A 109,354-nucleotide genomic window follows, 5' to 3' on the forward strand; every position below is an offset into this window, starting at 1 on the left:
TTGAAAAGCAGTTCCAGCACTCCGTGGCCTCTCTTTTTGACCACCCTCCGCTTGCGGATGCAGACCAGCAGGCCCAGGAAAAGCCGACACCACAGGATTCAGCCTCTGCCGATAGCCTCTCGCTGATCCATGACGACGATCTCGAAGAGCAGGTCGCCCTTAACGCAATGATCTCCAAGTCCCGGACCTACTTCCAGGGACCCCTTCTGCAGCTGCAGACCCGCTTCACGGTCATCTACCCGAAGGCGTCAGAGGAGCGTCCGGTCAACCCCATGTTGCCGGACTACATCTGCCGGGCGTTTGCCAATGCCGCCGACGCCTTCGAAATCCAGATCCGTGAACGGCTTATCGTCCTCAAGCAGTTTGACCGCTACGTCATTGCCAACCTGGGTATGCTCATGGACGAGGCCAACCGCATCCTCGTCCAGGCCGGGGTGGTGCCCAACTTCCGTTATCAGGGCAAGACCCGGCAGGACCAGCAAACCGCAAGCAGCGCCAGCCAGCCGACCGGGCACCGTGAAGAGGCAGCCGACTCCGCCGGCAATTACCAGGCGCCGGAAGATGATGCCCTGTTCCAGCAGATTCGCCAGCTTCTGGCAGAACAGCGGGGCCACCGCAGTTACAGTGCCAGCCACTATGGCAGCGGCCATGGACATACAGAAATCCATATCGTTGGCGGTGCCGAACTGCTGCAGATGCTTTCGCAGGCCTCCACCAGCGCCCCCATCCAGGGTGAAGCCCCGAACAACCTGAGCGCCGGTGAACCGGTCACCGTGGACCTGAGGGACCTGATCGAACATATCCTCCAGGGCCGAGAGACAGATGATGGCAAGCAGCCCGCCCTGCAGGAGATGGACGAGGACCTGATCAACCTCGTGTCCATGCTTTTCGACTTCATCCTGGATGACTACAACCTGTCAGCGCCGATCCAGGTGCTGATCAGCCGGTTACAGATCCCGATCCTGAAAGTCGTCATCAAGGACAAGTCCTTCTTCAGCCGGGCCAACCACCCCGCTCGCAAGCTACTCAATTCCCTGGCCCGGGCCGGTATCGGCTGGAGCAACGCCGACGAAAAGTCCCGGGACAAACTGTACGACCGGATTCATGACATCGTGGCGCGAATCCTGGACGAGTTTGACGGTGACATCTCCCTGTTCGAAGTGCTGGGAGAGGAGTTCGACCAGTTCCTGACCCGGGAAAACCGCAAGGCTTCTCTGGTTGAACAGCGCACCCGGGAATCCGAGCGGGGGCGCATCAAGTCCCAGAAAGCCCAGGAGACGGTGGACCAGGTTCTCCGCGAGAAACTCGCCAGGCGCCCGGTCCCGCCGGCCATTCACGATATCCTGATGAATGGCTGGAGCCGCGTTATGTTCCTGGCGTATCTTCGGGATGACGTGGAGCACCGCTGGGATCAGTCGGTACGGGTAGTAGATGACCTGGTGTGGTGCCTGCACCCTCACCTGGATGACGACGAGCGGGACCAGTGGGTCCGGGTGGTGCCACGACTGCTGAAAGCGCTGCGCGCCGGGCTGGAGGAGGTATCCTATAACTCCTCACGCCTTGACGACATGATGGCGAAACTCAAACACGAGCTCACCGAGGCGTTCCGTAACCTCGCCCTGGCCGAAGCCCGCGAAACAGATGATCCGGCCCCCGTCGAACAGCCCGTTCCCGAGGACCCCGAAGAACCGCTGGACGCGGGCATTGCCGAGTACCTGCCGACGATCGATACCATTAACATCGGGCAGTGGGTGGAGTTCCGCCTTGTGAATGGCTCCAGCTTCCGCTGCAAGCTCTCCGCCATTATTGATGAGGCGGACTGCTTCGTATTCGTCAATCGCATGGGCCTGAAGGTCATCGAAAAGACCCGTATCGACCTGGCCCAGGAGATGCACCGCGGTCGCCTCACCATTCTCGAACAGGGTGCCCTCATTGACCGCGCACTCGACGCCGTCGTGGGCAGTTTGCGAAACCAGGCCTGACCTCCCTTTACAGAATCCAAAAAAAAGCGCCCCTCGAGGCGCTTTTTTTGTTCCGGATCCTGCCCGCCGGTCAGGCTTCCTGCTGCTTGGCAGCGGACTTGATCATATCCGTCAGCTCGCCGCTCTCGGAGAGTTCAAGAACGATGTCACATCCACCAACGAGCTCGCCGTTGATGTAGAGTTGGGGATAGGTTGGCCAGCTGGAGTAAGCCTTGAGGCCTTCACGCAGTTCCTGGTTGTCCAGGATATTTACGAACGCGAACCGTTCGCCGCATGCCATGACGGCCTGAACAGTGCGGGCTGAAAAGCCGCACTGAGGAGCCTGTGGCGTGCCTTTCATGTACAGGATGACCGGGTTCTCGTCCAACTGGCTCTTGATCTGCTCATTGATATCCACAATATCACCTCACGCATGGGATTGATCTGGGGTTTATTGTACACGCCATCCCCAATTCCGACCAACATACTCAGGTATCCATGACTTGCTTCACCAATGGTCCTCCGTCAATTGTCATCCCTCCGGGAACCCTATAGACTTGCTTTTTTCGTCCCCCGGGGATTATTTTTCCCGCAGGGAACAAGGGGAGCCCCTCGGAAAGCCCTGACACCTGTTGCCAGGTCTTTCCCGGGGGTTCCTTGATTATGGCCATGCAGCCGGTGCGGGAACCGCATTCTGGCAGGTTTTCTATTTGCTGCGGGCCGGAAAACGACAACGGGCATCGCCATGGCTGTAAGACACTTTCTCACTCTCAATGACCTCAACATCGATGAGCTGAACCAACTGCTGGACCATGCCAGCTTCCTGCGCCGGGATTGGCAGGCCGGCAAGGTTCGCAGCACCCTGGCAAACCGGGTACTCGCGATGATCTTCGAGAAGTCATCTACCCGCACCCGGGTGTCCTTCGAGGCGGGCATGGCCCAGCTCGGCGGCAGCGCCATGTTCCTTTCTCCGCGGGACACCCAACTGGGTCGCGGCGAACCGATCGAGGACTCCGCGAAGGTGATCTCCAGCATGGTGGATGCGGTGATGATCCGCACCTTTGCCCATGAAACCGTGGATCGCTTCGCCAACGTCTCCCGGGTGCCGGTCATCAACGCCCTGACCGATGACTTTCACCCCTGCCAGCTGCTGGCTGACATGCAGACCTACCGGGAACACCGGGGTGACATCACCGGAGCGACGGTGACCTGGGTCGGCGATGGCAACAACATGTGCAACTCCTACATCAACGCTGCCCGGATGTTCGGATTCCAGCTCAACGTTGCCTGCCCGGAAGGTTATGCGCCGGACGCCGGACTGCTCAGTGACAATGCCGACTGCGTCAGCGTGTTCGAAGACCCCCGCGAGGCGGCCCGGGGCAGCAACCTGATCGTTACCGATGTCTGGGCCTCCATGGGCCAGGAAGAAGAGGCCGACGCTCGCAGCAAGGTCTTCGCCCCCTACCAGGTCAATGCCGAGCTGATGGAGCTGGCAACCCCCGATGCGCTGTTCATGCATTGCCTGCCCGCTCACCGGGGTGAGGAAATTTCCGACGACATGATGGACCACCCCGGTTCCGTCGTATGGGATGAGGCCGAGAACCGGCTCCATGCCCAGAAGGCCTTGCTGGAGTTCCTCATCCTTGGCCGGTTGGAGCAGTAATCCGGGCAAGCCACTTACTACCACAGTCCACCGGAGCATTGTCCATGCCACCACACAACCTCACCTCAGACACCTGGCTCCTGGACGTCAAGGCGCTTGGTTGCGGATACGGTGTGGGGAATGTGGTATCAGGCGTGAACTTTGCCCTCGGCCATGGTGACATCGGCTGCCTCCTTGGCCCCAGTGGCTGTGGAAAAAGTACCATCCTGCGCGCCCTCGCCGGCTTCCTTCCCGTCAGTGAGGGCGAAATCCGCCTCAACGGCCAGGCCATCAGCCTGCCAGGGCGGACCACGCCGCCGGAAAAGCGCCGTATTGGCATGGTTTTCCAGGACTACGCGCTGTTCCCTCACCTGACCATCAGTGAGAATGTCGGCTTCGGCCTCAAGGGAATGAAGCGGGATGAAAAACATGCCAAGGTCATGGAGCTGCTGCAGCTGGTACACCTGCAGGACCTGGCGGACCAGTATCCCCACCAGCTTTCTGGCGGCCAGCAACAGCGGGTTGCACTGGCCAGGGCACTGGCACCCGAGCCTACCCTGATCCTGCTGGACGAACCTTTCTCCAACCTGGATGCGGACTTGCGCCGGCGTCTGAGCCTGGATGTGCGGGACATCCTAAAAGACCTGGGCATCAGCGCCCTCCTGGTCACCCACGACCAGCAGGAAGCCTTCGCCATGTGTGACCAGGTGGCCGTACTCAAGGACGGGCAGGTGCAGCAATGGGATGTGCCCTACAACCTGTACCACGAACCAGCCAACCGTTTTGTCGCCGGCTTTATCGGCCAGGGGGCGTTTATTCCCGGACGCGCGACTGGCCCGGATACCATTGATTCAGAGCTGGGGCACCTGGTGGGCAACCGGGCTTATCGCTGGCAACCGGGCACCCTGCTGGAAGTCCTGATTCGCCCGGACGATATCGTCTATGACGAAACCTCTGACCTGCAGCCCCGTGTCATAGAGAAAACCTTTGCTGGCACCTCCACCCTGTACCGGTTCCATATGTCCGAGGATACCGAGTTCGAGGCGCTGTTTCGCAGCCACCTGGATTTCCGCCTCGGCGAGCATGTGCCAGTGCGGGTCGAAGCTGACCACCTGATCGCCTTTGAGCGCACCTGACACTCCCCGGGCGCCTGCACTGAGCGCCCTGGCCGTCATTACTGACGACGGGGCCAGACCAGGCTGAAACGGGCACCCCCGAGTTCGTCACTCCGGCCCACAAAGGACTGGCCGCCGTGCCAGAACAGGATCCTCCGGACTATGGACAGCCCCAGACCATACCCCCCGGAATTGCGGGTACGACTGTCGTCCAGGCGTGCAAAGGCACTGAAAACCTTTTCCCATTCCTGCTCGGGTATGCCGGGACCGTCGTCCTCTACGTCCACCCGGCAGTTTTCATCATCGAGGGAACAGCTCACCCGCACCCGTCCGGCAGCATAGCGGCAGGCGTTGCCCACCAGGTTCTGAATGGCCCGGTGAAGATATCGCGGCTCGACATCGCTTTCGGCAAACAGCTCAGACTGCTCCGTGATGACGGCATCAATGGTCACCGCCGGATGCAGCACCTGCTGCTCTTCGATCACCTGGCGGACAAGGTCTGTGACACTGGCCGGCCGCAGGCTGAACACCGGCCCGCCCTGTTCCAGGCGGGCATAGGTGAGGATTTCGTCGATCAGCTCGTCCAGTTCCTGGATGTCATTGTCAATTCCGTCCAGCTGTCGCTGCAGGGCCTGCTCGTCCCGGGCGCTTTCAATCATCTGCACACCGAACCGGATACGAGCCACGGGGGTACGCAGCTCATGGGACACCGCGTGGATCATCTCCCGCTGGACCTCTACCAGTCGCTGGATTTGCTCGGCCATGCCATTGAAGGAGCGTGCCAGGCGGGACACCAGATTGCCCTGTCCCGGCTCCACCCGTGCTTCCAGGTCCCCCCGGGCAATACGCACCGCGACAGACTCCACAGAGCGAAGGTTGCGCTCAAGGTCACGCATCAGCAGTCGCACAGCAATAAGCAACACCAAGGCCGCCAACCCGACCAGCAACAACAGCACTGGCCAGGACAGGGTGCGAAATCCGGGCGGCATATCCATGCGCACCAGGGCGCCGTCAGCAAGGCGCATCAGTACCCGGCCCTGCCCCTGGTCGCCGTACCAGGCGATATTGCGCTCCCAGGCGCGGTCCAGCACCTCAGGTGCCGGCAACTGGTCAACATGTGACAGTGATGTCAGCCGTACCCCCAGCGCCTCTGCCAGCGAGCCTGAAAGGGAGTCCCGGCCTTTCCCCGGGGGCACCTCGTTCATATGCCACAGGAGGACCAGTGCCGTCGCCTCAGCCAGATCCTGGTAAAGGTTGCGGAACCTCAGGGACAGTACGCCCCCCGCCGGCCGGGCCACCAGTAACCGGGCCCCCACCTGATCCGACACCACCAGGGTCTGGCCATAGCCCAGCCGCTCCTGTGCGACAGCATCCAGGTCGAGCTCGCCTACCCGGCGGATATTGAAATCATAAAGCCCGGGAAGCCAGTGGTACTGTTGCCGGGGGGTTGGGGTTGTGGCCAGCCAGTCCATCAGGGGTGCAGCGAGCTGTTCCTGCCACGCCTGGTGGCGTACGGAGGATAGTCCCCAGGCAACAACGGAACAGCTCAGCGCAATCAGCACCGCCAGCCCGGCGAGGCGTGTGAACAATTTGAGGGAAAAGGTCACGGGCATGGGTCAGCCTGGCTTGGGCAGCGCCGAACACCACGGCGCCGCCCGGTACTGGGTCAGGCTTCCCTTACGAACAGGTAGCCTTTACTGCGTACAGTCTTGATACGACGAGGGTGCACCGGATCATCGCCAATCTTGGGGCGGATACGTGACACCCGAACGTCAATGGACCGATCTTGCCCATCGTACTCGATACCCCGCAAAGCGGTGAAGATCTCCTCCCGGCTGAGTACCCGACCCGCGCTGCGCGCCAGCAACCAGAGCAGGTCAAATTCGGCGCTGGTGAGGTCAATACTTTCGTTATTGAGCCAGGCCTCGCGCATGGAGCGATCGACCACCAGGTCACTGAACTGAAGCCGCACCGGCTCGTCCTCTGACCCGGTTGCCGGCACTTCCCCTTCCGCCGGCCCCGTCGGGCTGGCAGCCCGGCGTAGCAAGGCGCGGATGCGAGCCAGCAACACCCGTGGCTTGACGGGCTTGGCAACATAGTCATCCGCACCCATCTCCAGGCCAACTACCTGGTCGAGGTCGTCACTACGGGCAGTCAGCATGATGATAGGTCCATCATAGAACGGACGCACCCGGCGGCAGATGGATAAGCCGTCCTCCCCCGGCAGCATCAGGTCGAGAACCACCAGGTCCGGACGCTCATTGCGGATACGATCAACTGCATTGCCGCCATGATTCTCGTGGCTGACCAAAAGCCCATTACTTTCAAGGTATTCGCGGGTAAGGTCTGCCAGACGTTCGTCGTCCTCGACTATCAGGATTCGCCAGCCTTCGTTTGTCTGTTCCACGCCATCCATCTCTGCTTTGTGTTGTTATCCGTCAGAGAGCGCCCCGACTGCGGGTGCACCCTTGCTTTGTTCTCTGACCAGCATTCCGGACACAGATCACCGTTATGAGCAATCTCAGCCGCCTGGCCGGTTCATGTAACAATGATTATACATACTGATGCGAAGAATACATGATGCCACGCGATGTAACCTTCCGTCACAAAAGATAGCACCGCTGCAGCCTTCTGCCACAACCTCCCGCACTTCAGGGACCAACATCGTCACAAACTCGTCACTGACAGGTCACTGACCTGTCATAGCGCCTCCATAGCCTGTCCATGAACGGACAACCAGAGAGCGCCCGATGACCGCATTAACCGCCCGTGCTGATTTGCCCCGACGACTTCACACCTGCGTCACCCGTGACCCGGCCCAGGTCACCCTGGCCCAGCGCCTACGTTACGAGGTTTTCTCTGCCGAATATGGCTCAGACCTCGGCGCGGAGACACCAGGCCTCGACGCCGACGAGTTTGACCACTGGTGTGACCATCTCATGGTCACTGATGGGACCACCGGAGAGCTGGTCGCTACCACCCGTATCCTGAGGCAGGACCACTGCCCCGAAACCGGTGGCTTCTACTCAGAGAATGAATTTGACCTGGGCCGCCTCCTGTCCCGGCCGGGACGGGTGGCCGAACTCGGACGAACCTGTGTACACCCGGCCTACCGTAACGGCGCTACCATCGGAGTGCTCTGGTCCGCACTTGCCGTGTGGCTGATGGAACATCACATTGACCGGGTGATAGGTTGTGCAAGCATCAGCATGTCTGACGGCGGACTCAAGGCCTGGCGTATTGCCCGCCACCTCCAGGACCGGTATCTTTCTGCGGAAGGCGACCGGGTATGGCCTCGGCGAGCGCTGCCCCACCTGACCCGGTCAAACCCGGAGCGACCGGTGGAAATACCCGCGCTGATACGCACCTACATGCGCCTGGGCGCCCGGGTCTGCGGGGAACCCTGCTGGGACCCTGAATTCCGCTGCGCGGATATGCTGGTATTGCTGGAAGTAAGAGACCTCTCCGCACGCTACAGCCGCCATTTCATGCGGCAGGCACCGGGAGGGGCCTGAGCGGGGAATCGACGGAGACAATAATGGCGGTAGTTCGCCTGCTGGTCAGACTGGCCTTTCTGCTTGCGGTGCTGGGAGTCACCACCACCATTGCCTTGCTGCTCCTGCTGGTGGACCGGGTGACCGGCCGTCCCCACAGCCGTTCACCCGTGGCCAGGGTATGCTTCCTGGCCTGCTGCCGCTGCCTGGGTATTCGTATCAGTGAAGCAGGCTCACCACCCCCGGGCCCGGCGCTGCTCCTGAGCAATCACATTTCCTGGACCGATATCCCGGTTCTGGGCGGGCTGATGGAAATACGCTTTCTGTCAAAGGCAGAAGTGGCAAAGTGGCCACTGGTAGGCTGGCTGGCAAGGCAGGCGGGCACGCTGTTTATCCGCCGCGGCAGCGGAGAGGCCGCCCAGCGACGTGAGGACATCACCCGCACGCTGCAGGCAGGACAATCCGTACTGGTCTTTCCGGAAGGCACCACCTCGGCCGGCCTGACGGTGCTTCCCTTCTTTCCTCGCCTGATTGGCGCGGCGGCGGCCGCCGAGGTGCCGGTGGTGCCGGTGTCCATCGCCTACCTGCGAGAGGGTGAGCCCTGCCATATCGCGCCCTTTATCGGTGACGACGAGTTCCACCATCACCTGCTGCGGCTGCTGTCAGCCCCGGCCCCGGAAGTGCGGGTAACCTGGCACCCTGCCCTGACGCCAGCAGCCAGCGTCAGCGCAAGGGAGCTGAGCGACCAGGTACGCGCGGTGATCCTCGACGGCCTGCGGCGGAGCCATCAGGTACCGGGAATCAGCGGTTGCCCGGCGGCCACCTCGTCGTCCGTCGCTTCCCGGACGGAAATGATCTCCAGGTCAAAATAGAGCGTGAAGCCCGCCAGCGGGTGGTTGGCGTCAACGTGGATCAGGTTGCCGTCGATAACGACCACCTGTACCACCTGGGCATCTTCACCGGTGTTGGTCTGGAACTTCATGCCCACCTGGAGGTTTTCCACCCCCTCGAACGCCGACCGAGGCACCTTGCGCACTAGATCCGGGTTATGCTCTCCATAGGCCAGCTCAGGGGGAACGGTGACCTCCAGGCAATCGCCGGGGCCCCTGCCCCGAACGGCCTTCTGGATTCCTTCGATAACGTGGCTGGCGCCATCAAGGAAAGTCAGGGGCTCACCACCTTCGGAGGTGTCCACTACTTCACCAGCGCGATTCTTGAGACGGTAATGGACCGTGTAGATCAATGGACGTTGCATCAGTTGACGGCTTCTCCGGATGAATTAAGGGCGCCGGCCTGCTCCAGGGCAACGGCCAGCAGGCGACGGTTGAGTTGCACCTTCGGACCCCGGCCCGCAGCCAGGCCCATGCGTTCGAACCAGGGTTTCAGCTCGGCCCGCCGGGTATCCACGCTGGCAGCCCGCGCGAAGGTGCGCAGCTTACCACGGGTATCCGCCGTTGCCGACTTGAGCGACTGCAGCGCCTTCGCCAGCACCAGCTCTTCTTCGGTGAAGTCACAGCCAAACGGGAAGGCCGGGAAAGCGTCGCCATCACCAACGGATGACAGGGCTTCGCGGACATGGTCCGGTGTGTTGTCACGCCAGGAAGCCGGCAACTCGAAATCCCTGCGCACCTTACCCGCTGCCTTGGCCTGCCGGAGCAGGTCCGGCTGAAACCGGGCGTCGGCAATGCGTATCAGGCCCAGGTAAACTTCCTCATCCGGCTTGCCCCTCAGGTCTGCCAGGCCGTACTCGGTTATCACCAGGTCACGCAGGTGGCGGGGAATCGTGCAGTGGCCATAGCCGAACACGATATTGGACAGCGTCTGGCCACCACTGGAGCGGGTACTGCGCAAAGTGATGACTGAACGGGCGCCAGGAAGTTCGTGGGCCATGGCAACGAAGTTGTATTGACCACCCACCCCGCTGACGACCCGGCCATCGCCAAGCCCATCGGAAACCGCAGCGCCGGACAGGGTGTGCATCATTGCCGAGTTGATAAAGCGGGCGTGGCGCCGCTGGGCGGCCTTCAACTGCTGACTGCCGAACCGGTGATCATAGAGATCGTTGATGAAATTCACACTGGTCATGGAGATCCTGGCCCGGTGTTGCTGGTCCAGCTCACGCAGTTGCTGATAGAAATCCTCCGGGCCAAGGTAGAAACCGCCGTGCATGACCACCCCGGCGTCCGACACGGGCTCACCACGATTGGCCCGCTCCTGGGTCTCCAGGTCTTCGTAGACCTGGCGTTTGAGGACACCCGCCTTCATCAGGTGGAGAAACCCGTCCACCATCATTTCACTGCAGCCATACAGGCCGTCGCGAAACGGCCCCGTGTCCCCCTCACTGGTAACAAACGGAAAGCGGGAAGCTATCCGTAGCCGGTCATAAAATGCCATCCACTGCTCGTTATGGCGGTGACGGAGAATGGCACTGTACACCACCGCCGCACCCAGTGAGCCTATGCCCACCTGCAGGGTACCGCCATCCTTCAGCAGGGTACTGGCGTAGAAGCCGATAAGGTGGTCAGCGGGACTGATGGATTGCTGGGGCACCGGGAACAGGGGGTGATCTGTGTCCGGCTGGTCCAGCAGCAGGTCAAAATCGGTTACGGGAACGGCTGCATGGTGCCCCAGCCAGGGAAGGTTGCGATTGACCTCACCCACTACGGCTACCTTCTGGCCGGCGGCCTGCTGTTGTCGCAACCGGGGCAACAGGTCCAGGGTCAGGTCGGGGTTACAGCTCAGGCTCACCGGACCTCCGGTTTCTCCGGGCGGCGCTACCATCTGGAACACGACGTTTATGCCCTGGGCCAGGAGGTCCCGGACCGCATGGGTGTAGTTGGTGCAGACGTAGTTTCGCTGCTGGTCGGTATTGTCGAGGAAGCTGCCGGCCTTGAAGAAAAACTCCGACACTTTCACGTTTGCCGGCAACTTCTGGTCCATCACGTCCCTGGCATAGTGCAGCTCCGGCACTTCACCATAGAGGCGTTTTACAAACGGGTCGAGAAAGCCCCGCTCAAGTGCGGAACTGCCCTTCGGGGCCAGCAGCGAAATGGCGGTCACAATGTGAAGATCGATGGACGGGTCCTGCCTGGCCCGGTCATAGAGGGTATTGACCAGCCTGACCGCCTTACCGAGCCCCAGGGGGAGGCCCAGCACTATGCGCTTGCCAACACGTTCGATTACCGCGTCTACGCAGGCCTCAGCCGTGGTTGCCCTGATGCCTTCCGGTATTTCCGACATGGATCGACGACGCCTCCCTGAGCTGTGAACAATGGGAGAATCATCCCACGTCGCCCGGGGGCTGACAATTCAGTAAATGGACTGGGAGAAAAGGTGCGCTCAGAAGGTCCAGCGAAGGTTGAGTGCTGCACCTTCGTTTATCAGCGCCACCGAATGGTCCGGCTTCGCAGAAGCCGAGGCATAGCGACGTCCCTGGACGCTTTCAGCTGCAGAAATACGCCAGCTGAGCAGTCGTGAGCCCAGGTCAAGCAACGCATCTTCGTCGTCGTAGATAAAGTCTCCGGACATGCGATCCTGGATTTCCGACGGATTACCGGTATAAATCTCGGTAGGCAAGGCCTCTCGTTCACCCGCTTCTGCACGCACGACAAATGCCACCGTGTTCAGAATCAAAAGGGCTACGAATAGGCGAAGAATCATGGAGCGTCTGCCTGCAATATCGGGTGTGAAATGGATTTAACAATTATGACGAAAGTCTAAACGTTTGAACAGCAAACTCTGTGACCGGAAGCACAGCTACCGAGGCATTTCTGAAACGGTTTGTGGTCCCGCGTAACAAAATGTAACCACGCCGGAACCAGGTCCTGGAGGACCTGGTTCCGGCGGCACAGTCCGACCGACGGAGGTCGATCTACGGACAGGGGTAGGTGAACGCCTTGTGGAGTTCTTCCAGTGACTTCAGTACTTCATCACTGAGGGTAACATTGACCGAGTCGATGTTCTCCCGTAACTGCTCCATGGTCGTGGCGCCGATAATATTGCTGGTTACGAACCGGCGACTATTGACCCAGGCCAGGGCCAGGTGGGCGGGTGTCAGGCCATGGGCCTTCGCCAGCTCGCAATAGGCACGGATGGCCTCTTCGGCATGCTCACCCTGATAGCGAACGAAGCGTTCGAACAGGGTTATGCGGCTGTTCTCTGGCCGTTGGCCGTCCAGGTACTTTCCGGTCAGCATGCCGAACGCCAGCGGCGAATAGGCCAGCAGGCCCACGTCTTCGCGGTGAGCCACTTCCGCCAGCCCCAGCTCGAAGGTCCGGTTCAGCAGGTTGTAGGGATTCTGGACAGACACTGGGCGGGGCCAGCCGTGCTGCTCCGCCAGCTGCAGGTACTTCATGGTGCCCCAGGGCGTTTCGTTGGACAGGCCGATATGGCGAATCTTGCCTTCCTGGACCAGCTCATGCAGTGCACCCAGGGTTTCCTCGATGGGCGTAAACTCCTCATTCTCACGGTGGCGATAACCCAGCTTGCCAAAAAAGTTGGTGTTCCGGTCCGGCCAGTGCACCTGGTACAGATCGATATAGTCGGTCTGCAGCCGTTCGAGGCTTGCCTCGCAGGCCTGCCGGATATGGTCCCGGGTCAGGCGCGGGCCGTTACGAAGGTAGGTAAGGCCGTTGCCGGGGCCAGCCACCTTGGACGCGATCACCAGGTCATCCCGGCGCCCCCGCCGGGCCAGCCAGTTACCCAGGTACTGCTCGGTCAGGCCCTGGGTTTCTGCCCGCGGAGGCACCGGATACATCTCCGCTGCATCGATGAAGTTGATGCCCTCACCGGTGGCGTAATCCAGTTGTTCGAAGGCTTCCTGCTCGGTGTTCTGCTGCCCCCAGGTCATGGTGCCCAGGCAGATCAGGCTTACATCCAGGTCGGTACGGCCCAGTCTTCGCTTTTCCATCCTTCCTCCTACGGCTTGCTTGTTGGCATTGTGCACGCCCGGGTCAGCCCTGGCGCGGGTTTCAAGGGAATGTCACAACACTGAAGTATGACTGTCATATTTCATTTCCATAGTGGGTACATGGAAAACCAGTCAGTTGTCTCGTTAATGGACCAAGAGGTTAACCGCAACCACCCGAATCATCCAGCAAGGCCTCCTAATGAACACAGCCAGTAGTCAGCCCTCCCCTCGCCGGATCACCATCGTCTCGGAGACCTTTACCCCGGAGATCAATGGCGTGGCCAATACCCTGAAACACCTTTGTCGGGGGCTGTATGCACGGGGCCATGAGGTACAGGTGGTGCGACCGGCCCAGGCCGGGGACACGGGCAAGGATGACGGACCTTCGGATCATGGTATCCCACTGCACCATGACCTGGTGCGGGTGACCGGGATACCACTGCCCGGCTATGCGAACCTGCAGTTCGGGCTTACACGCCGGCGGCACCTGCTTACGCTCTGGCAGAAGCGGCGCCCTGACCTGGTCTATGTGGCAACCCAGGGGCCCCTTGGCGTGATGGCGGTTTCAGCCGCACGGGCCCTGGGCATTTCAGTCTGTTCCGGCTTCCACACCAACTTTCACAGCTACAGCCGCCATTACCATGCAGGCTTTCTGTCACGCCTGCTGGAACGCTATGGGCGCTGGTTTCACAACCGCACCGCCCTGACCCTGGTGCCAACCCGGGCCATGGCCACGCGGGTGCAGGCCATGGGCATCCACCCTGTGGGCCTGTGGAGCCGCGGTGTTGACTGCCAGCTGTTCGCCCCCAGCAAAAGGGACCCGGCGTTGCGTGCAGAGTGGGGCCTGCAACCCCAGGACCGGGCGATTCTCTATGTGGGCCGGCTGGCTTCCGAGAAGAACCTTCAGTTAGCCGTATCCTGTTTCGAGCGCATTCGCGTTCTGCATCCGAAGGCCAGGTTCATCCTGGTGGGCGACGGCCCCCAGCGTAGACGGTTGCAGGAAAAGCACCCGGACTATCTGTTCAGCGGTATCCGCGAGGGAGAAGACCTGGCCCGGCACTATGCCTCCGGCGACCTGTTCCTGTTCCCCAGCAAAACGGATACTTTCGGCAATGTGGTTACCGAGGCCATGGCCAGCGGGCTCGCGGTAGTAGCCTTCGACGATGCAGCGGCCAGCGAACATATTCGCCACGAGGAAAACGGCATGGTCGCCCCACTGGATGACGACGAAGCCTTCGTGGAGCACGCCCTGACCCTCGCGCAGCAAAACACCTTGCTGGGCAGCATTCGCCAGCAGGCCCGCCTGGATGCGCTGGACCTGGACTGGGGCAGCCAGGTGGAACAGTTCGAACAACTCACACTTACCCTGAACAGGAGGGACCGGTGCCATGCCGTCACCCCGGGTATCCCGATTCTTTGACCAGGTAGACCAGGCAGAGTTTGCCTTCTGCCGGATGATCAACCGCAGCCTGCGCTTCCGGCCGGTCACCATGCTGTTCAAGGTAGTCAGCCGGCTGGGCGACGGCTGGCTGTGGTACGCGCTGATCCTCGCCCTGCCGCTGATCTACCCTGAAGACGGACTGGCCATTGCCTTGCTGATGACCGGCGCCGGGCTTGCCTGCACCCTGACCTACAAGTACCTGAAACGAACCCTGGTGCGAGAGCGTCCGTTTATTTCCTTCCCGGTGATCCACTGTGGCACACCGCCCCTGGATCGTTACAGCTTTCCCTCCGGCCACACCCTGCATGCGGTCTGCTTCACCAGTGTGCTCGCGCTGACGCTGCCCGTACTGGCGCTCGCAGTCTTGCCCTTTACCCTGGCAGTGGCGGCATCCCGGGTTGTGCTCGGGCTGCACTATCCCAGTGACGTGCTCGCCGGGACCATGATCGGAGGCGTTATGGGTATTCTCTGGGTGTCATTCGGCGCAGAACCGCTGCTGGCATTGTTCGCCACGACCGCGAATCCCTGAGGTTGTGTTTACAGGTGCTATTCAAACAGACGTAACTGGGTGACTGGCGCGCTGTCTTCCCGGAACCTCACCCCCACGCCCAACAGGCGAACGGGCCTTTGTTCGTCGGTAACCAGCTCATCCAGCAGGGGCAGGAATTCCCCGGCCACCGGCATGGCGCCTGGCCCCGGTTCCCGCACCCGCTCCAGGGTATGGGTTGAAAAATCACTGTAGCGGATCTTGATGAACAGCTTGTGCAACGGCTTGTGGCTACCCTTGCGCTCCAGGCGGCGGTGCAGGTCGTCCACCAGGGCGGTCATCACCTGCTGGCAGGCCTCCTTGCCGGGCAGGTCCCGGGAAAAGGTGCGCTCGACACTGACCGACTTGGCCACCCGAGTCACCACCACCGGGCGGTCGTCACGGCCATGGGCCATGTGCCACAGGCGAAGGCCCTGCTTGCCGAACAGGCGCACCAGTTCCGCCTCGCCGGCTTCGCGAAGGTCACCGCAGGTCTGGAGGCCCCTGTCATTCAGCTTGCTGGCGGTGACTGGCCCGACGCCTGACAGTTTTTCCACCGGCAGGGCCTTTACAAAGTCATCCACCTGTTCCGGTGTGATCACGAACAGGCCGTCGGGCTTGTTCCAGTCACTGGCAATCTTGGCCAGGAACTTGTTCGGTGCCACGCCGGCCGACACGGTAATACCGACACGTGCCTTCACCTGCTCGCGAATATGACGGGCCATCAGGGTGGCACTGCCCTGGAAGGCTTCCACCTCGCTGACATCCAGGAAAGCTTCATCCAGTGACAGCGGTTCCACCAGATCGGTCAGCTCCCGGAAAACGGCCATGACCTGGCGGGAAACCTCCCGGTAGCGCGGCATATCCAGGGGCACCATGACCAGGTCCGGGCACAATCGGCGGGCCTCGCCCCCGGGCATGGCCGAGCGCACTCCAAAAGCCCGGGCGCGGTAATTACAGGTGGTCACCACCCCACGGCCGCTCTGACCACCCACGGCAATGGGAACATCCCGCAACGAGGGATCGTCCCGCATTTCCACGGCGGCGTAGAAACAGTCGCAGTCGATGTGGATGATCTTGCGCACCAGGTTACGGCAGCCTCTGTATAAACGTACAGCCTTGTATCTTACGCGCTGTTGCCGAGAATGTCAGACATTTACCGGCCAATCGCGGCACAGGAACCTGAAACCATGAACGATGAATTCTCCGGCCAGACCCGCACCGAAATCGAAGCGGCGGCCTTCCGCCGGCTGGTCAGCCATCTGCAGAGCCATACCGGGGTCCAGAACATCGACCTGATGAACCTTGCCGGCTTTTGCCGCAACTGCCTGTCAAAGTGGATGCGGGCCGAGGCCGAGCAACGCGGCGTCACCCTGACCGATGCCGAGGCGCGGGAGCATATCTATGGTATGCCCTACGATACCTGGAAAGCCAAGTACCAGCAGGGCCCCAAACAGTCCCACAGCGGAGACCACGGGGAATGAACATTAACGAGGCCGTCCGCATACACCTCGCCTCCCTGGACGCCGGCCACTCGGATTTCGAAGACACCCTGGCCCTGGTTGCACGGCATTTCGACTACTCCCCCACTGGCTTCCGCAACGGTCCGCTGTACAATGCCGCCGGAGAGAACGAGGGTTCCTGCAAGGTCTTCGCCCTGGCCCAGTTCAGCAACCTGAACGAGGCGCAGGCCCTGGCCTTGTTCGGCCGCCACTACCGCGATGTTCTCGCCGATCCCGCAGGGAGCAGCCATGGCAATATTCGCCAGTTCATGACCACCGGTTGGTCCGGTATCGTTTTCGATGGCCCGGCCCTGAGGCCCACGACCACTTCTACAATCCAGGACACGCAAGCATGACCGACGCGCTGCAGGCCAATGACCGGCCCGCCTTCCAGCTCAAGGGCACCACGGTTTCCCTCACCGCCCTCGAACTGGCGTACTTCGATGAGGACTCCTTCGAAGCCGCCCTGCGGGAGAAGATCCGCCAGGCACCTGGCTTCTTCCGGGACATTCCCATCATTATCAGCCTAGACCACTACGAAGGCCCCACCGCCGAGCTGGACTTCTTCAAGCTGCTGGGCATTTGCCGTCGTCACAGCATCCACGTAGTGGGCGTACGGGGTGGTGATGACGACCAGCGCCGACTGGCCCGACATGCCGCCATAGCGATACTGCCCAGTGGAGGGCGCCAGGACAGACCGACTTCTCCGGAAGCAGCCCCGGAGGCCGGGGCGCCCGCTGAAACCACACCGGAACATGCCACCGAAAGCGCCCCAGCCACCCCGGCAGCGGCCCGAATCGTTTCCCAGCCGGTGCGTTCCGGCCAGCAGGTCTATGCGCCTGAAGGGGATTTAATTATCCTCGCACCAGTTCAGGCTGGCGCCGAAGTACTGGCGGCAGGTAACATTCATGTATATGGCCCGTTGCGCGGCAGAGCGCTCGCGGGCGTCCATGGCCAGGAAAGCGCACGGGTGTTCTGCCAGTCGCTGGAGGCAGAGCTTGTGTCCATTGCCGGCCACTATAAAATCTCGGAAGATCTGCAGGAACGCGGCTGGAAAGCCCCGGTGCAGATCCAGCTCAGGGATGACCTCCTGGTGGTCACACCACTTGACCGGTCCCCGGGCTGACACTCCCAACGCAACACTAACCAGAAGACAGGACCGCAACCTTGGCTAGAATCATCGTTGTCACATCAGGAAAAGGCGGGGTCGGCAAGACCACCACCAGTGCTTCCATCAGTACCGGCCTGGCCAAGCGAGGCCACAAGACCGTGGTGATTGATTTTGACGTGGGCCTGCGCAACCTGGACCTGATCATGAACTGTGAGCGCCGGGTGGTGTATGACTTCGTCAACGTCATCCAGGGCGACGCCAGCCTCAACCAGGCCCTCATCCGGGACAAGCGGGTCGATACGCTCTATATCCTGCCCGCCTCCCAGACCCGGGAGAAGGAAGCCCTGACCAAGGAAGGCGTGGAGAAGGTCATCAACGAGTTGTCAGAAACCTTCGACTACATCGTCTGTGACTCCCCCGCCGGTATCGAGCATGGCGCGCTGATGGCGCTGTACTATGCCGATGAGGCCGTCGTGGTCACCAATCCCGAGGTATCCTCGGTACGGGACTCTGACCGCATCCTCGGCATACTGCAAAGCAAGTCCCGCCGGGCTGAAATGGGCCAGGACCCGGTGAAGGAACACCTGCTGCTGACCCGATACAACCCCGATCGCGTCGAGAAGGGTGAAATGCTCTCGGTGGCAGATGTGGAGGAAATCCTCGCCATCCCGCTGCTGGGGGTTATCCCCGAGTCCCAGGTGGTGCTCAATGCCTCTAACCAGGGCACACCGGTCATCCTGGAAGATCAAAGTGACGCTGGCCAGGCTTACGACGACGCCGTCGCACGACTTCTGGGCGAGGAGCGGGAACACCGCTTTATGAGCTCCCAGAAGAAAGGCTTTTTCGCACGGATGTTCAAGGGGTAAACAGGATGAGCTTCCTCGATTATTTCCGGTCTCGCAAGAACACGGGATCGGCCAATGTTGCCAAAGAACGACTACAGATTATCGTGGCCCACGAGCGGGGCAAGCGGGAACAACCCGATTACCTGCCAGAATTGCAGCGGGAGCTGGTTGCCGTTATTCGCAAGTACGTCCAGATTGAAGACGATCAGGTTCAGGTCGAACTGGACCGCAACGAAGACTGCTCGGTACTGGAGCTTAACGTTACGTTGCCTGAACGCCGATAGGCCTGGTGGCCCGGGTTAACCGGGCCACCACCCACAAGGAAGGGACATCCATGACTGTTCTCGCCCGCGACATCATGACGCCAAGCGTCAAGGCGGTGCCCGCCTCCTGGACCATGGATCGCCTCGCTCGCTTTCTCACCGAAAACGAAATTGCCGGCAGCCCGGTGGTGGACGACCATGGTGACATTGTCGGCATCGCCACCCTCAAGGACATTGCCGAGTTCCGCTGGTCCTCCGACCGCAAACCCAGGGCCTGGGCGAGGCTGACGCCGGAAGAACAAAAAGAGGTCCGCCGTTTGCGCATGGTCTTCCTGGAAGAAATGACCCGTTTGCCGGTAGAAGTTCGCGATATCATGACCCCGCAAGTGTTTTCGGTTGACGAGTCGACGCCGGTGCGAGACATTGCGGATATCATGATGGGAGAACACCTGCACCGCATCTTCGTGACACGGGACAAGAAGATCACCGGCATCATCACGACCTATGACATGCTGAAACTGATATCCGACCAATCCCTGACTCGGCGCTGCGCCGACAGCGAGTGAACTGCGCATTCACTCCCGGGGACCTGGAGACCGCAAGACGCCTGCCAGAGAGGTATCGCGCCCTATGCCCAGAGCACCGCAAGCTCGCCGAAAAATGTACGTTCTCGACACCAATGTCCTGATCCACGACCCCAACGCCCTCCTCAATTTCGAAGAACACGATGTCATCCTGCCGATGACCGTCCTGGAAGAGCTCGACAGCCTCAAGTCCGGCAAACAGGCGGTTGCGGCTGACTGCCGCCAGGCCATCCGCAATATCGACAAACTGCTGGGCGATGCCAGTCCCAAGGACATCGAAAAGGGCGTTCCCATCGTCAGGGCCAAGAAGGCGAAGCCCCTGGGCACCCTTTCCATACTGATGAGCACAGGCAACGCGGGCAGCCACTCCCTGCCCGAGCACCTGAACGACAACAAGATCATCAACACCCTGGCGGAGCTCCAGGCCCGCTACAAGGCCCGTGACATCATCCTGGTGAGCAAGGACATCAACATGCGACTGAAGGCTCGCGGGTTTGGTGTGGAGGCCCAGGACTATCACAACGACCAGTTGCTGGATGACATTGACCTGCTGCCCAAGGGCTACCACGAGTTTCCCAACTCCTTCTGGGACAAGATCGAGAAGGTGGAAACCGTGCAGCGGGAAGCAGTGACCGAGCACATCCTGCGCCGGGAGGGCGAGCTTGCAAAACTCAACATCAACGAGTTTGTGATTGACCAGCTGGGCTTTATCGGCAAGGTGGTGGATATTGACGAAGACACCCTCGTGCTCCAGGACCTGCACCGGCAGGACCTGCTGGACGAGGAAGTCTGGGGCTTGGTGCCCCGTGATATCTACCAGGCCATGGCGCTGAACCTGCTGCTGGATCCGGAGGTGCACCTGGTCAACCTGACCGGCTCCGCCGGCTCGGGCAAGACCATCCTGGCGCTGGCGGCCTGTATCGAAATGACCGTGGCCAGCAAGATGTACAAGCGCATCATTGCCACCCGGTCCACCCAGGGGCTGGACGAGGATATCGGCTTTCTGCCAGGTACCGAAGCTGAGAAGATGGAACCCTGGCTGGGCGCCATCGTGGATAACCTGGAGGCACTCCACGAGGATGACGAGAACATGACCGCCAGCGTGGACTACATCCTCAGCAAGGTGCCCCTGCACTTCAAGTCGATGAACTATATCCGGGGTCGCAGCTTCCAGCACTCGCTGATCATCATCGACGAGTCCCAGAACCTGACGCCGCACCAGATCAAGACCATCATCACCCGGGCCGGTAACGGCTCCAAGGTGATCTGCCTGGGCAACCTGGCCCAGATCGACACACCCTACCTGAGCGCCCTGAGTTCAGGCCTGACCTACATGACCGAGCGCTTCAAGGGTTTCCGACATGGTGGCCATATCCATCTACAGGGTGTGCCCCGGTCAGTACTGGCGGAATACGCCGAAGCCAATTTGTAGCGGGCGTCAAAACCCGTTTGCAGCCGCAGGCTTCAGCGGATCACGAATCCGCTGAAGCCACCGCTCGCCGGGCGGGTTTCTGTTCGTACAGCGCTGACTTTTGCCGCAGGCGGCCCTTGCCAGCACCACTCTTCCAGCTCATCCAGTGCCTTCGCGGGGCCTTCCGCAACGACCTCCACCCGGCCATCGGGCAGGTTGCGCACATAGCCTTGCAGCCCCAGCTCGCTCGCCTGGCGCTCGGTGTACGCCCGATAGGACACGCCCTGAACATGGCCCTCGACCATCAGGTGACGCTGTTGGGTATCCATCAGTCGACCTCCTGTGATTGCAGTAATTCCACCCGTCCCCTGGCCAGCCGCACACGGCCATGGCGTTCGAAGTCCTTCAGCAGGCGGCTGACCACTTCCCGTGCTGTCCCCAACTCCACCGCCAGCTCCTGGTGGGTAATCAGCGCTGGCTGCCCTGAGGCGTGGGCTTTCAGCCATTCCAGCAGGCGCTGGTCGAGCCGGCCAAACGCAACTTCCTCCACCAGCAACATCAGGTCATCCAGGCGCCGCCCATAGGAAGCCATCACCTGCTGCCGGAACTCAGCCGACGCTGCCATCAGCCGGTCAAAGGCCTGGCGGGGCATCAGCAGGGCTTCTGTGGGTTCTTCCACATGGGCCTCGGCACGGTAGCCCCTGCCTGCCATAAGGCAACCAATGGAAAGGGTGCACACATCATCGGGCCCCATGCGATAAAGCACGATCCCGTGACCTGAAGCACCCAGCATCTGCACCCGGACAGAGCCGCTGATCACCATTGGCAGCCCCCGGCAGCCGTCACCTGCACGGAAAACCACATCCCCGGCAGACAGGTGAACCTGTTGCGCGTGTTGTTCTGCCTCCGCCCTCAAGCCAGAAGGCAGGCACTCAAGTAAGGCGTGCTGAGCAGCCACGGGCTCTCCCTGTTCGATAAGTGAATCGAATGTGACTTTATCACTGAGCACGGTACGCCGTCAGCGTACATTGGGAATCACATAAACCACACAAGGAGTGGCAAGATGACCAAGAACATGGGCAGTGCGGATCGGGTGATCCGCGTCATTATCGGGCTGGTTCTGCTGAGCCTGGTCTTTGTCGGGCCCCAGACCCCCTGGGGCTGGATCGGTATTATCCCTCTGGTAACCGCCGCCATCGGCGTATGCCCGCTGTATTCGATCATCGGCATCAAGACCTGCCCCACGAAGCGCTAACAGGCTCGAACAACATCCTGCCCGGCTGGCGCTGCCAGCCGGGTATTCATCATGGTTGCCCTTCGCACTCAGCTGCTGCGAGCAGATCGGTAATGTCGCAGGCAGCATTCCCGTCATCGTTCCTGTCTGTGGTGCCGGAGGCCCGGAAACGCTCGTCCTCCGGTGCCAGGGTGGCGGCACAGGAAAACGCACGGCGTGCAGCAACCGGACACTGGTTACTGTCCAGAGCGACACCAAAATTGTGCCAGCCCGGTGCAGAATCCGGGTGGAAGGTCAGTACCCGCCGAAACGCCTCGCTGGCCTGCCCCCACTGTTCCTTCGACAGCAAATGGTTGGCCAGGGCGAAGCCTGCTGCCAGGCTGTCAGGCCAGGCCTCCACCGCTGTGCGATAGCTGGCCTCCGCACTCTCCGCCTGACCCACCTCTTCCAGGTCGTGGGCCGCACGAACGTAGGTTACGGGCTCCGCCGTGGCGGGCAACTCGCCAGCAGGCAGGAAGACCCGCGCCCATCGATCCGCCCGGGCCCAGGTGTTGTCGAAGGAGCGGAATGGCTCGCGAACCTCCTCACGGGTGCCTGAATGCAGGATAAACTCCTGTTCCGGCAGGTCGTAACCAATCACCACCGCGAAGTGCCACTGGGGCCACCAGTCGAGCCGAAGGTTCTGGAAAACCAGCACGGGGTTGCCGGCATCGACCTCCCGGATGATGGCGTCGAGCTCCTTTTCCAGGGGATACACCAGCAGGCCCTCCGCCCGCGCCGTCGCCACCATTTCCACCTGCAGGCTGCCCTGACGCCCCGGCAGGTACACCCGGTCGACCATGTCCGCCAGGGAAACTCCCGCTCCCCGGTGATTGAGGCCCATGGCGAGCGCGGCCGGTCCGCATTGGTAATCTTCCTGGGGATAGAACGGCACGGAGTCGATCAGGGCGTGCTCGGCTACACCGGTCTGGTCTGCTGTTTGCGGACCCGGGTAGTTTCCCGGCCCGGCACAACCGGCGATCAAAACGAGGAGCAGCGAAAGGATGCCGGCCCTTGCAGGGCCGGCTTTCAATACCGCCATGGCGTCAGTTGACGCAGTTGACGAAGCTGTAAATATTGGTGGCGCAGAGCATATCGGTAATAATGAACACGAGCAGGAACAGCACGATAATGCCAACCACACCGCCTACACCAGCGCCTGCCGGGGATTCATCCAGCGCCTGGTTGAATTCGGACAATTCCTCTGCGGTCAGGTTATCAATCCGTTGCTCGACCTGGTCCGGGTCGACGCCCAGGGAGGCCAGCTTCTCCTGTACCTCGCCAGTGGCCAGCATCGCCTTGAGCTCGGCCCGGTCCACCCGGACCTGCTCCGATTGCAGGACTTCCGCTGTGGATACCGGTTCTGTGGGGGAGGCTGTGCCTTTGGCGAAAGCCATGCCGGTGGTGGTCAGACTCATCAGTACGATCATGATCAGCGCGACGGGACGTCGGAGGGTTTTCCTGAAATCCATAGCAGAATCCTCATGGTGAACTTGATGATTTAACGGCAGATTTGTCCAACCGGACAAGCGCCACACACTTTTTTATCATGGACCAGCCTCCACAAAATGTATAGCAAGGTGACACAATCGCAATCTTCGGCGAGGTTTTGACCAGGCCCTGAAAGACCTTTGATATCAGCCGTTAGCCAACGCCGCCATAACAGCTGTTGACGTCCAGATGCCATTCGCCTACTTTCGAATAGCCTACTAACAACAACACCGGTACCGATAATGAACACCCCTGCCCGTCCCCCGATGCCCCTGATGATCGTCACTGGCATGATGTGCACGATCACCCTCGTCGTCTTTGCCCGCCTGGCCTATGGCCTGGTGGTTCCAGGCATGCGCGACGGCATGGGCATCAGCTACGCCCAGGCTGCCAACCTGGGAACAGTCACCGCACTGGGGTACCTGGCATTATTGATGGTGGCGGGCGTGTTTGCGGCACGCTATGGAGGCAAGCAGGCGATCCTCATTGGTCTGGGCTTCGCCGCGACAGGTTTCACCGGTATGGCCCTGTCCGAAAGCTACTGGTTCAGTATGGCCATGATGGCGTTTCTTGGTTTCGGTACCGCCTTCGGTTATACCCCGCTGATTTCCCTCCTGGGCAGCTGGTACCCGGAAAAGCGGGGCTCGGTAATTGGCTTTGCCAACGGCGGCGTGGGGCTGGGACTGTTCATTGCCGGGGTGCTGGTGCCCTGGCTGACCACCACCTGGCCGGAAAGCGGCTGGCGCCTGGTATGGGCCGTGTTCGGGACGGCAGCGGTAGTGGTCTCGGTTGTGGTTGCCCTGTTCCTGAAAAACCCGCCTGGCGCAGGTGGCAGCGGCGGCCCGCAGGATCCGGTACCGGCAGCAAGGTCCGGCGTCTACCGGAATCCCCACGTCATTAACGTCGGCCTGATCTACGGTATTGTCGGCCTGACCTACATCGTGCAGACCATTTTCATGTTCAGCTTCGCCATCGAATCCGGTGTGCCCACGCTCACCGCCGGGCGGCTGGCGTCGGTCATGGGGCTTCTGGGCCTGGTGGCGGGTCCCTTCTGGGGCTGGATCTCCGACCGGATCGGACGTTCCAACTCGCTGGTGCTGTGCATGGCCTTCAGTGCGAGCGCCATGGCCTTGCCAGTCCTGTCACCCACCTTGCCAGCCTTTGCGGCTCACTTCTTGATCCTGGGACTGTGCGTGTCCGGGCTGTTCACCTCGGTACTGGCCGCTTCCACAGAAACGGTGCACCCCCGGCTTGCGCCAGTGGCCGTCAGCTTCGTCACTCTGTTTTTCGCAGTTGGCCAGTTAATCGGCCCGGCAGCGGCTGGCGTAATTATCGAGTCTGCCGGCTTTGCCCGGGTATTTACCATCACTTCATCCCTGATGGCATTCGGCATCCTGCTTTGCTGGTACAGCCGGTACAGTCAGCAGCGTATGACGGCGACGGCACAACAGGTCTGATGGCATAAGCGGTTTGGCGGCGGCCTCCCCTGGAACTGCCCGGGCCTGTCAGACAGTGGCCAAACCTTCCCGTCAGGCCGTCAGTGGCGCAACAGGCCAGCCAGGTAACCGGTTGAGGCACTAACATGCCCTTTCCGGGAGCAGGCGTTTACCAGCGCCCTTGCAGTGTTGCCACGATACGTCGCCCACCACCCCGGTTACGGTGTTCGCACAGGTAGATGCCCTGCCAGGTGCCCAGGGCGAGGTGGCCGTCGCTTACGGGGATGGTCAGACTCGGGCCGATAAGGATGCTCTTGATGTGTGCCGGCATGTCGTCCGGGCCTTCCAGCGTGTGCTCATAGTGGGGCGCATTCTCGGGCACCATGACATTGAGGTGGCGCTCTATATCACCCCTTACGTCCGGATCGGCGTTTTCGTTGATGGCCAGCGAGGCGGAGGTGTGCTGGATAAACAGGTGCAGCAGGCCTACCTGGCAGTTGACCAGATCGGGGCCGTTGGCGAGCACGTCGTTGGTGATGAGGTGGACACCTCTCGGGTACTCCTGGAGCTGGATGGTTGCCTGGTCCCAGATCATGTTGGCTCCTCTTTCTTGGTCCGCTCTGTTCCAGTTTGGGTTCGGGGTCAGGGTTTGGGGGCTGGCCGCTGCGGCGGGACAGGTTTTCTCCGCCGCAATTCAGGGGCCGTCCTGGCGCCCGCCTTGCTCCGGGCCATCCATGGCCCTGCTGCGAAAACCTGTCCCGCCACACCGTCCGAGCTAACCTGTCAGTTACCGCTGACGTCTACTACCCTGGATAAGCTCGGGTAATCCGTTTACTTGGGGTCATTATCCCAGGGATGTACAGGCAAAACCGCTTCTGTCACTTCCGGGTCGAGGGACGAGCGGAAGTAGTCCATGGCCTTTTCTGCCTCCCCCAGTTCATCGAACCGCGCGACGTGGTAGATGGCTTCGCCTTCATTCACCAGCGGGAGGTTGTTGACGCAGATAACGATGCCGGAGATGGGCGAAACCACGCTTTCTTCAGTCTCACCGAACGGGTCTGCAACCATGGCCAGGCGCTGGCCCTTGCGCACCTTCTGACCGAGCTTGGCTACGGGCCGCATGATACCGTCGATATCCGCCCGCACCCAGGTGGACATGGCCGCGGTTTCGGACCGTTTGCGGGGCGCTTTCGGCCCCTTCTTGCTGGGGATCATTTCCAGTGCGCGCATAACCCGGATTACGCCTTTTACGCCGCTGGTGATGACCACGTCGTCAAACCGCAGCGCTTCACCACCTTCGAAGGTGATTACCGGGATGTCCTGGGAGTCGGCGTATTCCCGCAGGCTGCCTTCCCGCAGGCTGGCATTGAGGATGATCGGCGCGCCGAAGGCCTCGGCCATGCGCACGGTTTCCGGGTTTTTCAGCTCGGCCCGGATCTGCGGCAGGTTGAAGCGGTGAATGGCGCCAGTGTGCAGGTCGATGATGTGGGTGACCTTCTCCATGATCTGGGTGCGCAACAGATAGGCAATGCGCCCACCCAGGGAGCCGCTCTCGCTGCCGGGAAAACAACGGTTAAGATCCCGCCGGTCCGGCAGGTAGCGGGTACGTTGCACGAATCCGAAGATATTGACGATGGGCACCGCCACCAGGGTGCCCCGAAGGTGACGCAGGGCGGAGTTCTTGAGCACCCGGCGGACGATTTCCACGCCGTTGATTTCGTCACCGTGAATGGCACCGCACACCATCAATACCGGGCCGTCGCGACGGCCATGGACCACCTCCACCGGAATGTGCAGGGGCGTGTGGGTATACAGCTTGGCAACAGGCACCTCGACGGTCTGTCGGGTGCCGGCCTTGATTTCAGTGTCCGCTATAACAAAGGGTGCTCGGGCCACAGGTTAACCTCTGCCTTTGGTTCTTGTTTTCCAGGGTTTATGGTTCTTTTCAGTCCAGTTGATGATCATACCTGCTACGTTCTTGCCGGTGGCATTTTCGATGCCTTCCAGGCCAGGTGAAGAGTTCACCTCCATCACCAGTGGACCACGGCTGGAGCGCAACAAGTCGACACCGGCCACGTTCAGGCCCATGGCCTTGGCGGCAGTGATGGCGGTACGCCGCTCTTCCGGCGTTATACGCACCAGCGATGCAGTGCCACCCCTGTGCAGGTTGGAACGGAATTCCCCTTCTGCGCCCTGGCGCTTCATGGCAGCGATCACCTTGTCACCGATCACAAAGCAGCGAATGTCCGCCCCGCCGGCTTCCTTGATGAACTCCTGCACGAGGATGTCCGCCTTCAGGCCCATAAAGGCCTCGATGACACTCTCCGCCGCCTTGCGGGTCTCCGCCAGTACCACGCCGATGCCCTGGGTTCCCTGCAGCAGCTTGATGACCACCGGGGCACCACCCACCATTTGGAGCAGCTCCGGGACGTTATCGGGCTTGTTGGCGAACCCGGTGACCGGCATGCCAACGCCCTTTCGGGCGAGCAGCTGCAACGACCGCAGCTTGTCCCGGGACCGGGTAATGGCCACGGATTCGTTGACCGGGAACACGCCCATCATCTCGAACTGGCGCAGCACCGCCGTACCGTAGAAGGTCACCGAGGCGCCGATACGGGGAATCGCCACATCGAAGTCCTCCAGCACTTCCTCGTGATAATGGATCCGGGGATCGGCGGATGTGATATTCATGGAGCAGTGCAGCGCATCAATCACCCGCACCTCGTGCCCCCGGTTAATACCCTCTTCCACCAGGCGACGCGTGGAATACAGGTGCCTGTTACGGGAGAGAATTGCTATTTTCATTCGTCAGTCCTCAGTACCGGTTCTCCGGCGAGATAGGAGGCTTCCGGCATGACCGTACAGCGGCCAGCCATGGCAGTTCGGCCCAACAGCATACGGAATCGCATGGAATCCCGATTGGTCAGGGTCATTTCGATGGGCCAGCTCTGATCACCCACTACCACACGGGTTTCAATGACCAGTCGCATTTCCTGGTGGCCACCGGAATCGGTGACGGTGCGCTCATCAATTACCACCGCATCACACTCCACCACGTTATGCAGGTTGTGTTGCTCCGGGTGTACCCAGAACTTCACTCGGCGCTGGCCATTTTCCGTGTAGGGTTCGGTTCGGAAGGTGTGCAGGCAAGACGTGCGGGCACCGGTGTCCACCTTTGCCTTCAGGCGCGGGATGTCCAGCTCCGGCAAGGCCAGCCACTCCCTCCAGCCGAGGGCAACACGCTCACTGACACCCTCACCGGGCGCCTGCTTGGGCGGTGAATTTCCAGGCATGGTCTGGTTCCTTGTGTTGTTATAGGGGCCATGAAACTGAGCGCATTAGAAGGGGCAATGCCCCTCCACTCAATACGCATAATTGCCAACGGGGAACTTTTAAAGAATCAATAAGCTACACTCACTATAATCCAGCCGGGGACTTCCGGCGAATAATCCCCTGCCGTTCATTCATCCCCATAGCTTCAGGATTGTCGCCATGCCCCACCTGGTCTGGTTCCGTAACGACCTTCGCACCGCCGATAACCCCGCCCTCGCCGCGGCTTGCGGCAAGCAGCAAAATGTCCAGGCGCTGTTTATACTCACCCCCGGTCAATGGCAGCAGCATGACTGGTCCCCTGCACGGGTCGGTCAGTTACTGGGCCACCTGGACGACCTGGGACAGCAACTGGCGAAGCTGGGCATAGCGCTTGATATTCTCGAAGGTGACGACTTCGCCGGAAGCCTTCAGCAACTGGCAGATTACTGCCACCAGCATGGTATCCGTGCGCTGCACTTCAACGAAGAATACGGAATCAACGAGCGTCGGCGGGACAAACAGGTCCATGACCGGCTGACGAAAGACGACATCACGGTCAAAAAATACCGGGACCAGACCGTGGCACCGGTCGGTACCATACGCACGGGCAAGGATGAACCCTATTCGGTATTTACCCCCTTCTCCCGGCGCTGGCGCCAATGGATAGAAGACACCTCTCCCACGGTTTTCCCGGTACCTGACCCAGCGGGTGAACCGCTACCCTGGAGTCCCCACGGCCATACCCCGGAAAACCTGGGCTTCCCCTCTCCGCCACCCACGCTGGTCGCTCCCTCAGAGAGCAGCGCCCACGACCAGCTTGAGTCGTTCCTTGATGAGCGATGCGGCAACTACAAGTCCAGGCGAGACTTCCCTGCCCTGGATGGCACCAGCCAGCTCTCACCTTACCTGGCCATTGGAGCCCTGTCCGGGCGGCAGTGCCTGATAGCAGCCCGGGAGGCACAGGGGCGTGGTGGTAACCAGGAGGGATTCAGCACATGGGTCAACGAGATTGCCTGGCGGGATTTCTACATCCACATCCTTTATCACTACCCCCGGGTCAGCATGCACCGGGCCTTCAAACCGGACACGGAAGCCCTGCGCTGGAACGATCCCGGCGAGCACTTCGAGGCCTGGAAGGCGGGGCGCACGGGCATCCCGATTGTGGACGCTGGTATGCGTCAGCTTCGGGAAACCGGCTGGATGCACAATCGCCTGCGGATGATCACCGCCATGTTCCTGAGCAAGAACCTGTTTATCGACTGGCGCCTTGGGGAGGCGTGGTTCATGCAGAACCTGGTGGACGGTTTCCTGGCTTCCAACAATGGCGGCTGGCAATGGAGCGCCTCCACCGGCACGGATGCGGCGCCCTACTTCCGGGTGTTTAACCCGGTGACCCAGAGTGAGCGGTTTGATCCGAAGGGGGAGTTTATCCGTCGCTGGGTGCCCGAGCTGGCCAAACTGGATAACAAGCGGATTCACAACCCAGGTGCCGGGGGTGTGATACCCGGGGGGTATCCTCGCCCTATAGTGGACCTCAAAGAGAGCCGGAAAGAAGCTATTGCGCGGTTTGAGGCGTTAAAAAGGTAGCTCGCTGAACCTGGAGGCTGGCACCTTGGTATGAAGCGTGTGGTGGGAGACCTTTTTCCGGGACCGTCGAGCGCCAGGGAAGGCGCTCGTCGAGCCCTACATGGACGTACTCGCGGGCGTGTCCCGTAAAAAGGTATCGCTCCACGCGCCACCCCCGCGTTGGCAGGCCAGCCGGGCTGAGATTCACTCCAGTATGTTTATTGCTGTTCCGATGCCTGAAGCCATACAAGACTGCGACCAGCTGCGGGGCGCGAACGGCGATGACCTTTTCCGGGACACGCCGTGAATCCATCCATGGAGGCTCTTCAAAAACGTCCCTGTTTTTGAAGGTCCCGGAAAAGGTCCTCACCTTACGCGCTGGAACCTTGGTGCCATTCTCGCCGCCAGCCTTGGATAATGTCCTGGCGCTGCGAGGCTGAAGATAACTGTCAACTACAAACCGGACAATCCGGATCCCGGGCCAGCTTCATCTCCCGCCATTCCATCTGCCAGGCATCCAGGATCAGCAGACGGCCAATCAATGGTCGCCCCTTGCCGGAAATCACCTTGATGGCCTCCATGGCCTGGGTGGCACCGATCATACCCACCAGCGGACCGATCACCCCGGCCTCGGAACAGGTCAGGTCCTCATTGCCCTGCTCCGGATACAGGCAGTGATAACAGGGGCTGCTTTCGTCCCGGGAATCGAATACCGACACCTGGCCCTCTCCGCGAATAGCCGCACCGGAGACCAGCGGAACCCGGGCCGCAACGCAGGCCCGGTTCAGGGCGAACCGCGTATTGAAATTGTCGGTGCAGTCCAGCACCAGGTCCACGCCGGCAACCACTTCCGCCAGGAGCTCCCCTTCCAGCCGCTCCACGCGCGCCGTTACCGAAATCTCCGGGTTGATCGCCCTGACCCGCTCGGCCAGTACCTCGGCCTTGGGACGGCCAACCGCGGCCTGGCCGAAGGCAATCTGCCGCTGGAGATTGGCCAATTCAACTGCGTCGTCATCCGCCAGCACCAGCTGTCCCACCCCGGCTGCGCCAAGGTACAGGGCAACCGGACAGCCCAGGCCTCCGCTGCCGACCACCAGTACCCGGGCCTGCTTCAGGGCCAGCTGGCCTTCTACATCGAATCTGGGGAGGAGCAACTGGCGGCTGTATCGGAGGAGTTCATTGTCGTTGAGCATTATGAAACCCTTGATTGGCTAGCGAATCTGCGGCCCTTCGACAGGCTCAGGGCAAGCGGAACGCACTGAGGGTGCTGTTTTGGCCACGAAATCCACGAAAGAACACGAAAGTTAAAAAAACAAAGGCTGCTTTTCCATTGTCATTTTTTAGTGTTCTTTCGTGGATTTCGTGGCTGAGAATTCTTTTCATTTGTCCGTACCCCGTTCGCCCTGAGCTTGTCGAAGGGCTGTGGATTCCGTGGCAAAAAAATTAGTGCCAGCGCCCCAGAGTCAGCCGGTCATTGTCACCATAGTCCCTGCGGGTCTCGATACCCGAATAGCCGGCGGTCCGGAACAGTGACCTTACCGCCTCCCCCTGATTGTAGCCATGCTCCAGCACCAACCAGCCCCCGGGGGTAAGCCAGTGCTGACTCTCGGTTACCAGGTGTCGTATCGCGTCCAGCCCGTCGGAGCCGGATACCAGGGCCGAATCGGGCTCGTGGCGAACATCGCCCCGGGACAGGTGGCGATCACCTTCCTCTATATAAGGCGGGTTGGAAATGACCAGGTCAAACTGCTGTGGCTCCACCTCATCGAACCAGTGACTGCGGATCACTGTGAGCGGCAGGCCGCATCGCTCGGCATTGCGGCGAGCCAGGGCGACCGCTGCAGGCACCAGGTCCGCGGCCAGCACCTGCCAGCCCGTCCGCTCCCTGAGCAGGGCCAGGGCGATAGCGCCGGTGCCTGTCCCCAGGTCGATGACCCGTGCCCTTTCAGGCAGTTCCAGTTCCAGGGCGGCTTCCACCAGGCACTCGGTGTCCGGGCGGGGGATCAGGGTATCGGAGGTGACTTCCAGGGTCAGCGACCAGAAGTCCTGGTGGCCCAGGATGTGAGCGATGGGCTCACCCATTGAACGTCGTGCAACCAGATGGCGGAAATGCTCTAGCTGTTTATCCGTCAGTTCCGTCTCGGGAAAGGCCCGGAAGCGGGTCCGGGACCAGCCGGTGACCTCCGCCAGCAGTAACTCCGCATCCAGTCGCGGAGACTCGCTCCCGATCCGTCCGCAAGCCTCTGCCAGGGCCTGTTCGCAGGTCAGCAACGGTTCACTCATCCGACAGGCTGGCGAGCAGGTCTGCCTGGTGCTCCTGCTGCAAAGGCATGATCACCGGGCCCAGGTCGCCTGCGATCACCTCATCCAGTTTATAGAGGGTAAGGTTGATGCGGTGGTCAGTCACACGCCCCTGGGGGAAGTTGTAAGTGCGGATACGCTCAGAGCGATCGCCACTGCCCACCAGGCTCTTGCGGGCAGCAGCCTGGCTCTGGGCCTGCTTTTCCGCCTCCATGTTCTTGAGCCGGGACTGCAGGAAGCTCATGGCCTTGGCCCGGTTCTTGTGCTGGGAACGCTCTTCCTGGCACTCCACTACGATACCGGTGGGAATATGGGTGATACGGATGGCCGAATCCGTCTTGTTGACGTGCTGACCACCAGCACCGGACGCACGGAAGGTATCTACCCTCAGATCGGCCTTGTTGATCTCGATAGCCTCGGCCTCGTCCGCTTCCGACATAACGGCCACGGTGCAGGCGGAAGTATGGATACGCCCCTGGGACTCCGTCTCCGGCACCCGTTGCACACGGTGCGCGCCGGATTCGAACTTGAGGGCACCATAGACGCCATCACCACTGACGCGGCTGATGATTTCCTTGTAACCGCCGTGCTCTCCCTCGCTGGCGCTGATCACCTCTACCTGCCAGCGCCGGGTTTCCGCATAGCGGCTGTACATACGGAAAAGATCACCGGCAAACAGGGCAGCCTCGTCGCCGCCGGTGCCGGCGCGGATTTCCAGGAATACGTTCTTGCTGTCATCCGGGTCCTTGGGCAGCATCAACCGTTGCAGTTCTTCATCCAGTTCATCGCGTTTCTGGCGGGCGGACGTTATTTCCTCCTCCGCCATCTCACGCATGTCGGCATCCCCTTCCCGGGCCAGCTCCTCGGCGGTAGCCAGGTCGTCCAGGGTGCGACGCCAGGCCTGGAAGCACTGGACGATGGGCTCGATCTCGGCAAATTCCTTCGATAGTTCACGGAACTGCTTCTGGTCAGCAATCACGCCCGGGTCACCCAGCAACGCGCTGACTTCCTCGAAGCGGTCAACCAGTTGCTCGAGGCGGGCCTGAATGGATGCTTTCATGTTTTTTCCAGTGTGATGGGACTGTCCTGCGGGTCCAGGGCTTCGAGCTGGTGCAACTCGCGCAGCCACCCGGCCACTTCCGGACGACCTTCAGCAGACGCCTTGCGTACCTGCACTGAAGGTTCATGCAACAGCTTGTTGGTCAGCCCGCGGGCCAGGCTGCGCAACACGGTCTCGGGATCATTGCCATTGCTCAGCGCCTTGAGCGCCTTGGCCACTTCCAGGTCCCTCAAAGCCTCCGCACGCTCGCGATATTGTTTGAGGGTAGACACTGCATCCAGGGCTCGAATCTGACTGAGGAAGTCCTGGGTACCAGCAACGATCAGGTTCTCCGCTTCCCGCGCAGCCCCTTCCCGGGAGCGCAGGTTTTCTTCGATCACCTGGCGCAGGTCGTCAACGGTATACAGGTAGACATCATCAAGGCGGGCCACTTCCGGCTCGATATCCCGGGGCACCGCGATATCGACCATGAAATAAGGACGATGTTTACGCTTTTTCAGCGCCCGCTCGACAGCACCCTTGCCCAGGATAGGCAGCGGGCTGGCCGTGGAGGAGATAATAATGTCAACATCCTTCAGGTGCTCCGGTATATCGGACAGCACAATGCCCCGCCCGCCGTGGGCCTCAGCCAGGGCCTGGGCCCGCTCCACGGTCCGGTTGGCAACAATGAAGTCTTTGACACCCGCCTCTGACAAATGCCGGGCCACCAGTTCGATGGTCTTGCCGGCACCGATTAACAACGCCCGGTTACGGGACAGGTCGGAGAAGATATGGTGCGCCATGCTGACCGCTGCATAGGCAACAGACACCGGGTTCTCACCGATGGCCGTTTCGGTCCGCACCCGCTTGGCCACGGAGAAGGTATGCTCGAACAGGCGCGACAGGAAGGAACCACTGGCACCATGCTCCCGGGCCAGGGCGTAGGCGTCCTTCAGCTGCCCCAGTATCTGCGGCTCACCCAACACCATGGAATCCAGGCCAGCAGCCACACGCATCACATGCCGCACCGCTTCACTGTCCCGATGGATATACACGGAATTTTCCAGGTCAGCCGGCGCCAGCTCATGGAAGCCAGCCAGCCACCGCAGCAGGACCGGGGCACAGTCGTCGTCACCGGCAAGGTACAATTCCGTGCGGTTGCAGGTGGACAGAATAGCCGCCTCGCTGGCGCCGGTAGCCACCTGCAGCTCACGGAATGCGTCCGGTATACGCTCCGGCGTAAAAGCTACCCGCTCACGGATCTCCAGTGGCGCCGTGCGATGGTTAATACCCAGTGTGATTAGTGCCATAGTGAACGAGCAGACTCCGAAGCCGGTCCCGAAAAGGGCGGACTTGACGTTTATAAAGGGCATTTTACCGGCGCAACCGCCGGTCTGCCACCCGCCAATGGAGGTATACCGCTGATAACACCACTCTGTACGGACAATCCGAAGCCATAATAGCCGGGTGTTAACGGGCGACTTGGGCCCGTCCCGGCCTTGTGCCATCATAGCCTGTCGACGGCCTTGCCCTTTACCCCAGGAAGCCCAATGCCAAGAAAAGCCCTGTATCTCGCTATCAGTCTTCTCGCCTTCACCGGCTGCGCCAGCATGGACGCCCGCGACCCTGAACCAGGCCCGGCAGAACATCAGGAGCCAGCATCAGCCACAGAGCCGCCGGGTGCAGAGGCACCCTTAACCGAACGGGAATTCCGTCCGGAAGAACTCTACCTTCTCCTGACGGGGGAGATAGCGGCGCAACGGGGCCGTTACGATGTCACCCTGGCCAATTACGTCGAGGCGGCAGTACAGTCCGGTGATACCGGCGTGATCAGACGGGCACTGCTGATTGCCGAATCCCTTAACAGCCAGAGCGCCGTACGCACCCTCACTGAAACCTGGATCGACGTAGCCCCCAAGAACGAGGAAGCGCGCCGGGCAGCAGCCATCCAGGCCCTGCGGGATGGCGACCTTGGAGCTACCCTAAACCACCTGGAGCAGATTCTTCAGATGGGGGGTGATGCTGACTTTGACGGCCTGGCGGCCATGACACCAAGATTGCCCCAGGATCAGCAGCGTGAACTGGGGCGACTGTTCGGCGAACTACAGGACCGGCACCCGGACAATGCGGAAATCCGTTACAGCACCGCCCTGCTGCAGAACCTGACCGGTTCCCCGGAAACCGCGCTGGAAACATTACGCCCCCTGATGGAGCAAAAGCAAAGCGAGTTCCAGCCTGCGCTCGTGCTCCAGGGAGAGCTGCTTTATGAACTCGGACGCACGCGCGAGGCCCTGCAGCACCTGCAGACCAACTCCCGTCGTTACCCGGAAAGCCGGCAGCTGGGTACACTCTATGCCCGTATCCTGGTCAGCGAGGAAGAAATGCGCGCCGCCCAGGACGAGTTCAGCCGCCTGGTGGAACAGTTCCCCGGTGAGCACGGCCTGCGCCTGTCCCGGGCGCTGGTGGCTATCGAGAACGATGAGCTGGCGCTGGCACGCCAGGACCTCCGCCATCTGATCGCCATTGGCCAGCAAACCAGCCAGGCCCACTATTACATGGGGCAGATTGCCGAGAAACAGGGCCACCCGGACCAGGCCATTACCTGGTACGACCAGGTTAGCGAAGGCAGCCACTACCACCCTGCCCTGAGCCGGGCTGCAGAATTAAGGGCAAGGGCGGGTGACCTGGACTCGGCCCTCGAGCAGTTGCGTGGAGTACGCGAAGCCAACCCTGACGACGCAGCAACCCTGTGGCTGCTCGAGGTAAACCTGCTGCAGGGCCATAACCTGCACGACCAGGCCCTGGCCACGGCTACCGAGGCCCTGGAAGCACACCCGGAAGATCAGAGCCTGCTCTACGCACGGTCAATGATCCATGAACACCTGGACCAGATCGACCAGGCCCTGGCCGACCTGCGCACAATGATAGAACTGAAACCGGATAACCCTACAGCCCTCAACGCCCTCGGCTACGTGATGACGATCCACTCCGAGCAACTGGAAGAGGCGCAGGGTTATATAGAACAAGCCCTGGCCCTGGACCCCGGCAACCCTGCTGTACTGGATAGCATGGGCTGGGTCCTGTATCGCCAGGGGGACAAGGAGGGCGCGCTGGACTACCTTCACCAGGCTTACGAAATCTATCCGGACCCGGAAATCGCGGCCCACTACGGTGAAGTACTCTGGTCTCTCGGCCAGCGGGCCCAGGCCCGGGTAGTCTGGGAACGGGCCGCGGACGACGACCCGGAACACGAACTTTTGCAGGAGACCCTGCAACGACTGGGTGTAGATGACCTGTGAGCATCCTGGATCGCGTACTCATCAAACCACTTGCCATACTGACACTGGCCCTCACCCTGGGCGCCTGCGCAACCCTTGAGCAGGAACCCCTGCCTGCGGGATTCAGTGAGCAACCACCTGCCGACTGGGCCGAGCGGCAGCGCACGCTGCAGAACTTCAGTCACTGGGTATTGACCGGCAAGCTCGCCGTTCGCCAGCCTGGCGAGAGCGGCTCTGCAGTCATCAATCGCTGGACCCAGGACAACGAGCACTATGAGCTTGCCCTGTCCTCCAGCTTCCTGGGCATGGGCAGCACCCGCCTCGAAGGCTCCCCGGGGTTTATCGAGCTGGAACTGCCTGATGGCGAAACCTACGCCTCATCGGATCCCCAGGGGTTGATCTATGCCGCCACCGGCTGGGAGTTGCCCATTGAAGCGCTGGTGTGGTGGGTCCGGGGGCTGCCCGCGCCGGAAGGTGAATTCCGCCTGGCCTTTAACCAGGACGGTCAACTCGCCCAGTTACAACAGAAAGGCTGGACCATCCGCTATGAGCGTTGGCGTGCATTCATGGATGACCGGCCGGACCTGCCGGCTCGCCTGACAGCACGCAAGGACCAGAAGCTGGTGCGACTGGTGGTGTCCTCCTGGCAGCCTGACGGGGCCGACTGACATGACAGCGGGCACCCCCAGGGCAATCACACTGCCTTCTCCTGCCAAGCTTAACCTGTTCCTGCATATCACCGGGCGCCGCGCTGATGGCTACCACGAACTGCAGACCCTGTTTCAGTTCCTGGACTATGGTGACAGTCTCACCTTTAAGCTTAGAGAAGATGGCATGATTACCCTGACGCCTGGGCTGGAGGGCGTACCGCCAGAGCAGAACCTGGTTGTCCGGGCCGCCCGGAGCCTCCAGCAAGCATCCGGGACTACCCTGGGGGCTGACATCCTCCTGGACAAAAAACTCCCCATGGGGGGCGGTCTCGGCGGCGGCAGCTCCAATGCCGCCACCACACTGGCAGGCCTCAACTACCTTTGGCAGACCGGGCTGTCAGAAGACGAACTGGCGGAGCTGGGCCTCGCCCTTGGCGCCGATGTGCCGGTATTTGTGCGCGGCCGGGCCGCCCTGGGGGAAGGCGTGGGCGAAAAACTGACCCCCGCGAGCCCGCCTGAAGACTGGTTTATTGTTGTTAAACCACCGGTTGAAATCAGCACCGCTGAAATTTTTTCAGATCGAGGGTTGACAAGAAACACCCCCCGAATCACAATAGCGCCCGCTTTTGAGGGAGACGCCTCAGGGTACCGAAACGATTGCGAGGATGTAGTCAAGCGACTGTATCCAGAGGTAAGAAACAGCCTGGACTGGCTGAGCAAATTCGGACCCGCAAGGTTAACCGGAACAGGGGCTTGCATCTTTGGACGCTTCCCCACAGAAGCAGAAGCCCTGAAAGTCTGGGCAAAAAGACCCACCGGCATCAAGGGGTTCGTAGCTAGAGGGGTGAACTATTCACCACTTCACACAAAGCTGACAGAGCTTAAATGATGCCGAGAAAGCAGCACGATACTGGGGTGTCGCCAAGTGGTAAGGCAACGGGTTTTGATCCCGTCATGCGCAGGTTCGAGTCCTGCCACCCCAGCCACCTTTCTTCCTCTTCCTCTGAATCCAAAGCTGAATCACAGAAGGATACCGTCGTGTCCAAGTTGATGATTTTCGCCGGCAATGCCAACCCGGAACTGGCCAAGGCTATTGCCCAGAAACTTCATATCCCCATGGGACAGGCGACCGTAGGCCGCTTCAGTGACGGTGAGACCACCGTTGAGATCAACGAGAACGTCCGCGGTCACGACGTCTTTATTATCCAGCCCACCTGCTACCCCACCAACGACAACCTGATGGAACTGATCGTGATGGCCGACGCCCTGCGCCGCGCTTCCGCCACGCGTATCACCGCCGTTATTCCCTACTACGGGTACGCGCGCCAGGATCGTCGGGTACGCTCTACACGGGTAGCCATCAGTGCCAAGGTAGTGGCGGACATGATCTCCTCCATCGGGGTAGACCGGGTTCTGACTGTAGACCTGCACGCGGACCAGATTCAGGGGTTCTTCGACATTCCGGTGGACAACATCTACGCCACACCGGTGATGCTCGAGGACATCGAGAAGCAGCGCTTCGAGAACTTTATCGTGGTATCCCCCGACGTGGGTGGCGTGGTTCGCGCCCGCGCCGTGGCCAAGCGCCTGGACGATGCCGACCTGGCCATTATCGACAAGCGCCGGCCCAAGGCCAATGTTTCCCAGGTCATGCACATTATCGGCGACGTAAAAGACAAGACCTGTATCCTGGTGGACGACATCGTCGATACCGCCGGTACCCTTTGCAAGGCGGCCAACGCCCTTAAAGAGCATGGCGCCTCAAAGGTTATCGCCTATATCACCCACCCGGTGCTCTCCGGACCCGCCATTGATAACATCAATGCGTCGCAACTGGACGAACTGGTGGTATGTGACACCATTCCACTGGGTGACAAGGCGAAGAATTGTGATAGAATCCGCCCCCTCGGAATGGCCGGGCTGCTCGCGGAGTCCATTCGCCGCGTAAGCAACGAAGAGTCCATCAGCGCCATGTTCGAGAACGCCTGAACCGAAGTCCCCCTCAGGCACGCAGAGAACAGACTCTGAAGCATCCGGAACTGGAGCCCCGTCACCACGGTGCTCCAGTTCTGTTTTAAGCGCCGGCACAAAAACCGGCATTCACTGACATCACCATCGCAAGCCTGGTCGCGGGCCCGGTGGATGATCGAACGAGGTAATGACCATGTCCAAGAAGGATTTCGTGATTGAAGCATTTCCTCGCGATGACCAGGGGAAAGGTGCGAGCCGCCGCCTGCGTCGCGAGGAGCGTAAGATTCCTGCCATCATCTATGGTGGCAACAAGGAAGCTACGCCTGTCTCTATCTGGCACAACGAACTGAAGAAAGACCTGGAAAACGAGGCCTTCTTCTCCCACATCCTGACCATCGACATTCAGGGCAAGAAAGAAAGCGTTATCCTGAAGGATCTGCAGCGTCACCCGTACAAGCCGATCCTGACCCACGCTGACTTCCAGCGCGTCGACAAGGACCACGAGATCCACGTCAACGTACCGCTGCACTTCCTGAACGAAGACCAGGCTCCGGTCGTCAAGCTGCAGGGTGGCGTTATTACCCACCAGCTGAACGAAGTGGAAGTCATCTGTCTGCCCCAGGACCTGCCCGAGTTCATCGAAATTGACGTGATGGACCTGGAAATGGATCAGACCCTGCACCTGAGCGACCTGAAGATGCCGAAAGGCGTTCGCTCCGCTGCCCTGCAGCATGGCGAAGACTACGACCAGGCGGTGGTTTCTGTTCACCTGCCTCGTGGCGCCAAGGTGGATGACAACGCCGAAGAAGGCGGAGAGGAAGAAGGCGAAGACAAGGAGTAATCCCTGTCCGCAGTCCCGCCTGGTTGATGCGTTAACCAGCTGCGAGACGCCAGGGAGCAGACGTATATGGCACAGGATATCGTCATGGTGGTGGGCCTTGGTAACCCCGGGGCCGACTACGAGCATACCCGCCATAACGCCGGCGCCCTGTTCGTCGAAGCGCTGGCCCGTGAAGCGGGCCAGACGCTCCGCCCCGAAAAGAAATACCACGGCCTTTACAGCCGGATTCAGTGGCAGGGCCTGGACCTGCACCTGTTAAACCCCACCACCTTCATGAACCGCAGCGGCCTGTCCATCAAGGCACTGGCGGACTTCTTCAAGATCGCCCCGGAACAGATCCTCGTCGCCCACGACGAACTCGACCTACCCCCCGGCACCGCCAAGCTGAAGAAAGGCGGAGGTCATGGCGGCCACAACGGTCTGCGTGACACCATCGCCCACCTGGGCACCAGGGACTTCCAGCGACTACGCATCGGCATCGGTCACCCCGGCGACAGCCGCAAGGTCACAGGATATGTGCTGGGCCGGCTGGGCAAGCAGGAAACCGAACAGCTCAACGCGGTCATTGACGAGATACTCCGTGTACTGCCGGATGCAGCCAGCGGCAAACTGCCAGCGGCCATGAACCGGCTGCACAGTTTCAAGCCGGCTCCCTGAATCACTACCCGGCCGAAATAACCCCTTACTCGCACCTGTACCTGTACACCGGTATAATTCGCGCAAATTTCCGGGTGCCCGTCCCTGCCTGCCATGGCAAATCATCAGACGGCCCCTTTACGATCAGCAGAGGCACACATGGGATTCAATTGCGGCATTGTCGGCCTGCCCAACGTCGGCAAATCCACCCTGTTCAACGCACTCACCAAGGCGGAAATCGGCGCCGAGAACTTCCCCTTCTGCACCATCGAGCCCAATGCCGGCGTGGTACCGATGCCGGACCCGCGCCTGAACAAGCTGGCCGAGATTGTAAACCCCCAGAAAACAATCCCCACGACCATGGAGTTCGTGGACATTGCAGGCCTGGTGGAAGGTGCGTCGAAGGGTGAAGGCCTGGGCAACCAGTTCCTTGCCAACATCCGCCAGACCGATGCCATTGCGCACGTGGTGCGCTGTTTCGAGGATGAGAACGTCATCCACGTAGCCAACAAGATTGATCCGGCGGCCGACATCGAGATCATCAATACCGAATTGGCCCTGGCTGACCTGGATACGGTGGAGAAGGCCATCAAGCGCGTGCAGCGGGTTGCCAAGAGCGGCGACAAGACTGCCAAGGCGCAACTGGATATGTTCGAGCAGCTGCTGCCGGTGCTGAACGAAGGCAAGCCGGTTCGCAGCATGAACCTGGACAGCGACCAGATGGCCCTGGTTCGCGAGCTTTGCCTGCTGACGGTCAAGCCCACCATGTACATCGCCAACGTCAGCGAAGACGGCTTCGAGAACAACCCGCACCTGGACAAGGTCATGGCCATCGCCGCTGAGGAGAACGCCGTGGTGGTGCCCATATGCAACAAGATCGAAGCCGAGATCGCCGAGCTGGAAGACGACGAGAAGTCCATGTTCCTGGACGAGATGGGCATGGAAGAACCCGGCCTGGACCGTGTCATCCGCGCCGGCTACAAGCTGCTGGGGCTGCAAACCTACTTTACCGCTGGCGTGAAGGAAGTACGCGCCTGGACCGTTCGCATCGGCGCCACTGCACCCCAGGCGGCTGCTGTAATCCACACGGACTTCGAGCGAGGCTTTATCCGGGCCGAAGTTGTGGCCTATGACGACTTCGTGCAGTACAACGGCGAACAGGGCGCCAAGGACGCTGGCAAGTGGCGCCTGGAAGGCAAGGAGTACATCGTCCAGGACGGCGACGTTATCCATTTCCGCTTCAATGTGTAACCGCTGAAAAAAATCCGGGGGTAAGCCTTGACAGATACCCCCCGAATACTGAAAATACGCGCCTCGTTTGGGACGTAAATCCCGACGAAATGGCAAGGTAGCTCAGTTGGTTAGAGCACAGCACTCATAATGCTGGGGTCGGCGGTTCGACTCCGCCCCTTGCTACCAGTATTCTCAAAGGGTTGCGGCTTACGTCGTGACCCTTTTTTTTGCCTCTGTGGGCATTTTGCGGACAGGGCGCAATTTCACCACCGCTACACCATCCGAATCTGCACCACGTTTTTCAGCGATCTTCTCCACCGCGTTCACCAGCTCGGCAACCTCCGCCGTCGAGTAGTGAGTGGTGACCGATCCCCGTTTGTGACCGAGTAACTCCGCCCGGGCTTCTTCCGTGATCCCCGCGGCTCGAAGCCGGCGGCCAAACGTGTGCCTGAGATCATGACCCCGGACGTGTGACAATCCCGCTTTCTTCCGGGCCTTCCGCCACCCGTTGTTGAAGATGGAGGCCACCGGCCGGCCATGGAAGGTGAAGACCCGGTCCTCGTGCTTCCCCCGCTGGCGGTTCACCACAGCTCTCGCCGTTGTGTTCAGCACTACCAGCCGGTCGGTTCCGTTCTTCGTCACGCTGGCGGGCAGAATGAAGCCGAAGCCGTTGTCCGGCAGGACCACTTCCCACTCCCATTGCAGGGCGCAGATCTCGCTTTCCCGGCACCCGGTATGCACGGCGAATTCTGCCATGTCCCGCAAGTGTTCGGGCAGCTCCTGAAATAGCCTGCCCTGCTCTGCCCAGGTAATGGGCGACGGGGCACGGCTGTCTCGCCAGTCCACGTCCGGGACCATGGGCGCGGTTTCCAGCCAGGTCATGCCGTGCTCGTCCCGCCACAGTTCAGCGCACAATCTCAGTATCCGCCGGGCCACGGCCAGTGACCGGTTCACGGTCCCCGACTTCACGCCTTCTTTCCTTCTGGCATCGATGAAGCCCTGCAGGGTTCCGGCGTGCACCTGGTTGATCGGTAGTTTCCCGATGTATGGATCCAGTGCCTTTAGATCCTGGACGTCACGCTTTATACTGCGCTTGTGCGCGTACTCCCGGGCATACCGGAGAGCAGCCTCCCGCCAGATTCGGCTTGGCCTGACACCATAAACCGAAGCCTGGCGGATCTCTTCCAACCTCCTGACCAGATATTGCTCGGCCTCTACCCGGTCAGTCGATCCAGTGCTTTCTCGAATCCTCCGTCCGTTAAGTCTCTTTTCGATGTGCCAGACGCCACCCCGAAGGATGAGTCCGTTGCCTTTCTTTGCCATGTTGAATCACTCCATTTTTGGGCCGGAGCCTGCCCTCGCCGGGCAATATACTCATCCAGTGCGGCGTCCAGTTCAAGCCGGTCAAAGCCGATGCCCTGCTGGCCAATCGGTATCTCCCTGACATACGGGCGTATTTGCTCGTTAAAAGTTTCGCGCCCCATTCCGCAATACCGATACGCTGAACCGGCCCGGATGATTCGTGGCTGAAAATCCAGTGGTTTCACGCTACACCTCCACCAACTCAACAACTGCCGGATCACTGCGCCCGGCGTCTCTCGGCTCATTAAACCGGTAATCTATCCGCACCAGGCCAAGGTCAATGGCCAGCCCCATGTGCCTGGCGAGGGTAGATGCGTTTGGCGCATTTGGAACCAGGCCCATCATATGCCTGGCCAGCACGGGCCCATCGGCCAGGGCTTCAACGATGGCGTCAACCAGCCACACCAGAACCGGCTTCCTGACGATCCGCATCCCCTCCTGCTCCAGATAATGCGTCGGAACCTGAGCTATCAAGGATTCCTTGACCGATGGCGGGAATAGCTCTGCCTGGTTCATCGGATTGCCTCCAGCGTCGGCGCCTTGCTCTTAAGGTCTTCGATACACGCAATACACCGGTCAAGACACTGCTGGATTGCAGCTTCGATGGTCCGGTGCCTGTGGTCTGACTTGATTTCCACCTTCACCCCTTCGCCAGTGACAAACGTCTCGCACTTGCAGACCCATCCGTTCCCGTGGTTGAAGATGGCCACCTCGCCAAAGCGGGTTAGCTGTTCTGCCTGGGTCATGACCTCAGCTCCTTCAGCAGCTTGTGGTTTTTCTCTACCTGCGCGATGTCCGCCCGGTAGCTGCGCTGCATGGACGGGTATTTCAGGTCATCCTCGGAATACTTGACGCGGATCTCGTCCAGCAGCTCGCTGGTGGTTTGTTCCAGGGCTGCAATCAGCCGCTCACGATCCCGCTGCAGCCCCTCAATCAAATTCAGCGCCCACCAATCAAGCGGATTCGTCACCAGTGGCGGCGCATCCACCACATAGCTTCCAGTCATCTGGTGGTGAAGGGCTACCAGGTTGTCAAGTTTTGGCATTACGGCCTCCCATCATCGCTATCAGTCGCTGACTCAGTAGGTTCAACTGGCTCCGGCTGGCATTCTTTACGCAGTGGCATCCGCCGTTCGTGCCCATGCCTGACCTGGGTCCGGTAACAATGCAGGCGCGGTCAGTGCAGCCAGCCCAGCCTTGAAACAGGCGCTCCCGGATATGGTCAGCCCTGATGTACTTCACCGCCTCAGCAGGATCACAGGCATAGGATGGCGCTGGATCGTCGCACCAGACCATGCAGGGCGCACCGTCCACGTCCTCGCCCTTGATTAGATAGATGGTTTCGGGTGTGTCAGGCATCATCGCCTCCGGAGTCTGTGGGGTGGGTGGCGATAGCCACTGTGCTGACGCCGCTGTATTCAGTGATTATCTTGCCGTGCTTCTTCAGCATGTCCCGGATGAACCCAAGCTGCCGTTTAGGGCCTTCGTGGGGGATATCCCACTTCTCAATCGCTTCATCAAACTTCGGGATATCGCCACTATCGAAGGCTGACTTGTCATTGATGAATAGCAGTAACTGGATATCTTCATAATCCTGGCACTGCTCAGATGCGCGGTTGAGTGCCGCGTTCATGTCCCCAAACACAGGGAGTGGTTCGCCCGTATATTTTTCGACAATCTTATTTGCAGCTGCAAAACAGACGAGCGAGTTATTCATTTCACCGATAACATTGCGGTCACCATCCATGACTATTACGTGATTTCCCATCACTCCCCTCCCTCAGATTGGCGCTCAAGTTCGGCGCCTTGGGTGCGTAGGTGTTTTAGCTGCTTAACGCCATTCGTCATACGAGGGGCAACGATTTGCTCCAGTCCCGCGTTGTCGTCCAACTGGCCAAGGCTGAATCCCTGCTTTGCGCCATTGGCATAGCTCAGATCACACATGGCATCCTCACGCGCTTGCAACTCCGCCACCCTGGCCCGCAGCGCCTCGTTCTCGGCCTGGAGTCGGGTGATTTCAGCGTCAGCATCCTTGGCTATCTGCGCTGCCTCTATCTGCGCGTAGGCAAAACCGTTTTGACTCTCCGGGAGCACGTTAGAATCCTCTGGGTCCATAGCCATAACCCGATCATAGTAATCATGCATGGCCGCGATCCTCCTGAATGAACCAGATGGTGTCACCCACCATATTGATCTCCCAGTCAGCCAGCTCGTCCATGTTGGAAAGCTGGCGCTCCTTCTCCCAATCCTTGCTGATAACGGCAGCACCGAACTCGGCCTCAAGCATCTTCTTGATGCGGTCGATGACGATGGATTTACCGCACTGAGTAGGTCCGGTGACGGTTATACAGGCGACTTCTGGAACTTTGATGGCTACCTTTCGGGATTTCACGATTCACCCTCCTTCGACTTGGGCGGCTGGGGGCGGGTTAGGTCATGAATGCAGCGCTTCACCATATCCCCGACCTCAAAGGCGCGGGGGTCTTCACCTCGATCCAAGGCGGCGCAACATTCAGCGTGCATCCAGCCAAGCCCTTCGTAAAATTTATCAGGCATGGCCGGCCACTCCCCGCCCTGTTCGCCGTTGCGGGGGTGGGTGACGGTGAGCAATGATTGAAGGCGCTTCAGGTCGCTCATGCAGTCCAGAGTTGCAGTGTCCTCCTGGTCACCGCACCGCTCACAGCGAACGAATCCGTTTTCAAGCTCTTCGACCACTCGGTCGATGATCTCTTTTGCCTCTGGCACCACCGCGGCGCTGGGCTGTTCGGGCTGGACACTGCTTGCCTGCCCCTCAAACCCATCCAGCCACATAACACGCCCGCCCTCAGATACAGCCACCCAGGCCCCGGCCTCATTGCGCACCAGCACCCCGCAAACATCGCCGCCCAGCTGGCGGATTTTGGATTCTGCGATTGGTTTTAGTTCGATGTTCACTGTTTTTTCTCCTGATCAATGATCTTCCCGCCGGGTCCTGCAAAGTCGATGATGCCTTGCGCCTGCATTGCTTCTACCATCCGCCACGCACGGTTGTAGCCTACTTTGAGCTTTCGCTGGACGTGGGAAACTGACGGTTTCCCCCTTTTAACTACCAAGCTGACAGCCTGTTCGTAGAGGGGGTCTTTGGATCCATCCTCAAACGACATATTCGAATTCACGCCTCACCCCCAAACACCGTAAACCGGCACTGGCAGGACTGGATGGCCGCCTGCACATCGTCGGCAGTTGAAAACTGGATCAGTAGCGCCTTGTGGAAAGTGGTGCCGTCCTCGTCAGTGATATCGCCAGCGAGGGCAACATTACCCCGAACCATTTTGTTGGCGTCAGCAATATGGTCACCGCCTTCCCATCCAATCGGCGCCTGGAAGCCTGCCGCCCGGGCATGACCACCGCCGCCAAACCGCTTGGCGATCTCGCTGACATCGATGCCGTCCTCTTTCGAGCGCAGGCTGAACTTCCGCCCTGATTCGGTATCGACGTAGGTAGCCGCGAAGGGCTGGCCTTTTGCCATGAGGTTGCCGGCGTCGGACGCGAAAATGTACGGCACGTTGGCCACCGGTACCGTGTAGCCACAGATATTCATCAGCCGACCCGTCAGGCGCACCGCTTCCCGGACGTCCTTCATGTGTTTGCGCTGCAGTGCTTCGCCCTGCTGGATAACCTGCTGGCGGGCTTCATCGTCCTCGAGGTCGTTCATGATTCGCAGCCAGATATCGAACTGCTGCTCATAGGAGAAAAGAACCGATCCGATCTCCCGGGTGCCCTCCAGGTGAAAGTGCCACAGGTCCCGGTCCTGGATGTACTCGATCAGCCGTGCGCGATCCTCGCCCGGATAGCACCAGTCCCACGCCAGGGCGGCACCGGACCGGTTCATGTCGAACTCGCCATGGATTCGCCCAGAATCCAGCAGGGGCTGAATGTCGGCCTCGGCGGTCTTGTGGTGGTCCAGGATGGTCACGGACTTCGCCTGTTCCAGGATCAGCTCCAGTTCCGGCGGCTTGTAGGAAAAGTCCACCAGGAGAACGTCATGGCCGGCGCAGTCGGGCGGGGCTTCGCCATAGTTCGCCGCCACGTACTTCACGTAGTAGCCATACCGGAGCCAAACCACGAAGGCCGCCCCGAACCCATCGGCACAGTTGCCGTGGTAAATGCACAGTGTTGGCGTTATCAGATTGCTCATTGTGTCGCTTCCTCTTCGTATCCCCTGTAGCAGGTCCCGCCTGCCGGCTTATCGAACGGGCAGTTACAGCCCGGATAGGTGCAGGCCACGTCTGCAGGCTTTTCCAGATCCGCATAGACCAGGGAAAGCAGGTATTCGGTCTGGTCCTGGTAGCCCCGCCGTGACGCCCCTCTGGCCACCTTGTGCCGCTCAACTTCGGTGAGCTCCATCTGGTACACCTGGATACCGAGGGCCCTTTGCTGCTCTCGCTGGCGGCGCTTTCGTTCGGTTGCTGTCAGGGCCATGGTCATGCACCTATCGCGTCGTGTCGGTCCAGCGGACGGCTGCTGACGATCCGGGAACAGACCAGCTTCTGCCCATTTCTCACCAGTGGCGGCATGCGCCTGGCTTCCCGGATTGCAGCTGCTTCGGCCTGCAGGTGCCCGGCAGCCCGAACGTGGATGCTTCGGGTGGCCAGCAGCTTTCGATTGCCCAGGGCCCGATACCCGATCACCACCTTCCACGGCCAGGGCTTCATCGGGTCCGCGTTCAGCGGGTGGCCCTGGGACAGGCAGTACATGCTTTGCTGGTGCATCACACCTCCCCCAGCTTTTTCAGCGCTGCCCTACCGGCCTTCATCAGGGCCTGCCGGTGGGCCTTCTTCTCCAGCCCCTGGGCATTGAGGTGGTATAGGGCGTTCGCCACTTCGGCCAGCGCCTCCAGCGGCGAGTGGTCCACCTTGCGCATCATGGTGATGTCACAATCGCTGGCGGATGTTCCGGTGAGCCGTGTGGCTCTGTCCGCGTCGTAAGTCAGCATGGCTTGACCTCCCTCTGGTTCGTGTTCCGGAGTATCCGGGCCACTCTGGCAACGGTGTGCCTGGCGCCCTGCTCTGTTTTCCGGTTCTTCCTGGGCTCCAACAAACAATAAAGAATCTCTTGCCGCATGTGCCGGAGCATCCGTAGTTCGTGCTCCATTTCAGCCTGGGCCAGCAGCGCCTGGCGTTTCTCATCCTCCAGGCGATTGCGCTGGGCGTTCAGGGTGAGGATGGTTCTGGCGGCTGATTGGTCCATCAGGCCGTCTCCTTCTCTCGCTTACTCATGGCCAGCTTGATCCTGGCCAGGTTAAGCAGCACATCGAAGCCGCCCTCTGGCGGGTTTTGCATGGCGAAGAATCGATTCATGATCGCGTTCTCCGCCCTGCTGACCAGGGCAAGGTTCTCCCGGGAGAAATTGCGCTTTCCGCCGTCCTTCATCCTGACCAGGTGGCCCTCTGGTACCGGGCGCCCGTGGTACTCCTCCCATTTCAGGGCATGAACGAACTTCCAGTTTTTACGGCTCGGAAGCATCGGATCGGCGCTGACCTTTCGCTTCAGGTATCCGTCTTTGTCCACTGACTCGGTACCCACAGGCACCCAGGTGTGCGGCTTGTGGCCAGGCCCGAATCGGAACTCAGCACCACGACCACCGGGCATGTAGCTTTTCCCCTTGTTCCAGGCCTTCTGCCCTTTCCGGAAGCATCCAGGCTTCTCTCGCTCCAGGTACTCCGGTGACTTCTTGAGCCCCAGGATGACGCTCCGGTTTTTGATGGCCGAATAGGTCCGGCCCATCAGGTGAGCGATGTCCCGGTTGTTATGGTCCGGGTAGAGCTCACGCAGCCACTGGTCCGCTGCTGGCGTCCAGGGTTTAGGCGCGGTCATCGCCAAGCTCCAGCATCGCCGGGCCTTTCGCCAGGCCCTGCTCCCGCTTCCACTGTTCGGCATCAAAGGCCAGCCTGGCGTTAGAGACGATCTCCTTGCTCACACCGGTAACGGCCTTGCTGCGCTCGATCTCTTCCTTCAGCTCGTCGCCCGTCAGGTCCTCGTCGTTCAGCCGCTCCAGTTGGGCGAACAGGTGGTTGTTCAGGTCAGTGAGTTTGTTTTTCATGGCGCTCTTCCTTCTGGTCCGCGTACACCGCCAACCCGTGATAGCCGGCGATGGTTTTGACGTGCCCATGGGCGGATTCCACCACCCGGGTGAAGCTCTGCCTGTAGGGCTCCGGCAATCTGTTCTTCTGGTGATCGATCTCGCAGCTCAATTCTGCAATCTCGCAGAGCGCCTGGTGCAGCTCGGCGATCTCGCCGCGCTTACTGTCCGCCATGCTGTCGCTCCACGTCTTTGATCAGTTGGTCCCCGCCTTGTACGGCGGCTTTGTAGGTGCTCAGCGGTGCCGCTCCCATCTTGGCCAGCCCGACCAGCTCCCTGAGTGCCTGGAACAGGTCCCCGGCGTGACTTGTCACGGGTGTGTACTGGCACAGCGGCACGGGTCTGGCCTTGTCGAGGTGCTTGCACATCAGCCGCGCCTCGGTCTGTGTCGGGTAGGCGTCCACCACCATGCCGTTGTGCTCTACGCCCCAGGCCACTATGTTCATGCCGCCCCCGGAGGTGTCGGCTGGCGGACCGGCAGGCGGACGACTCTGGCTGCGCTCTCTGTCGGGTCCCATCGCTCGGCGCCGTCATAGGCATTGCCGCCGGCGGCGATCCAGATCCGCCCTGCCTCGTCGATGGCAACCGTTCCGGGCTCCCACCCCTCCGGAAAGTCCAGTGCCTGCTTCCAGCCGCATACCTCGCCCTTGAACAGCAGCACGTAGCCGCCCTGGTAACCCCACGCCTCCCGGTGGGCCTGCGCAATGCGCTTCAGGTGCCGGTCTTTGCCGCTAAACCCGCCCTCTTTGGGGATCGCCTTGTAGTTGCGGCCGTCGCTGGCCAGCCGAAGCTCGCAGCCCAGTGCGTCCAGCGCCTGCATCATCTGCGCTTGTGTGACATTGGCAGGCATTTCGATGGTCATTGTTGCCATGGTGTGGTTCTCCTCTGTCAGGCGTACACGCCGCTGATTTCGTAACGACCCAGACGCATAACGCTGGCGACCGGGCGGGTGGTGTTCACTTGGTTGACCCGGGTGCGGGTCATGGGAAGGCTGGCGAACATGGCCAGCACGAAGGCAGTGGCTACGGTGGCCTTCCGGGCCTTCAGGATGCCGTGCATCCACCCCTGGGAAACCAGGTCCAACCGGCTGGCGGCGTGGAACTGGTCCATCAGCTCGCCCAGGTGCCAGTTGACCGTGTCCACTGAGATACCCAGGGCCCGGGCAATCTCCTTGCTCTGCATGCCGGCCGCCGCACACTCCATGACCTGGCCGCGCCGCTTGGGCAGCAGGTTCGGGTCCGCCAGCTCGGCTTCCATCCGCTCGAAGTAAAGTTTTGTGCGTGCCATGCCGTTGCCTCTTGATCTGTAACCTTGAAACCAAGAGTAAACGCTACGTTTAGTTAAGTCAACACATTCTGTTTAGTACGTTTAGATTGAGGTTCAGGCAGGCAAAAAAAGACCCGCTCGGTGGCGGGCCTGGGGAGGGTTTCTTCGCGGTTTACCGGCAGATATTCTGTACGTGCCGCTTCTGATCTTTGATGCGTTGCTCGTAATAGTTCTGCTCGCTCACTGAGTAACCCTGACGTTTCTTGTACTCCCACCGCTCCTCTGTCGATTTGAGGCGATTTTTTGCCCCCTGGCATATGTAGTCGGGGCGTTTCTGTTCTATCTCCTTGATGGCTCTGTCGTACCGCTGGCGGACCCTTTTCATTCTTTGCTGGTCACGCTCATGCTGCGCTTCGTTCAGGCGCTGCTGCATTTCGTACACGCTGGGGCTGGTTTGTATCGGGCTGCCAGGGCTGCTTTCCCGAATCTCGACCTCTTCTGCCTCGGTGGCGGGTGGCGGCTGGCTGCCGAAGTGGGTCACGCCGTTTTCGTCCGTCCAGGTATAAACGCCAGCCCACGCCGGGAAGGCAAACATCACCAACAGCACTGCAAGGTTTTTCATGGAACTCTCCGTCAATAGTCCGTTATCGGCCGGGCCATGACGCCGGCCACATCACTATGTCCGTAGATTTCTCACAAAGCTGGCGGAGATTGAAGGCGAGAATTGTGAACTTGAGTAAATTTCTTGGGCAGAACACAGCAAAAAGCCCGCACATGGCGGGCCTTGGTGAGTGGTTACTGAATGGTGACGCTCGTCAGGTGGACGTACCCGGTGAGGATTCCGTCAGTGAAGCGATCGATTTTCCCTTCGAAGCGAACCTGATCACCGTGCGACAGGGATACTGCCTGGGCTTTATCCACGCCCTCAAGGAAGATGTCTGTCATCGCTGCGTGATCTCCTTCGCTTAACTGGACGGTGTAGCTCCAGCCCTGTTTCTTGGCGTCCACTACGTATCCAGACCATGCCACACGCTTGCCCACGAAATCGCCCTTTCTGGCGTCCTCCTGCGCAGTGGTAAGCCCGGACAGATAGATCTCGTCCATCATCTCATCATAGGTTATCGATATCGGCTTACTGGTCGGCAGGCTTGGCAGCCCATCGGTGGCAAGCGCGAAAACAATGCCCACTGCCATGAGCACCATGAACGCCATCTTTGGTTTGCTGGACTTCATCTCAGCCCACATATCCGCGAACGAGTCGTTCCGGATGCCCTTTCTTCTTCTTGGTCTACGCCGCATCACTGCCTCCTGCTGCCAGGCTGGGCATGCCTCCAGCCCCTTTAACCGTAGGTATCTCACAATGCTGGCACAGTTTGAGCGAGGAGACTGTGAACTTGAGTAAATTCCGTAGGGCCAGACAGTAAAAAGCCCGCTCAGTGGCGGGCTGTGAGTTTGAAGTGCTTCACTTATAGCGCATCGTTCCCAACGAAACCTCCGTCCTTGAACCTGGCGACGAAATTCTCTTTATCGCATCCAGTCATCTGCCCACAAACAGTGCACTGAACGACGTTATTCTCCAAAACAGAAGAATCGAATGTGCTTTTGGGGCTCATAAAGATCGGAGAAGGAAATTTTCCACCACACTTCAGGCATTTCACAGTGATGCTGAGAGTTTCCGGGTCGAGATTGCTCATCTTGGTCTCCCGCTAATTAACAATTTTCGAGCACACTGAGTGTAGCTCATGCGGACAGGGGCGCTGCATCGAGAAAACAATAAAAAGCCCGCTCAGTGGCGGGCTTGATCAGCTAGCTTCGTTCCGGTTCGCGCTCTCAACTTCCTTTTCTGCTTTCTACGATCTTTCCGATCTTTAAGGTGGCCCACGAACTTCGATACCTCTGCAATCTGTGCCAGCAGGAAGCCGATACTCACAATGCAGATGAACAAAAAACCACCGATAACCGGAACGCCCCAGGCTAGCGCGCCGGGTACTTCTTTACCTATAAGAACCACACCAAGCGAAACTATGGCTGCCAAGACATAAAATGATATTGCCAAGTAAATCTGCCGGAGCTTTTCGTCGACAATCCCTTCCAGCCTACGTTTCTCATCCCGAGTCATCCCTTCTCGGTCTGCGTGGAGCTCATTCAGTTTATTGATCGCAGTTAGACCGAATCCGACGGGTATGAGCATCAAGGTACATACATACCAAGGAATCGCCTGGCGCGCCTCGATGCTTTGGAACACATAGGCAAATAGCAGAGCGCCAGCCGCAGCTGCACCCATGACAACAAGCATGCCCATCACGGTCCAGCCGTGTTGTTTGGTCGCACTAATCGTCACCATCTGGGTCAACGTATTCGATCTCGTCGTCGTCAATTTTAGAAAGCAGCCACGTATGCATCTGATGGTATAGGTCAGTCTCATCAACAATTCCATTCGTCGTCTGGACATTTAGTTGACCGTTTAATCGGACCTCTCCGCCCAGTAGCTTACCTCCCCCCTTCAGCTCTACAACCACGTCATCATCATGGGAGTGTCTCATCGAGGAAGCGATATTATCTAACATCTGCTGCCCCGTTTTCGAGGTCTTCCTCAAATACGTAACCTTTAGCTGTACCTGCAAGTTGGCCTCATCGAGTGAATCCTGCAATTTCAGCTTATTAACCCAATCGGATCCCAGTGCGGCGCTGAGGATGTCAGCTCCCTTGCCTGCTGGCACCCACTTGACCCCTTTCGAAGCCTGGTCTTTATTTTCTTCGGTACCCTCGGATTGCTGCTCTAGCGTTTCGACCGGTGTTCCTATACTGACCGTTTTGACAGGCGACCGTTCCACTTTCTTCCGGACTTCTTCGGTGATTTTATCCTGGAGGATCAGTGCAGAGTTACGGGCCATAATCTGCAATCGAGTTCCGAGCAACCAACTCAAGTGTGCTTCGAGCTCCCGGCTCGTAAGCGCCTGAGATTGCATGATCACCAAGTGATTGTCTAGGCAGCCAAAATAAAGAATCGAATCAATGAATTCCTTTTTTCGGCGAACCTTCTCTTCGTCGGATTCCCCATCCTCTCCAGCCACGGCATCGCTGGTTATCGTATCAATTGAATACTCGGAAGCTTGCTCATCTAGAGTCATGAGAACCTGGCTACGACCGGACTCGAATCGCACCAATTGCCCAAAAAACATCCCCTGATGAATGGTGTGGTGATTTACTAACCTGCAGATTGAATCATTGTCCGGATTGATCTTCTCCATCCGGTTGGCCGCAAAATGAGCATCGCTCTGATCAGAAAGAGCCTGCGCCAGCATCTCCTGGAGCGTCTGGGTTTGGTTGGTAATAGTTGCAACTTTGTAATGAACAGACTTGCGCTTCTTCTCCCGCGCCACAGCACTTCTCCTATTGTTGCTTTTATCGTAGTACGGACCACCAGAAAACCCGCCCGATCACCCGCACGCTGGCGGCCATTTCGTCGGCGGTGAGCTCTTCCACCGGGTGCTCGTTGCTGTTCTGGCTGACAATCTTGATGCCGCCACCAGGCCGGCGGTGCAGGTACTTCACTCGCAGCATGCCGTCGTGGTCCAGGGCGTAGATCTCGCCGTCGCGGATGGTTTTGTCAGCGGTATTCACGCCCACACAGGTACCGTCCGGCATGACGGGTTCCATGCTGTTTCCCCGCACAAAGGCGCAGGCAGCGTTCTCGGGCAGGACACTGGCCCTGGACAGGGTGGACTTGGCAAAGCGGAGTTTGGCGCCGTGGTTCTCTACTACCTGAGTCTGGCCCGCGCCTGCAGCCAACTCGACTTCTCTGAAGAGGGGCAATTCAACTTCATCCTCGTCCAGTGGGGTGTTGCTGTCCCAGGCGTCCATGCGCCCGAAGAATTCCAGTTCGTCGGACAAAGGGTTGCTTTTGTGTACGCGTGCAGCCGCTCTTGTGGGGGGCTTGATGCGGAGTCTCGAATAGACGCTGTCAGGTAGGCTTTCGTGGCCCCTAAGCATCGCCTGAGCAACCTCCTCCGGAACCCCAATTAACTTGGCTATGTCCTCTCCATCTCTTTGGAGTTCCTCCAAGATTAAAAGGGCATGATTCTCTCTAGACCAGTTCTGCTCCCCTAGCTCGAGCTCTGCTTTTTGCCTCCGATAATCCTCAATATCAACGGGGCCTGACCCCGTAAACAGCCAGTCGGTAGAGCAGCCCAAGGCGTCAGCAATCTTTACCACTTCACTCTTAGGGATTCCGCGCTTACGCCAGTTGTACACCCGTTGATCTGTGGTATCGAGTTTTCTAGCAAACTCGGCCCACGACCAACCTAGGCGTCGAAGTTTTTCTTCTACTCGCTCAAGAATCGTATCCATACACAGATTGTTTACATCTTTTCGAACATTAGCAATGCACGCCATGTTGACTTGACTACACGTCGAGTTTAGTCTTCTAAGCATGGACACTCTCAGTAAGCAGATCGAACAAGCTGGCGGACCTCAGGCCCTATCCAGGGAGCTGAACATTACGATCCAGCGACTTATTAACTGGCGCAACCGTGGTCGGGTTCCTGCTGACATGGTCTTGCCTTTCTGTCGTGCTCGCGGATGGGCGGTAACCCCTCACGAACTGCGCCCCGACATCTACCCGAACTCATCCGACGGCCTGCCCGGTAACAAACGCTCTGGTGAGGCCGCGTGATGGTGTCCATTAAAACGGATATGCCGCCGTCAGATACCCACTTTTCTGGTAGTGGACGTTTATACAGCAGTGGGAGCGCGTAGCTGCAGCGCTGAGTGCAGCCGGTAGAGCTGGCCAGGCCCCGCGGGGCTCAAGTGCCGATCATGCAGCCGGGGACAGGGTCCCGGCGATAGAACGCCAGCAGCGCGAGCCGAAGGTAACCTCCGCCGCCCCAGGTGATCGTGCCGACTGACTGCCGCAAGCAGTCCGTATTCGGGAGGGCTCTGCTCCCTCGCCAAGGACTGTCCTGGCCGCCGCGCCAGCGTCAGGCAGAGCCCTCCACGAATGCGTTTTTGCAGGGTGGAGCAGTGGTAGCTCGCCAGGCTCATAACCGCCGGTTCGAGTCCGGCCCCTGCTTCCACTCCATCCCCGAGGGCACTGGGGAGACTGGCCATCGATGATCCAGTGTCTTCGGGGATGCGGTGAAGCTCAACGGCAGAGCGGCGGGCTGACCGCCCGGGACACACGCCCACCTGGTGTAGCCCAACCCAGGCGGAAAAAGGTGTAGGCCTGTGAGGCGCAGGTCGGAGCCGGTTCGATTCCGGCGACCGCATCCCATTCAGACAACGGAGGATCCATGGAAAAGCCGAGCAGCAACAGCTTGGGAGAGTGGACTGAATACGTTCACTCCGGCGCGACCTACGAAACCAGGGTGGCCCGGCTGGCGGAATCTCCGGCCGGTATTCGGCTCCTGCTCGGTCCCGGTAACGATGAACGTGACATGTCACGAAAGGAGGAAGCGGGACAGTCCGACAAGCTGCGGGTTGTTCTGCCCTGGCCTCCCCGGGTTCTGAGCCCGAACAGCCGGACCCATTGGGCGCAACGCTCCCGTCAGGCGAAGGCCTACCGGTGGGCTTGCATGGTCCAGGGGAAGAAGGTCGTCAATCAGGAAGGGCCAACCCTGAAGGCCCTGCGCGAACACGTAGCCGCTGGCGGGCATCTGCACCTGTTTCTCGACTTCCACCCGCCCAACCGAGCCAGGCGGGACGATGACAACGTGATTGCGGCGTTCAAGGCTGGCCGTGACGGGCTGGCGGATGCCCTGGGGATCGATGACGAGCATTTTCGCATTCACCCGGTGCTGCGCCGGGAGCACCCGGTAAAGCGGGGTGGCGTGAATGTGGTGATTACGACGAGTGGGCCAGAGGCCTGAAAAAAGACAACCCCCGGTCAGAGGCTGGCGGGCCTGCGGGGGCTGAGAAGGCGGAGAAATTATGACTCAACTGATAACGAACATCAATTCTGAGCAGCTCACCATGAGCAGCCGGGAGATTGCCCAGCTGACTGGTAAGCAGCACAAACATGTCCTCCGGGATATCCGGGCAATGCTTGATGCGCTGGGTGATGGTCCAGATTTGGGCCATGTCCGGGAGGACCGGGACGGTCGCGGTTACACGGTGTGCTTCCACCTGGATAAGGAGCTGACCGAGACCCTGGTGACAGGCTACAGCATTCCGCTGAGGCACAAGGTCATCAAGCGACTGCACGAACTGGAGCAGCAGCAGAGCACCCCGGGTTGGCTGGAAAACCTGAGCCCCCATGCCCGGGTGGTCATTGAGGACCTGAACTCCCAGGTGAACCACTACCGGCAAGAAACCGACCGCCTGAATGCGGTGTGCAACGACCTGGCTGACAACCTGAAAGCGGGCCTGACCCCTGTCGAGTTCTGCCGGATGCTGAACGGCGTAAACCTGAACCGCGTCCAGCCCCTGCTGGTTGAGCGTAAGCGCCTCCTGAAGACGGCGCATGGGTACCGCAGCGCTGCAGCCTACCGTGACAAGCTGTTCACCGAGCGCCGCTACCTGAACAAGGATAAGCGCCCCTGCGAGAAGGTGATTCTCACCCAGAAGGGCGCCAAGTGGCTCTATGCCCAGTACGAACAAGGGAAATTGGTTATGCGCAAGGACTGGGATGGCCGCTTCACTCACCTGCTATTCGATAACGAGGAGAAGGCGGCATGAGCATCATCGAAATAATGGCTCGCCCCATCGCGTTCAACCGCGCCTTTGTAGACCTGGGGCTTGGCATGTGTGGTGCCATGATGTTGTCCCAGGCGCTCTACTGGCGCACCAGAACCCGGGCGGCTGACGGCTGGTTCTACAAGTCCCAGAAGGAGTGGCAAGACGAGACCGGCATGACCAGGCGCGAGCAGGAGACCGCCCGCCGGCGGCTAACCGAGGCCGGGTTCCTGGAAGAACACCGCAAAGGGGTTCCGGCCCGGCTCCACTTCCGTGTGAACGTTGAAGCGCTTGAATCCGCTCTGGAAGCGCTGTCGTCCAGAATGGCGGAAAACGCCAATCAAGAATGTACAGACAATGAAAACAACAGTTTGTCGGAAAGCGCCAATCAAGTTTGTACAGATGGTGCAACCAGTATGGCGGAAAGCGCCAATCAAGATTGCACGAAAGCGCCAGACAGTGATGGCGGAAAGCGCCAATCTATTACAGAGATTACTACAGAGACTACCTCAGAGATTACGGCAAAAAGATCGTCCGGGCCTGATCGGCCGGACACACCTCCCCCCGCTGTCGCTTCAGAGCAACCCAGTGAATCGACCGAGCCCTCAAGGCCAGATGCCGCCATCGAGAATGGCCGGTACTGGGGCACCCAGGAAGACCTCGACCTTGCGACGTGGATGTGGGACCAGCTGGCGGAACAACTCGGGCCGGACAAACCACGGGCGCCGAACTTCTCCCGGTGGGCGAACACCGTTCGGCTGATGCGCGAACAGGACGGCCGCGAGCATCGTCACATCCGGATGCTGTACGAGTGGTGCCGCCAGCATGAGTTCTGGTCGGCCAACATCCAGAGCCCGGACAAGCTCCGCGACAAGTGGCCCCAGCTGGTCCTGCAGCGCAAGACCGAGATACGCAAGTCAGCAGGTTCGCAGGGCGTCGACCGTGCCGCTGAGCTCCGCAAAATCCACGAACAACGCATGGCCAGCCAGCAGGGGGTGACCTATGAACACCAATGACCTCGAAGCGTTTGACGCGCTCTGGACCCAAGCCTACGAGATCTATGGCAAACGCATGGAGCCCCGTGTGGTCTACATGGTCTTTCAGTCGCTGATTGCCTTCTCGCTGGCGGACATCGAACGGGCCATCTCACGACACATTACGAATCCTGACCACGGCCAATTTCCGCCAAAGCCGGCAGACATCGTTCGCCTGCTTCAGGGCAGCAGCCAGTCCGCCAGCGGTGAGGCCTGGGCAAAAGTCGACTATGCGATCCGTTGCGTGGGCAACTACCGCTCGGTCGTATTCGATGATCCGAAAATTCACGCGGCCATTGAACGCCTTGGTGGCTGGCAGAAGATCGCCCTCACGGACGAGAAGGAATACCCGTTCCTCCGGAACAACTTCATGAAGCTTTACCAGGGCTTCACCGTGAACCCTCCGGACAGCTTTCCCCGCAAGCTCATCGGTACCAGCGAGCACGAGAACAGTCAGCATTCAGAGTTCCTGCGTGGTCGTGCGAAAGAGCAGCCTGCACTCGTCGGCGATAAAGAACGAGCCCGGTTGGTGTACCAGGGCGGAGGGGATCAGGGTGTGGTCCAGATCCATCACGACAAGACCGACCAGTTCCTCGAGCTGGCGGTGGAGAGTCAAACGAAGCGATTGGGGAGCGGTGCAGCATGACCATCAGACCATCTCAGGCACTCAAGGCTCTTGAGGCCATGTTCGAGGAAGCCGATCGCGAGCCGGTGCCGGACGACATGTGCCGTCTTCGGGTTCGCAAGGCTGCCGAGGACGTCCGATCCGGCGACAGGCTGAGGCAGGAGATCGACCAGCTCTCTGATAAGAGCCTGGCCGGCAAGCTAGAGTGCAGCACGATGGCTATCCGCAGGCTGGTTGCTGGCGGACACGTTGAGGGGATGGCCGAGGATGACCGCGCCCTGGTGATCGCCTGCCGGAAGGAGCGGGCCTCGCTGGAGCGTCGTGCTGCTGACCTGTCCCTGCCATTCCTGACCCGGCACTACCGGGTAGCCATGGACGACGTGCGGGAAGAGGTAGCCCGCCAGCGGAGCGGTGTATGAACAAGCGGTTGGGGCCGGCCCTGAGTCGGGACAAGATCCCGCTGAAGCGCTGCAAGCAGTGTCATGGCCGAGGGCTGGTGAAGCCTATGTTCTACGAAATGACGTGCAATGCCTGCGCAGGGCTTGGCGCCCTCCGAGTGGATACAGGGGATGCGCTGGATCCGGAGGATGCCGTGGTCCAGTTGCGCATCCGGCTGGAGGAGAAGGAGCGGGAGCTGGCGAGCCTTCGCCGTAAATTGGCGGCCGACCAAAGCGACGACAGCGCCGGCCGTGGGTATGGCGAAACACGGGGCCACGGCCCCATGGGCATGAAGTATCACGGGGACTGAACATGCTGCAGAAAACCACACCCATCCGTTCAAAGAAGATCCGTGAGGCAGCCCGTGGCCAGGCCTGCACCCTGCAGATTGTTGGCGCCTGCTGCGGTGACTGGTCGACCACGGTACTGGCTCACCTGCCGGACGAGAGCCATGGCATTGCCAGGAAGAGCGACGACCTGAGCGCATGCTTTGCCTGTGACGCCTGCCATGCGGTGATCGACGGCCGGGCCAGGTGGCCAGCCATGGAGGCAGAACATAAGGACTGGTATCTGCGCCGGGCCCAGATGCGGACCTGGCGCGTTCTGGTGGATCTGGAAGTGGTGACGATCAAGGGGGCTGCGTGATGCTGGATGACCTGGAAGCGGAAGTGCTCGAGTACCTGCATGGCATGGATGCACAGATGGTGAGCGAGGTCAGTCGTGCGCTGAAGGCCAAGCCGGCGAATGTCAGGCAGGCGCTGCACAACCTCGCTGCTACCGGTGACGTGGCCATGACCAAGACATCGGACGGGCTGGAGCTGTTCGAAGCGGCCCATGGGGGCTATTTGCCGAAAGGGTGGACGGCTTGAGGCAGCGAGGGCCCGCGGGTGAGGCGTGAACACATCGAGGCAAACAAGCTGCTGGATATTGCGGAAACCGGCAACCGGGGCGCCTACAGGGATGCGCTGAAGGAAATGGAGGGGAGGCTAAGGCCGGAGGTATCCCGGCAGGCCGCCCACCTGGCGAAGTGGCAACATCAAATGTATCAGCGGTACCACAGGCTGTTCGCTTGGCGAGCGGAGTGGAAAGCAGGCAGGAGGGTGCAGCAGTGACAGACCCACACCCGGATCCGGAGCGCTACTGGAAGCACCGCCGGCGTCTGGCTTACACGGCCATGGCTGCCCTGCTGGTCACCCTGGCAGCCGCCCTATTCGCTCCCATCCGCGAGGCGGTTATCCCCCTGATCGAGGGGCTGGCCTGGGGCTTTGTCGTCATCGTCATCGGTTACTACGGCAACAATGCCATCGAGTCATTCACCAGGAGAAAGCCATGATCGCCAAGCTGCTCACATCGAAAGCCTTACCCTGGGTGGCCGGCGCCGTCCTTGCCCTGGTTCTGGCCATGGCTGCCGCCCTGCTCTACCTGAACAGCCAGAACGACCGCCTGAGCGAGAAGGTGGGCAACCTCCAGCAACAGAACGAACAGCTGACCGAGACGGCCCGCCGACTATCCGAGGACTACCAGGCCCTCCAGCTGGAAGTCGAGCGCCGGGACGAGCTGGTCACCCGCACCCTGCAAGAGAAACAGGCGATAGAGGGGAATGCCCGTGAAACCATCAATGAATTGCGCAGGGCGCTGGAAGGCGATACGTGTGCTATCCGCCCTCATCCTGGCGCCGTGGCTGACAGCCTGCGGCACAACGCCGGTGATCGAGTACAGGACTGAATATGTCTACCCTCCCTCCCCCCTGCTCCAGCCCAGCCCGGTACCCGAGTACACAGGCCGAACCTGGGGCGACCTACCAGAGTACTGCGCCGTGCTTCAAAGCGAGCTGCGCCAGTGCGACGCCGACAAGCAGGCAGTCAGGGAGTGGGTCGACGGACATAGAACAAACAGCAACAAGCAGTAACGGAGGCAGGTCGTGACGCTGGTAGAAGAGATCGCGCAAGAGGCAGGACTCGAGGTGATGATGCTGGTATGCCAGATCTGGGGCGGCCAGACACTCTACATTCCCGACAACCCGAAACCCGATCACCCGATAGCCCAGGACATCGGTTATGAAAACCTGCTCCACCTGGTTGCACTCTACGGCGGTCAGACAATCCACCCCCCCTCCCTTGAGCGACCCCACCTGGCTCAGAGAGCCAAGGCCCGGTTCCTCAAGCAGACAGGATTGTCTGAGCGGCGCATCGCCTGGGTGCTTGGCGTCAGCGTGAATCGAATCAAGTACATGCTCAACGGGAACAAAGCCAACGCCCAGTGGCATGAGCGTCAGGAGATGGAGCGGGAACTGAGTAATGGGTAGGCCGGAAACAAAAAGTCCTTTCCATTCAGAGGCCTGGGGTCCCTGCGCGGCCGGGCGCCACACGGGGACGCGGAACCGCGCTTTTCGGCAAATTTTCGGCTTCCCATGGCTCCACCACCGCGAGCCCTTGGGGCACATGGGCTGCGGCTTAGTGGGTGGTGAAGGTGGCGGCTGAAATCAACAAGTTGGCGGATGCCTACAACTGGAACATCACCCGGATTGCGGATGCGTTCGGCATGGACCGGGGTACGGTTCGGGGGCGTCTGCGTGCTGCCGGTGTTGTGCCTGCGGGCCAGAAGAACGGCGTCAGCGTTTACGCCCTGAAGGATGTTGGCCCGGCCCTGTTTGGTGATGTTGTCACTGGCACCGGGACTGACCCTGACGAGATGATGCCCAAGGATCGTAAGGACTGGTACCAGTCAGAGAACGAGCGAATCAAGCTGGAGAAAGAAATGCGGGCGCTTATCCCGATTGAGGAGGTACACCGAGAAATGAGCCAGCTTGCCAAGAGCATCGCCAGCTCACTGGACAGCCTGCCCGACTTGCTGGAACGGGATGCCGGCCTGCCGGGTGAGGCCATCGACCTGGTAGAGGGTGTGACCGACAACCTGCGTGAGCAGATGTACCGCGCCATTGTGGACGACGAAGAGGAGCTGGCGGTCAATGAGTAGCTACGGCAGTGCCCGCATGATTCGCATGGACGTGGCAGAGCTGATACGCCCGCCGCGCCGCATCAAGCCCAGTCAGGCGGCCGCCGAATTCATGAAAGTGGTTGGCGGTGACGGCACGGTCCGGGATTGGAGCCCGGACGCCACCCCTTATATGGTCGAGCCCCTTGATTGCATGGGTGGCCGAAAGTACGACGCCGTGATATTCGTCGCTCCAGCTCGCACGGGGAAGACTCAAGCGCTTGTCGACGGCTATATCGCCTACGAGGTCGAGTGCGACCCATCCGACGGACTCGTCATCCAGATCAGCGAGGACAAAGCCCGGGAGTTCAGCAAGAAGCGGGTTGACCGGATGCTAACGCACTCCCCGGCCCTGGCAAAGCGACTCAGCCCAAGAGGTCACGACAACAACGTTCACGACAAGATTTTCCGTGCCGGCAATTACCTGGGCATCAAGTGGCCATCGAAGAACGTCATGGCCAGTTCCGACTTCAAGTTTGTGCTGATCACCGACTTTGACCGGCTGGCGGAGGATGTCGGTGGCGAGGGTGACCCGTTCACACTGGCCTCAAAGCGGACCCAGACGTTCGGATCAACTGGCATGACGCTGGCGGAGAGCTCACCCGGGCGGGAGATCACCGACCCCAACTGGCGCCAGCCGACAGACTGCCCACACATGGCCCCGCCCACCACCGGCATCCTCGATCTGTATAACCGTGGCGACCGCCGCCGGTGGTACTGGCAGTGCCCGCAGGGCCAGTGCCGGGAGTGGTTCCAGCCGATCCAGCAGAACTTCAACGTTGCCTCCCGGGCCGTGTTCTGCCCTCATTGCGGCTGCGAGGTCTCCCAGGCCGAAAAGAAGCGCCTGAACATGAACGGCCGCTGGGTGCCGGAGGGCTGCTCCCTCACGCCGGACGGCGAAATGCTTGGCACGCCGAAAGGCGGACGGATTGCCTCGTTCTGGATGGAGGGCCCCGCCGCCGGCTTTCAGACCTGGGCCAGCCTGGCCGAAAAGCTGGAAACCGCCACCGAAACCTACGAGGTCACCCGCAGCGAGAAGGCGCTGAAGACGGTCACCAATGTGGACTGGGGCTTGCCATACCTGCCCCGGGCCATGCTGGAGGACGCGGCGCGTACCAACCCTGCCGACAATGCCGAGGACTTCGAGCGCTACATCGTCCCCGAGCAGGCCCGGTTCCTCACGGCCGCGGTGGACGTACAGGGCGGCCAGAATGCCCGGTTCGTTGTCCAGGTGCACGCCCATGGACCGGACCGCGAGGAGTGGTTGATTGACCGATACGAGATCAAGGAAAGCCCCCGCGAGGGCCTCGACGGTGAGCCGGCCCCGCTTGATCCGGCCAGCTACCCGGAGGACTGGGACACCATCACGGATAAGGTTGTTAGCGCCACCTACCGCACCCACGAGGACGGCCAGGAATTGCGGGTGCGCATGACCATCGTGGATTCCGGCGGCGAAGATGGCGTCAGCGAAAACGCTTACCGCTGGTATCTGAAATGCGCCCGCAACCGATTGGCGCACCGGGTCTGTCTGTACAAAGGCGCGTCCGCCCGGAATGCGCCGCAGATCAAGGAAAGCAAGGTGCCGTCTGCCGCCAAGGCCGAAGTTCCCCTGCTGATTTGTAATCCCAACCTGCTGAAGGACGCCGTTACCAACGCGGCCCGCCGTTCCGATGCCGGAACGTCCCGCCTTCACTTCCCCCGATGGCTGGGTGCCTGGTTTTGGGATGAGTGGCAGGCAGAGATCCGGCAGACCGATGGCCGCTGGAAGAAAGTCCGCAAGCGCAACGAGGCCCTTGACCTGGCCTGCATGAACCGCGCTGCCTCCCTGAAGCTGGGCACAGCAAAAATCCGCTGGGACAAGCCGCCGGCCTGGGCCCGTCCAGTGCTGGAGAACAGCGAGCGCATCAGCCGCGAAGAGCGCCGGGAAATGCAATCCGAACAGAAACCCCGCAAGCGCGAGAAGTCCGGCTTCAAGAAGTCCGGCGGTTTCAAGAAAGCGGAGTTCGTGTAGCCACCCACCCCAAGACAGGCGCGACCAAAACCGTTTTGCAACCATGTAACCATCGACCCGATCAATGCGACAGCGAGATCCAAGATGGCGAAAAAATGGTTTGATGTCCGCGCCCAGGCGGACCGGAAGGAGGTCAGCGTCAGCATTCGCGGCTTTATCGGCGAATGGGGCGTCTCTGATAGCGAGCTGATCCGGGAAGTGGAGGCCGCCGGCGATGTTGAGATGATCAACGTCAACATCAACAGCCGGGGCGGCGAAGTGGATCACGGCTTGTCCATTTACAACTTCCTGCGCACCCACCCTGCCCTGGTCAGCGTCCGCATTGACGGCATCGCGGCCAGCGCCGCGTCCGTGATTGCCATGGCCGGTGACGAGATCACCATGCCGGCAAACGCCCTGATGATGGTGCACAACCCGTGGACGTTTGCGATGGGTAATGCGGCGGAGCTGCGCAAGACCGCAGATGACCTTGAGCAATTCGAAAAGACCCTGCTGGCCACCTACACGGCACGGACCGGCAAGGACGAAGAAGCCATCAAGGATCTGCTGGATGACGAGACCTGGCTGACTGCCGCTGAAGCGGTAGAGCTTGGCTTTGCCGACACCGTCGAATCCCTGGCTCAACCGGCAGCGGTGGCCATGGCCAAGGCGATGGATATTCCTGCCGAGATCCTGGCCAAAGTTGCCGAGATCGAGAAGCCAGCAGCCCCGACCGAGCCTGCTGAACCGCAGCAGCCGGAATCGAACGCTGAGGCCTCGGAGGAAAACCCCGAAGCCAAGACCGCTGAAATTGTCGCCCTTTGTGTTGAGCGAGGCTTTGCCGCCAAGGCGGCAGACTGGTTGCGCGAGGGCATCACGCTGGACGACGCGAAGCAGCGCATCCTCGACGCCCAGGCGGCGGACGACGAAGCCCGCAACGCCGACCCGGTCATTCTGCCCGGCCAGGAAGACGGTCAGGCAGAGAAAGAAGCCCGCTCAAGCTGGGCAAAAGCCTTCAAGAAAACCCAACCGAGAGGTAAATGGTAATGGCTACTTTTACTGAATCCCGGCATGCCGGCGAGTTCATCATCTCCGAAGCGAACGGCCACCGCAGCCGCGATACCGTAACCGTGGCCGCTGGCAACAATCTGCAGGCAGGTCATGTGGTCGGTGCGCTGACTGCTGGCGGTTATGCCGAGTACAACCCGGGCAACGCCGACGGCTCTGAAACCCCGGCAGGCGTCCTGTTCGACGCGGTGGATGCGACCGACGCAGCCCAGACCGGCGTCATTCTGGCCCGAGACTGCGAGGTAACCGGTGCAGACCTGGCCTTCTTCGCTGGCGCGACCGAAGGCGAGATCGAGACCGCCGCCGCGGCCCTGGCCGAGCTTGGCATCATCGTCCGATAAATCCGAAACCGGCTGGCACTGCTTGTTGGCCACAACGATCTGAACTGGAGATTACAAATGGCTACTATGGACATCTTCAACAGCGACGCCTTCAGCATGGTTTCGCTGACCGAAGCCCTGAACGAGCAGGAGTTCCAGCCGAGCTTCCTGCGAAACCGGGGCATCTTCACCCCAAAGCGGGTCCGCACTGAAACCGTGGCAATCGAGAGCAAGGCCGGCGTACTGAGCCTGATCCCGACCAGCCCCCGCGGCGCAGCCCCCGAGGCGAGCTCTGCCGGTAAGCGCACCCTGCGCGACTTCCGCACCGTGCGTATCGCCAAGAGCGACCGGATCACTGCCAGTGAGCTGGCCAACATCCGCGCCTTTGGCTCCGAGACCGAGCTGATGCAGGTTCAGTCTGAGGTGGCTGATCGCCTTAACGGCCCCGCCGGCCTGATGCGTGATATCGAGCTGACCTGGGAGAACATGATGCTTGGCGCCATTCAGGGCCAGGTAGTGGATGCGGACGGCTCTGTCATCGAGGACTACTTCGACGCCTTTGGCGTGAGCCAGGATGCAGAGATTGACTTTGACCTGGACAACACCTCTCCGGCCTCTGGCGCGGTTCGCAAGAAGTGCAACCAGGTGGTGCGCCAGATGATGAAGGCCGCCGCGGGCGCATGGGTGCCCGGCCGGACCATCGTCGAGGCTGTTGTGGGCGATGCGTTCTGGGATGACCTGGTAGCGCACCCGGAAGTTCGCGAGACCTATCTGGGCACTCAGCAGGCCGCCGATCTGCGCAACGACGTGGGCATGGCTTACGAGCAGTTTGTCTACGGCGGCATCCGCTGGATCAACTACCGGGGCACCGATGATGGATCCACCGTAGCCGTAGGCACAGACAAGGCGAAGTTCTACCCGGTGAACGCTCCGGGCGCCTTCCTGATGGCCTACAGCCCGGGTGAGTTCTTCGACACCATCAACCTGCCCGGCCAGGACGTGTACTCCCTGGTCATCCCGGACGAGCGCCGTAACGCCTTCGTTGACGTCGAGGTCTACAGCTACCCGCTGCCGATCGCCACCCGGCCCAAGATGCTCCAGCGCGCCAAGCGCACCTAAGCCCTGACCGGGGCTCTTCGGAGCCCCTTATTCTCATGGGGGTAAGGCATGAGCTTCACGGCATCGGATCTGGATGCAATCAATCGCGCCATCGCCCTGGGTGAGCGGCGCGTTACGTTTAATGACCGCACGGTTGAGTATCGGGACATTGACGAACTGCTGAGGGCTCGTGACGCCATCCGTACCGAGCTGGCCCGCAGTGAGTCCGGTAGCCGCCGGCGGATCTGGCCAATGCGAGGAACCGGATTTTGACCAATAAACATCCTCCCGTAATGGCCTTCTGGCAGGCGGGGAAGCCCGGGAACAAGGCGTTCCGTGATAAGGGCGACCCCGGCCCCAACATCGCCAACCTGGCAAACCTGCGCACGGCTCGCATGCGGGCGCGTGACGCTGTCCGAAACATCCCCCTGGCCAGTCGCGCCATAGACCTGGACGTCACCAACATCGTGGGCACGGGCATCGTGCCTCGCTTTGAAGAGCGGCCCCTGTCCGCCCTGTGGCGAGAGTTCGAGGACGAGTGCGACGCCTCCGGCATCTACGATATCTATGGCCTGCAGGAAGCCGCCGTCCGCGCATGGCGGGAGACGGGCGAGTGTTTTATCAGGCTGCGGCCACGCAGGGCCTCCGACGGACTGGCGGTTCCCATGCAGGTGGAGTTGCTGGAGGCCGATATGGTGCCCCTGCAGAACTTCCCGATCCTGAGCAACGGCAATCGCATTGTTCAGGGCGTGGAGTTCAACGGCATCGGCCAGCGCGTGGCCTATTGGGTCCACAAACAGCACCCCGGTGATAACTACGGCCTGCAGGTCTCACAGGGTGAGCTGACCCGGGTTCCGGCAGATCGCATCATTCACATTTACGAGCCGCTGCGCCCAGGACAGGTTCGGGGCTTCCCGCCTCTGGCCACCGTGCTACAGCGGATGCAGCAGAAAAACGACTTTGACGAGGCAACGCTGGAGCGTCAGAAGCTTGCCAGCAGCCTGACCGCCGTGTTCACCCGCCCGGTGCCGGAGACTGAGGGCGTGGATCCGATCACCGGCGAATCCATCGATGGCCGGGAAATGGCGGAGATTGAACCAGGCAGCGCTTACACCCTGTACCCGGGTGAGGACGTCAAGTTCCCCAGTCTGCCTTCCTTGGGCGGTGAGTATGAGGCGTTCGCCCGGGTCAACGGCCGGGACATTGCCGCCGGTTTCGGGCTGCCCTACGAGTTGCTGACCGGCGACTTCCAGGGCATGTCAGACCGCACGGTCCGCGTCCTGATCAACGAATATCGACGCCGGGTAGAGCAGCACCAGTGGCACCGGGTTATCCGGCAGATGATGCGCCCTATCAAGGCGGCCTGGCTGACTGCGGCCAAGCTTTCTGGTGTGGCGCGAGATTCGATTGATGACACCGTTCGTTGGGTTCCGCCGGCATGGCCCTACTTCCACCCGGTGCAGGACGTGCAAGCCCTCACCATGGAGGTCAAGGCCGGTCTGCGCTCGCAGTCTGACGTCATACACAGCCGGGGCAACGACCCCGACCAGGTGCGCCGTGAGCGTGCCGCTGAACAGGCAGATGACCAACGGGCTGGGGTTTACTCCACCACCACGGTCTACGATCCGGAGATCGAGCGCAGCAGCGCCCGGGCCCGGTCTGACATGGTGGCCCAGGCTGAGGCGCAAAAGGCTCGCGGTGCAGCCATGGAGTCGGTGGCAGCCAGCACGGCCAACCAGGCCATCGCCGAGGCCAACAAAGCCAAGGCGAAGGCGCTGGAGGCAGAGGCTCGTGCCCACGATGCCGAGGAGGCCATGAACCGGTCTGCGGACGAGCTCAACCGGCTGCAAGGCGAGATTGCCAAGGCCCGGGCAGAGTCTGAGGCGCTGGCGGCGGATGACGAGCGAAAAACCCGCATGGAGGCCCTGGTGCGTGAGATTGAGGCCCGGGAGCAGTCAACTCAGCGCGAAGCTGAACACCGACTGGAGCTGGCCCTGCATGCAGCCGAGGAAGCCCGGGAGGCCCGAGAGCACGCCCGCAAGCTGCAGAAAGAGGACTACCGCATCAAGCAACTGGAGCGCCAGGGTGCCGAGCAGGTCCTGGCCGACCTGAGCGATGAGTGATTACCTCAAGGCACTGAGGGAGCGCAAGCGCACCCTGAAAATTCAGCAGGAGCGGCACGACGCGCAGCTTGAAGCCCTGGAAGAGCGCGCCCGACAGATTGTCGAAGATGCCAAGGCGCAGGCGCAGGCGGAGCGTGACCAGATACTGGCCGATGCCAAGGGCGATCCCGGTGAGGATGGCGACGTCGGGCCCATGCCGAAACACCAGTGGAAAGGGACGCGCCTGCGCTTTGAGGATGGCGAGCGGGACCACTGGGGCAAGTGGGTAGACCTGAAAGGCCAGCCCGGGCCTCCGGGGCCACCGGGCCGCCCTGGTAGCGGAGCCAATCTTGCCTCCCTGCCCCTGCTGAACGCCCCACCGGAAGATGGCGACACGATGATCGTGGAGCGCGAAGGCAAGCTTTACCGGGTAACGATCCAGAATCTGAAAGACACCTTCGGCGAGGCGATCCCCATCGATGCGATTTACGCCGGTGGCGATCCGGTCATGGCCGATGATGAATACGTGAGGGCAACAGACTGATGGCCGTACAACATAAAGACATCCCCAGAGAACACATGCACGACCCTTATCGGTGGGTGGTGGCTGACGAGGCAGAGCGCCTTGCCATAGCCCCGCTGATCTCGGACGTCCTGAAATGGGCGCACCAGCTCAGCGATGACACGATCTGGGAGCTGAAAAACTTCGCCCCGATCACCTGGCGGCAGGTAAGCGCTGTCAGTTCCGTCCACGGCCGGACCGGCGCGGTAACGGCGCAGGCTGGCGACTATACGCCCGCTCAGGTGGGAGCAGACCCGGCAGGCGCAGCATCCAATGCCGTGACAAGTCACGAACAGGCAGCGGATCCGCACTCGCAGTATGCGCAGAAAGCCGACCTTGCCGCTGTTGCCAATTCTGGCGACTACAATGACCTGACCAACAAACCCGACCTGAGCGTTCTGGAAGAGGTCACTGTATACGCCGATCTGGCCTCGTTCCCGGCGTCCGGCGAAACCGACAAGGTCTACATCGCCCAGGATACCGGCTATATGTACCGCTGGAGTGGGTCAGGCTATGTGCAGCTCACGGACCAGACCGCCATCTGGGGGCAGATCAGCGGCAACCTGGCCAACCAGGCTGATCTGAGCAATGCGCTGGCGGCCAAGGTGGATAAGGTGGCCGGCAAGGGCCTGTCCACCAACGACTACACTGACGCAGAACAGTCCAAGCTCTCAGGTATTGAGCCCGGTGCCACGAAGAACGCGACCGATGCACAACTGCGCGACCGCTCAACGCACACCGGGACTCAACCGGCCAGCACGATCAGCGATTTTAACTCGCAGGCCTCAGCGGCGGCACCAGTCCAGAGTGTTGACGGCCGGGCCGGCGCTGTGGACCTGTCCGGAAGCTACGAGGCCAAGCGCCAGAACAACTTGTCAGCCGCCACCGACCCCACGGCAGCCGACGACGCCAGCGCCGGGTACGAACCGATGTCCCGGTGGATCAACACCAGTACCGGTGAAATCTGGCTCTGCGTCGATGCGACCAACGGTGCGGCGAACTGGCAGAAAGCCTCTTTGACCCTGGATGAGCTTGGCAGTGCTGCTGTTGTCGACGTGGGCACCGGTCAGGCTCAAATACCATTGAATAGCGATCTGGGCTCTGCAGCCTACTCCGACGCAAGCGAGTTTGACGAGGCCGGCGCAGCCTCCTCCGCTGTTTCAAGCCACCAAAGCGCCAGCAACCCGCACCCTCAATACACAACCGATGCAGAGGTCAATGACCTGGCCCCCAAAGCCCCCGGCGTGCTCGACGGCCTGCGCCGCTCTGTAGAGTCTGCATCTGGTGGGCGCATGACCGTGTTTTATACGGCGCTTGGTCAGCCCTCGTATTTCGTTCGGCAACCCCAGTTTCTCTGCGAGGATATCGCGCCGGGTGGCGAGCTAGGGTCTGGCGTTCATGAGGCGTTCAGGTTCGGGGCCGAGACCGACGCCGAAATATGGGTCGGGGCGTATCCAGGCTCAGTGGTCAACGGAGAGGGCGTCAGTCAGCCCGGCGTGGAAACCGGTCGGTCTATCGATTTCGATCAAGCCCGCGCAGCCTGCCAGGCCTGCGGTTCGGGCTTTGACCTGATGACCACCTGGGACTGGTCAGCGGTTGCTCTATGGTGCATGGCGAACGGATTTGAGCCCCGAGGCAACACCAACCATGGTCGACACCACGATAATCGCTGGGAGACAGGCACCCGGCAGGATGGCGATACCTACATCCCCGGCGACAACTCCGGCATCGGCAACATACTAACCGGATCAGGCCCGGTTCAGTGGCGTCACGACGGCACCATGAGCGGCATATCTGACCTGGTGGGCAACGTCTGGGAATGGTCTCTGGGATTCAAGATGATCGATGGCCGCATCTTTTTGAGTCCAGATAATGATATCCCTGCCGAGTCCAGCTATACCGACACCGGCTGGGATATGCCCGGCAATCAGACATGGGCATCGATGACCGCAACTGGCGCCAGTGATGCGCTGAAGCGTGCGCTCATTGTGCCCAAAGGCGTGGACGACCCCACAGGCAACCTTTACACGAATCTGTCCGGGGAACGGCTCCCGCTCCGTGGCGGCCCGCGCAGCAATGGCGGCGCTGCCGGCCTTGGTGCGCTGTACCTCAGCAGCGTTCGCACGCATTCGTACACGAGCATCGGGTTTCGCCCCCGCTTTCGCAATCCGTAATCTGTAACCCTGCAATCTGCTTGCCCTGCGGTAGCAGGGCGTAAGGAAATAAATGAATCAGGAAGACTTGCAAATCAGGCTAAAGGTGGAGGAGATGATCTATTACGGATATGCCGCTTTGCGGCAGTTTCCAAAGTCGGAAAAGCATGTGCTGTCTGCAGAAATCCGGCAGTGCATGTACCGCATTCTGCGCCTGGTCATTGTTTGCAACCGTCGCTACTTCAAAAAGACCACTATGCAGGACCTGGATAGTGAGCTGGATTTGCTGCGCTCACTCGTTCGGCTCGGCAAAGAGCTGGGCTTTCTGCCATTCAAGCAATATGAGGTCTGGTCCAGGCACAACGACGAGATTGGCAGATACCTCGGCAAATGGATGCAATGGATGAAGCAGGAAGCCTCCAGGAGGCAGTCTGCCTCAAAAGGGCAAGGACGATAAATGGAAGGCTCTGGCGTTAAGTGGCTCCCGATCCGTGGCGGCAATCGCAACAATGGCGGCAATGCCGGCCTTGGTGCGCTGAACCTCAACAACGTTCGCACGAATTCGAACACGAACATCGGGTTTCGCCCCCGCTCTCAGATCTCGGACGGCCAGAAGTTGCCGGGCTACGGCCCGGCTCCCAGTGCCGATCTGAAAGGACGCCAGATCCACGGCAGGAGCCGAAAAATACTCAGAGAGTTGCGCGTAGTATCCGGCAAGGAGAGGCCTGCAACTCTTGCCTTAACAGGAAATGTAATGGCAAAAACCTACAACGGACTCTTCGAAGAAATTATCACCTTCGAATCTCTTTATGGAGCGTACCTCCGCGCCAGGAAGGGGAAGCGGAAAAGCTGGCCTTGCCGGCACTTTGAGCAGGATCTGGAGGGTAATCTGATCCAGCTCCAGAACGAGCTGATCTGGGGGAAGTATCAGACAGGGCCTTACCGTAGCTTCTATGTCACCGAGCCCAAGCGCCGAAAGATAACTGCCCTGAAGCTCTTTCGAGACCGGGTGGTCCAGCACGCCATCGTCGGCGCTATCGAGCCGATCTGGGAGCGCCGGTTTATTGGGCACAGCTATGCCTGCCGACCAGGGAAAGGCACGCACTGCGGCGCAGCGACAGCCCAAAGAATGCTGCAGCAGTGCCTTCGCAAGCATGGCAAGGTTTATGTTCTGAAAGCGGATATCAGCAAGTATTTCGCCAGCATCGACCACGACATACTGCTAAGCCTGCTGCGAAAGCGCATTGCAGACGCTCGGCTAATGTCGGTCATTGAGGACATCATCCGCAGCTACAGCGAGCCGGAGAGCCCGGGCAAAGGCCTGCCGATTGGCAATCTGACCAGTCAGCTTTTCGCCAATCTTTATCTCGACGCCTTCGATGACTGGATTAAGTGCCGCCGACGCGAACGGTGGTACGTTCGCTACATGGATGACTGCATCGTTGTTCACCATGATAAGCGCCACCTGCAGGCGCTCAGGATAGATTGCCAGAGATGGCTTTCCGATAACCTTGACCTGGCAACCAATCGCAAAACAGACGTATTCCCGGTCGCTCACCATGGAGGGCGCGGCCTGGACTTTCTCGGCTTCCACTTGTGGCCTGACGGCCGCCGCCTGAGAAAGGCCAGTCTGCGTCGATTCCGTCGACAAGTAAGGCAATGGCAATCGCTTTATGAGTCCGGGGATATAGATCTTTCAGATATCCGCCTGGAGCTGCATAGCTGGGCGAATCATGCCAAACACGGTGACGCGCTGCCTGCGGTCGCCGCTATTCTCAACCAGTCGCCATTCAGGAGGCATCCGGATGACAGCCGAAGACCCAATGTACGAAGACGAAACAGTAGTCGAAACCCACGAAGAGTGGGCGCTGCGAAAGCAGCGTGAGCGAATGGTGGTATCAATGCGACAGGCGCACGAAGCCTTGATCCGTAGTGGCCTGCATCAGACGGCGCTGGATACGATTGCCGCGATACAAGACCCGGTTGAACAACTACTGGCGGAAAACTACTTCCACAAAGCCAACGAGTTTGAGCGAGGTAACGCTTTGCTCGTCACTATGGCCGTTAACATGGGAATGACAGATGAAGATCTTGATGACCTGTTTCGTCTGGCAGCGACGCTATGAAAGTCCACTTTCGCCGATCGAATCTACCGGGTGCCCTGCTGGTGCAGGCGGCCCTGTTTAGCCGCTGGAGTCACGTGGCAATAGAGATCGGCGATACCGTGTACGACGCCACCATGAGTCGCGGCGTGCAGTCGTGGCCGGCTGCCGGTTACACGGACCGGTACAGCGAGACGGAGACGGTGGAGCTACCCGGTGACGAGACGGCGGCCCGTGACTTTCTCCGACGCCAACTGGGCAAAAAATACGACTGGATGGCCCTGGTTGCGCTGCCGTTTCGGACCACCTGGCAGAGTCCGCATCGGTGGTTTTGCTCGGAGCTGGTGGCCAAGGCCCTGAGTCACGCAGGGGTGTTATCTCTGCCCTATAAGGCGTGGCGGGTGACGCCGCGTGATTTGCACCTGGTTTTGCGATCCCTCTATCACCCCCGCACCACGACATAGCCACGGACGGCGCCCTCCCCACCCCAAGACAGGCGAACAAAATCTGCCCCCTTGATAATGATCGGTAAATGTTAAGTGTCGCCCGTGCGGCGCGAATACACCGAGTCGAGAGGCACGATGGACCGCGAACTGCTAATCAGCCAGCTAGAGCGCCACGAGGGGCTACGCCTGCACCCGTACCGGGACACGGTCGGCAAACTGACGATTGGATTCGGCCGCAACCTGGACGACGTGGGTATCAGTCGCAACGAGGCAGAGATCCTGCTCGGTAACGACATCGCAACAGTTGAGCGTCAACTGGAGTCGGTGGACGAATACCAGGCGCTGGACCCGGTGCGCCAGGCCGTGATCTGCAACATGGCGTTTAACCTTGGGTTCCGGGGGCTGATGGGATTCCGGCGCATGTGGGCCGCGATCAGCCGCCAGGACTGGCCGGAGGCCGCACTGGAGATGACGAAATCAAAATGGGCTCGCCAGGTGGGCGTGAGAGCCGTTGAGCTGTCGGAGATCATGCGGACTGGCGAGGTGCAGCGGTGACGGATGTGGCAGATCGCAGAGGCTGGCATCTGGATAAGGGCATCCCCATCGCGGTGATCATCACGATTATCGTGCTGACGGTGACCATATCCCGGGACCAGGCAAAGCAGGACGAGCGGATCGCTCTAACTGAAAGCGCGATTAACGTCCTCCAGCAGGGTCGCCTTCAAGACCAGGGTCGGGCCGAGAAGAAGTTCGACGAATTAAAAACCGACCTGCGCACGATTAACGCCAAGCTCGACCGGCTGATCGAGGGGCGCAACTGATGGACCCGTTTGCTGACATGGTTGCGCGTATGGACGCCACCCTGCAGGACAGGCTGGGCACTCACTGCCAGTACCAGGACAACCAGGGCGCCACGTTCGAGACCCGCGTGGTGATCAGCAGAAACGTGGAGGTCATGAGCGCCTACGACACGCAGATGCCGGCCCGGCGCAATCTGGCCAGCCTAATCAAGGCGGAGATCCCGAGTCCCAAGCGTGGCCACACGATCACGCTGGAGGGCGGAGACGTTTACGTGGTGGACCAGTTGGACACCGATGACGGACACATGATCAGGGTGTTGCTGCAATGAGAGTAGAGATCGACAGGAGCAGCATGAAGAGCGTCCGGCTGATGCTGGCCGGCGTTCAGTCTGAGTCGCCTAAAATCCTGTCCCGCAGCCTGAACGCTACGGCAACCAAGACGCGGACCGAGGGCAGCAAGGAAATCCGCAAACAGGTGAACCTGAAGGCCGCCTACGTCCGCAGCCGGCTCACCCTGAGGAAGGCGAGCCAGAACAAGCTGTCCGCCTCCATTGCCACGCCAGTTCGGGGCCTGTTGCTGTCGCACTACTCTACGGACCGGCAGATCGCTGGCAGCAACGTCAGCTGGATCAAGCCGCCCAAAGTTCCAGCCCGTGGCATCCGGGTAAAGGTCAGTGCCGGGTCCGGTACCAAGGTCGTTACCGGTGGCGACGAGATCAAAGGCAAGCCGTTTTACATGGTCCTGCCCAATAGCCGCCGGGTTGCGATTGTCGGGCGGCGGGCAAGCGCGGGATCCAGTGGCGGCAAGATCAAGGTTTTGTATGGCCCATCCCTGTCGCAGGTATTTGATGATGTGGTGGGCGATCTGTCCGAGCCGATGAACGTGTACCTGGCCGAGCAGATCGAGAAAAACACCGACGCCGTGTTGAGGGGGTACTGATGCCGACCAGCATCCGGGAACAAGTTGTCCAGGCCTTCGCTAATCGAATCAGTGCAGGCCGTACCATTCAGCTGGACGGCAATGCCGACCTGCCGGCACGGGCGGTGTGGGACTTTTCAGAGTCGGCAGACCGCACCAGCTATGGCGCACTGAGCCTGACCCTGGGCCTGAGTGTCGGCTACATGGCGGAGTTCGACCGGGCCAAAGGAGCCAGTCAGCAGGCCAACGAAATGCTGGCGGCCTTGCTGGAGGACGCGCTGAACAACGACCCGACCCTGGGCGGACTGGCGCAGAGCATTAACTACTCCGACTCCACCATTGATTACCCGGAGCCGGGCCAGAACGAAATCGCCATTCTGGCCAGTTTTGAAATTGTGTACGAGACCTCGGCAACGAGCCCGTACCAGAGTTAACCGAAACCGCCCACAAATGGGCATTCAGCACCTGGAGATAGAGTCATGGCAAACGCTGAAAACGCAAAAATCCAATATGAGGGTGGGCAGAACGTCTCCGCGATGGATGCCCTGATTGACAGTGGCGACGCCACTACATTCGAGTCCGGCGCAGAGCTGTGGTCGCGGCGCTCTGGCTTTGAGCCGGTCATCCGTCCTGACGGCCTGATCACTGGCGGGGCCATTACCCCGGCCTCCGCTGGCAGTAGCAACACCGTGGACGTTGCCGCCCTGACAGCTTACATCGGTGGTGAAGAGGTGGCGGCCTCCGCAGAGACCGGCCTGACCTGCGCCCGGGCAGCCGTCGACACCCACATCGTTTACTCCATTGTGGTCAGCAGCGCTGGCGCAATTACCGCCGAAGCTGGCAGCGAGGGCACCTCGTTCAGCGAGACCCGCGGCAGTGCTGGCGGCCCTCCCCTGATCCCGGCCGACTCCATCGAGCTAGGCCAGGTGCGACTGGGTAACGCTACAGCCGCGCCCGTCAAGGCGTCCGAGATTTTCACCGTGGTGGGTGTGCACCAGGAGCGCTATGACGTGCCAACCTGGCGAATTGATTACCGCGACGGCTCTGTGGTGTTCGATGCCGCCCTGCCGGCCATCCACACCGGTGACGAGCCCAAGGGCGTTTACGCCAGCTATGCCGAGCCGATCTTCACCGACGTGCCCCGTGGCTCTGACTACGTGCCGGTGGAGACCTCCCACAGCGTGAGCTCCACCCAGGTCTACGGTGCAACCATCGCCTCTACCAGCTCCTCGCTTGGTCAGGGCTCGTTCACTGCGTACCTGAACGACGGCGTCAGCGATCCGCTGGTCAAGCTGAAAAACGAGTTCCTCTGGTTCCGCTTCTACCCCAACCGCTTCCAGAGCAACTACCGCCTGGACCAGGGCAAGCTGGGTATCGCCAGAACCTTCCCGGCTGGCGACCAGATCCAGGCCAGCTGCACCGTCTCAGCCGAAGCTGATGGCGCTGAGGTGACCGCGTAATGCTGGACCTGGAGAAGTTCCGGAAGGCGGACTTCAAGCCACGAGACACGGACGTCTCGCTGGACGCCCTGAAGGAAGCCGGGTTCGGTGACGGCGTGGTGAAGCTGCGCGGGCTTACGGCTCACGAGATTGCCCAGGCCGAAGAGTCAGCCGGCAAGGGCAAGCTGTTGTCCGATCTGGTTGAGCGCCTGGCCGGCAGCGGACAGGAACGGGTGACCGCCCTGATGGACGGCATCGGCTTTCACCAGGATATACCTGCCGCCCTGGCCAAGCGCATGGAGCATGTCCGCATGGGCACCATCGAACCCGAGATGGAGCTGGCGGACGTGGCCAAGTTGGCCGAGGTGTTCCCGATTGAGTTCACCATCATCGCGAACAAAATCATGGAGCTCACCGGCAAGGGTCAAATCGCCCAGGTAAAGCGGCGGCCCTCTGGGGCGAAAGCGACGTCCAAGCCAGCCTAGCGCTGGCCGACAGAAAGGGCCGGTATCTGTACGAAACCCGGCCCGACCTGTTCCCGGAGGGCTACCTCACAGAAACCGAGATCGCCCTGTGGGCGCGGTGGTACAAGAGCACATCAAGGTAGGGCGTAGCGGATGGCTGACAAGTCGAAAACGGTAGAGATTATCTTCGGCGGGGTAGACCGCACCGGTTCCGCCATAGGCTCTGTTGGCAAAAACCTGGACGCCCTTCAGAACAAAGTCGGCAACATCACCGGCCCGCTGGCGGACGTCACCGACAGCATCCTGCAACTTGATGCTGCACTGGCTGCCGCTGCTATCGCGGTCACCGGCTATGCGGTCAAACTGTCTGACGAGTTCGACACGGCGTTCGGTGAGATTGCCACCCTGATCGGACAGCCTGCAGATAACCTGGGCGAGTTCCAGGCCCAACTGCAGGAGTATTCCGAAAGCTCCAGCCAGTCCCTGTCTGAAATCACCAGTGCCACCTATGCCGCCATCTCGGCAGGGGTGGACTACAAAGACTCAATCCAGCTGATTGCCGCTGCAGAGCAGCTGGCCATGGCTGGCCGGGCGGATCTTGGCGCAACCACCACCGCGCTCGTTTCCACCCTGAACGCCTATGGCGCGTCCGCTGACGAGGCGGCTGGATACGCTGACGACTTTTTCACTACGGTCCAACTGGGCCAGACCACTATCCCCGAGCTGGCGGCGGCCATGGGCCGGCTGTCACCGATTGCGGCAGCGGCAGGGCTGGATTTTGAAGAGATGGCTGCGGCCATTGCCACTATCACGGCAGAAACCGGTACCGGGACTGCCGAGGCGATCACCGGTATTCGTGCGGCCATCAGCAACCTGATCAAACCGACGTCTGATGCAGCCAAGCTGGCGGATGAGCTGGGCATAGAATTCAACGCAGCGGCACTGGAGTCCAAGGGCTTCTCCGGTGTACTGGAGGACGTATCAGAGGCCACCGGTGGCAATACCGAGCTGATGGCCCGGCTGTTCACGTCTGTCGAGGCCCTGACCCCTGTATTGGCACTGACCGGCAACGCCTCGGAGGTGTTCGCCGAAAACCTCGCTGCCATGCAGGACAACAGCGGCGCCGCCAGAGACGCTTCTGACGAGCTGCGCGACAGCCTGTCGCTGTTAACCCAGGCGCTGCAGAACAACCTGAACTCTGCCCTGATTACATTTGGCGGCACCGTCACCGATGAAACCCGCAGCATCGTAGAATCCATGACCGGCATCTTCGGTGCTGTCGGGGATGAACTGAAGCTGGATAACGGCGTGTTCGCGCCCCTGCTGGAGGGCATCGACGGGCTGGCAACGGACATCGACGAGAAGCTGCAGACCATTGCCCGCAACTTCCCCGAGGCCCTGTCCGGGATTGACTTGTCCGACCTGCTGGAAGCGTTCGGCGACCTGGGTGACGAGGCCGAGGATTTATTCGTTGCCATCTTCGGCAACATCGACCTGGCTACGGTGGAAGGCCTGCAGGAAGCCCTGCAAAAGGTCGTGGACGCCTTCACCGCCCTGGTGAATATCTCTGCGGGGGTTCTCGATGGGCTGGAGCCGCTGTTCATCCTGATCGGTGAAGGCGTGGAGCGGTTCCAGGAGCTCGACGGCGAAGCGAAAAAGAGCATCGGTCAGCTGCTGGGCCTCGCCAAGTCAATCGACACCGTGCTGCCTGCCGTTGGCGGCCTGGCAAGCGGGCTGGAGTCTATCGGCACAGGTCTCACGGCCATGGCGGGGGCCCAGGGTTTCAAGGCCCTGATCGGCAACCTGAATTCAGTCAAAACCCTGGCGGCCGGTGCAGGCAAGTACGGGCTGATCGGGCTGGCGCTGGCTGGCGGCTATGGTGTCGGCACGCTGATTGATGAGTACATCATCGGGCCCATCGAGGACAAATTCGGCACCTCCATCGGCAGCTGGCTGTATGAGCAACTGAACGCCGCAGAGATCGCCCAGGCTGAAGCCAGCTGGAAGGGCTACTCAGCAGAGGTCCGTCGATCCGCCGGAGACTTGGAGAACATCCGGGAAATCAACGAGATCTTTAACCGGACCCTGACCGAGACCACCACCGCTACCAAGGCGCAGCAGGACGAGTGGCAGAACTACGCAGACAGTCTGGTTGATGCCGCCAACGAACAGGAGGGGATGAACGACTCCCTGGAAACCCTGAATGGAAACCAGCGGGAGTCCACCAATGCGCTAGGCCGGCTCAGTGACGCCGTTGCGATGAATGGCGACACGATCCACGAGGTATCTGATGCAACGGTGGACCTGGCTGAAAACAACCGCTCGCTGAAGCTGGAGTACGACGAAACCACCGGCAAGATCAACAGCTTTTCCGGCGGCGTGATCCGGTCCGGCAAAGCGATGGACGAGGCGGCCGAGAAAACCCGCAACGTCATCGAGGAATCGGAAGAGTACCGGCTCAAGTTGCTGGAGATCGCCAGCGACGAGCGGATCGCCCAGATCGAGGCGAAGGTCTCGCTGGATATTGCCGAGGTTGAGGCCAACGCCACCAAGGTGGTCGCCCTGGCCGAGAGCATATCCGACACCTTTGCCAGCACGGGCGACGTGATCGCCAGCCTGTTCGGATCCGACGCCCCGGAGTGGGACAAATTCGGCTTCGAAACCAGGGAACAGATCCGCAAAGAGAACAAGATGCGCGAAGAGGCGTTCGAGCTGCAGAAGGACCTGACGAAAGCCGAGATCCAGAACATGAAGGAAAAGACCAAGGCGCTCAGGAAAGGCGATTCACTGATCAAAGTTGACGGGGCCGGGCTGCAGCCACACCTGGAGGCGTTTATGTTCGAAATCCTGCGGGAGATCCAGGTCAGGGTGAATGCTGAGGGCGAGGAAATGTTGCTCGGACTGGGAGCCGGATAAATGCTGACGATAAGCGCACCCGTATTTGATATCAACGGCACCGTGATCGCTCACAGCCCGGACATGGAGGGGCTGCAAAACCTGACCCGGCGGGTGAGCCGAGCGGCCACCCTGGACGGACAGGCAGCCATAAACGATTTCGGTTTCACCGATGCCGACCGCGATCTGTCAGTTGAGTGGACCCCGGCCACCCTGGAAGAAATGGAGAACGTCCGGCGCATGTTCAAAACCTACAGCCGCCTGGTGGTCTCGTTCTCCGAGGGCTGCTTCCTGGCTGCACCGGAATCGTTCAGCGCCCCGGATGGGCAAGTATCTATCACCCTGTTTGTAGACAAGAGGTTGAGCGAATGATTATTTCAGGATCCTTGGCGTCGTCGTGGGCACAGACGCTTCTGACAGAGATTGCATCCGGTACCGCTGATCTGCCGAAGCTGCAGATTTATTCTGACCCTGCCCCGGCATCCACAACCGAGACAGTCACCGGAACCCTGCTGGCCGAGGCTGCACTGATACAGACCGCCGGCACTGAATCCGGTGGCGTCGTCACCCTTGAGTTCGACAGCGGTAGCAATACAGCCCTGGCGTCAGGGGATGCGACCTGGGGGCGCATCATCAACCGAGACGGCGACACTGTCGGGATATTTACAGTAGGGCCAGAGGATAGCAGTGCAGAGCTCAAGCTGACGTCCTCGCTTTTCGCTCAGGGACTACCGGTAACCATCACGTCGGCGACAATCCAGATAGGCTCCTGACATGGCCAATAGCGGTTCCATCTATCCCTCGATGGCGGTCAGCGATGACTACGGCATCGGGTTAAATGAGCGAGCCCAGATTGTTATCTGGGGTGAAGACGCCCCCGCGCTGAACTTCCCGGATAACCTGTACAAGACCGTATCCGCCGCCGTCGACTACGCCCTTGCCATAACCTTCGAAGGCGAAGTGGTTGCCGCCGGCACTCCGTATTACAACCGAGACTATGATCAGGCAACGGTCCCGCCCGGGATCACGTCAGCCGTTCAGGTGGCTGCGGGCGTCTATCACGCGGCTGCACTTCTGGATGATGGCACGGTTGTCTGCTGGGGGCGGAACGACCGTGGGGAGTGTGATCCTCCTGTCGGGCTGACGGGCGTCATAAAGGTGGCCGTCGTTAACGGCATGACCCTGGCGCTCAAGTCCGACGGCACCCTCGTTGCCTGGGGTGACTGGTCAAATCCTGTGCATACGAGCCTGACCGGCGTGATTGATATTGCCGCTGCCAGCCGGGAGGGCTTGTCTTATTTTTATTATTCAAACTTTATCGTCGCGCAGGATGACGGATCCGTCGTCCGGTGGCAGCCATGGGGGTCCTACTCCTACGGCGTGCCGGGCGCCCAAGGCGCTGTCAGTGTTGAATGTTATTACGATCGCTTTATGGCCCTCTTGCCGGATGGCACGGTTTATATGTCGTCCTCGTTGTACGAGCCTCCGGAAGGGCTGGACGATGTAGTGCACATCGCTACAGGCCGCCACCAGAGTCAGGCGCTAAAGTCTGATGGCACCATGATTATGTGGCGGACCTCTGGGGGCAATTATATTGTCGAGGAGGCCGAAGATAAGCTGCTGATCCCCGGTGAAATGGGGCCTATCTCCGGCGCGCTGGCCGCAACACCGGGGCCGTATTTTGACGCCTTTGCCGAGAACTCCCCGAGCGGGTCAATGGCGGTGCATATTGGGCTGAACATGTCCGGCACCGGGTATCTGGACTGGACGGCCAATCTGTCCACCACGCAGCTCCAGCAGGTATACCTGTGCATCCTCACCGGCGCAGAGGACGGCCTCGACGACCTATCCCTGCAGGTGTCCAGTTGGCAGGCCACCAGCCAGGCTGGCGGGCGCAGCAGTTATCTGCAGGTGATCGTCCCGGCATCCCAGGGCCTGCTGGAGGCGATATCCGACCGATCCAATGGGCAGATCATCATCCGCAAGGGCTACATCTTGCCTGGCGGCTCCACGCAAAGCTCGGAGATCCTCCGGTGCAGCTTTGAAACCTTCCGCCACGACCGTGGCCCCCGCCGGTTTACGCTGACCATGTCGGGCTACCGGTCCGGTATTGTCGAAAAATCCGGCACCCGCACGCTTACCGGCGTCCGCTCCATCAGCACCACCAACGGCAAGCGCCGGGTACGGGCTGACATTGACCTGTTCCTGCAGCCGGGGATGACCGTTCAGGCGGATAATGAGACATTCCAGGCCGGCCACATCAATTACTACGCCACGGACCGGGACGAGTTCTGCGAGGTGGGTGAGGCGTAATGTCCAAGGGCGAGATTGTCGATAACAAGGGCGAGGGGCTGTATACCGTCAAACTGAAATATGCAGTTGAGCGGGTGCAGCAGGAGCTGGCAAGGATCAATCAACGGATTGCAGAGCTCGCCATAGCAGTGCCTGAGGCAAAGCTGGCCCGACTCGAAAAAGACAACGAGATCAAAGCGGCAGAGTCTGAGCTGGATGGATGGATTGACCTCTATGGCACCGACAACGACGCAGCGAGAAAGTCAGTGATAGAAGGCCAGCAGGCCATTATCACGCTGGTCGGTGAACTCGCGCAGCTAGACTTTAAGGTTGACGAGCTGATCGCCGAAGATCTGTCCCTTAAAAAGCGGCGCGGCCAGCTTGAGGCCATCCCTGAAGACAAAACACTCGACGCCTGGTGCGCCGATTACAGCGAGGAGCTGACCGGTGACGTCGGACTGATCGACATCAACGACGAGGGCGACAACGGTGTCATTATCCAGCCCGGGCACGGCGAGATGGCTGAATACCTGCCGGACCGTGACGGGATGCTGATGCCCCGTGAGGCCCAGTCCGGCGCCCAGGTCTGGTTCAATGCCGCCATCCTGCCCGGCATGCAGAAATGGTTCCCCCGTTACCGGGTGGGCGAGATAACCGACATCAGCCAGGACATGTGCAGCGTCCAGCTCGATGATGCGTTCTCCAGCGCCCAGGACCTGGATATTACCAAGGAGCCGCTGCTGGAAGGCGTCCCGATCTATTACATGGACTGTAACGGGGAGGTCTTTGAAGAGGGAGATCGGGTGGTTGTCAGGTTTACCCAGTCCGGCCCCCTGGTCGTCGGGTTCGAGAAGGAGCCCAGGGCCTGCTTCTTCCCGGGCGTTACCTTCCAGCCGGCGCGGCTTTCGTTCGATCCCGAGCAGTGGCCTTTTGGCGGGTCGGATCGCACCTACTACGGCAAGCCCTACAGGACCGAGGAAGGCGCAGAGATCAACTACCCGCTCGGCACTGAGGGCGCGGCATCCTCATGGGTGGCCACGCCGGAGGAAGGCCAGTTCACCGTCCGCCGGGGCCGAGACCGGGACTACGGCACCGCCAACTGGATTGGCGCAGATGGCAGCGTGCTGTCGTGGGACGCCCCTCCCGGACGGGTCTGGCAGATCCCAGGGCCAAACGTCGGGACCGACTGGTTTCGCCAGGAGCTGAAAACCAGCTGGACCCACGGATCCGCCCTTTATTACCAGGGCCGTGAAATAGACCACGGCATCGGCGGGGCCGATATCCATGGCGCCGCATTCTGGACAGACGGATCAGGCCAGGAGTGGCTGCGGATATTTGATTTCCGTCGGCTCTACCACATCCCGCTCGACGATGCGCGACGACCATCCGGGCCTCCGGTACTGATAACGGAATACGACCCTGAAGACGACAGGGACGAGATCACAGACTGGTATTTCTCCGCATCTGGCGACCGGGCGGTGTGCACGTTCGTCAAATATTACGACGCTCCAGAATCTGTGTACCCCACCCTACAGCAGCGCATCGCGGTCAGGCTGAACGGGTCATCGATCACCGAGGAAATTGTTTATGACCAGGGCGACGTAGTGGGGCAGGTTATAGATTACTTTGACAACACAACGACCCACACGCCCCTTCCTGACAGCAACCCTAATGACGAGTTCGAGCCCGTGCACGCGCAATGGGACAGAACGAAAGGGATTATTCGGACCCTCCCGGCATATACGATCCCTATTTACTACGACTTCAAGGGCGGCTCTGAGATAGAGGCCCGCATAGAAGCCGGGGCTCACAATTATGAGTCGACCAAAAACAACACCGGCGACTTAAACACCGATAATGGCGATGGCACCGAAAGTATTTCGCTGTCCATTTCGTTCAGCCAGCAGGACAAAATAACAACATCGGACGGCGTGACCATAGCCACCCTGCCAGCAGCAACGCGAACAGAGTCTGGCTCCCGAACCATTACAGAATCCGGCACAACAGTAACCGACACATCAACAATAACGGCCAATGAACTGGAGCAGATATGGTCTATGGACGCTATCGATGCCAGGTTCGGCACTGCAGTGCTGTGGCAAGTCGAACGTAATTATGATTTCCAGGGCAGCGGGGGCACCATAGTGGAGGGGGATTACGACCTGCGGTATATTGGCGTCCCGGGCTCAGGCACCTATCACGACAGGGAGTCAGCGGTCCTGTACTCGAACAACCAGGAGCTTGACCGGGTGGATTTTGTTGATGAAACCGTCACACAAACGGAATTCGCCGCGGACCTTGGTGCTGAGCAAGGGGGCGCCGGACGGGAGGGGAGCTTTAGTGGCGAAACCATCGAGGACAACCCCGCCCGCTCGTTCGATGTGGAGCAAAGCTCCATCGTTGATTTCGTGGCCTTTGAAGACGGAAACCTTAGGCTCTATTCGTCAACATACCTGAGCACGACATCCTGGGACAGCTCAGCGTATCGCCTATTCTACAAATCCGGATCCGGCGCCGGCATCATTGACCAGGCCCTGGCAAAAGGCGACGACGTGTTCCTGCTGAATCCGGGGATCAAGTAGCGCTATTTCTGAATGTAGCGCCCATCCCAGCTGGTCACGCAACCGTTTCGAAAGTACACGTAACTGCTGTCCCCGTTGTCGTGGTAATAGACCCACTGAATCATCTTGCCGGTATTGATCACCGAAGGCCCGCCCCAGGAATGCCGGACGTCCCCCGGCTTCATCCCGCGAGCCAGCTTGCCCTGAATCGTCAGGCGCCGCATGTCGGTGGAGTTGATGAACGGACAATCCCGCTCCGCCCTTGGTCGGCTGACCGTCCTTGACCTGGATTTCGGATAGGCTGTCCTGGTGCCGGTATCCAACTGGCCGCCCACCGTGACGGGATCCACCGTGATCTCTTTGGCATCATCCCCGCACGGGCGATCAGCAAATACCATCTGCCCGTCCACCTCACATTGGTAAACCGTCGCCTGGGCGGCCACCGGTGCGAGTAGTGCCAGGGAAAATAAAAGCTTCCGCATTTTTAGTCTCCTCCTTTGAGCCACACCTTACCCGATGGCGGCTGGCGGATGAGTCAAAGAATGTAAAATTGATCAGTGCCGCCCCAGAAACTTACACTCAAAACGCGAAAGTAACCCTTTGATCTGTATAGGCCGAAAATCCCCATTTTCCGGTGGCTGGAAACCAGTGGTTTTCTATTAGGAACAACTGGTTACCAGCCATACGTACCATATATGGGGTGCAGGTGGTTTTTTGGGCGTCAGTTTCGGGCACTGTGGGCATTTTGCGGCCACCGTATTCTGGCGGTTAGCCACGGATAGGTATGTGTGGGCGAGGGCAAGGCTTCCAGCTACAATAAAAACAACAGCTTACAATGGCTGGCAGCACTCATAATGCTGGGGTCGGCGGTTCGACTCCGCCCCTTGCTACCAGAATTTAAAAAGGGTCCTCGCGTAAGCGTGGGCCCTTTTTTAATTCTGGCTGATAATGAGTCGAACCGACGAAGGCCGTGCGACCGGAGCACGCAACGCGTGCGGAGGAACGTCGGAGCAACGCGACGACGGCCCGGAGGGTGAGGCCGCAGGCCGAATACTCCGCCCCTTGCTACCAGTATTCAGAAAGCCTGGCTCGAAAGAGTCGGGCTTTTTTCGTTCCTGCCTGGGTGTTTCGGGGGCTGGCCCGGGGGCACGGGCGCCCCTTTCTTCGCCGCAATTCACGGCCCGTCCCTGGACCGGCCTTGCTCCGCGCCATCCCTGGCGCTGCTGCGAAAGGGCCGCCCGTACCCCCGGTCCGCCATACTACCTACCGCGCCTGTACGAACCCATTTGAGCATGACATGGCTACCTTCAATTACGGATAAGCCTATAACCGCTGGAACTATGCGACCGGTGTGTCGCCTGTGGCATACTCCCCGTGCTGAAACCCATAAAGAACAATCCACCAGCAAGGAACCGACTCATGAAACCGGAAACTCTGGCGCTGCATGCCGGCTTTAGCGGCGATCCGACCACCAAGGCGGCTACCACGCCCATCTACCAGACCACCTCCTACACCTTTGACGATACCCAGCACGGTGCGGACCTGTTTGACCTGAAGGTGCAGGGCAACATCTATACCCGCATCATGAACCCGACCAACGGGGTACTGGAAGAGCGCATGGCCCAGCTGGAAGGCGGCATTGGTGCCCTGGCGGTGGCATCCGGCATGGCGGCCATCACCTACGCGCTGCAAACCATCTGCACCGTTGGCAACAACATTGTCAGCACCGCCCAGCTTTACGGCGGCACCTACAACCTGTTTGCCCACTCCCTGCCCAATCAGGGCATCAGCTGTCGCATGGTTGCCCATGATGACTACGATGCCATTGAAAAGGCCATCGACGATCAGACCCGCGCCCTGTTCTGCGAGTCCATTGGCAACCCGGCAGGCAACGTGGTGGACATCCAGAAATGGGCCGACATCGCCCATAAACATGGCATTCCGCTGATTGTGGACAACACCGTAGCCACGCCGTTCCTGTGCCGCCCGTTTGAGCATGGCGCAGACATCGTGGTGCACTCGCTGACCAAGTACATCGGCGGCCATGGCACCACCGTGGCGGGTGTGGTTGTGGATTCCGGCAAGTTTGACTGGAAGGCGAACGAAGACAAGTTCCCCATGATGAACAAGCCGGACCCCTCCTACCACGGCGTGGTCTACACCGAGGCCCTCGGTCCCGCAGCCTTTATTGGCCGCTGCCGGGTGGTGCCGCTGCGTAACACCGGCAGCGCCCTGTCACCGTTCAATTCGTTCCTGATCATGCAGGGCCTGGAAACCCTGGCACTGCGGATGGAGCGTCACTGCGAGAACGCCGAGAAGGTGGCCCAGTACCTGGAAGATCACCCGCAGGTGGAGTGGGTCAACTACGCCGCCCTCCCCGGCAGCCCCTACAAGGCCACCTGCGACAAGATCTGTGGCGGCAAGGCCTCGGGTATCCTGAGTTTCGGCATCAAGGGTGGCCGTGACGCCGGTGCGAAGTTTATTGACGCCCTGCAGCTGATCTACCGCCTGGTGAACATCGGCGATGCCAAGTCCCTGGCCTGCCACCCGGCCACCACCACCCACCGCCAGCTGAACGCGGATGAACTCCGCAGTGCCGGTGTCAGTGAGGACCTGGTGCGGCTGTCCATTGGCATTGAGCATGTGGACGACATCATTGCCGACATTGACCAGGCGCTGAAAGCCGCCAGTTGATATCGTCGCCATAATGAAAAAGGGGGAGGCCGACCGGCCTCCCCCTTTTTTGTCAGTGGCAGAAACTCAGCTTTCCCGTGCCTCCTGCCAGGTCTTGAGCAGCTCCTCGTAAGGCACGGTTTCACCCTGGGGCTTCTCGTTATCCAGCTTCGGCTTGGGTGCGCCGGGCTGGTCCAGCCAGTACTGGGCGTCCCTGGGCTCGTTCAGCTTGGGACCACAGGTTGCCATCACGCTGGCCCGCTCCAGGCGCATCATGATGTTATCCTGGGCCTCCGCCAGGCCGTCCAGGGCTTCCTGGGGGCTGGCCTCACCACTGGCCGCCTGGGAGATATACTGCCACCACAGCTGCGCCAGTTTCGGATAGTCCGGCACGTTGGTGCCGGTCGGGCTCCACTGCACCCGGGCAGGGCTACGATAGAATTCCACCAGGCCACCGAGCCGAGGGGCCGCCTCGGTCATGGCATCCGAGTTGATATCGGATTCGCGTATCGGCGTCAGCCCCTTGAGGGTTTTCTCCAGGGATACAGTCTTGGCAACGGTGAACTGGGCATAGAGCCAGGCCGCCAGCCGACGTTCTTCCGGTGTGGAGTCGAGGAATGTCCAGGAACCTACGTCCTGATAGCCCAGCTTCATGCCCTCTTCCCAGTAGGGCCCATGGGGTGACGGCGCCATCCGCCATTTCGGGGTGCCATCCTCGTTTACCACTGGCAGGCCGTCTTCCACCATGCTGGCGGTGAAGGCGGTGTACCAGAAGATCTGTTGGGCAACGTTACCCTGGGCAGGTACGGGACCAGCCTCCGAGAAGGTCATGCCCTGGGCTTCCGGCGGTGCGTACTTCTTCATCCAGTCCAGGTACTTGGCGGTGGCATAGACCGCTGCCGGGCCATTGACGGCACCGCCGCGGGTTACGCTGGAACCCACCGGATGGCAGTCCTCCACACGAATGCCCCACTCATCCACCGGCAGGCCGTTGGGCAGCCCCTTGTCGCCAGCACCTGCCATGGAGAACCAGGCGTCGGTGAAGCGCCAGCCCAGGGAGGGGTCTTTCTTGCCGTAGTCCATATGGCCATAGACCTTCTCGCCGTCAATTTCCTTCACATGCTCGGTAAAGAACTCGGCAATGTCTTCGTAGGCGGACCAGTTAACCGGTACCCCCAGCTCATAGCCGTAGATCTTCTGGAACTGTTCCTTGAAATCTTCCCGCTCGAACCAGTCAGCCCGGAACCAGTACAAGTTGGCAAACTGCTGGGTAGGCAACTGATACAGCTTGCCATCCGGGGCCGTGGTGAAGTCCAGGCCGATAAAGTCGTCCAGGTCGAGCGTCGGCAGGGTCAGGTCCTTCGCTTCGTTATCCATCATGTCGGAAATGGGGACCACCTTGCCATAGCGCCAGTGGGTACCGATCAGGTCAGAGTCATTGATATAGCCGTCATAGATGTTGCGACCCGACTGCATCTGGGTCTGCAGCTTCTCGATAACATCCCCTTCCTGGATCAGGTTGTGCGTCAAGTTGATGCCGGTAATTTCCCTGAAGGCCTGGGCCAGCCGACTGGCCTCGTACTCGTGGGTGGCAATGGTCTCGGAGACCACGTTGATATCCATGTCGCGGAATTGCTCCGCCGCCCTGGCGAACCAGAGCAGCTCTTCCAGGCGCTCCTCCTCGTCCAGAGTAGACGTTGAGAACTCCTTGGCCCATTTGCGGGCGGCGTCCTCGTACTGGTCTGCATGGGCCAGTGAGACAGGGCCTGCTGCCAGGGCTGCGATCATCGCTCCCAGCAACAGTGTTGATTGCTTGTTGTTATTGAACATATCCAACCTCGTCTGTTCGTGTAAGAATCGAGTCAAAACTGCAGACTGACTGTTGTGATTGCCCCGGGCCGACCGTTGGCCTGACCGGGTCCTGCTCTTACATCGGGGAAGCCGGCTCCACCGGATCCCGTTACCCTGGTTACTCGATAGCTCCTTATAGGCACACCCTCCCTTTCGTTTATTCCTTCAGCCCCAGCGCAGCAGTATCAGCAGCCAGAGCACCGAAACAGCCAACGCAATCCAGAGCGACAGCTCAGTCAGGCCCAGAAATGCCAGGTGAATATAGGCGGCGGACAAAAGTCCGATAAACAGCCGGTCACCCCGGGTGGTGGCAATGGGAAGGAAACCCCGCCGCTCAATGCACGGGGACGCCAGCTCCCATACCGACATAACCACGAGGATGCAGGCGATTACCGCGAAGAAAATGGCAACCGGTTGGGTCCAGTTCATCCAGTCCAGCATCAGGCTTCCTCCCGTTATACGCGCCCCAGGGCAAAGCCCCGGGCCACGTGGTTGCGAACGAACCAGACCACCAGTACCCCGGGCAGGATGGTCAGCACCCCGGCCGCCGACAGCACACCCCAGTCAATGCCGCTGGCGCCGATGGTCCGGGTCATGATCGCCGCAATGGGCTGCGCATCCACCGACGTCAGGGTCCTGGCCAGCAGCAGCTCTACCCAGGAGAACATGAAGATAAAGAACGCGGTCACACCGATGCCGGAGCGGATCATGGGCATGAAGATCTTCACGAAGAACCGGGGGAAGCTGTAGCCGTCGATATAGGCCATCTCGTCATATTCCCGGGGCACACCGGACATGAAGCCTTCCAGGATCCACACCGCCAGGGGCACATTGAACAGGCAGTGGGCCAGCGCCACTGCGATATGGGTGTCAAACAGGCCAATAGAGGAATACAGCTGGAAGAAAGGCAGCAGGAACACCGCCGGCGGCGCCATGCGGTTACTCAACAGCCAGAAGAACAGGTGCTTGTCCCCCAGGAACCGGTACCGGCTGAATGCATAGGCCGCCGGCAAGGCCACCGTCAGGGTGATGGCCATGTTCATCAATACGTAGGTCATGGAGTTGATATAGCCGGAGTACCAGCTCGAATCGGTGAAGATCACCACGTAGTTGTCAAAGGTGAAATTCTGCGGCCACAGGGTCAGCCCGCTGAGGATCTCCCGGTTGGTCTTGAACGACATGTTCAGCAACCAGTAAATAGGCGTCAGCAGCAGGATGATGAAGACCGTGATGCCAATGCCCTTGGAGCGGGACCGTTCACGCATTGCCATGGCTTAACGCTCCTTGTCCATATGGGTGATTGCGGTAAAGAACAGCCAGGACACCAGTAACACGATCAGGAAGTACACCAGGGAAAAGGCCGCGGCACGCCCGAGATCGAACTGGCCCACCGCCATGGTGGTCAGGGTCTGACTGAGGAAGGTGGTGGAGCTGCCCGGGCCACCACCGGTGAGCACAAACGGCTCGGTATAGATCATGAAACTGTCCATGAACCGCAGCAGCACGGCGATGACCAGCACGTTTTTCAGGCGGGGCAGCTGGATATAGCGGAACACCGCCCAGCGGGACGCGCGGTCAATCTCCGCCGCCTGGTAGAACGCCTCGGGAATGGCCCGCAGCCCTGAGTAGCACAGCAAGGCCACCAATGGTGTCCAGTGCCAGACGTCCATCAACAGCACCGTCAGCCAGGCATCCACGGGGTCTCCGGTATAGTTATAGCTGAGCCCGAGCTCGTTGAGCCCCCAGCCGAACAGGCCGATATCACCCCGGGCAAAGATCTGCCAGATGGTGCCCACCACGTTCCAGGGAATCAGCAACGGAATCGCCAGCAGGATCAGGCACAGGGACGCGCGTATGCCCCCTTTCGGCATCATCAGCGCAATGCCGATTCCCAGCGGAATCTCGATAGCCAGGACCGCTGCCGAAAAACCGAATTGCCGCAATAGCGACGCCTGCAGGCGTTCGTCCCGCAGTACATCCCTGAACCATTCGGTGCCCACGTAATAGGCGTTACCTGGCCCAAAAATATCCTGCACCGAATAGTTCACCACCGTCATCAGTGGCACCAGGGCGGAAAAGGCCACCAGCAGCAGTACCGGCAGCACCAGCCACCAGGCACGGTTGTCCGGGATCTTTCTCATGGGGCCTCCCCTACCAGGTATTCATCCACGTACAGCTTCAGCCAGCGGGCCGGAAAGTGAAGGTGCACCTCCTGCCCCCGCTCAACCCGGGTGTCCTCCGACAGACGGACCTTGAGGCTCTGGCCCTCCAGCTGCGCGGTCAGGATCTGGTAGGTACCCAGGTCTTCCACATCTTCCACGGTGGCCGGGTGGCTATCCGGGGCCGGCTCTGTCAGTTCGATAAACTCCGGACGGATTCCCAGCCGCAGATTGTCGGACCCTGTTTCCGCCAGCCGCTTCAGCAGTCCTTCCGGCAATGGAAAGCGACTGCCGCCAAACTGAACGCCGCCCTCGCAGCGGGTCACGTCCATCAGGTTCATACCGGGGCTGCCGATGAAAAAACCCACAAAGGTATGGTTGGGGTTCTCGAACAACTCCGTGGGTGTACCAAACTGCACGATGCGTCCCTCGTACATCACCGCGATCCGGTCCGCGAAGGTAGACGCCTCCAGCTGGTCGTGGGTGACGTAGACCATGGTGATATCGAACTGCTCGTGGATCTGTTTAAGCTTGCGGCGCAGCTTCCATTTCAGTTGCGGGTCGATCACCGTCAGGGGTTCGTCAAACAGGATCGCCGAGACGTCCTCCCGAACCAGTCCACGGCCCATGGACACCTTCTGCTTCTCGTCGGCGGTCAGATTACGGGCCTTGCGACGCAACAGGGGCTCCAGTTCCAGGACGTCCGCAACCTCGTTGACCCGCTCCCGGATCTTTGCCTTTGGTAATCCGCTGTTGCGGAGGGGGAAGGCCAGGTTGTCGAACACCGTCATGGAGTCATACACCACCGGGAACTGGAATACCTGGGCGATATTGCGCTCCCGGGGCGAGAGATGGTTGACGGGCTTGCCATCGAACAGTACCTGCCCCTCCGAAGGCGCCAGCAGTCCCGAGATAATATTCAGCATGGTGCTCTTGCCACAGCCGGAGGGACCCAGTAGTGCATAGGCACCACCTCTCTCCCATACATGGTCCAGCTGACGTATGGCATAGTCTTCCGGCCCGGCGGGGTGCTTTTCGTAGCTGTGGGCCATGGCCTTCAGGGTGATCTCAGCCATGAACACCTCCGGTATCCGCCGGGGTGTGGACCAGGGCCTGGTGCTGGTCGAACACGAATAACCGGTTCATGGGCAAGTAGACGCTTACCGGGTCTCCCGGGTGCCGGGTATGCACGCCCAGCTCCTGGACCACCATGTCCAGCCCCCCGTTACCAATGTGGAGAAAGGTCTCCGAGCCACTGATTTCCGCCAGCTCAACCTCCATTTCAAGCGTCAGGTCATCCTTCCCTGCCGGGGATAATCCCACGTGGCTGGGGCGGATCCCGAACAGGTACTCGCCTTCGGCCAGGCCCTCCAGTTCGCGGGTAAGGTCATGGTGAATATCCTCACCAAATGTCACCGAGCGACCACTGACCCGCCCTGGCAGCAGGTTCATGGGTGGCTCGCTGAACAGCTCCGCTGCCAGCGTATTCACCGGTCGGCGATAGACCTCCGCCACTGGCCCGTTCTGAACCACCCTGCCCTCGTGCAGCAATGTGGTAGTGCCGCCCAGCGCCAGGGCCTCGTTGGCCTCGGTGGTGGCATAGACCGCGATGCACTGGCGCTCCCGGAAGAGGTGGCGCAATTCCGAACGCAACTCCTCCCGTAGTTTGTAGTCGAGGTTGACCAGGGGTTCGTCGAACAGGATCAGGGTGGCGTCCTTCACCAGGGCCCGGGCCATGGCGGTACGTTGCTGCTGCCCGCCAGACAGCTCCAGCGGGTATCGTGATAACAGGCTGTCGATGTGCAGCATGGCAGCGGTCTCCCTGACGCGCCGGTCCAGCTCCTGCCCTTTCATCTTTGCCAGCCGCAGGGGGGAGGCAATATTCTCGTAGACGGTGAGGTCGGGATAATTGATGAACTGTTGATAGACCATCGAGACGTTGCGTTTGCGCACACTCTGACCGGTTACATCCTCGCCGTTATACAGGATACGGCCGCTATCCGGCTGGTCCAGCCCGGCCATCAGGCGCATAAGGGAGGTTTTACCCGCCAGCGTGCGCCCCAGCAATACGTTGAACGACCCGGCCTCAAAGCTCAGGTCGGCATCACGGATGAAATCCACGCCATCCACAGCACGGGAGACGTTCTCCAGTTGCAGCGACATCCAGTTTCCTTCTTGTTTTTGTGCAGGGCTGCACTCCAGCCTTCTGCTGCCCCTGTGAAACAACCTTATATCCTTCTAGTACAGGGTCCGGATGTTCGCAAACAATCATGGCTATTTTCGTGATTTGTTAACGAAAAGGCGTCGAAGGCCTGGCTTCGCGCCAACTTACTGAAAACTCACACCTGGACCAGCAGTGGTTTATACTGCAGCGGGCACCGCCCTTTTCGCTGACGAACATCGGGAGCACCCATGCCACAAACCCGCCGCCAGGAGCAGATCCTGGAGCTGATCCAGCAACAGGGGTTCGCCACCACCGAACAGTTGGTGGACCACTTCCAGGTGACCCCGCAAACCATCCGGCGGGACCTGAACGAGCTGGCCAACCAGAACCGTGTCCGACGGCACCACGGCGGCGCCGGCATCGATTCCAGCACGGTGAACACGGCCTACCAGGCGCGCAAGATCATGGAGCTTGAGGCCAAGGAACGCATTGCCGCAGCACTGGTGGAAATGATTCCGGACAACGCCTCGCTGTTCATCAATATCGGCACCACCACCGAGACCATCGCCCGGGCCCTGCTGGTCCGGAACAACCTGCGAGTGGTGACCAACAATCTTCACGTGGCATCCATTCTCTCCGCCAGGGAGGACTTCACCATCATCATTGCCGGCGGCGAAGTCCGTAACCGCGACGGCGGCATCGTCGGGGAGGCTACCCGGGACTTTATCAACCAGTTCCGCATGGACTTCGGCATTATCGGCATCAGCGGGATTCACAGTGACGGCTCGCTGCTGGACTTCGACTACCGGGAGGTTCGGGTTGCCCAGGCGATAATCAGCAATTCCAGCCAGGTCCTGCTGGCGGCAGACCACACCAAGTTCGGCCGCAATGCCATGGTGCGGCTGGGCAACATCATCCAGGCAAACCATGTATTCACCGACCAGGCGCCACCGGAAGAAATCCGCCAGCTACTGACAGAACACCAGGTCAGCCTGCACGTTGTCTGAGTCGGCATAGGTACTTTCGTTATTTTTCGTTATTTTCCTTTACGAATATCACGAGCTTTTCCATACTCCATCCATTAATGCACACGTGGGGCAGAAGGAAGAGCGTGATGACCGGCAAACCGGAGAGTTATGACGTGGTCGTAGTGGGCGGCGGCGTGAACGGCACAGGGATCGCCATGGACGCTGCCGGTCGGGGGCTGGACGTGCTGCTTTGCGAAATGAACGACCTGGCCTCCGCCACGTCCAGCCGCAGCAGCAAGCTGATTCATGGCGGCCTGCGTTATCTCGAACACTACGAGTTTCGCCTGGTGCGCCAGGCCCTGGCCGAACGGGAAGCCCTGCTGGCCAACGCGCCCCATATCATGTGGCCGATGCGTTTTCGCCTGCCCCACCAGCCCCACCTGCGACCGGCCTGGATGATCCGCGCCGGCCTGTTCCTGTATGACCACCTGGCCAAGCGTGAACTGCTGCCCGGATCCCGGTCCATTACCTTTACCCCTGACGATCCACTGAAACCGGAAATCACCCGGGGGTTCGAATATTCCGACGGCTGGGTGGATGACGCCCGGCTGGTGGTGCTCACGGCCCGCAAGGCGGAACAGCTCGGTGCCCGCATTCAGACCAGGACCCGCTGCGTGCGGGCCGAGCGAAGCACTGATCACTGGCAGGTCACCCTGCTGGACACCCGGACCGGTGATTCCCGCGTGGTTCGAACCCGGGCACTGGTCAATGCGGCCGGCCCCTGGGTCAGTAGCCTGTTCGACAGCACCCTGGACCAGAAAGCCCCTCGCATGATCCGCATGGTCAAGGGCAGTCATATCGTGGTACCCCGACTCAACCGGGATGATGAGGCCTACATTCTGCAAAACGAAGACGAGCGGATTGTGTTTGTGATTCCCTACGAAGACCATTTCTCCCTGGTTGGCACCACTGACGTGGACTACGAGGGAAACCCGTCGGAAGCCACCATTTCGGAGGAGGAAACCCGCTACCTGCTCGATATCGTCAACCACTATTTCCGTCACCAGCTGACGCCGGAGGATGTGGTCTGGTCCTATTCCGGGGTAAGGCCGCTGATGGATGACGAGGAAGGAAGTGCCCAGAAGGCCTCACGGGACTATTCCTTCGAAGTGGACGCACCTGGCGGAAAAACCCCACTGTTGTCGGTCTTCGGGGGCAAGCTCACCACCTTCCGCAAGCTGGCAGAGGCAGCCACCGACCGACTCTGCGATTACTTCCCGGAAGCACGGGGGCACTGGACCCGGGACGCCGTCCTGCCGGGCGGCGACTTCCAGGGACAGCCTCGCCTGCAGGAAGCCCTGTGCCAGCACTACCCCTGGCTGCCCGGTCTGCTCGCCTCACGCCTGGTACGCAGCTATGGCACGGACAGTTACCCGCTACTGGGGGACAGCGCCCGCCTCGAAGATCTCGGGCGTCACTTCCTGGGCACCCTGTACGAGCGGGAGGTGGAATACCTGGTGCGCCATGAGTGGGCAGTGAACGCCGACGATGTCCTGTGGCGCCGCACCAAGCAGGGGCTCTACGCCACACAGGAGCAGGTGGACGAACTGTCGCGATGGCTGGAAATACGCACCGCTCAGTCAAGGGAACAACCTTGCACCTCAGGCCAACAACCGGTCTGACCTCGACCAAAGTGGCACCGGGATTTCCCCTATGCCGCTTGTATCCACTGGTCCGGGGCCTTACTCTTTACGTACCCGCATACACCTTCGCAAAGAGACCCCGGTTGCCATGAGCGACAACGCCAAACCCCGCGTAGTCAGCGGCTCGAAGTTCCGCAATGAACACGGATTCTCGGCCATCAAGGACGGCGTCAAGAAAACCGCCAGCGCGGAAACCCCTGTGCAGCGCAAACCCAAATGGCTCCGTGCCCGCATGCCCGGCGGTGAACGCTACGAAGCAGTTCGTCAGAACGTCAACGAGCATCGCCTGAGCACCGTATGCCAGGAATCCCACTGCCCCAATATTGGTGAGTGCTGGAACAACGGTACGGCCACTATCATGGTGATGGGCTCCGTATGCACCCGGGCCTGCAAGTTCTGTGCGGTAGACACCGGCAACCCAAGGGGCTGGCTGGACCACGAAGAGCCGGAAAACACGGCGAAGTCCGTAGAACTCATGGGCTTGCGCTACATCGTGCTCACCTCGGTAGACCGTGACGACCTGGACGATGGTGGTGCGGCCCACTACGCCGCCTGCGTCGCTGCCATCAAACAGCGCACCCCGGAAGTCGCCGTGGAAGCCCTGACCCCGGACTTCGATGCGGTCATGCCCCACGTGGAGAAAGTGGTGGATTCCGGACTGGATGTGTTCGCCCAGAATGTGGAAACCGTCAAACGCCTGACCCGCCGCGTCCGCGACCCACGTGCAGGCTATGAGAAAACGCTGAGCGTCCTCGCCCACGCCAAGCAGTACCGCCCGGACGTACTCACCAAGACCAGCCTGATGCTGGGCCTGGGGGAAACCGAGGAAGAAATCCTGGAGACCATGGATGACCTGAGGGCCATTGGCGTGGATATCCTCACCCTGGGGCAGTACCTGCGCCCAACACCCAACCACCTGCCGGTGGAGCGTTACGTCACCCCCGAAGAGTTCAACCGCTACCGGGACATTGGCCTGGAAAAAGGCTTTATGGAAGTTCCCTCCGGCCCCATGGTCCGTTCCAGCTATCGTGCCGACCGGGTATTTGAGAAGAATAACCTGGGACTGGCGGTACCTGCCGTCCCCCGGGACACCAGCGCCATCCCGGTACGCCAGGTGGACTGACGCCCAAAAACATCGCGCCAGCGGTTCCGCTACCGCTGGCCAGCACCAACCCCTGCCGCCTCAAGAAATACTCCCCTCCGCCGATACCTATTTGTAAGACATTGTCAAAGGTTTGCCCCGGACTGATCCGGAGCAAGTATCGCCCCCTGTCCCGGTGATATCTTCAGGAACCGATAGGTAACCCACCCACCACCGACACCGACGCTGGTGGGCCACGACAACAACAGGTTAACCATGCTGACGCTGCTCAAGAATGCCCGCCTGAAGTACAAATTCTGGCTGTTGAACATCATGGTCTTCGTGGTCATGTGCCTGCTGGTGCTCTACGCCATCAGCGATGTCGCAGACCGGACAGGCCAGCCTTTCATGACCGTATTCGCCGAGGCAGCGCCCGGGTATGCCGGCATCGTGGCGTTACTGATGCTGCTGGAGATGGCCGGCTCCCAGCTACTGATTTCCTTTATCGAGCGGCACGTCAACCGGCTCAAGAAAACCATGGTGTCAGTCCAGCAGTCCGGTGACCTCAACCAGCGGGCCAGCGTTGACTCCAGTGATGAAATCGGCGAGATGGCCGACGCCTTCAACGCCATGCAGCAACGCACCGGCGACGTGGTGCGCAACATGCTGGAGGCGATCCGTCGCCTGCACGAGGAAGTCCGGGAGCTGACCGCCGCCGCTGAACAGCGCCGTGACGAACTGACCCGGCAACAACAAGGTGCCGATCGTTCTGCCGAGACGGTCGAGGCCATGTTGCAGAGCTTCTCGGGCATTGCCGAACAGGCCGGTATTGCCAACACCCTGTCCCATGAAGCCAACCGTGCGGCCCGGGAAGGGCACGACCGGGTCACCCGGACAGCAGCGTCCATCGAGAAGCTGTCACAGACCGTCGAATCCTCGGCCGGGGCGGTGCAGGCCCTGGCGGGTAACAGCCAGGAAATCCGCCAGGCGGTGACCGAGATAAAGGGTATTGCAGAACAGACCAACCTGCTCTCCCTCAACGCCGCCATCGAAGCCGCCCGTGCCGGCGAACAGGGCCGGGGCTTTGCCGTGGTGGCCGATGAAGTGCGCAAACTGGCCCAGCGGGTGCAGGACTCCACCGACCAGATCCAGGGCACCCTGGACCGGCTCCTGGATGCCATGGCGGCCGCGGTTGACCAGATGACGGCCAGCTCGGAAGATGCACACCGCTGTGCCAGCGACGCCTCCGAGGGGCGCCAGGCGCTGCAGGACATCCAGGGCATGGTGGCCCGCATCGACGAGACCAACGAGCAGATTGCCCGGGTTTCCGCCGACCAGACCGCCGGCACCGATGCGGTCCTTGCGGACGTGCGGGGCATCCGCGAAACCACCGAAGGCATGGTCCGCGAACTGGCCAACAGCGCGGACATGACCCGGCGACTCAAGCAACTTATCGACTCCCTGGAAGAAGCATCCCGACAGGTGCGCGCCAGTTAGTGTTGGTGGCCCGGCCCAACGGGTCATTTAACGCTATTTTTCACAAAATTTTTCACAGTGTGGCAGACTTCGCAGTTCCTTCTGACCAGCGGAGTCTGTCACCCGATGCGTTCCCTCTACAGCCTCTATAATCGGCTGATTCTCAACCACCCCTGGCGGGTGCTGATCCTGTTTGCCATTGTGCTGGTCATCGCCAGCCTGAAACTGCACCAGTTCCGCCTGGACGCCTCCGCCGAATCCCTGGTGCTGGAGAATGACACCGCCCTGGAAGACTACCGCACGGTCAGCCAGCGCTTTGAAGCGTCCGATGATTTCCTGGTGGTGACCTACAAGCCGGACCGTGACCTGTTCAGCCAGCCGGCCATTGATACCTTGCGCAACCTGCGGGACGACCTGGCCGCCCTGGAGCCGGTGGGCTCCACCAACAGCATTCTCAACGTTCCCCTGCTCCACAGCCCTGAGCTGAGCACCGACACAGTGGACGAAGAGCTGCTGACGCTGGACCAGGACGACGTTCCACTGGACCAGGCCAGGGAATCCCTGCTCTCGAATCCGCTCTACCCCAACATGCTGATCAGCGAGGATGCCAGTACCACGGCAATCCAGGTCAACCTGCCAACACCCGACCGTTACTTCGAGCTGGTGGGCCTTCGCAATGACCTGCGGGAGCAGGCCCGGAATGGCGAGCTGGACGCACAGCAAAGGCAAACGCTGGAACAGGTCTCTGAGCAGTTCCGGCAACTGGCGGCCGAACTGGAAGCCGAGCGTGAACAGACCATTACCGACACCCGTGCCATCCTCGACCGTTACCGGGACAACGCCGAGATTCACCTGGGCGGCGTGCCCATGATCGCCTCGGACATGATCCGCTTTATCGAAAGCGACCTGTCCACCTTCGGCGTGGGAGTCCTGATTTTCCTGCTTCTGACCCTGGTAGTGATCTTCCGCCGCTGGCAGTGGGTCGTGGTACCCATCCTGTGCTGCGGGTTCACGGTATGGCTGGTGGCCGGTTACCTGGGCTGGGTGCAATGGCCGGTGACGGTGATCTCGTCCAACTTTATCTCCCTGCTCCTGATCATGACCCTGTCACTGACCATCCACCTGATGGTGAGATACCGGGAGCACCAGCAGTCCAACCCGGAGGATGAGCACCAGCAGCACCTTCGGGACACGCTCTCAACCATGGTGAAGCCCTGTTTCTACATGGCCCTGACCACCATGGTGGCCTTTGGCTCGCTGACCTTCTCCGGCATCCGCCCGGTGATCGACTTTGGCTGGATGATGACCCTGGGCCTGGCACTGGCCTTTGCGATCAGCTTCCTGGTGTTCCCGGTACTGGTCGCCCTGCTACCCGAGCCGGCGGTACGTCAGGGCCGCCCGGGCAGCCTGCCGCTGACCGACACCTTTGCGCGCATTGCCGAACGCTTCGGCGGTACGGTGCTCACGGGCTCGGTGGTGCTGGCAGTGCTGTGCATAGTGGGCATGGGCCGTCTGTCGGTGGAAAACAGCTTTATCGACTATTTCAAGTCCGACACCGAGATCCACCAGGGCATGGTGGTGATTGACCAGAAGCTCGGCGGCACCACGCCCCTGGATATCATCATCACTGACCTGGAACGGCCTGAGGATACCGAAAGCGATCCCTTCGCCAGTGACTGCGACCCGTTCGTGGAGGACTGCGAAGAGGGTGACCTGCGGGACACCTGGTTCACCTGGCAGAAACTGGATCGCCTGGAGCAGGTCCATGACTACCTGGCCGGCCTGCCGGAAACCGGCAAGGTACTATCCATCACCACCACCTTGCGCCTGCTCGCCGAGATCAATGGCGGTGAACCCCTGGATGCCATGGAAGTAGCCTTCGTGCCGGCCATGCTGCCTGAAGACCTGGCCCCTATCCTGCTCACCCCCTATATCAATGAGGAGCACCACCAGGCACGGATCAATATCCGCCTGATCGACTCCCTGCCGGACCTCAGAAGGGATGAATTGCTGGCCGAGATCCGCAACCACCTGACCGGTGAGCTGGGCTTTGAAGATAATCAGTTACTGTTCACCGGCATGACGGTGATGTACAACAACATGCTCCAGAGCCTGTTCGACTCCCAGATTCGCACCCTGGGCATCGTGTTCCTGGCCATCGCGGTCATGTTCGTGGTGCTGTTCCGCTCGCTGAAACTGGCGCTAATCGGCATTGCCCCCAACCTGCTGGCAGCGGGTTCCGTGCTGGGCCTGATGGGCTGGCTGGGTATTCCGCTGGACATGATGACCATCACCGTGGCCGCCATCACCGTGGGGATTGCCGTAGATGACACCATCCACTACATCCACCGCTTCGGAGTGGAGTTCGAAAAAGACCGGGACTACGTCGCCACCATGCACCGGTGCCACCAGAGTATCGGCCGGGCCATGTCCTATACGACCCTGACCATCATTATCGGCTTCTCGATCCTGGTGCTGTCCAACTTCCTGCCCACCATATACTTTGGCCTGTTCACCGGCTTTGCCATGTTCATGGCACTGATGGGCGCACTGATGTTGCTGCCGCGACTGATCCTGCTGGTGAAGCCGTTCGGTCCGTCTGCCAGTAACTGACAGGTATTAAAAAACCCCGGGCACCGCACGGTACCCGGGGTTTTCTGTTTCAGGTTACTTTCTGTCAGCTGGTACTCGGCTTGCCCTCCGGGGGCGGTGTATCGCCATTCTCCGTGTCCAGCATTTCGTCATGTTCGGCCATATCCCATGGCAGCTTGCCAGGCGAGATGTGGAGGAAGTGCAGGTAGTTCTCGAACTGATCGAGGATATCCTTGATCAGGTCGTCCTCCGTATAACCGAATACATCGTAGGAACGGCCGCCGCGACGCAGGAACACCTCCGCCCGATAGAACACCTCGGGCTGGTCCGGGTCCCGCTTGAGCTCGGCATAGACGAAGCCGGGCATGGGGTGCTCGGTGAGGCGGATATCGTACACAAAGTCCACATGGCCTTCCCGGTGTACCTGCAGGTGAGAACGCACATTGGCCTCGTCATAGGTGGCGGTTGCTTCCCAGCCCCGTTCCCGCATCTCGGCCTCAACCTCACGCATGGCGCCCATCACCTTGTCCCGGATAAAGCCGGTAACTTCCTGCTCGCCCGGAAAGTCCATGATCCCGGCCAGGCGGTGCCGCCACTGGGAGCCTGTCATATGACGATTGGTGGCCATGTGCGCCATCAGGCTGGTTTCCCGGTGCCCCTCGATAACCAGGGCCCGCCACATGCCGACCATGGCAATCAACATGATGATGGCAAACGGCAGCGCGCTGGCGATGGTCATTGTCTGCAAGGCATTGAGGCCACCGGCCAGCAACAGGGCCGATGCCACCACACCTTCGAGCACTGCCCAGAACACCCGCTGCCAGGCCGGGGTCTGCAGCGCACCACCGGATGCCAGGGAGTCAATCACCAGCGAGCCCGAGTCAGATGAGGTCACAAAGAAGGTAATGATCAGGAAGACCGTCACCAGCGAGATAAAGAAGGACCAGGGCAGCTGGTCAAACAGCTTGAACAGGGCCACGGCATGGTCATTCTGTACATCAGCGATCAGCGTGGTCACGCCCTCATTCATGATCAGGTTCAGTGCGGTGTCGCCAAAAATGGAGAACCACAAAAAGGTGAACAGGGACGGCACCAGCATAACGCCGACCACGAACTCACGGATGGTGCGACCGCGACTGATCTTGGCAATAAACAGCCCCACAAAGGGTGCCCATGCAATGGTCCAGCCGAAGATAAACAGGGTCCAGTTGCCGATCCAGTCACTGCGGGTATAGGCCTGCAGGTTAAAGGTCCGCTCAACGATACCGCTCAGGTAGCTGCCGGTATTCTGCAAGAAGGTTTCCAGGATCAGGATGGATGGCCCGACGATGAACACAAAGGTCATCAACAGAACCGCCAGAACCATATTCAGGATCGACAGGTTCTTCACGCCCTTGTCGAGACCGGCAACCACGGACACGGTAGCCGCAGCCGTAATCACCGCAATGGCGATAATCTGCACCGTGGTATTGACGGGAACATCTTCCCAGAGGTAATTGATGCCCGCATTGATCTGGGCCACCGACAAACCGAGGGTGGTGGCAATGCCAAACATGGTGCCGAGGATGGCGAACACATCCACGACGTGCCCCACCGGACCGTAGATTTTCTCGCCGATCAACGGATAGAGCGCCGAGCGAATGGACAGCGGCAACCCGTGCCGGAACGCAAAATAGGCCAGCACCAGTCCGACCAGGCCGTAGATGGCCCAGATATGGAAGCCCCAGTGGAAGAACGCAATCTGCATCGCCTGCTTGGCGGCATCGACCGTTTCCGCTGCACCGGCGGGTGGCGAGGCGTAGTGCAGTACCGGCTCGGCCACACCGAAGAACAGCAACGCGATGCCGTAACCGGCTGAGAACAGCATGGCGAACCACGCCGGAAAGCTGTACTGGGCTTCGGCGTGATCTGGCCCCAGCTTGATGTTGCCCCAGCGAGACGCAGCCACTGCAACAATGAACACCAGGAAAATCGCCACCGACAGCATATAGAACCAGCCGAAGGTATCGGTAATCCATGCCAGCACCGAGGCAAAGACCTCACCCGCCAGCTCAGGGTTCGAAATCGTCCCCACGACCAGCAGCAAGGACACAACTACCGCCGGAATGAACACCGGCGCAAGGATGGTCGACTGAAAGCCTTTTTTTTCTGCAATCATAATCAGGTCCATGGTTAGGCAACGAGCCAGGGCCTGGACTGCAGGTCCTGGCAAGGCCCGGTTCTCGAAAACTTACCGACATAACTATAGATCAGGCTACGCGTTGTGGATCACCTGATTTAATAACAGGCAACAAAAAAGCCGCATTCACCCTGACCGGGAATGCGGCTTTCCGTGCGGCCAACGCCGCCCTCGGCGGCGCGGTTAGCAGCGAGTTTACTGCATTTGCTGTTGCTGCTGCATCTGGCGCTGTTGCATCTGCTGCTGCATCTGGCGTTGTTGCTGCTGCATTTGACGCATACGCTCTTCCAAGGTGTTGCGCTGCTCATCGGTAAATACGCTGTCGATGCGGGCCTGCATCAGGGTGGAGATGGCAGTCATCTCGCCGTTGAGCTCACCCAGGCGAGCGGCATCGTCGCGGATCGCGCCTTCGTCATAGTCCGGGCCAATCTGCTCCTGCAGTTGCTGCTGTACTTCAGTCGCCTCGGCCTGGAGCTCCTGCAGCTCGCCCTGGGCTTCCTGCATGATCGCGCGGATGTCCGCCTCCTGATCCTCACTCAGGCCGACCAGCTCGGCAATCTGTGAAACCTGGTCCGGCTGCTGTTGCTGGGCCATGGCGAAACCGGCAAAGGTCATGGCAATCAGTGCGAGCGCGAAATTGCGAATAAGGGTCATGTAAATCTCCGTGGTAATATGAATCAATCATTACTGAATTGCATCGGAACACGCTCACCCTAAAGAAATCAACCGGCAAATTCATCCGTCAAATGACGCATAGAACGACACATAAACCGGAAAACCCTCGTCACACTGCGTCAGCAGCGGCTCTGCGGTGAATGTGAAAAATTCTTTATTCCCCGCCATAATGGCGCGCTGGCACACTATCATCCCGGCAACCCCCGGCCCGGCAGGAGTTCCAAACCATGGCGATCAACTGGTTTCCAGGCCATATGCACAAGGCCCGCAAGGAGATCAAGCAGGTCATGCCGCAAATGGACCTGATTATCGAGGTCCTGGATGCCCGCATTCCGTTCAGCAGTGAAAACCCCATGGTGCCAGCACTGAGGGGAGACACACCGGTCATCAAGGTGCTCAACAAGCGGGACCTGGCAGACCCGGACGTCACTGCACAGTGGCAGCACTGGCTTGAGAGGGAAAAGGGCATCCGTGCGGTCACCCTGACTCACAATCACCGTAACGAAGCACTGGACATTCTGCGCCTGGCCCAGGAGATGGTACCGGATTCCATTCGCGACACCCGGGCCCTACGCATCATGATCCTGGGCATCCCCAACGTGGGCAAGTCTACCCTGATCAATACCCTTGCCGGGCGTCCGGTGGCGAAAACCGGGAACGAACCGGCGGTCACCCGGGCCCAGCAGGCCATCAAGCTGCCGGATAATATCCTGTTGTATGATACGCCCGGCTTTCTGTGGCCCAAGCTGACCCCGGAAGAGTGCGGCTACCGGCTGGCTGTAACCGGGGCCATCCGGGCAGCCGTTATCGAGTTCGAGGATGTGGCTCTGTTCGCAGCAGACTACCTGCTGCAAGCCTACCCTGACCGGGTTTGTGAGCGCTATGGCCTCGAGAGCAAGCCTGCCGATGGCCTCGCCCTGATGGATGCCATCGCAGCGAAGCGCCGTTTTTTCGCCCGCGGAGGCATCCCGGACCTGCACAAGGTTTCTGAAATACTGCTGAACGAATTGAGGGCTGGCACCCTGGGGGCCGTTTCACTGGAGACACCGGCCATGGTTGAAGCCGAGCAGGCCCGCGAGGCGGCCCGCCTGGAGCAGGAGCAGGCCCAGGAGCCGGGGCGCAAGAAAAAAGGCAGGCGCAGGAACGGCAACACCTGACGAAGGTCAAATATCAATCCTTCGCCATATTACCTAAACTTCGCACCAAATCTGAACAGGCGGGTTTGAGCAGTACCCGCCGGGAATGAACAGCAGGGCGACGCTTCCATACCCGGAAGCCGCCCGATATCAAGGAGAACCATATGAGACGGGTTGTGGTAACCGGCATGGGCATTGTGTCCTGCCTTGGCAACTCCACCGACGAAGTCACCGCCAGCCTCCAGCAGGGCAAGTCCGGCATCCGCTTCAACGAAACCTACAAGGAGCTGGGTTTCCGCAGCCAGATCTGTGGCATGGTCGACGTGGATACGTCCGTTATCGATCGCAAGATTCGCCGGTTTATGGGCGAATCAGCCATGTACGCCTACCTGTCCATGGAGCAGGCCATCGCTGATTCCGGCCTGACGCCGGAGATGGTCTCCAATGACCGCACCGGCCTGATCGCCGGCTCTGGTGGCGCTTCCTGCTCCAACCAGGTGGAAGCGGTCGACATCATGCGGGAAAAAGGCGTTAAACGCATTGGAGCCTTCATGGTTCCCCGTATTATGACCTCTACCGTGTCAGCCTGCCTGGCCACCGCCTACAAGATTCGTGGCGTTAACTACTCCATGTCATCCGCCTGTGCCACCAGCGCCCACTGTATTGGCCACGCCATGGAACAGATCCAGAACGGCAAACAGGACATCGTGTTCGCCGGTGGCGGCGAGGAAGAGGACTGGAGCCTGACCATGCTGTTCGACGCCATGGGCGCGCTCTCCTTTAAATACAACGACACGCCGGAAGCGGCCTCCCGCCCCTTCGACAGCGGGCGAGATGGCTTTGTCATCGCCGGCGGTGGCGGCATGCTGGTGCTTGAGGAGCTGGAGCACGCCCGCAAGCGGGGCGCCAACATCATTGCCGAACTGACCGGCTATGGCGCCACCTCCGACGGCTATGACATGGTGGCACCGTCCGGCGAAGGCGCTGCCCGCTGCATGCACCAGGCGATGGCAACGGTTGATGGCGATATTGACTACATCAACGCCCATGGCACCAGCACGCCGGTAGGCGACGTGGCTGAAATGCAAGCCGTGCGCAACGTGTTTGGCGACAAGGTTCCGACAATCTCGTCCACCAAGTCCCTGACCGGCCACTCCCTGGGCGCCACCGGCGTACAGGAAGCCATCTACTCACTGTTGATGCTGCAGAAGGGCTTTGTGGCGGGCACCGCCAACCTGGAGAATCCGGATGAGGAACTGGCAGGCATGCCCATCGTCGGCCCGGCATCGCAGCAAGCCGAACTGAACCATGTGATGTCCAACAGCTTTGGTTTCGGGGGCACCAACGCGTCCCTCATTTTCAGCCGCCTGGACTGAACGCCCGGCCCCCGCCTTAATGGCCGGGGGCCGGATTTCCGATTAAATAAGGGCGCTAACCATTGGCAAATGAGCTCGGGCGTATTATCGTGTGATTGATATGAATCAACCAGGGTTATCATGAGTCAGTCCATCCCCGTCAATCAGATGTCGTCGATTTCCAAGTCATCCTGCCAGCGCTGCAGCCTGAGCAACCTCTGCCTGCCGCTGGCACTGGACAGTACCGACATGAACCGCCTGGACGAGGTGGTAAATCGTGACCGCATCTTTAACCGGGGTGAGCAGGTATTTACCCAGAGCACGCCCTTCCGCTCCTGTTATGCGGTGAAAAGCGGCGCCATCAAGACGTCCGTGATTACCGAATCGGGGGATGAGCAGATCACCGGCTTTTTCATGCCCGGTGAACTGGTGGGCCTGGACAGCATGAGTGACGAGATCCATGCCTCGACAGCCAAGGCACTGGAGCGCACCAGCGTCTGCGAAATTCCCGTGGAGCAGCTCGAGAACCTGGCCAACACCCTGCCCGGCCTGCAGCACCACATGTTCCACCTGATGAGCCAGGAAATCCGCAACAGCCATCAGCTGTCGGTGCTACTGAGCAAGAACACGGCGGAAGAGCGCATTGCCGCGCTGCTGCTTTCCCTGTCCAGCCGCTTCCAGCGCCGCAAGCTGTCACCGACCCACTTCAACCTGCCCATGGCCCGCAATGACATCGCCAACTTCCTGGGCCTGGCGGTAGAGACCGTCAGCCGGGTGTTCACCCGTTTCCAGAATCAGGGGCTGATCCGCGCCAAGGGGCGCGATATCGAGCTAGTCGACCTTGAGGCCCTTCAGACCATGGCCCTGGGTAACGCCCAGCCCTGACAGGGCAAGCTCGTCCTCAAGGGCAGCGCGCCAGGGCGACTGTTTGACGCCGAATGTGTTGCGGATCTTGGTGGATACCAGGGTGGCATTCTCCGGCTCGACAGCGGCCCACGCCGGCAGTTCGTCCACCACGTGCACTGCTCTCTCCCCACCTTTTCCATTGAGCTCAGGCATATCGGCCAGGGCAAGGCCGAGATCATACTGACTGACCTCCTCAGCGCCTGCGTACTGGTAGGTCCCCCAGACTTCCGCACCGCAGTCCAGCTGCAGCACCACCGCCCGCAGCACCCGCGCCAGGTCACTGGTGGTTACCGGTTGCCCGTGATGACGGCCAGACAGGCGTAACGGCTCTTTCGCCACCGCCGCCTGGTGCACCTTGCGGATAAACCGTTGCAGCCCCCACCCGGTGCGTACAAGGATATGCCGGGGTAACACGGTGCGCATGACCTGTTCGCATTCCCACTGCCAGATACCCAGCTGGCCAATGGGATTGCCCGGGTTGGACGACAGGTAGGCGCTTTGCTTGCGACCGTCAAATACATAGGAGGTGGACAACTGCAACAGGATCATGTCGTTGGCGGCGGCATGCTCCGCCAGGGCCATGGGCAACGAAAAGGCCTTGGTGCGGGCCAGCTCCGGGTCGGCCTCGGCGGCTTCCGGGTCCGTCAGCCACATGGCGTTGACGATGAGGTCGGTGGTGCGGGGCACCCATTGCTCCACGCCTGACAGATCAAGGTCTGACAGATCGCTGATCAGCAAGGGGGTCACGTCAAGGTGGGTGCTCCCCAACTGCTTCAGTAACAGCCGGGCCAGCACACCGTTGTCATGGACTACCAGAACATTCACAAATCAGATCCTGTGTTCACAGACGTGGACGCCCCGGTTTCAACCCGGGGTACTCGGCG

The 109,354-nt window shown here is 60.4% G+C and carries 130 protein-coding genes, 4 tRNA genes and 1 pseudogene (2 of these 135 only partly in view); 76 read left to right on the forward strand and 59 right to left on the reverse strand.

All coding sequences use genetic code 11. The annotated features are described in order from the left end of the window. Positions 1 to 1,982: the 3' portion of a DUF1631 domain-containing protein gene (locus MLC59_RS01620; protein ID WP_248230295.1), read on the forward strand. It extends 244 nt beyond the left edge of the window; the window shows 1,982 of its 2,226 coding nt (coding positions 245–2,226); its start codon lies beyond the left edge, outside the window; its stop codon occupies positions 1,980 to 1,982. A gap of 70 nt (positions 1,983 to 2,052) precedes the next feature. Here MLC59_RS01620 and grxD read toward each other — a convergent pair whose 3' ends face one another. Continuing rightward, entirely contained in the window at positions 2,053 to 2,379 is a 327-nt protein-coding gene (grxD, locus tag MLC59_RS01625) for a Grx4 family monothiol glutaredoxin (protein WP_345799739.1), read from the reverse strand. 327 nt (positions 2,380 to 2,706) lie between these two features. Between grxD and argF the strand changes: the two genes are divergently transcribed. Together argF and MLC59_RS01635 are read left to right on the forward strand one after the other, a co-directional pair. Beyond that, a complete protein-coding gene (gene argF, locus MLC59_RS01630) occupies positions 2,707 to 3,624 on the forward strand; it encodes an ornithine carbamoyltransferase (protein ID WP_248230297.1) in 918 nt (305 codons plus the stop codon). Positions 3,625 to 3,668: 44 nt separating this feature from the next. Continuing rightward, complete coding sequence (locus MLC59_RS01635) at positions 3,669 to 4,739, forward strand: ABC transporter ATP-binding protein (protein WP_248230298.1); 1,071 nt, start codon at positions 3,669 to 3,671, stop codon at positions 4,737 to 4,739. 38 nt (positions 4,740 to 4,777) lie between these two features. Here the strand turns inward: MLC59_RS01635 and MLC59_RS01640 are convergent, their stop codons facing one another. Continuing rightward, positions 4,778 to 6,331: an ATP-binding protein gene (locus MLC59_RS01640; RefSeq protein WP_248230300.1), complete on the reverse strand. Its 1,554-nt coding sequence runs from the start codon at positions 6,329 to 6,331 to the stop codon at positions 4,778 to 4,780. A 53-nt stretch (positions 6,332 to 6,384) separates the two neighbouring features. After that, positions 6,385 to 7,134, reverse strand: a complete 750-nt coding sequence (locus tag MLC59_RS01645) for a response regulator (protein WP_248230301.1) — start codon at positions 7,132 to 7,134, stop codon at positions 6,385 to 6,387. A gap of 334 nt (positions 7,135 to 7,468) precedes the next feature. Here MLC59_RS01645 and MLC59_RS01650 point away from each other — a divergent pair, with 334 nt between their 5' ends. After that, the gene (locus tag MLC59_RS01650; protein WP_248230302.1) at positions 7,469 to 8,233 is read left to right on the forward strand and encodes a GNAT family N-acetyltransferase; all 765 of its coding nucleotides are present in this window, start codon (positions 7,469 to 7,471) and stop codon (positions 8,231 to 8,233) included. 23 nt (positions 8,234 to 8,256) lie between these two features. Further along, positions 8,257 to 9,084 (forward strand): lysophospholipid acyltransferase family protein, encoded by an 828-nt coding sequence (locus MLC59_RS01655; RefSeq protein ID WP_248230303.1) that lies wholly within the window; start codon positions 8,257 to 8,259, stop codon positions 9,082 to 9,084. Here the strand turns inward: MLC59_RS01655 and MLC59_RS01660 are convergent. From MLC59_RS01660 to MLC59_RS01675, 4 genes are all read right to left on the reverse strand, one after another. Further along, the gene (locus tag MLC59_RS01660; RefSeq protein ID WP_248230304.1) at positions 9,000 to 9,467 is read right to left on the reverse strand and encodes an FKBP-type peptidyl-prolyl cis-trans isomerase; all 468 of its coding nucleotides are present in this window, start codon (positions 9,465 to 9,467) and stop codon (positions 9,000 to 9,002) included. The genes MLC59_RS01655 and MLC59_RS01660 overlap by 85 nt on opposite strands. Beyond that, on the reverse strand, positions 9,467 to 11,452 hold the full coding sequence (locus MLC59_RS01665) for an acetyl-CoA hydrolase/transferase C-terminal domain-containing protein (RefSeq protein WP_248230307.1): 1,986 nt from the start codon (positions 11,450 to 11,452) through the stop codon (positions 9,467 to 9,469). The genes MLC59_RS01660 and MLC59_RS01665 overlap by 1 nt, the downstream gene beginning before the upstream one ends. A 99-nt stretch (positions 11,453 to 11,551) precedes the next feature. After that, on the reverse strand, positions 11,552 to 11,872 hold the full coding sequence (locus MLC59_RS01670) for a hypothetical protein (RefSeq protein ID WP_248230308.1): 321 nt from the start codon (positions 11,870 to 11,872) through the stop codon (positions 11,552 to 11,554). 211 nt (positions 11,873 to 12,083) lie between these two features. Further along, positions 12,084 to 13,121 (reverse strand): NADP(H)-dependent aldo-keto reductase, encoded by a 1,038-nt coding sequence (locus tag MLC59_RS01675; protein WP_248230310.1) that lies wholly within the window; start codon positions 13,119 to 13,121, stop codon positions 12,084 to 12,086. 199 nt (positions 13,122 to 13,320) lie between these two features. On the opposite strand from MLC59_RS01675, the gene MLC59_RS01680 reads away from it, so the two are divergent. Both MLC59_RS01680 and MLC59_RS01685 read left to right on the forward strand, forming a co-directional pair. Continuing rightward, positions 13,321 to 14,541, forward strand: coding sequence for a glycosyltransferase family 4 protein (locus MLC59_RS01680; protein ID WP_248230312.1), 1,221 nt, complete (start codon positions 13,321 to 13,323; stop codon positions 14,539 to 14,541). Then, a complete protein-coding gene (locus tag MLC59_RS01685; RefSeq protein ID WP_248230313.1) occupies positions 14,510 to 15,091 on the forward strand; it encodes a phosphatase PAP2 family protein in 582 nt (193 codons plus the stop codon). The genes MLC59_RS01680 and MLC59_RS01685 overlap by 32 nt, the downstream gene beginning before the upstream one ends. Before the next feature lie 17 nt (positions 15,092 to 15,108). Here the strand turns inward: MLC59_RS01685 and dinB are convergent, their stop codons facing one another. Further along, entirely contained in the window at positions 15,109 to 16,173 is a 1,065-nt protein-coding gene (dinB, locus tag MLC59_RS01690; protein ID WP_345799740.1) for a DNA polymerase IV, read from the reverse strand. A gap of 105 nt (positions 16,174 to 16,278) precedes the next feature. On the opposite strand from dinB, the gene MLC59_RS01695 reads away from it, so the two are divergent. The 7 genes from MLC59_RS01695 to MLC59_RS01725 all read left to right on the forward strand — a co-directional run bounded on the left by MLC59_RS01695 (position 16,279) and on the right by MLC59_RS01725 (position 20,825). Next, complete coding sequence (locus MLC59_RS01695) at positions 16,279 to 16,572, forward strand: DUF1244 domain-containing protein (protein ID WP_248230314.1); 294 nt, start codon at positions 16,279 to 16,281, stop codon at positions 16,570 to 16,572. Further along, positions 16,569 to 16,946 (forward strand): HopJ type III effector protein, encoded by a 378-nt coding sequence (locus tag MLC59_RS01700; RefSeq protein ID WP_248230315.1) that lies wholly within the window; start codon positions 16,569 to 16,571, stop codon positions 16,944 to 16,946. The genes MLC59_RS01695 and MLC59_RS01700 overlap by 4 nt, the downstream gene beginning before the upstream one ends. After that, positions 16,943 to 17,716 (forward strand): septum site-determining protein MinC, encoded by a 774-nt coding sequence (minC, locus tag MLC59_RS01705; RefSeq protein WP_248230316.1) that lies wholly within the window; start codon positions 16,943 to 16,945, stop codon positions 17,714 to 17,716. Before MLC59_RS01700 ends, minC begins: the two co-directional genes overlap by 4 nt. 41 nt (positions 17,717 to 17,757) lie before the next feature. Continuing rightward, positions 17,758 to 18,567, forward strand: coding sequence for a septum site-determining protein MinD (gene minD, locus MLC59_RS01710; protein WP_248230317.1), 810 nt, complete (start codon positions 17,758 to 17,760; stop codon positions 18,565 to 18,567). A gap of 5 nt (positions 18,568 to 18,572) precedes the next feature. After that, positions 18,573 to 18,830 carry a cell division topological specificity factor MinE gene (minE, locus tag MLC59_RS01715; RefSeq protein ID WP_248230318.1) on the forward strand — a complete coding sequence of 86 codons (258 nt, stop codon included), beginning with the start codon at positions 18,573 to 18,575 and terminating at the stop codon, positions 18,828 to 18,830. A gap of 50 nt (positions 18,831 to 18,880) precedes the next feature. Continuing rightward, positions 18,881 to 19,375: a CBS domain-containing protein gene (locus MLC59_RS01720; protein ID WP_248230320.1), complete on the forward strand. Its 495-nt coding sequence runs from the start codon at positions 18,881 to 18,883 to the stop codon at positions 19,373 to 19,375. 64 nt (positions 19,376 to 19,439) lie between these two features. Continuing rightward, positions 19,440 to 20,825, forward strand: coding sequence for a PhoH family protein (locus MLC59_RS01725; protein WP_248230321.1), 1,386 nt, complete (start codon positions 19,440 to 19,442; stop codon positions 20,823 to 20,825). 32 nt (positions 20,826 to 20,857) lie between these two features. Here MLC59_RS01725 and MLC59_RS01730 read toward each other — a convergent pair whose 3' ends face one another. Further along, a complete protein-coding gene (locus MLC59_RS01730) occupies positions 20,858 to 21,133 on the reverse strand; it encodes an acylphosphatase (protein WP_248230323.1) in 276 nt (91 codons plus the stop codon). Beyond that, positions 21,133 to 21,762, reverse strand: coding sequence for a Crp/Fnr family transcriptional regulator (locus MLC59_RS01735; protein ID WP_248230324.1), 630 nt, complete (start codon positions 21,760 to 21,762; stop codon positions 21,133 to 21,135). Before MLC59_RS01735 ends, MLC59_RS01730 begins: the two co-directional genes overlap by 1 nt. 105 nt (positions 21,763 to 21,867) lie before the next feature. On the opposite strand from MLC59_RS01735, the gene MLC59_RS01740 reads away from it, so the two are divergent. Beyond that, positions 21,868 to 22,059, forward strand: coding sequence for a YgaP family membrane protein (locus MLC59_RS01740; protein WP_248230325.1), 192 nt, complete (start codon positions 21,868 to 21,870; stop codon positions 22,057 to 22,059). Between the two features lie 49 nt (positions 22,060 to 22,108). Here the strand turns inward: MLC59_RS01740 and MLC59_RS01745 are convergent, their stop codons facing one another. Beyond that, complete coding sequence (locus MLC59_RS01745) at positions 22,109 to 23,119, reverse strand: PA2778 family cysteine peptidase (protein ID WP_248230326.1); 1,011 nt, start codon at positions 23,117 to 23,119, stop codon at positions 22,109 to 22,111. A 4-nt stretch (positions 23,120 to 23,123) separates the two neighbouring features. Beyond that, entirely contained in the window at positions 23,124 to 23,549 is a 426-nt protein-coding gene (locus tag MLC59_RS01750) for a PA2779 family protein (RefSeq protein ID WP_282450807.1), read from the reverse strand. A gap of 261 nt (positions 23,550 to 23,810) precedes the next feature. Between MLC59_RS01750 and MLC59_RS01755 the strand changes: the two genes are divergently transcribed. Then, positions 23,811 to 25,025: an MFS transporter gene (locus MLC59_RS01755; protein ID WP_248230327.1), complete on the forward strand. Its 1,215-nt coding sequence runs from the start codon at positions 23,811 to 23,813 to the stop codon at positions 25,023 to 25,025. 148 nt (positions 25,026 to 25,173) lie between these two features. On the opposite strand, the gene MLC59_RS01760 is transcribed toward MLC59_RS01755, so the two are convergent. The 4 genes from MLC59_RS01760 to MLC59_RS01775 form a co-directional block, all read right to left on the reverse strand. Further along, complete coding sequence (locus tag MLC59_RS01760; RefSeq protein WP_248230329.1) at positions 25,174 to 25,599, reverse strand: secondary thiamine-phosphate synthase enzyme YjbQ; 426 nt, start codon at positions 25,597 to 25,599, stop codon at positions 25,174 to 25,176. 236 nt (positions 25,600 to 25,835) lie between these two features. After that, on the reverse strand, positions 25,836 to 26,900 hold the full coding sequence (locus MLC59_RS01765; protein ID WP_248230330.1) for a succinylglutamate desuccinylase/aspartoacylase family protein: 1,065 nt from the start codon (positions 26,898 to 26,900) through the stop codon (positions 25,836 to 25,838). Positions 26,901 to 26,903: 3 nt separating this feature from the next. Beyond that, positions 26,904 to 27,809 (reverse strand): 30S ribosomal protein S6--L-glutamate ligase, encoded by a 906-nt coding sequence (gene rimK, locus MLC59_RS01770; protein WP_248230331.1) that lies wholly within the window; start codon positions 27,807 to 27,809, stop codon positions 26,904 to 26,906. Then, positions 27,806 to 28,297, reverse strand: coding sequence for an ATP-dependent zinc protease family protein (locus tag MLC59_RS01775; protein WP_248230332.1), 492 nt, complete (start codon positions 28,295 to 28,297; stop codon positions 27,806 to 27,808). Before MLC59_RS01775 ends, rimK begins: the two co-directional genes overlap by 4 nt. Before the next feature lie 199 nt (positions 28,298 to 28,496). On the opposite strand from MLC59_RS01775, the gene phrB reads away from it, so the two are divergent. Then, entirely contained in the window at positions 28,497 to 29,903 is a 1,407-nt protein-coding gene (phrB, locus tag MLC59_RS01780) for a deoxyribodipyrimidine photo-lyase (RefSeq protein WP_248230333.1), read from the forward strand. A gap of 428 nt (positions 29,904 to 30,331) precedes the next feature. On the opposite strand, the gene MLC59_RS01785 is transcribed toward phrB, so the two are convergent. The 4 genes from MLC59_RS01785 to hemA all read right to left on the reverse strand — a co-directional run bounded on the left by MLC59_RS01785 (position 30,332) and on the right by hemA (position 34,532). Then, positions 30,332 to 31,075, reverse strand: a complete 744-nt coding sequence (locus MLC59_RS01785) for a HesA/MoeB/ThiF family protein (protein ID WP_248230334.1) — start codon at positions 31,073 to 31,075, stop codon at positions 30,332 to 30,334. Positions 31,076 to 31,325: 250 nt separating this feature from the next. Further along, a complete protein-coding gene (gene prmC / locus MLC59_RS01790; RefSeq protein ID WP_248230335.1) occupies positions 31,326 to 32,165 on the reverse strand; it encodes a peptide chain release factor N(5)-glutamine methyltransferase in 840 nt (279 codons plus the stop codon). Next, positions 32,158 to 33,243, reverse strand: coding sequence for a peptide chain release factor 1 (prfA, locus tag MLC59_RS01795; RefSeq protein WP_248230336.1), 1,086 nt, complete (start codon positions 33,241 to 33,243; stop codon positions 32,158 to 32,160). Before prfA ends, prmC begins: the two co-directional genes overlap by 8 nt. Then, positions 33,240 to 34,532 carry a glutamyl-tRNA reductase gene (gene hemA / locus MLC59_RS01800; protein ID WP_248230337.1) on the reverse strand — a complete coding sequence of 431 codons (1,293 nt, stop codon included), beginning with the start codon at positions 34,530 to 34,532 and terminating at the stop codon, positions 33,240 to 33,242. Before hemA ends, prfA begins: the two co-directional genes overlap by 4 nt. Before the next feature lie 240 nt (positions 34,533 to 34,772). On the opposite strand from hemA, the gene MLC59_RS01805 reads away from it, so the two are divergent. From MLC59_RS01805 to MLC59_RS01845, 9 genes are all read left to right on the forward strand, one after another. Further along, positions 34,773 to 36,521 carry a tetratricopeptide repeat protein gene (locus tag MLC59_RS01805; RefSeq protein ID WP_248230338.1) on the forward strand — a complete coding sequence of 583 codons (1,749 nt, stop codon included), beginning with the start codon at positions 34,773 to 34,775 and terminating at the stop codon, positions 36,519 to 36,521. Continuing rightward, entirely contained in the window at positions 36,518 to 37,168 is a 651-nt protein-coding gene (gene lolB / locus MLC59_RS01810; RefSeq protein ID WP_427901687.1) for a lipoprotein insertase outer membrane protein LolB, read from the forward strand. Before MLC59_RS01805 ends, lolB begins: the two co-directional genes overlap by 4 nt. 1 nt (position 37,169) lies before the next feature. Continuing rightward, a complete protein-coding gene (gene ispE / locus MLC59_RS01815) occupies positions 37,170 to 38,039 on the forward strand; it encodes a 4-(cytidine 5'-diphospho)-2-C-methyl-D-erythritol kinase (RefSeq protein WP_248230339.1) in 870 nt (289 codons plus the stop codon). 22 nt (positions 38,040 to 38,061) lie between these two features. Beyond that, positions 38,062 to 38,136: transfer RNA gene (locus MLC59_RS01820), tRNA-Gln, on the forward strand. 52 nt (positions 38,137 to 38,188) lie between these two features. Next, positions 38,189 to 39,139, forward strand: coding sequence for a ribose-phosphate diphosphokinase (locus MLC59_RS01825; protein WP_248230341.1), 951 nt, complete (start codon positions 38,189 to 38,191; stop codon positions 39,137 to 39,139). A gap of 175 nt (positions 39,140 to 39,314) precedes the next feature. Beyond that, the gene (locus MLC59_RS01830) at positions 39,315 to 39,962 is read left to right on the forward strand and encodes a 50S ribosomal protein L25/general stress protein Ctc (RefSeq protein WP_248230343.1); all 648 of its coding nucleotides are present in this window, start codon (positions 39,315 to 39,317) and stop codon (positions 39,960 to 39,962) included. A 66-nt stretch (positions 39,963 to 40,028) separates the two neighbouring features. Continuing rightward, a complete protein-coding gene (gene pth, locus MLC59_RS01835; protein ID WP_248230345.1) occupies positions 40,029 to 40,619 on the forward strand; it encodes an aminoacyl-tRNA hydrolase in 591 nt (196 codons plus the stop codon). 138 nt (positions 40,620 to 40,757) lie between these two features. After that, on the forward strand, positions 40,758 to 41,849 hold the full coding sequence (ychF, locus tag MLC59_RS01840) for a redox-regulated ATPase YchF (RefSeq protein ID WP_248230347.1): 1,092 nt from the start codon (positions 40,758 to 40,760) through the stop codon (positions 41,847 to 41,849). Between the two features lie 91 nt (positions 41,850 to 41,940). Continuing rightward, positions 41,941 to 42,017 (forward strand) — tRNA-Met (locus MLC59_RS01845). Between the two features lie 21 nt (positions 42,018 to 42,038). On the opposite strand, the gene MLC59_RS01850 is transcribed toward MLC59_RS01845, so the two are convergent. The 28 genes and pseudogenes from MLC59_RS01850 to MLC59_RS20105 form a co-directional block, all read right to left on the reverse strand. Continuing rightward, entirely contained in the window at positions 42,039 to 43,154 is a 1,116-nt protein-coding gene (locus MLC59_RS01850; protein ID WP_248230349.1) for a tyrosine-type recombinase/integrase, read from the reverse strand. A 225-nt stretch (positions 43,155 to 43,379) separates the two neighbouring features. Then, positions 43,380 to 43,625 carry a hypothetical protein gene (locus tag MLC59_RS01855; protein ID WP_248230351.1) on the reverse strand — a complete coding sequence of 82 codons (246 nt, stop codon included), beginning with the start codon at positions 43,623 to 43,625 and terminating at the stop codon, positions 43,380 to 43,382. Between the two features lie 80 nt (positions 43,626 to 43,705). Further along, positions 43,706 to 43,939 (reverse strand): hypothetical protein, encoded by a 234-nt coding sequence (locus MLC59_RS01860; RefSeq protein ID WP_248230352.1) that lies wholly within the window; start codon positions 43,937 to 43,939, stop codon positions 43,706 to 43,708. After that, positions 43,936 to 44,238 carry a hypothetical protein gene (locus tag MLC59_RS01865; protein ID WP_248230353.1) on the reverse strand — a complete coding sequence of 101 codons (303 nt, stop codon included), beginning with the start codon at positions 44,236 to 44,238 and terminating at the stop codon, positions 43,936 to 43,938. Before MLC59_RS01865 ends, MLC59_RS01860 begins: the two co-directional genes overlap by 4 nt. Next, positions 44,225 to 44,551, reverse strand: coding sequence for a hypothetical protein (locus tag MLC59_RS01870; protein WP_248230354.1), 327 nt, complete (start codon positions 44,549 to 44,551; stop codon positions 44,225 to 44,227). Before MLC59_RS01870 ends, MLC59_RS01865 begins: the two co-directional genes overlap by 14 nt. Beyond that, positions 44,544 to 44,960 (reverse strand): hypothetical protein, encoded by a 417-nt coding sequence (locus tag MLC59_RS01875; RefSeq protein ID WP_248230356.1) that lies wholly within the window; start codon positions 44,958 to 44,960, stop codon positions 44,544 to 44,546. Before MLC59_RS01875 ends, MLC59_RS01870 begins: the two co-directional genes overlap by 8 nt. Further along, the gene (locus tag MLC59_RS01880) at positions 44,960 to 45,337 is read right to left on the reverse strand and encodes a hypothetical protein (protein ID WP_248230359.1); all 378 of its coding nucleotides are present in this window, start codon (positions 45,335 to 45,337) and stop codon (positions 44,960 to 44,962) included. Before MLC59_RS01880 ends, MLC59_RS01875 begins: the two co-directional genes overlap by 1 nt. Next, the gene (locus MLC59_RS01885) at positions 45,330 to 45,584 is read right to left on the reverse strand and encodes a hypothetical protein (protein WP_248230365.1); all 255 of its coding nucleotides are present in this window, start codon (positions 45,582 to 45,584) and stop codon (positions 45,330 to 45,332) included. Before MLC59_RS01885 ends, MLC59_RS01880 begins: the two co-directional genes overlap by 8 nt. Continuing rightward, positions 45,581 to 46,126 (reverse strand): hypothetical protein, encoded by a 546-nt coding sequence (locus tag MLC59_RS01890; protein WP_248230367.1) that lies wholly within the window; start codon positions 46,124 to 46,126, stop codon positions 45,581 to 45,583. The genes MLC59_RS01885 and MLC59_RS01890 overlap by 4 nt, the downstream gene beginning before the upstream one ends. Then, complete coding sequence (locus MLC59_RS01895) at positions 46,123 to 46,335, reverse strand: DNA translocase FtsK (RefSeq protein WP_248230369.1); 213 nt, start codon at positions 46,333 to 46,335, stop codon at positions 46,123 to 46,125. Before MLC59_RS01895 ends, MLC59_RS01890 begins: the two co-directional genes overlap by 4 nt. A gap of 8 nt (positions 46,336 to 46,343) precedes the next feature. Then, a complete protein-coding gene (locus MLC59_RS01900; protein WP_248230371.1) occupies positions 46,344 to 47,369 on the reverse strand; it encodes a DHHA1 domain-containing protein in 1,026 nt (341 codons plus the stop codon). After that, a complete protein-coding gene (locus MLC59_RS01905; RefSeq protein WP_248230373.1) occupies positions 47,366 to 47,653 on the reverse strand; it encodes a hypothetical protein in 288 nt (95 codons plus the stop codon). Before MLC59_RS01905 ends, MLC59_RS01900 begins: the two co-directional genes overlap by 4 nt. 2 nt (positions 47,654 to 47,655) lie before the next feature. Beyond that, positions 47,656 to 47,943: a hypothetical protein gene (locus MLC59_RS01910; protein WP_248230375.1), complete on the reverse strand. Its 288-nt coding sequence runs from the start codon at positions 47,941 to 47,943 to the stop codon at positions 47,656 to 47,658. Further along, entirely contained in the window at positions 47,943 to 48,167 is a 225-nt protein-coding gene (locus MLC59_RS01915) for a hypothetical protein (protein ID WP_248230376.1), read from the reverse strand. Before MLC59_RS01915 ends, MLC59_RS01910 begins: the two co-directional genes overlap by 1 nt. Next, positions 48,161 to 48,421: a hypothetical protein gene (locus tag MLC59_RS01920; RefSeq protein WP_248230377.1), complete on the reverse strand. Its 261-nt coding sequence runs from the start codon at positions 48,419 to 48,421 to the stop codon at positions 48,161 to 48,163. Before MLC59_RS01920 ends, MLC59_RS01915 begins: the two co-directional genes overlap by 7 nt. Then, positions 48,421 to 49,047 (reverse strand): HNH endonuclease signature motif containing protein, encoded by a 627-nt coding sequence (locus tag MLC59_RS01925; RefSeq protein ID WP_248230379.1) that lies wholly within the window; start codon positions 49,045 to 49,047, stop codon positions 48,421 to 48,423. Before MLC59_RS01925 ends, MLC59_RS01920 begins: the two co-directional genes overlap by 1 nt. Continuing rightward, on the reverse strand, positions 49,034 to 49,273 hold the full coding sequence (locus MLC59_RS01930; protein WP_248230381.1) for a hypothetical protein: 240 nt from the start codon (positions 49,271 to 49,273) through the stop codon (positions 49,034 to 49,036). The genes MLC59_RS01925 and MLC59_RS01930 overlap by 14 nt, the downstream gene beginning before the upstream one ends. After that, positions 49,254 to 49,487 (reverse strand): hypothetical protein, encoded by a 234-nt coding sequence (locus MLC59_RS01935; protein ID WP_248230383.1) that lies wholly within the window; start codon positions 49,485 to 49,487, stop codon positions 49,254 to 49,256. The genes MLC59_RS01930 and MLC59_RS01935 overlap by 20 nt, the downstream gene beginning before the upstream one ends. Next, positions 49,474 to 49,758, reverse strand: a complete 285-nt coding sequence (locus MLC59_RS01940) for a hypothetical protein (protein WP_248230388.1) — start codon at positions 49,756 to 49,758, stop codon at positions 49,474 to 49,476. Before MLC59_RS01940 ends, MLC59_RS01935 begins: the two co-directional genes overlap by 14 nt. Next, positions 49,755 to 50,183 carry a hypothetical protein gene (locus MLC59_RS01945; RefSeq protein WP_248230389.1) on the reverse strand — a complete coding sequence of 143 codons (429 nt, stop codon included), beginning with the start codon at positions 50,181 to 50,183 and terminating at the stop codon, positions 49,755 to 49,757. The genes MLC59_RS01940 and MLC59_RS01945 overlap by 4 nt, the downstream gene beginning before the upstream one ends. A 17-nt stretch (positions 50,184 to 50,200) precedes the next feature. Further along, complete coding sequence (locus tag MLC59_RS01950) at positions 50,201 to 50,599, reverse strand: helix-turn-helix domain-containing protein (protein WP_248230390.1); 399 nt, start codon at positions 50,597 to 50,599, stop codon at positions 50,201 to 50,203. A 151-nt stretch (positions 50,600 to 50,750) separates the two neighbouring features. Then, positions 50,751 to 51,200: a DUF4124 domain-containing protein gene (locus MLC59_RS01955; RefSeq protein WP_248230392.1), complete on the reverse strand. Its 450-nt coding sequence runs from the start codon at positions 51,198 to 51,200 to the stop codon at positions 50,751 to 50,753. A 173-nt stretch (positions 51,201 to 51,373) separates the two neighbouring features. Continuing rightward, a complete protein-coding gene (locus MLC59_RS01960) occupies positions 51,374 to 51,811 on the reverse strand; it encodes a hypothetical protein (protein WP_248230394.1) in 438 nt (145 codons plus the stop codon). A gap of 233 nt (positions 51,812 to 52,044) precedes the next feature. Beyond that, positions 52,045 to 52,272: a hypothetical protein gene (locus tag MLC59_RS01965; protein ID WP_248230396.1), complete on the reverse strand. Its 228-nt coding sequence runs from the start codon at positions 52,270 to 52,272 to the stop codon at positions 52,045 to 52,047. Between the two features lie 92 nt (positions 52,273 to 52,364). Then, on the reverse strand, positions 52,365 to 52,931 hold the full coding sequence (locus tag MLC59_RS01970; protein ID WP_248230398.1) for a hypothetical protein: 567 nt from the start codon (positions 52,929 to 52,931) through the stop codon (positions 52,365 to 52,367). Beyond that, positions 52,909 to 53,961, reverse strand: a complete 1,053-nt coding sequence (locus tag MLC59_RS01975) for a hypothetical protein (protein ID WP_248230400.1) — start codon at positions 53,959 to 53,961, stop codon at positions 52,909 to 52,911. Before MLC59_RS01975 ends, MLC59_RS01970 begins: the two co-directional genes overlap by 23 nt. A gap of 22 nt (positions 53,962 to 53,983) precedes the next feature. After that, entirely contained in the window at positions 53,984 to 54,472 is a 489-nt protein-coding gene (locus MLC59_RS01980) for a S24 family peptidase (protein ID WP_248230402.1), read from the reverse strand. A gap of 288 nt (positions 54,473 to 54,760) precedes the next feature. After that, a pseudogene (locus MLC59_RS20105) lies at positions 54,761 to 55,012 on the reverse strand (helix-turn-helix domain-containing protein); the annotation flags it as partial. Here MLC59_RS20105 and MLC59_RS01985 point away from each other — a divergent pair. The 40 genes from MLC59_RS01985 to MLC59_RS02175 all read left to right on the forward strand — a co-directional run bounded on the left by MLC59_RS01985 (position 55,011) and on the right by MLC59_RS02175 (position 85,573). Then, on the forward strand, positions 55,011 to 55,253 hold the full coding sequence (locus MLC59_RS01985) for a transcriptional regulator (RefSeq protein WP_248230403.1): 243 nt from the start codon (positions 55,011 to 55,013) through the stop codon (positions 55,251 to 55,253). The pseudogene MLC59_RS20105 and the gene MLC59_RS01985 overlap by 2 nt on opposite strands. Positions 55,254 to 55,709: 456 nt before the next feature. Further along, positions 55,710 to 55,850 (forward strand) — tRNA-OTHER (locus tag MLC59_RS01990). Positions 55,851 to 55,869: 19 nt separating this feature from the next. Then, positions 55,870 to 56,445, forward strand: coding sequence for a RusA family crossover junction endodeoxyribonuclease (locus MLC59_RS01995; RefSeq protein ID WP_248230405.1), 576 nt, complete (start codon positions 55,870 to 55,872; stop codon positions 56,443 to 56,445). Positions 56,446 to 56,506: 61 nt separating this feature from the next. Beyond that, on the forward strand, positions 56,507 to 57,253 hold the full coding sequence (locus MLC59_RS02000; protein ID WP_248230407.1) for a Rha family transcriptional regulator: 747 nt from the start codon (positions 56,507 to 56,509) through the stop codon (positions 57,251 to 57,253). Then, positions 57,250 to 58,266 (forward strand): replication protein O, encoded by a 1,017-nt coding sequence (locus MLC59_RS02005; RefSeq protein WP_248230411.1) that lies wholly within the window; start codon positions 57,250 to 57,252, stop codon positions 58,264 to 58,266. The genes MLC59_RS02000 and MLC59_RS02005 overlap by 4 nt, the downstream gene beginning before the upstream one ends. Then, on the forward strand, positions 58,253 to 58,930 hold the full coding sequence (locus MLC59_RS02010) for a DUF6475 domain-containing protein (protein ID WP_248230415.1): 678 nt from the start codon (positions 58,253 to 58,255) through the stop codon (positions 58,928 to 58,930). The genes MLC59_RS02005 and MLC59_RS02010 overlap by 14 nt, the downstream gene beginning before the upstream one ends. Next, positions 58,927 to 59,328: a hypothetical protein gene (locus MLC59_RS02015; protein WP_248230416.1), complete on the forward strand. Its 402-nt coding sequence runs from the start codon at positions 58,927 to 58,929 to the stop codon at positions 59,326 to 59,328. The genes MLC59_RS02010 and MLC59_RS02015 overlap by 4 nt, the downstream gene beginning before the upstream one ends. Continuing rightward, positions 59,325 to 59,657 carry a hypothetical protein gene (locus tag MLC59_RS02020; protein WP_248230418.1) on the forward strand — a complete coding sequence of 111 codons (333 nt, stop codon included), beginning with the start codon at positions 59,325 to 59,327 and terminating at the stop codon, positions 59,655 to 59,657. Before MLC59_RS02015 ends, MLC59_RS02020 begins: the two co-directional genes overlap by 4 nt. Before the next feature lie 2 nt (positions 59,658 to 59,659). Beyond that, a complete protein-coding gene (locus MLC59_RS02025) occupies positions 59,660 to 59,992 on the forward strand; it encodes a nuclease domain-containing protein (protein WP_248230420.1) in 333 nt (110 codons plus the stop codon). Beyond that, positions 59,989 to 60,216: a hypothetical protein gene (locus MLC59_RS02030; protein WP_248230421.1), complete on the forward strand. Its 228-nt coding sequence runs from the start codon at positions 59,989 to 59,991 to the stop codon at positions 60,214 to 60,216. The genes MLC59_RS02025 and MLC59_RS02030 overlap by 4 nt, the downstream gene beginning before the upstream one ends. An 18-nt stretch (positions 60,217 to 60,234) precedes the next feature. Beyond that, complete coding sequence (locus MLC59_RS02035; protein ID WP_248230422.1) at positions 60,235 to 60,459, forward strand: hypothetical protein; 225 nt, start codon at positions 60,235 to 60,237, stop codon at positions 60,457 to 60,459. Further along, positions 60,456 to 60,680 (forward strand): hypothetical protein, encoded by a 225-nt coding sequence (locus tag MLC59_RS02040; RefSeq protein WP_248230424.1) that lies wholly within the window; start codon positions 60,456 to 60,458, stop codon positions 60,678 to 60,680. The genes MLC59_RS02035 and MLC59_RS02040 overlap by 4 nt, the downstream gene beginning before the upstream one ends. Beyond that, the gene (locus MLC59_RS02045; protein ID WP_248230426.1) at positions 60,677 to 61,072 is read left to right on the forward strand and encodes a hypothetical protein; all 396 of its coding nucleotides are present in this window, start codon (positions 60,677 to 60,679) and stop codon (positions 61,070 to 61,072) included. Before MLC59_RS02040 ends, MLC59_RS02045 begins: the two co-directional genes overlap by 4 nt. After that, entirely contained in the window at positions 60,966 to 61,256 is a 291-nt protein-coding gene (lysC, locus tag MLC59_RS20110; RefSeq protein ID WP_427901688.1) for an Rz1-like lysis system protein LysC, read from the forward strand. Before MLC59_RS02045 ends, lysC begins: the two co-directional genes overlap by 107 nt. Before the next feature lie 12 nt (positions 61,257 to 61,268). Then, positions 61,269 to 61,652, forward strand: coding sequence for a hypothetical protein (locus MLC59_RS02050; RefSeq protein WP_248230427.1), 384 nt, complete (start codon positions 61,269 to 61,271; stop codon positions 61,650 to 61,652). Positions 61,653 to 61,816: 164 nt separating this feature from the next. Beyond that, positions 61,817 to 62,323 (forward strand): DUF1441 family protein, encoded by a 507-nt coding sequence (locus MLC59_RS02055; protein WP_248230428.1) that lies wholly within the window; start codon positions 61,817 to 61,819, stop codon positions 62,321 to 62,323. Then, complete coding sequence (locus MLC59_RS02060; RefSeq protein ID WP_248230429.1) at positions 62,316 to 64,352, forward strand: phage terminase large subunit family protein; 2,037 nt, start codon at positions 62,316 to 62,318, stop codon at positions 64,350 to 64,352. Before MLC59_RS02055 ends, MLC59_RS02060 begins: the two co-directional genes overlap by 8 nt. 84 nt (positions 64,353 to 64,436) lie before the next feature. Then, positions 64,437 to 65,378, forward strand: coding sequence for a head maturation protease, ClpP-related (locus MLC59_RS02065; protein ID WP_248230430.1), 942 nt, complete (start codon positions 64,437 to 64,439; stop codon positions 65,376 to 65,378). Beyond that, positions 65,378 to 65,740: a head decoration protein gene (locus MLC59_RS02070; protein ID WP_248230432.1), complete on the forward strand. Its 363-nt coding sequence runs from the start codon at positions 65,378 to 65,380 to the stop codon at positions 65,738 to 65,740. The genes MLC59_RS02065 and MLC59_RS02070 overlap by 1 nt, the downstream gene beginning before the upstream one ends. A gap of 57 nt (positions 65,741 to 65,797) precedes the next feature. After that, positions 65,798 to 66,838, forward strand: coding sequence for a major capsid protein (locus tag MLC59_RS02075; RefSeq protein ID WP_248230435.1), 1,041 nt, complete (start codon positions 65,798 to 65,800; stop codon positions 66,836 to 66,838). 48 nt (positions 66,839 to 66,886) lie between these two features. Then, on the forward strand, positions 66,887 to 67,090 hold the full coding sequence (locus tag MLC59_RS02080; protein ID WP_248230436.1) for a phage head-tail joining protein: 204 nt from the start codon (positions 66,887 to 66,889) through the stop codon (positions 67,088 to 67,090). Beyond that, positions 67,087 to 68,940 carry a phage portal protein gene (locus MLC59_RS02085; protein WP_248230442.1) on the forward strand — a complete coding sequence of 618 codons (1,854 nt, stop codon included), beginning with the start codon at positions 67,087 to 67,089 and terminating at the stop codon, positions 68,938 to 68,940. Before MLC59_RS02080 ends, MLC59_RS02085 begins: the two co-directional genes overlap by 4 nt. Next, entirely contained in the window at positions 68,933 to 69,463 is a 531-nt protein-coding gene (locus MLC59_RS02090; RefSeq protein WP_248230443.1) for an ATP synthase subunit B family protein, read from the forward strand. The genes MLC59_RS02085 and MLC59_RS02090 overlap by 8 nt, the downstream gene beginning before the upstream one ends. Positions 69,464 to 69,498: 35 nt before the next feature. Continuing rightward, positions 69,499 to 71,655, forward strand: a complete 2,157-nt coding sequence (locus tag MLC59_RS02095) for a hypothetical protein (RefSeq protein ID WP_248230444.1) — start codon at positions 69,499 to 69,501, stop codon at positions 71,653 to 71,655. Between the two features lie 52 nt (positions 71,656 to 71,707). Further along, positions 71,708 to 72,091 carry a diversity-generating retroelement protein Avd gene (avd, locus tag MLC59_RS02100; RefSeq protein WP_248230445.1) on the forward strand — a complete coding sequence of 128 codons (384 nt, stop codon included), beginning with the start codon at positions 71,708 to 71,710 and terminating at the stop codon, positions 72,089 to 72,091. Next, positions 72,092 to 73,519: a reverse transcriptase/maturase family protein gene (locus tag MLC59_RS02105; protein ID WP_248230447.1), complete on the forward strand. Its 1,428-nt coding sequence runs from the start codon at positions 72,092 to 72,094 to the stop codon at positions 73,517 to 73,519. 16 nt (positions 73,520 to 73,535) lie between these two features. Then, positions 73,536 to 73,760 carry a hypothetical protein gene (locus MLC59_RS02110; RefSeq protein WP_248230448.1) on the forward strand — a complete coding sequence of 75 codons (225 nt, stop codon included), beginning with the start codon at positions 73,536 to 73,538 and terminating at the stop codon, positions 73,758 to 73,760. Then, positions 73,757 to 74,200, forward strand: a complete 444-nt coding sequence (locus tag MLC59_RS02115; protein ID WP_248230449.1) for a C40 family peptidase — start codon at positions 73,757 to 73,759, stop codon at positions 74,198 to 74,200. Before MLC59_RS02110 ends, MLC59_RS02115 begins: the two co-directional genes overlap by 4 nt. Before the next feature lie 117 nt (positions 74,201 to 74,317). After that, complete coding sequence (locus MLC59_RS02120; protein ID WP_248230452.1) at positions 74,318 to 74,737, forward strand: glycoside hydrolase family protein; 420 nt, start codon at positions 74,318 to 74,320, stop codon at positions 74,735 to 74,737. A gap of 5 nt (positions 74,738 to 74,742) precedes the next feature. Beyond that, positions 74,743 to 75,003, forward strand: a complete 261-nt coding sequence (locus MLC59_RS02125; RefSeq protein ID WP_248230453.1) for a hypothetical protein — start codon at positions 74,743 to 74,745, stop codon at positions 75,001 to 75,003. Next, on the forward strand, positions 75,003 to 75,311 hold the full coding sequence (locus tag MLC59_RS02130; protein ID WP_248230456.1) for a head-tail joining protein: 309 nt from the start codon (positions 75,003 to 75,005) through the stop codon (positions 75,309 to 75,311). Before MLC59_RS02125 ends, MLC59_RS02130 begins: the two co-directional genes overlap by 1 nt. A 23-nt stretch (positions 75,312 to 75,334) precedes the next feature. Beyond that, entirely contained in the window at positions 75,335 to 75,922 is a 588-nt protein-coding gene (locus MLC59_RS02135) for a phage tail protein (RefSeq protein WP_248230458.1), read from the forward strand. Next, positions 75,922 to 76,335, forward strand: coding sequence for a hypothetical protein (locus MLC59_RS02140; RefSeq protein WP_248230460.1), 414 nt, complete (start codon positions 75,922 to 75,924; stop codon positions 76,333 to 76,335). Before MLC59_RS02135 ends, MLC59_RS02140 begins: the two co-directional genes overlap by 1 nt. 45 nt (positions 76,336 to 76,380) lie before the next feature. Beyond that, the gene (locus MLC59_RS02145; RefSeq protein WP_248230463.1) at positions 76,381 to 77,361 is read left to right on the forward strand and encodes a hypothetical protein; all 981 of its coding nucleotides are present in this window, start codon (positions 76,381 to 76,383) and stop codon (positions 77,359 to 77,361) included. Further along, on the forward strand, positions 77,361 to 77,825 hold the full coding sequence (locus MLC59_RS02150) for a hypothetical protein (RefSeq protein ID WP_248230464.1): 465 nt from the start codon (positions 77,361 to 77,363) through the stop codon (positions 77,823 to 77,825). Before MLC59_RS02145 ends, MLC59_RS02150 begins: the two co-directional genes overlap by 1 nt. Positions 77,826 to 77,957: 132 nt before the next feature. Then, the gene (locus MLC59_RS02155) at positions 77,958 to 80,720 is read left to right on the forward strand and encodes a phage tail tape measure protein (protein ID WP_248230465.1); all 2,763 of its coding nucleotides are present in this window, start codon (positions 77,958 to 77,960) and stop codon (positions 80,718 to 80,720) included. Beyond that, positions 80,721 to 81,071 carry a hypothetical protein gene (locus MLC59_RS02160; RefSeq protein ID WP_248230466.1) on the forward strand — a complete coding sequence of 117 codons (351 nt, stop codon included), beginning with the start codon at positions 80,721 to 80,723 and terminating at the stop codon, positions 81,069 to 81,071. It abuts the gene before it with no gap. Further along, positions 81,068 to 81,472, forward strand: a complete 405-nt coding sequence (locus MLC59_RS02165) for a hypothetical protein (RefSeq protein WP_248230468.1) — start codon at positions 81,068 to 81,070, stop codon at positions 81,470 to 81,472. The genes MLC59_RS02160 and MLC59_RS02165 overlap by 4 nt, the downstream gene beginning before the upstream one ends. A gap of 1 nt (position 81,473) precedes the next feature. Further along, the gene (locus MLC59_RS02170; RefSeq protein WP_248230469.1) at positions 81,474 to 83,012 is read left to right on the forward strand and encodes an RCC1 domain-containing protein; all 1,539 of its coding nucleotides are present in this window, start codon (positions 81,474 to 81,476) and stop codon (positions 83,010 to 83,012) included. After that, positions 83,012 to 85,573, forward strand: a complete 2,562-nt coding sequence (locus MLC59_RS02175) for a hypothetical protein (protein WP_248230470.1) — start codon at positions 83,012 to 83,014, stop codon at positions 85,571 to 85,573. Before MLC59_RS02170 ends, MLC59_RS02175 begins: the two co-directional genes overlap by 1 nt. A 2-nt stretch (positions 85,574 to 85,575) precedes the next feature. Here the strand turns inward: MLC59_RS02175 and MLC59_RS02180 are convergent, their stop codons facing one another. Further along, entirely contained in the window at positions 85,576 to 86,034 is a 459-nt protein-coding gene (locus MLC59_RS02180) for a DUF4124 domain-containing protein (RefSeq protein ID WP_248230472.1), read from the reverse strand. Between the two features lie 315 nt (positions 86,035 to 86,349). Here MLC59_RS02180 and MLC59_RS02185 point away from each other — a divergent pair. Together MLC59_RS02185 and MLC59_RS02190 are read left to right on the forward strand one after the other, a co-directional pair. Then, positions 86,350 to 86,445, forward strand: a tRNA-Met gene (locus MLC59_RS02185). Between the two features lie 526 nt (positions 86,446 to 86,971). Continuing rightward, the gene (locus MLC59_RS02190) at positions 86,972 to 88,246 is read left to right on the forward strand and encodes a bifunctional O-acetylhomoserine aminocarboxypropyltransferase/cysteine synthase (RefSeq protein WP_248230474.1); all 1,275 of its coding nucleotides are present in this window, start codon (positions 86,972 to 86,974) and stop codon (positions 88,244 to 88,246) included. A 66-nt stretch (positions 88,247 to 88,312) separates the two neighbouring features. Here the strand turns inward: MLC59_RS02190 and MLC59_RS02195 are convergent, their stop codons facing one another. The 6 genes from MLC59_RS02195 to MLC59_RS02220 all read right to left on the reverse strand — a co-directional run bounded on the left by MLC59_RS02195 (position 88,313) and on the right by MLC59_RS02220 (position 94,398). Beyond that, entirely contained in the window at positions 88,313 to 90,055 is a 1,743-nt protein-coding gene (locus tag MLC59_RS02195; RefSeq protein ID WP_248230477.1) for an ABC transporter substrate-binding protein, read from the reverse strand. Positions 90,056 to 90,241: 186 nt separating this feature from the next. Then, positions 90,242 to 90,517, reverse strand: coding sequence for a DUF2160 domain-containing protein (locus MLC59_RS02200; RefSeq protein ID WP_248230478.1), 276 nt, complete (start codon positions 90,515 to 90,517; stop codon positions 90,242 to 90,244). 14 nt (positions 90,518 to 90,531) lie between these two features. After that, positions 90,532 to 91,341, reverse strand: a complete 810-nt coding sequence (locus MLC59_RS02205) for a carbohydrate ABC transporter permease (RefSeq protein WP_248230564.1) — start codon at positions 91,339 to 91,341, stop codon at positions 90,532 to 90,534. 9 nt (positions 91,342 to 91,350) lie between these two features. Further along, on the reverse strand, positions 91,351 to 92,217 hold the full coding sequence (locus MLC59_RS02210) for a carbohydrate ABC transporter permease (protein WP_248230480.1): 867 nt from the start codon (positions 92,215 to 92,217) through the stop codon (positions 91,351 to 91,353). Next, positions 92,214 to 93,311, reverse strand: a complete 1,098-nt coding sequence (locus MLC59_RS02215; protein WP_248230481.1) for an ABC transporter ATP-binding protein — start codon at positions 93,309 to 93,311, stop codon at positions 92,214 to 92,216. The genes MLC59_RS02210 and MLC59_RS02215 overlap by 4 nt, the downstream gene beginning before the upstream one ends. Further along, positions 93,304 to 94,398 (reverse strand): ABC transporter ATP-binding protein, encoded by a 1,095-nt coding sequence (locus MLC59_RS02220; protein ID WP_248230482.1) that lies wholly within the window; start codon positions 94,396 to 94,398, stop codon positions 93,304 to 93,306. The genes MLC59_RS02215 and MLC59_RS02220 overlap by 8 nt, the downstream gene beginning before the upstream one ends. 249 nt (positions 94,399 to 94,647) lie before the next feature. On the opposite strand from MLC59_RS02220, the gene MLC59_RS02225 reads away from it, so the two are divergent. The 5 genes from MLC59_RS02225 (at position 94,648) to MLC59_RS02245 (ending at position 102,240) form a co-directional block, all read left to right on the forward strand. Next, positions 94,648 to 95,406 carry a DeoR/GlpR family transcriptional regulator gene (locus tag MLC59_RS02225; RefSeq protein ID WP_248230483.1) on the forward strand — a complete coding sequence of 253 codons (759 nt, stop codon included), beginning with the start codon at positions 94,648 to 94,650 and terminating at the stop codon, positions 95,404 to 95,406. Positions 95,407 to 95,513: 107 nt separating this feature from the next. Next, positions 95,514 to 97,049, forward strand: coding sequence for a glycerol-3-phosphate dehydrogenase (glpD, locus tag MLC59_RS02230; RefSeq protein ID WP_248230485.1), 1,536 nt, complete (start codon positions 95,514 to 95,516; stop codon positions 97,047 to 97,049). 109 nt (positions 97,050 to 97,158) lie between these two features. Beyond that, positions 97,159 to 98,193, forward strand: a complete 1,035-nt coding sequence (gene lipA / locus MLC59_RS02235) for a lipoyl synthase (RefSeq protein ID WP_248230492.1) — start codon at positions 97,159 to 97,161, stop codon at positions 98,191 to 98,193. Between the two features lie 234 nt (positions 98,194 to 98,427). Next, positions 98,428 to 99,648, forward strand: coding sequence for a methyl-accepting chemotaxis protein (locus MLC59_RS02240; RefSeq protein WP_248230493.1), 1,221 nt, complete (start codon positions 98,428 to 98,430; stop codon positions 99,646 to 99,648). Between the two features lie 105 nt (positions 99,649 to 99,753). Further along, positions 99,754 to 102,240 carry an efflux RND transporter permease subunit gene (locus tag MLC59_RS02245; RefSeq protein WP_248230495.1) on the forward strand — a complete coding sequence of 829 codons (2,487 nt, stop codon included), beginning with the start codon at positions 99,754 to 99,756 and terminating at the stop codon, positions 102,238 to 102,240. A gap of 64 nt (positions 102,241 to 102,304) precedes the next feature. Here MLC59_RS02245 and MLC59_RS02250 read toward each other — a convergent pair whose 3' ends face one another. Both MLC59_RS02250 and MLC59_RS02255 read right to left on the reverse strand, forming a co-directional pair. Further along, positions 102,305 to 104,377, reverse strand: coding sequence for a BCCT family transporter (locus tag MLC59_RS02250; RefSeq protein ID WP_248230500.1), 2,073 nt, complete (start codon positions 104,375 to 104,377; stop codon positions 102,305 to 102,307). A 216-nt stretch (positions 104,378 to 104,593) separates the two neighbouring features. Next, complete coding sequence (locus tag MLC59_RS02255) at positions 104,594 to 105,052, reverse strand: Spy/CpxP family protein refolding chaperone (protein WP_248230502.1); 459 nt, start codon at positions 105,050 to 105,052, stop codon at positions 104,594 to 104,596. Positions 105,053 to 105,300: 248 nt separating this feature from the next. On the opposite strand from MLC59_RS02255, the gene ylqF reads away from it, so the two are divergent. From ylqF to fnr, 3 genes are all read left to right on the forward strand, one after another. Next, entirely contained in the window at positions 105,301 to 106,230 is a 930-nt protein-coding gene (gene ylqF / locus MLC59_RS02260; RefSeq protein ID WP_248230503.1) for a ribosome biogenesis GTPase YlqF, read from the forward strand. Between the two features lie 143 nt (positions 106,231 to 106,373). After that, the gene (gene fabB, locus MLC59_RS02265; protein WP_248230504.1) at positions 106,374 to 107,585 is read left to right on the forward strand and encodes a beta-ketoacyl-ACP synthase I; all 1,212 of its coding nucleotides are present in this window, start codon (positions 106,374 to 106,376) and stop codon (positions 107,583 to 107,585) included. 120 nt (positions 107,586 to 107,705) lie between these two features. After that, positions 107,706 to 108,449: a fumarate/nitrate reduction transcriptional regulator Fnr gene (fnr, locus tag MLC59_RS02270; RefSeq protein WP_248230509.1), complete on the forward strand. Its 744-nt coding sequence runs from the start codon at positions 107,706 to 107,708 to the stop codon at positions 108,447 to 108,449. Here the strand turns inward: fnr and MLC59_RS02275 are convergent. Together MLC59_RS02275 and alr are read right to left on the reverse strand one after the other, a co-directional pair. Then, positions 108,396 to 109,295 carry an SDR family oxidoreductase gene (locus MLC59_RS02275; RefSeq protein WP_248230511.1) on the reverse strand — a complete coding sequence of 300 codons (900 nt, stop codon included), beginning with the start codon at positions 109,293 to 109,295 and terminating at the stop codon, positions 108,396 to 108,398. The two genes, fnr and MLC59_RS02275, sit on opposite strands and share 54 nt — an antisense overlap. Beyond that, positions 109,292 to 109,354 carry the 3' portion of an alanine racemase gene (alr, locus tag MLC59_RS02280; RefSeq protein WP_248230513.1) on the reverse strand. 1,044 nt of this gene lie beyond the right edge of the window, so 63 of the gene's 1,107 nt are visible here — the last part of the coding sequence; the start codon falls outside the window, past its right edge; it ends in the stop codon at positions 109,292 to 109,294. The genes MLC59_RS02275 and alr overlap by 4 nt, the downstream gene beginning before the upstream one ends.

Origin of the sequence: Marinobacter bryozoorum (assembly GCF_023156245.1) — a bacterium.
Lineage (GTDB): Bacteria > Pseudomonadota > Gammaproteobacteria > Pseudomonadales > Oleiphilaceae > Marinobacter > Marinobacter bryozoorum.

Bases quoted from the DNA above. Each gene is read 5' to 3' on its own strand.
- argF (WP_248230297.1), top strand. From the start codon at position 2,707: ATGGCTGTAAGACACTTTCTCACTCTCAATGACCTCAACATCGATGAG.
- MLC59_RS01635 (WP_248230298.1), top strand. From the start codon at position 3,669: ATGCCACCACACAACCTCACCTCAGACACCTGGCTCCTGGACGTCAAG.
- MLC59_RS01640 (WP_248230300.1), bottom strand. From the start codon at position 6,331: ATGCCCGTGACCTTTTCCCTCAAATTGTTCACACGCCTCGCCGGGCTG.
- MLC59_RS01645 (WP_248230301.1), bottom strand. From the start codon at position 7,134: ATGGATGGCGTGGAACAGACAAACGAAGGCTGGCGAATCCTGATAGTC.
- MLC59_RS01650 (WP_248230302.1), top strand. From the start codon at position 7,469: ATGACCGCATTAACCGCCCGTGCTGATTTGCCCCGACGACTTCACACC.
- MLC59_RS01655 (WP_248230303.1), top strand. From the start codon at position 8,257: ATGGCGGTAGTTCGCCTGCTGGTCAGACTGGCCTTTCTGCTTGCGGTG.
- MLC59_RS01660 (WP_248230304.1), bottom strand. From the start codon at position 9,467: ATGCAACGTCCATTGATCTACACGGTCCATTACCGTCTCAAGAATCGC.
- MLC59_RS01665 (WP_248230307.1), bottom strand. From the start codon at position 11,452: ATGTCGGAAATACCGGAAGGCATCAGGGCAACCACGGCTGAGGCCTGC.
- MLC59_RS01670 (WP_248230308.1), bottom strand. From the start codon at position 11,872: ATGATTCTTCGCCTATTCGTAGCCCTTTTGATTCTGAACACGGTGGCA.
- MLC59_RS01675 (WP_248230310.1), bottom strand. From the start codon at position 13,121: ATGGAAAAGCGAAGACTGGGCCGTACCGACCTGGATGTAAGCCTGATC.
- MLC59_RS01680 (WP_248230312.1), top strand. From the start codon at position 13,321: ATGAACACAGCCAGTAGTCAGCCCTCCCCTCGCCGGATCACCATCGTC.
- MLC59_RS01685 (WP_248230313.1), top strand. From the start codon at position 14,510: ATGCCGTCACCCCGGGTATCCCGATTCTTTGACCAGGTAGACCAGGCA.
- MLC59_RS01695 (WP_248230314.1), top strand. From the start codon at position 16,279: ATGAACGATGAATTCTCCGGCCAGACCCGCACCGAAATCGAAGCGGCG.
- MLC59_RS01700 (WP_248230315.1), top strand. From the start codon at position 16,569: ATGAACATTAACGAGGCCGTCCGCATACACCTCGCCTCCCTGGACGCC.
- minC (WP_248230316.1), top strand. From the start codon at position 16,943: ATGACCGACGCGCTGCAGGCCAATGACCGGCCCGCCTTCCAGCTCAAG.
- minE (WP_248230318.1), top strand. From the start codon at position 18,573: ATGAGCTTCCTCGATTATTTCCGGTCTCGCAAGAACACGGGATCGGCC.
- MLC59_RS01720 (WP_248230320.1), top strand. From the start codon at position 18,881: ATGACTGTTCTCGCCCGCGACATCATGACGCCAAGCGTCAAGGCGGTG.
- MLC59_RS01725 (WP_248230321.1), top strand. From the start codon at position 19,440: ATGCCCAGAGCACCGCAAGCTCGCCGAAAAATGTACGTTCTCGACACC.
- MLC59_RS01730 (WP_248230323.1), bottom strand. From the start codon at position 21,133: ATGGATACCCAACAGCGTCACCTGATGGTCGAGGGCCATGTTCAGGGC.
- MLC59_RS01740 (WP_248230325.1), top strand. From the start codon at position 21,868: ATGACCAAGAACATGGGCAGTGCGGATCGGGTGATCCGCGTCATTATC.
- MLC59_RS01745 (WP_248230326.1), bottom strand. From the start codon at position 23,119: ATGGCGGTATTGAAAGCCGGCCCTGCAAGGGCCGGCATCCTTTCGCTG.
- MLC59_RS01750 (WP_282450807.1), bottom strand. From the start codon at position 23,549: ATGGATTTCAGGAAAACCCTCCGACGTCCCGTCGCGCTGATCATGATC.
- MLC59_RS01755 (WP_248230327.1), top strand. From the start codon at position 23,811: ATGAACACCCCTGCCCGTCCCCCGATGCCCCTGATGATCGTCACTGGC.
- MLC59_RS01760 (WP_248230329.1), bottom strand. From the start codon at position 25,599: ATGATCTGGGACCAGGCAACCATCCAGCTCCAGGAGTACCCGAGAGGT.
- rimK (WP_248230331.1), bottom strand. From the start codon at position 27,809: ATGAAAATAGCAATTCTCTCCCGTAACAGGCACCTGTATTCCACGCGT.
- MLC59_RS01775 (WP_248230332.1), bottom strand. From the start codon at position 28,297: ATGCCTGGAAATTCACCGCCCAAGCAGGCGCCCGGTGAGGGTGTCAGT.
- phrB (WP_248230333.1), top strand. From the start codon at position 28,497: ATGCCCCACCTGGTCTGGTTCCGTAACGACCTTCGCACCGCCGATAAC.
- MLC59_RS01785 (WP_248230334.1), bottom strand. From the start codon at position 31,075: ATGCTCAACGACAATGAACTCCTCCGATACAGCCGCCAGTTGCTCCTC.
- prmC (WP_248230335.1), bottom strand. From the start codon at position 32,165: ATGAGTGAACCGTTGCTGACCTGCGAACAGGCCCTGGCAGAGGCTTGC.
- prfA (WP_248230336.1), bottom strand. From the start codon at position 33,243: ATGAAAGCATCCATTCAGGCCCGCCTCGAGCAACTGGTTGACCGCTTC.
- hemA (WP_248230337.1), bottom strand. From the start codon at position 34,532: ATGGCACTAATCACACTGGGTATTAACCATCGCACGGCGCCACTGGAG.
- MLC59_RS01805 (WP_248230338.1), top strand. From the start codon at position 34,773: ATGCCAAGAAAAGCCCTGTATCTCGCTATCAGTCTTCTCGCCTTCACC.
- ispE (WP_248230339.1), top strand. From the start codon at position 37,170: ATGACAGCGGGCACCCCCAGGGCAATCACACTGCCTTCTCCTGCCAAG.
- MLC59_RS01830 (WP_248230343.1), top strand. From the start codon at position 39,315: ATGTCCAAGAAGGATTTCGTGATTGAAGCATTTCCTCGCGATGACCAG.
- pth (WP_248230345.1), top strand. From the start codon at position 40,029: ATGGCACAGGATATCGTCATGGTGGTGGGCCTTGGTAACCCCGGGGCC.
- ychF (WP_248230347.1), top strand. From the start codon at position 40,758: ATGGGATTCAATTGCGGCATTGTCGGCCTGCCCAACGTCGGCAAATCC.
- MLC59_RS01850 (WP_248230349.1), bottom strand. From the start codon at position 43,154: ATGGCAAAGAAAGGCAACGGACTCATCCTTCGGGGTGGCGTCTGGCAC.
- MLC59_RS01855 (WP_248230351.1), bottom strand. From the start codon at position 43,625: ATGCGGATCGTCAGGAAGCCGGTTCTGGTGTGGCTGGTTGACGCCATC.
- MLC59_RS01860 (WP_248230352.1), bottom strand. From the start codon at position 43,939: ATGACCCAGGCAGAACAGCTAACCCGCTTTGGCGAGGTGGCCATCTTC.
- MLC59_RS01865 (WP_248230353.1), bottom strand. From the start codon at position 44,238: ATGCCAAAACTTGACAACCTGGTAGCCCTTCACCACCAGATGACTGGA.
- MLC59_RS01870 (WP_248230354.1), bottom strand. From the start codon at position 44,551: ATGCCTGACACACCCGAAACCATCTATCTAATCAAGGGCGAGGACGTG.
- MLC59_RS01875 (WP_248230356.1), bottom strand. From the start codon at position 44,960: ATGGGAAATCACGTAATAGTCATGGATGGTGACCGCAATGTTATCGGT.
- MLC59_RS01880 (WP_248230359.1), bottom strand. From the start codon at position 45,337: ATGCATGATTACTATGATCGGGTTATGGCTATGGACCCAGAGGATTCT.
- MLC59_RS01895 (WP_248230369.1), bottom strand. From the start codon at position 46,335: ATGTCGTTTGAGGATGGATCCAAAGACCCCCTCTACGAACAGGCTGTC.
- MLC59_RS01900 (WP_248230371.1), bottom strand. From the start codon at position 47,369: ATGAGCAATCTGATAACGCCAACACTGTGCATTTACCACGGCAACTGT.
- MLC59_RS01905 (WP_248230373.1), bottom strand. From the start codon at position 47,653: ATGGCCCTGACAGCAACCGAACGAAAGCGCCGCCAGCGAGAGCAGCAA.
- MLC59_RS01910 (WP_248230375.1), bottom strand. From the start codon at position 47,943: ATGCACCAGCAAAGCATGTACTGCCTGTCCCAGGGCCACCCGCTGAAC.
- MLC59_RS01915 (WP_248230376.1), bottom strand. From the start codon at position 48,167: ATGCTGACTTACGACGCGGACAGAGCCACACGGCTCACCGGAACATCC.
- MLC59_RS01920 (WP_248230377.1), bottom strand. From the start codon at position 48,421: ATGGACCAATCAGCCGCCAGAACCATCCTCACCCTGAACGCCCAGCGC.
- MLC59_RS01925 (WP_248230379.1), bottom strand. From the start codon at position 49,047: ATGACCGCGCCTAAACCCTGGACGCCAGCAGCGGACCAGTGGCTGCGT.
- MLC59_RS01930 (WP_248230381.1), bottom strand. From the start codon at position 49,273: ATGAAAAACAAACTCACTGACCTGAACAACCACCTGTTCGCCCAACTG.
- MLC59_RS01935 (WP_248230383.1), bottom strand. From the start codon at position 49,487: ATGGCGGACAGTAAGCGCGGCGAGATCGCCGAGCTGCACCAGGCGCTC.
- MLC59_RS01940 (WP_248230388.1), bottom strand. From the start codon at position 49,758: ATGAACATAGTGGCCTGGGGCGTAGAGCACAACGGCATGGTGGTGGAC.
- MLC59_RS01945 (WP_248230389.1), bottom strand. From the start codon at position 50,183: ATGGCAACAATGACCATCGAAATGCCTGCCAATGTCACACAAGCGCAG.
- MLC59_RS01950 (WP_248230390.1), bottom strand. From the start codon at position 50,599: ATGGCACGCACAAAACTTTACTTCGAGCGGATGGAAGCCGAGCTGGCG.
- MLC59_RS01955 (WP_248230392.1), bottom strand. From the start codon at position 51,200: ATGAAAAACCTTGCAGTGCTGTTGGTGATGTTTGCCTTCCCGGCGTGG.
- MLC59_RS01960 (WP_248230394.1), bottom strand. From the start codon at position 51,811: ATGAAGTCCAGCAAACCAAAGATGGCGTTCATGGTGCTCATGGCAGTG.
- MLC59_RS01965 (WP_248230396.1), bottom strand. From the start codon at position 52,272: ATGAGCAATCTCGACCCGGAAACTCTCAGCATCACTGTGAAATGCCTG.
- MLC59_RS01985 (WP_248230403.1), top strand. From the start codon at position 55,011: ATGGACACTCTCAGTAAGCAGATCGAACAAGCTGGCGGACCTCAGGCC.
- MLC59_RS01995 (WP_248230405.1), top strand. From the start codon at position 55,870: ATGGAAAAGCCGAGCAGCAACAGCTTGGGAGAGTGGACTGAATACGTT.
- MLC59_RS02000 (WP_248230407.1), top strand. From the start codon at position 56,507: ATGACTCAACTGATAACGAACATCAATTCTGAGCAGCTCACCATGAGC.
- MLC59_RS02005 (WP_248230411.1), top strand. From the start codon at position 57,250: ATGAGCATCATCGAAATAATGGCTCGCCCCATCGCGTTCAACCGCGCC.
- MLC59_RS02010 (WP_248230415.1), top strand. From the start codon at position 58,253: ATGAACACCAATGACCTCGAAGCGTTTGACGCGCTCTGGACCCAAGCC.
- MLC59_RS02015 (WP_248230416.1), top strand. From the start codon at position 58,927: ATGACCATCAGACCATCTCAGGCACTCAAGGCTCTTGAGGCCATGTTC.
- MLC59_RS02020 (WP_248230418.1), top strand. From the start codon at position 59,325: ATGAACAAGCGGTTGGGGCCGGCCCTGAGTCGGGACAAGATCCCGCTG.
- MLC59_RS02025 (WP_248230420.1), top strand. From the start codon at position 59,660: ATGCTGCAGAAAACCACACCCATCCGTTCAAAGAAGATCCGTGAGGCA.
- MLC59_RS02045 (WP_248230426.1), top strand. From the start codon at position 60,677: ATGATCGCCAAGCTGCTCACATCGAAAGCCTTACCCTGGGTGGCCGGC.
- lysC (WP_427901688.1), top strand. From the start codon at position 60,966: ATGAATTGCGCAGGGCGCTGGAAGGCGATACGTGTGCTATCCGCCCTC.
- MLC59_RS02060 (WP_248230429.1), top strand. From the start codon at position 62,316: ATGAGTAGCTACGGCAGTGCCCGCATGATTCGCATGGACGTGGCAGAG.
- MLC59_RS02065 (WP_248230430.1), top strand. From the start codon at position 64,437: ATGGCGAAAAAATGGTTTGATGTCCGCGCCCAGGCGGACCGGAAGGAG.
- MLC59_RS02070 (WP_248230432.1), top strand. From the start codon at position 65,378: ATGGCTACTTTTACTGAATCCCGGCATGCCGGCGAGTTCATCATCTCC.
- MLC59_RS02075 (WP_248230435.1), top strand. From the start codon at position 65,798: ATGGCTACTATGGACATCTTCAACAGCGACGCCTTCAGCATGGTTTCG.
- MLC59_RS02080 (WP_248230436.1), top strand. From the start codon at position 66,887: ATGAGCTTCACGGCATCGGATCTGGATGCAATCAATCGCGCCATCGCC.
- MLC59_RS02090 (WP_248230443.1), top strand. From the start codon at position 68,933: ATGAGTGATTACCTCAAGGCACTGAGGGAGCGCAAGCGCACCCTGAAA.
- MLC59_RS02095 (WP_248230444.1), top strand. From the start codon at position 69,499: ATGCACGACCCTTATCGGTGGGTGGTGGCTGACGAGGCAGAGCGCCTT.
- avd (WP_248230445.1), top strand. From the start codon at position 71,708: ATGAATCAGGAAGACTTGCAAATCAGGCTAAAGGTGGAGGAGATGATC.
- MLC59_RS02105 (WP_248230447.1), top strand. From the start codon at position 72,092: ATGGAAGGCTCTGGCGTTAAGTGGCTCCCGATCCGTGGCGGCAATCGC.
- MLC59_RS02110 (WP_248230448.1), top strand. From the start codon at position 73,536: ATGCGACAGGCGCACGAAGCCTTGATCCGTAGTGGCCTGCATCAGACG.
- MLC59_RS02115 (WP_248230449.1), top strand. From the start codon at position 73,757: ATGAAAGTCCACTTTCGCCGATCGAATCTACCGGGTGCCCTGCTGGTG.
- MLC59_RS02120 (WP_248230452.1), top strand. From the start codon at position 74,318: ATGGACCGCGAACTGCTAATCAGCCAGCTAGAGCGCCACGAGGGGCTA.
- MLC59_RS02130 (WP_248230456.1), top strand. From the start codon at position 75,003: ATGGACCCGTTTGCTGACATGGTTGCGCGTATGGACGCCACCCTGCAG.
- MLC59_RS02135 (WP_248230458.1), top strand. From the start codon at position 75,335: ATGAAGAGCGTCCGGCTGATGCTGGCCGGCGTTCAGTCTGAGTCGCCT.
- MLC59_RS02140 (WP_248230460.1), top strand. From the start codon at position 75,922: ATGCCGACCAGCATCCGGGAACAAGTTGTCCAGGCCTTCGCTAATCGA.
- MLC59_RS02145 (WP_248230463.1), top strand. From the start codon at position 76,381: ATGGCAAACGCTGAAAACGCAAAAATCCAATATGAGGGTGGGCAGAAC.
- MLC59_RS02150 (WP_248230464.1), top strand. From the start codon at position 77,361: ATGCTGGACCTGGAGAAGTTCCGGAAGGCGGACTTCAAGCCACGAGAC.
- MLC59_RS02155 (WP_248230465.1), top strand. From the start codon at position 77,958: ATGGCTGACAAGTCGAAAACGGTAGAGATTATCTTCGGCGGGGTAGAC.
- MLC59_RS02160 (WP_248230466.1), top strand. From the start codon at position 80,721: ATGCTGACGATAAGCGCACCCGTATTTGATATCAACGGCACCGTGATC.
- MLC59_RS02165 (WP_248230468.1), top strand. From the start codon at position 81,068: ATGATTATTTCAGGATCCTTGGCGTCGTCGTGGGCACAGACGCTTCTG.
- MLC59_RS02170 (WP_248230469.1), top strand. From the start codon at position 81,474: ATGGCCAATAGCGGTTCCATCTATCCCTCGATGGCGGTCAGCGATGAC.
- MLC59_RS02175 (WP_248230470.1), top strand. From the start codon at position 83,012: ATGTCCAAGGGCGAGATTGTCGATAACAAGGGCGAGGGGCTGTATACC.
- MLC59_RS02180 (WP_248230472.1), bottom strand. From the start codon at position 86,034: ATGCGGAAGCTTTTATTTTCCCTGGCACTACTCGCACCGGTGGCCGCC.
- MLC59_RS02190 (WP_248230474.1), top strand. From the start codon at position 86,972: ATGAAACCGGAAACTCTGGCGCTGCATGCCGGCTTTAGCGGCGATCCG.
- MLC59_RS02195 (WP_248230477.1), bottom strand. From the start codon at position 90,055: ATGTTCAATAACAACAAGCAATCAACACTGTTGCTGGGAGCGATGATC.
- MLC59_RS02200 (WP_248230478.1), bottom strand. From the start codon at position 90,517: ATGCTGGACTGGATGAACTGGACCCAACCGGTTGCCATTTTCTTCGCG.
- MLC59_RS02205 (WP_248230564.1), bottom strand. From the start codon at position 91,341: ATGCGTGAACGGTCCCGCTCCAAGGGCATTGGCATCACGGTCTTCATC.
- MLC59_RS02210 (WP_248230480.1), bottom strand. From the start codon at position 92,217: ATGAGAAAGATCCCGGACAACCGTGCCTGGTGGCTGGTGCTGCCGGTA.
- MLC59_RS02215 (WP_248230481.1), bottom strand. From the start codon at position 93,311: ATGGCTGAGATCACCCTGAAGGCCATGGCCCACAGCTACGAAAAGCAC.
- MLC59_RS02220 (WP_248230482.1), bottom strand. From the start codon at position 94,398: ATGTCGCTGCAACTGGAGAACGTCTCCCGTGCTGTGGATGGCGTGGAT.
- MLC59_RS02225 (WP_248230483.1), top strand. From the start codon at position 94,648: ATGCCACAAACCCGCCGCCAGGAGCAGATCCTGGAGCTGATCCAGCAA.
- glpD (WP_248230485.1), top strand. From the start codon at position 95,514: ATGACCGGCAAACCGGAGAGTTATGACGTGGTCGTAGTGGGCGGCGGC.
- lipA (WP_248230492.1), top strand. From the start codon at position 97,159: ATGAGCGACAACGCCAAACCCCGCGTAGTCAGCGGCTCGAAGTTCCGC.
- MLC59_RS02240 (WP_248230493.1), top strand. From the start codon at position 98,428: ATGCTGACGCTGCTCAAGAATGCCCGCCTGAAGTACAAATTCTGGCTG.
- MLC59_RS02245 (WP_248230495.1), top strand. From the start codon at position 99,754: ATGCGTTCCCTCTACAGCCTCTATAATCGGCTGATTCTCAACCACCCC.
- MLC59_RS02250 (WP_248230500.1), bottom strand. From the start codon at position 104,377: ATGATTGCAGAAAAAAAAGGCTTTCAGTCGACCATCCTTGCGCCGGTG.
- MLC59_RS02255 (WP_248230502.1), bottom strand. From the start codon at position 105,052: ATGACCCTTATTCGCAATTTCGCGCTCGCACTGATTGCCATGACCTTT.
- ylqF (WP_248230503.1), top strand. From the start codon at position 105,301: ATGGCGATCAACTGGTTTCCAGGCCATATGCACAAGGCCCGCAAGGAG.
- fabB (WP_248230504.1), top strand. From the start codon at position 106,374: ATGAGACGGGTTGTGGTAACCGGCATGGGCATTGTGTCCTGCCTTGGC.
- fnr (WP_248230509.1), top strand. From the start codon at position 107,706: ATGAGTCAGTCCATCCCCGTCAATCAGATGTCGTCGATTTCCAAGTCA.